The following is a 115,343-nucleotide window of genomic DNA, read 5'->3' on the forward strand; positions in this document are numbered from 1 at the left end:
TGAGCAAAGAAATTTATAGTTTTAGTATTATTGTTTGCTAAAAAGTTCAAACTTAACTTATTTAATCCTACTGCTGGAACTTCATCAATAATTAAGAATCCATACTTATCTGCATATTGATACCATTCTTCACTATAAGGATAGTGACTGGTTCTAAAGCAATTAGCTCCTATCCATTTCATGCATTCAAAGTCTCGTTTTATAATACTTTCATTAATAGCTTTTCCTAAGATATTGAAATCTTCATGCTTTCCAAAACCCTTTAGATGGATCGGATGATTATTTAACAAAATGTTTTCGCCAATAATTTTTATAGTTCGTATTCCTATTTTAGTAGTATATTCATCTTTAACTTCATTATCTTTAATTAGTTCAATTTTAAAATCATACAAATATGGATCTTGCAAATTCCATAAATGAGGATGTTTAATAAGCAACATACCAGAATTCTTTTCGATATTTTGAGCAATAATTTGCTTATTTTTGAGTAAAGTAACTCGATAATTATACTTATTAGGTGCCAGGATATGATAGACAACTTTTGCATGATCGGAATTTATTTCATAATTTAATTCCAAGTTAGCTATCCTCTCATGCGGAACGGCTACAAGCCATACATTACGCATAATCCCAGAATAATTAAAGAAATCAAAATATGGTTCAGCAATTTTAGATCCATCACTTAAAGTCTTTTCGCTCCCACATGGAAGTGTTGTATCAGATAATTCATTATTCACAAGAATTGCTAAATGATTTATTTTGCCTAGTTTTACATAATTAATAATATCTGCTTTAAATGGCAAAAATCCTCCCTCATGAAAACAAATCTTATGCCCATTAAGAAAAACTGTGGCTCGATGAGTTATCGATCCGAATCTAATAAATATATCTTGCCCATTTAAGAATTCAGGTACAAAGAAGTCTTTTTGATACCAAAAATCACCAGTATAATATTTCTTCTTTTCATCTACTGTAAGTTCAGCAAAGGTTCCAGGGACTGGCATTTGTTCTGGATCAGGTAAGTTGTTCTCCCAATTATTTTTAATACCATTAGAATCAGAATCTATTTTAAAATCCCATGTACCATTTAATAATTGATTAAAACGAAATTTATTTTGAATTGGATACAATGATGAATTACTCATATTAAATACCTCCCTTTTAATCAATTATATGGCATAATTTTATATTGCTGTCAGATAATTAAAGCGCTTTACTTATATTTAAAATAAAACTACTGGCTTTTTTAGTTACCAATAGTTTTGGTTCATTTTTTATTATTTTTCAATAAATCTAATATCCCTTCATATTGCTTTTGAGCATATGAATAATATTTAGAATCCTGTTTTTTAGATTTTATAAAATATTGTTGTCCTTTATCACGATCAGTTCCAAAAACAGTAACACCTAATAAGAAATTTATTTTTGCATTTCGATCTTTATCAGCGATTCTATTAAAACTTGAATAAGCCTGCTTTAAATCACCCAAAGCTAACCAACAATCACCTATTAATTCATTAACGCGCTTATCAACTTTTTTGATGGATATAGCATATGCAAGAGCTTTTTGAGTTTGTCCTAACTTTAAAAATACCAATGCTTTTTGATATAGCGTTGCATCATTATTAGGCATTTTATCTAACAACAATAATGCTTTATTGAAATTACCCTGTAAATAATATCCTATAGCTAAGTTGTAATTCAGTTCTTCGGGTTTATCAACTGTTGACCGAGCTTTTTCCAATAATTCAACTTCTTGGTCAACTGATCCTTGATCTATCAGGATTGTCGATAATTGCAAATAATTTTCAATATCTTTAGGATTTTTATCAATTTCTTCAACTAAAAGATGAACTGCCCTTTCAATCTGGTTTGATTGATATAATTCGTTTGCCTTTTTATTCATTACAAAACATCCGATCCAGAAGTTGCTCTTTTAAGATAATCACTTTTATTCCACACGATTTTCTTAAAATCTTTACCATTATTAGTTTCTAATACTGAAAGACTTGTATTACCTAAGCCACCATTTTTACGAATATCATGCAATGGATATCCTAATAACCCGCCCATGATCGCAGACAAGGCTGCTCCATGACTGACAACTATTATTTTGGCATTTGGCGTTGAATAACTATTAAAAATATCTTTTGCAAAATTGGCGCCTCTTTCAATTACTTCTTTATAATCTTCCCCTCCAAGAGCTTTACCATCATATTTATCAGGAGAATGCCAAAAGTTATCTACCTGAGCACCATATTTTTTCTCTGCATTGTCAAAGGTCATTCCTTCTAACTTGCCAAGATCAAATTCATGCAAACGATTATCAATGATTACTGGCAAATTTTCATTCATTGCTTGCTTGATTCCATTTGCAGTATTTAAAGCTCGAGGAAGTGGACTTGTATAAATAGCCTCAAATCGAAATTGATCAAGATATTTAGCCAAATCTTTCATATCAGTATAACTTTGAGAGAGTAATGGTGAATCACCATGTGCACCTTGAAAACGTCGTGCCAAATTCCACTGTGTTTTACCATGTCGAATAAAATATATCTGCATACTCAACCTTCTTTCAACTTCTAATTATACAAAAAAAGAGCCAACTTGACTCTTTAATTATCATCTTAAACTAACTGTAATTGCTTAGCGTCTTGATAAGCAGCATCAATATTGCCTCCACCTAAACATTCTTCACCATCATATAATACTAAAGCCTGTCCCGGTGTAACTGCACGTGCAGGCTCATCAAAGTATACATCAGCGGTTTTGGTATCAGCATGATACTTTACAGTTACAGCAACATCTGCTTGACGATATCTAAATTTTGCACTGCAATGTATTTCAAAATCATGACTAGTATCATGTGCATAAAATGACATATCACTAGCAGTCAATTTAGTGGCGTATAACAATGGACTGTCATAACCTTGTTCAACAATTAATTGATTTTTATTCAAATCTTTGCCTACTACAAACCAAGGTGCAGTGGATTCTTTGGTTGAACCTAAACCTAAGCCTTGTCTTTGACCAATAGTGTAATACATTAATCCAGCATGTTGACCAACAACCGCACCATCTGGAGTAACCATTTCACCACTTTGAGCAGGTAAAAATTCACTTAAAAACTTTTTAAAGTTTCTTTCACCAATAAAACAAATGCCAGTAGAATCTTTTTTCTTTGCATTAACTAAACCGGCTTGCTTAGCAATCTCTCTAACTTGTGGTTTTGTTAGATCAGCTAAAGGGAAAATAACATGCTTAATTTGATCTTGTCTTAACTGACTTAAAAAATAAGTTTGATCCTTATTACCATCTTTTGGACGCATCATGTGGGTAATGCCTTTGGCATCAACCACAGTTTTAGCATAATGTCCCATAGCAATATAATCTGCATCTAATTGCAATGCAAAATCAAGAAAAGCTTTAAATTTAATTTCAGTATTACACATAATATCTGGATTAGGGGTACGACCTTTTTTGTATTCTTCTAAGAAATACTTAAATACACGCTCCCAATATTCTTTTTCAAAATTAATCGAATAATACGGAATACCAATCTTGTCAGCAACCTTTTTTACATCTTCATAATCTTCAGTGGCTGTACAAACTCCTGAATCATCAGTATCATCCCAATTTTTCATGAAGACACCAACAACATCATACCCCGCTTGTTTCAATAATAATGCTGAAACAGAGGAGTCGACTCCCCCGCTCATTCCAACTACTACTCTAATTTTACTATTATCTACCAAATCCTACTCATCCTTTGAAACTGGACTAATAATATTTCTTTCGGTTAAATCTTTTAAAACAAAGTTTAACAATTCAACAGTTGGTTGTAATTGCTTATTTTTAAAAATATTAACTTTTTGGAGTCCATTTTTATCGGTGACGACCATGGTAAAATGTGTCATAGCTTTATTAATCGTAATTTTAAGCTTAGTAGGTGCATTATAAGGCGATTCATTATACAGCGGATGTTCATAATTGTAATTTCCTTTTGTTGTTTTTTGAAAGCCTGCATCTATTATAGAATATAATTTTAAATTCTCATTTAAAGTATATTTTCTTGTATCACCATTAATCATAACAACATTAGCCATAGATTTACCTCACTTATAAATAATAAGTAACTTTTATAAAAAAATCAATTCTTTTCACTTTTTGCTTTTAATTTATCAACTAATTTTACCAATTCATCAGCATATGCTTCAACTTCTTCTTGAGTTGTCATTCTACCAAAACTTGTTCTAATTGATTCAGATAATCGCTTATAATCATTGCCATACATTGCACCTAAAACATGTGATGGTTCCAAATTACCAGCAGTACATGCAGATCCACCAGATACTGCAAATCCTGCCAAATCCAAATTAGTTAATGCAACATAAGTACCTACACCTTTTAACCATAAATTCAAGACATGATGACTAGCAGTATTATCCAAAGTTCCATTAACTTCATAGTCAATATTTGCATTGTCTAAAGCATCTAAAATTATTCTTTGATATTGTGCAAACTTTTTTTGTTCTAAAACAAAGTCAATTTCTGAAAGTTCCTTAACTGCTTCTCCAAAACCTGCAATACCTGGAACATTTTCAGTTCCAGCTCTTCTTTTTAACTCTTGTTCTCCACCTTGCAATAAGCTAGGAATTTTTTTAATATTTTTATTTTCATATAAAAAGCCAGTATATTTGGGTCCGTTAATTTTATGACCAGATGTAGACATCAAATCAATATACATTTTTTTGACATCTAATCTGATATTACCAAGTCCCTGTACCGCATCAACATGAAATAATGCATTACTATCATGGACTATTTTACCAATTTGTTTTATTGGCATAATGGAGCCAATTTCATTATTAACAGCCATGACAGACACTAAGATAGTATCAGGTGTTAAAGCTTTTTTTAACTCATCAATTGATATATGTCCAGTTTGATCAACATCTAAATAAGCGACATCGAAGCCTTGTTTTTCTAGATCTTGCATTGGACGTAAAACCGAAGGATGTTCAATTTTAGTTGTAATGATCCTTTTACCTTCATTAGAGCGTAATTTTGCGACACCCTTTATAGCAGTATTATTAGACTCACTACCACCGCTTGTAAATATTATTTCATCATCACTAGCATTAATAAATTTAGCTATAATACTTCTAGCTTTTTCAACACTAGCACGAGCTTGTCTACCAAAGGAATGCGTGCTTGAAGCATTACCAAAATCATTAGCTGTTTCTTCACTGATTACTTTAACAACGCCTGGAGCAACAGGTGTTGTTGCAGCATTATCTAAATAAATATTTTTCTTCACAATCTATCAATTCTTTTCTAAAACTTGAGTTTCAATATATTTTGAAATAACTTTAGCGGACTTTTCTCCAGCTTTTTTTGCAAAAGTCTCAAAATCAAAATTAGCGTTATCATCACCATTATCAGATATTGATCTCATAGCAATTAATGGAATATTAAAATGATATGCAACTTGAGCAAAAGCTGCACCTTCCATCTCCACTGCTTTTGCATCAGGAAAATTATTTAAAATTTGAGTTTTTTTATCTTGGGATGCAATAAAAGAATCCCCTGTTACAATTAAGCCAGTTTTATACTCAATTTTTTGATCATTTAAAAACTGAGTAAAACTGTTATTATCCTTACTATTTAATTCAAATCTGGCTGGCTCATGTGGAATTTGACCTTCAACATAGTCCCCAGCTTCTGTGCAATGTACATCATAATACGCAAAACTAGTTGGAACAACTAAATCATTTTGATGAACAGTCTTATTCATTGATGCTGCTGTTCCTGACATCATGATTAAATCAATTTTTTCATTAGCTAACAAACTAGTCAAATTCATTGCTGCTTGGACTTTGCCAATGCCACTTAATCCTAAATAAATATCATTTCCATCTATAGAAAAATGTTCGAACTTTGAAGCTCCGAACATTTTTTGATCTATCCATTGAAAATGATTACGATAATACTTTGCTTCTATTTCCATAGGAACAATTAAAGCAATTTTCATATCTTTCACCTTTACAATTTAAATAATGCAAATAATACAATAGCTATAAATACTAAGACTATTAATATTGCCCAATTAAGTTTTCTTCTTAAATTATTTGCTTTTTCTTCACGACTAAGTTGAACATTTTCTTCATTTTCAGATATTTCATTAGGTTCACTTGGTTCAATATTATCATCTGAATTTTGAAAAGCACTTTTAAAAAAAGTAAATATATTTTTCTTATGGGATTTATTTTGTCTGTCAATATTTTTTCGATATTCTGACCTTTTTTCAGTCATTGCTATTTTCCTTACTTGCGGTTAACAACATGTTTTCCCATACAGTTACTGCATATAATGTTTTTGCATCTACAATTTTTCCTTGAGATAGCAATTGTTTAATTTCAGTTAAATCATACCAATGTTGATCCAAAAACTCATCTGGATCTAAATCTCTTTTATTTTCTAATTTAGTTAATGTATCACAATAGAATAAATACATCTTTTCATTAGTAAAACCTGGAGATGAATAAAAACTAGCTAATTGTTCCCAATAAGCTGCACTATAGCCACCTTCTTCATTTAATTCACGCTTGATTGCATCTAATGGTGTCGCATCAGTACTGTCAATTAAACCAGCAGGTATTTCTAATGTTAATTGCTTAATAGGCTCACGCCACTGCTCAACAAGTAAGATCTTTTTTTCACTATTAATTGCAATTGTAGCTACTGCTGGTTTATGTTTTATAACTTCTCTTGTAGAAGTTTTACCATCGGGTAACTGAATTGTTTCAACAGACAAATCAACGATTCTACCTTGAAAGATTTGTTTAGAAGAAATTTCCGTTTCTTTTAAATCCACCTAATCATTCCTCCATCTTGGTTTGTTCATCATATACATTAATGCATTGTAAACCTTTTTTACCTTGTGCTAATTGATATTTTACACGTTGGCCAACTTCTAATGATTTAAATCCTTCTTCTTTAATTGCCGTATAAAATACAAAGTATGAAGATTTAGTTAAATCATCATCAATAAAGCCAAATCCAGTTTTATCATCAAACTGTTTAACTGTACCTGCCCTCATTAATCCTCAAACCCTTCTTTGACTGCTTCAGGAAAATCACGTTCTACAATTTTAGCACATCTTTCACCTAAAGTTGGTAATTTTGGATCAATACCAATATCAGTTCTGGTCATTCTACAACGCTCACAAACTTCACCAGGTGCGTGAACAACAGCAATTCTAGCAGTGTCATATTCTTGCGCGTTATCTGCAACTGTATCACTAATTGTTAATTTGGACACAATTAAGATTTGCCTAAAATCAGCATCTAAATTATCCAATGCTGTCTTAACTTCCTGATTTGGTGTAATTGTTACTGCAGCTTCAAAGGATTTACCAATAATTTTTTCATTACGTGCATTTTCTAATGCCTTCAAAACATCATCACGTAACTTCATAAATATTGCCCAATTATCAATTAATGATTCTTGATCATCATATTGTTCTACCTTAGGCATTTCAGATAATTCAGCATATTCTTCTTTTTCGTGTAAATATCCCCAAATTTCTTCCATAGTATGAGGGATTATTGGTGTCAATAATTTAGTAATTTTGACTAAATGATCATAAATTACAGTTTGCATTGAGCGTCTTGGTAGACTGTCTTTACCATCAATGTATAAAACGTCTTTAGCAAAATCTAAATAAAACGCACTCAAATCATTTGAAATATAATTAAAGATCTTTTTATAAACACTGGTAAAATCAAGATTTTGATATGCATTCAAACATTGTGATACAAGTTCGTTTAATTTTATTTCTAAATATTGATCAATCGAACGTAAATCGTTGTAGGATACCGTATTTTCTTTTGGATCATAGTCACTGGTATTGGCTAACATAAAACGCATCGTATTTCGAATTTTACGATAGCTTTCAGCACTTTGACGCAAAATTTCTTGAGATACAGAAATATCTGAAGTTGTATCAGAAGATGCAACCCATAAACGAATTATTTCTGCACCCATTTGCTTAACAACATCATTAGGAGAAATTACATTACCTAACGATTTACTCATCTTGTGACCTTTGCTGTCCAAAACAAAACCTTGTGACATAATTTCTTTATATGGAGATTGCTTAGTTGTAGCAACACTAGTAATCATGCTTGAATTAAACCAACCACGATATTGATCACTACCTTCTAGATATAAATCTGCAGGGAAAGACAATTCTGGTCTTTGTTTTAATACAGCTGCAAATGAAGAACCTGAATCAAACCAAACATCCAAAATATCTTTTTCTTTAGTGAATTCTCCATTTGGAGAATGTTTAGACTTAAATCCATCTGGCAATAATTCTTTAGCAGTATGTTTGTACCAAGCGTTTGAACCTTCTTTTGCAAAAATAGCTGCAATGTGTTCAATGGTTTGCTTGGTTACAATTGCAGTTCCATCTTCTGCATAAAAAATTGGTAATGGAACACCCCATGCACGTTGTCTAGAAATTACCCAATCTCCACGATCTTTAATCATATTGTAAAGTCTAGTTTTACCCCAACTTGGAATAAATTTAACTTGATTAATTTGATCTAAAATATCTTTTCTAAACGCATCAATTGAAGCAAACCATTGTGTAGTTGCACGATAAATAACAGGTTTCTTCGTTCTCCAATCATGTGGGTATGAGTGAGTAAAGAAGCTAAGTTTTAATAACGCACCTGCATCTTTTAATTTATTTGCAACAACTTTATTTGCATCATCATAAAACATCCCTACTAATTCAGGATCTGGTACCTCATCAGTAAATTTACCCTGATTATCTAAAGGACTAAACACTGGCAATCCATATCTTTGACCTACGTTATAGTCATCTTCACCAAACCCGGGGGCTGTATGAACTAATCCAGTACCATCGTCCATAGTAACGTGCATAGCGTTCATTAATAAACTATCTTGATCATATAGTGGATGTTTTGCAACCATTCTATCCAGCTGAGTGCCCTTTAGATGTTGAACTATTTTATAATTTTGCCAATCAAGATCTTTAGCAACATCTTCTAATCTACCAGTAGCAATCACATAGCGATTTTCACCTAATTGCACAACTGAATAATCAAATTTAGGATTTACAGTTATTCCTAGATTTGAAGGAATAGTCCAAGGTGTAGTTGTCCAAATTACAAAATATGTATTCTTTTCATTTAAAATTCCTTTACCATCTTTAACTGGAAAAGCAACATAAATTGATGGTGACTTAATATCATGATATTCAACTTCAGCTTCAGCTAAGGTCGATTCACTAGATGGTGACCAATATACTGGCTTTTTACCTTTGTAAATATAGCCTTGTTCATACATTTTACCAAAAACACGAATCTCAGAAGCTTCATATTCGGGTTGCAAAGTAATGTATGGATGATCCCAATCAGCCATAATACCTAAACGCTTGAAATCTGTTCTTTGCTTTTCAATTTGTTCCATCGCAAATTGACGACATAATTCACGATATTTAGCACGATCCATAGTCTTGCGATCTACACCTTGTTTAGCAAGTTGTTGTTCAATTGGTAATCCATGAGTATCCCAACCAGGAACAAATGGGGCATAATAGCCATCCATATTTTTAAAACGCACAATAATATCTTTAGAGATCTTATTTAACGCATGCCCCATATGAATATTACCATTTGCAAATGGGGGGCCATCATGTAAATCATATCTTGGCTTTTGTGAATTTAATTTTAGTCTTCGTTGGTATACTTGATTATCTTCCCATTGCTTTTCCCAAATAGCTTCTCGTTTAGGAAGATTTCCGCGCATTGGAAATTTAGTTTTCCCTAAATTCAATGTATCTTTGATTCTCATAATACTTTCCTTTCAAAAACAAAAAACTCATCCTATATTAGGACGAGTCTTAACCGTGGTACCACCTATATTGAGCATATGCTCCACTTAAACTTTGCGTATCGTGCAAATTACGATTAGATTTATTTTAATAGCTGATCAAATGTAACATTAAAACATTAACCTCACACCATCGTTAATTCGCTGAATCATATCACACTTTTACTATTAAATCTAATTATGATCTTTATAATTATCAGGGAAAATTATTGTAGGACCTTGATTTTCATCAGGTTTTATATCAATTGGTTGATTATCCATAGTTTCTTTAGTGGGACTATCACCTGCTAAAGGTTGATCCTGCGTAACATTTTCTGAAGTTAAGTTTACGTCATTTGAGACGTCGTTGTCAATTGGAACACTACTTGGGACAATTGGTTGTTCTCCATCTGCTGGATATATACGTTCAGTATGATAATACTGATCTAAGAAATATTGCCATGAATCATCATCTAGATGATCAATTTGTGATTGTAATAATTTCTTTAATCTTTCACGAAATTCACTAACTTCAGCTTTTAGTCTTTCATAATCATTTTTTAAAGTTGTATTTTGATATTCCTGATCTTGCGTTGTTGAAGTTGCTTGACTAGTAGCACCAGAAGTGATTTTTTGTGCATCTTCCATTGCTCGTTGAGTAATTTCATTTGCCTGTCTTTGTGCATCATCTAATGTAGTTTGAATTGCTTTACTTTGCGCAAGATCTTTTTCTAATTCATCATTTTTTTCTGTCAACTTAAGATTTTCATTTTTTAAATCAACAATTTGATCCAATGCATCCCCATATGAATCAACAATCTTATCTAAAAAACTATCTACTTGATATCTATCATAACCATTTCTCTTTGTTTTGAATTCTTGATTATGAATATCCATTGGCGTTAAAACTTGATTTGTGTCATTTACATCCGACTTTTGCTTTGCCAAAGATAACCCTCCATTCGATATTTACCCTTTCGGGTTGAATTAATATCAATTATTTTTATTCTACCAAAATGTTGTAAACTGATTACATCATCTACTTTTACTATTATATTAGAATCAGTTGTCTGATGCCAATTTAATTTCACAAGTTCTCCTTTTATTGCACTTTTTACTTGACTCCGACTCATATGAGCAAAACTTGATAGTACTGAATCAAGCCGTAAAGATGTTGCAATTGCTATAGCTTGTGTATGATCATCTTGATTCTGAATAACTTCACTTAATTTCCTTTTTTTTAATTTAACTGAGGTTCTACCTATTCGATTAACTTGTTGCAATACAAACTTGCTAATTTCATCTGTAATAAAAAATTGCCAGTGATTTAATCCATCAGTAATAATATCACCAATAGTTTCAATTCTTATTCCAGAATTAGCTAATACACCTAATATTTTGCTATGACTTAGCGCTGAAAATTTTGCATTATATTCTATCTCAATTGGATCAATCAAAAAATCAGATAATTCATGATAATCCCAATTGGTATCTAATATAACTCTCTTTTTTTCACTATCTTCATAACCACCAAACTCTTGGTAATTTATCTCTGATCCAACTATGGTCTTTAAAATATATCGTTGTCTGGGATTTAAAAAATCAGTTAGAGCTGGTTTATTTGTATATATTACCTGATTAAAAAAGCCAACCAGTTTATCAACTGTTGGCTTTTCTTCTTTATCAAAATGCTGATAAAAGCTACTTGCTTGTCTTTTTTGCATATAAGTTACTCCTAAAGTTTAAGAATTAAACTTGTTGCAAAATATTGAATTCCATACAAAATCAGAATTGCAATAACAGGCGAAAAATCTATTCCTGTACTGTATGCAAGCTTTGCAAAAATACCTCTTCTAAAGAGTGCTAAATAGGGATCTACTATTCGATTAATTATTCGACCTATTATTGAATTATACAAAGCTGGTACCCAACTTAATATTGCATTAATAACAATAAGCCAACTATATATTGAAACAAACCAATTTATTGCTCTTAAAAGAAAAAACAAAAATATTTGCATTAACTTAACTTATCCTTTTTTTCAACAAGTTCTGTTATTTTGCCATCAGTTTCAAATTTAGGTGGAGTAGCCAAGAAAATTTTATCACCAACACGTTGAATCTCACCATTTAACGCATACACAGTACCTGTGACAAAATCAACAATTCGACGAGAGGATTCATCATCCATTCTGCTGAAATTAATAATAATTGCTTTATTATTCAACAAATTTTGTGCTACTTCTTTTGCATCGGCATAAACACGTGGTTCATACAACACGATTTTACTTGTTGCGGCCATTCCTGAATTGATTGATACTATTTTACTATTATTATTTTCAGAACTAGGTGCAGGAGTATCTTCTTGTTCTTCAGTATATCCTTCATCAACTAATTCATCATCATCTGAGATTCCGAAAAAACGTCCTAATTTTTCTAATGCCATGTTATATAGCCTCCTAATTATCTTTCATTACGATGCTTGAAAAATGGAACTCCATCTTGGTCATCGTCTGCACTAGTTTCAATTTGTGATATATTATTTTGATCTGTATTTGCATATGTATCAAAATTATTATCTTGTTTTACTGGTTTAGGCTTTTCTACTGTTCGCTTTTGCCCAGAATCATTCAAGTTCCAGACACTAGTAGGATCATACATTGAATTGTTACCCTGCTCATTAACTGCAGTCGAGCTTGCAGTATTAGCTTCTTCATTTACATTTTTTTCAGGTGCAACTTTGTCATCCATTGTAGTGACAACAGGGCTGTCTTGTTGAACATTAACTTTATCAATATGACGTTGAACATGAACTTGTTTGGCACGACCAGGTAATTGACTAGAAGCTTGTTCTTCAACTTTCGCATCAATTCCTGTAGCAATAACTGTTACAACTACTTCATCGCCTAAGTTAGCATTGATCGAAGTACCAAAAATGATATTAACTCCTTCACCTGCAGCCTTAGAAACAATTTCTGAAGCATCTTGTGCTTCAAATAATGTTAAGTCAGGACCACCAGTAATATTCAATAACACTTGTTTGGCACCATCGATTGAAACTTCTAATAAAGGTGATGAAATTGCTAATTTTGTAGCTTCAACAGTTCGATTTTCGCCGCTTGCACGGCCAATTCCCATTAAAGCTGCACCTTGATTTTCCATAACAGTCTTAACATCAGCAAAATCTAAGTTCACATAGTCAGTTGAAGTGATCAAATCAGATATACCTTGAACACCTTGACGCAAAACATTATCTGCTTCTTTAAATGCATCCATCATTGGAGTCTTTTTGTCAACCATTTCCAATAAACGATTATTAGCAATAATAACTAATGTATCTACATATTGTTTTAATTGAGCGATCCCCTCAGCAGCATTTTTCGAACGCTTTGGGCCTTCAAATGTAAATGGTCTTGTAACTACACCAACAGTTAACGCGCCAGTTTCACGTGCAATTTTTGCAATCACAGGTGCAGCCCCAGTTCCAGTTCCACCGCCCATACCTGCAGTGATAAAGATCATATCTGCACCCTTTAGTGCATCTTCAATTGTTTGTTCACTTTCTTCAGCCGCTTTTTGACCAACTTCTGGATGTGAACCTGCGCCTAAACCACGAGTTAATTTAGGCCCTAATTGAATTTTATTTTCTGCTTTATTACTATTCAATGCCTGAACATCGGTATTAGCAGCAATAAACGAAACGCCTTGAACGCCCTCATCTATCATTCTATTAACAGCATTGCCTCCGGCACCACCAACGCCAATTACTTTTATGACTGCATTTTTGTTATCATCTGAATCAAATGTAAAATCCATTTGCTAAACCCCTTTAATCAAAGAACTTCTTAAAGAATTCTCTGATACCTCTTTTTTCTTTTTTGTGTGTATCATTAGCATTTTGCATAGCACCTTTAGCGCTTGCTGCTTTTGTTTTATTATAGTCTTCTTTTGCCTGTGTTTCACGTATAGAATTATGTCTTTTAAAAATTTTCAAATTCTGACTATCTTGTACTTCAGTATTTGTATCATTTACTCCCAACATATTATCACCGTAAATCACATTATTTACCAAATAATCAATATCTGCCAAATTATATGCATAATTTACAATTCCAAAGCTTGCAGAGTAAATTGGATTACGTAATCCCATCTGTTCAGGCTGAAAAATTCTTGATTTAACATTAAATTTTTCGTGTATTAGATTATCTACTCCTTGTAAAAGACTAGATCCCCCGGTTATCACAACACCACCTGGTAGTTTAAAAGCTTCATTTGCTGACAAACCTTTTCCTATACGATCAAAAATTTGATTCAGACGGGCAGCGATTATCTCGCTTAAATACGCTTCATCAACCATTTCCTGATCGTTTTTTCCAACAACGTTTACAGCAAATTTATCAGTTTTTGAGGCTAAGTTTGGATCGGCAAAACCATAATCTAATTTAACTTGTTCTGCATCTTTTTTAGATGTACCTAGGACAATTGATATATCCTTTGTAATATCAATTCCACCTTCCAAGTCAACATTGGCATATTTGATCTTGTTTTCATGAATTACAGTTGCGGTAGTAGTTCCGCCGCCTAAATCTAAAATAACTGATCCAAAGGTTCTTTCACCTTCATCTAATGCCACACTTGCAATTGCTAATGGTGTTGGAACAAAAAAGTTATTTTGATATCCAGCCCGTTCAATTGCTTTTCGAATATTGTGTAAATCAGTTGTAGGTGCCGTGAGCAAAATCCCATATACAGCTAAAGAATGTGCAATCATTTTTCTAGGATCATCAACATCAGTTTTACCATCAATTAAAAATTTGCTTGGTAAAAAAGCTATTGGTTGACGGCCAGATGTTGTGGCACTTTTAATAGCAGCTTGCAACACTTTTTTTACATCTGTATCGTTAACTTCTTGACCTTTTTGACTAATATTAATCAAACCAGTAGCACTTTTTAGTTGCAACATTCCTACTGGAATACCTGTTACTACTCTATAAATTTTTGAATTTATTTTTTGTGACACAGAATCAATAGCTGAAGCAATTGAGCTAGCAGTCTGATCAATATCAACAATTTTGCTGTGACGCATACCTTTTGCAGGTTGTGCTACAGCACCTATGATTTGCATTTCATCAGCTTGAGCATTGGCAACTACAGCCTTAATACTTGTAGAACCAATGTCTAGGCCGACAATTAAATTATTATTGTCCAAAACATGCCCCCCTGGTAAAACTACCTACTAAAAATATAACATAACAAATATAATCAAGCGACAATTATTTGACATTATAAGCTTTATTTTCTTCAGAAGTTAAAGGTCTGCTAAAACCACCTATTTCTAAATCAACTAAACTTGCTGTCGTTAAATTGTTTTTTATTTTTGTATAATACCGTATTTTATCTTTCAATGTATCTATATTGCCAATAATAACATTTCCATCTCTCATTACTAAAATAATTTGAGTAGGTCTTGCAGTTTTGCCATTTATAATTTTAATTTGCGATTTAATATCATCTGGTAAACTTTGAAACACTTTAATATCTTGTTGTAATTGTGATTTGTGTGCAAAGCCTAAAAAAAATGGATATTTTTGCGAAACTTGCGCCCATTGTAGTGGCTGATGACCTATATTATCATTTTTGAGAATCTTATGGTAATTATCACCATCTTTTAAATACCCAATAGTAGAAAATTCTGTAACATTCATTGTTAATTGATTTACTCTATCACAATTAAAATTAATTTTTTTAATTTCAGGATATTCTCTGCTTACTTTTTTAGTTACTTGAGCGGATTTTAAGAAATAATTTATCACTTTATCACTAGTTTTTATCCCAGCATGATGGATTAGATCAGCACTATTAATATCATTTGCACCAACAATTTGCACAATTTTAACATTAGCTTGAGGAGATACATAATATCCTAATCCCAAAATTGCTAAAGTTGAAATAGAAAGTATTAGACCCAAATTTCTTTTTAATGATCGTTTTCTTTCAGCCTGCAATCTTTTTAATGAAGCTGATACTTTTTTATTGGTTTTGGAACTTTTTTTAGTAGACTTATATTTTAAAAATTCAGATATTTCTTCATTAGGATCTTTTTTGGTAATTTTTTTTACCATTTATCTCCACCTCCTCTGCTAAACTCTATTTTTGTATTAATTCTTGCATTACCTTGATAACTCTATCTGAAGCATCTGGTACACCTAATTTTTTAGAAGCTTCGCTCATTTTTTTAGCATATTTTTGATCCAACAATATATGATCAATTGATGAAACAAAATTATTAGGATTTAAATCACTTTGCGCAATTACCAGTGCAGCTCCTGCTTTTTCCATGTCTAATGCATTTTTCATCTGATGATTATGAGTAACATTAGGACTTGGAATTAAAATTGCTGGTTCACCTAATGCAGTAAATTCAGCTAAACTTGTAGCTCCAGAGCGAGAAACTACGCAAACCATTTCAGGAAGCAAGGCTGGCATATTATCAATATAAGGTACTATTTTAATATTTTTAGAAATTTTCTGTCCCGCAAGCTCATCTTTAATTTTGCCATAATATAGTTGCCCTGTTGCCCATATGATTTGATATGGTTTTGTTTCCAGTTCTTTTAAAGACTTTATCATGATATTGTTAATTGCTAGAGCACCCCTAGATCCACCAAAGACAAGTACTGTATGCATTTGATCATTCAAGCCCCATTTTTTATGAAGATCTATTTTTTCTTCATGCATGCTCAACACTTGTTGGGAACGAGGATTTCCAGTTTTAACCAATTTTTTCTTTTCAGAAAATTGATTAGCCGCATCATCAAAGGTATAACATATCTTATTTACAAAGTGACCCAAAAATTTATTTGCAACACCAACTACTGAATTGGATTCATGTATTATTGTGGGGATCTTCATTCTAGCGGCTTCATAAACAATCGCACCACTTACATATCCACCAGTACCCAATACAATATCTGGTTTAAATTCAGAAATAATCTTTTTAGCTTGTCTTCTGGCTTTAAAAAACATATCTATTGTTTGAAAATTTTTAAATAAATGCTTCCGATCAAAGCCTTGAATATCTAATGTTTTAAATGGAATTCCTGCAGCTGGAACAATTTTTGATTCTAAGCCTTTATTTGTTCCAACAAATAAAATTTCATCGTTTGTAACTAGTTTTCTTTCTTTTAATCTAGCGATCAATGCCATTATTGGATAGATATGTCCACCAGTCCCACCGCCAGTAAAAATTACTCTCATGCCTTTAGATCCTTTACATAACTTATAAAATAATCTCCACGTTGTTCAAAAGTCTTAAATTGATCCCACGATGCACATGCAGGTGAAAACAACAATATGTCTCCTGGCTTTGCCAATTTAAAAGCTTCTGGAACAGCCTGTTTTAGATTATCAACAATTTTTATATCTTTGATACCCGCTTTGCGAGCACTATCAGCTAATAAATATTTTGTTTCACCATATAGTACTATAGATTTAACATGTTTTTTGAATAAATCAACTAAAGGATCAAAAGTAAATCCTCTATCTAATCCACCAGCAATTAATACTTCAGGTTGACTAAAGGCACTAATTGCTACTTTAGCTGCTTCAATATTAGTAGATTTTGAATCATTATAAATTTTAATATCATTTATTGTTGTTACATATTGCAATCTATGCTTAGCTCCTGCAAAAGTTGACAAAACCACTTGAATATCATCATCTTTTGCACCCATAATTTTACTAATTGCAATTGCTACTAAACAATTTTGTAAATTATGTTTTCCTGGTAGTTTTATATCTGCAATCTTCATGATCTTATCATCTGTTTGGCTTTGAAGGTATTCAGAGCCAATAAAATAATTTGCAGATTTATCTGTTTGACTAAAAGTTATGATCTTAGCCTTGGTGATCTGCTTTTCAGCTTTTAAAATATCTTTTTGATCATAATTTGCAACAAAATAATCATCACTAGTTTGAAATCTAGTTACATTCAATTTAGCTTGAATATAATTTTCCATTGTCTTGTGATAATCAAGATGTGTAGGATAAATATCGACTATTGCTGAAACTTTGGGCTTGATATCAGTTACACCTAATAATTGAAAACTCGAAATCTCAACTACTAAAATATCATCTTTAGTTGCTTTAGTAACAACCTCTGAAATTGGTACTCCAATATTTCCCACTGCATAGGCATGATGACCATTTTTTTGCAAATGATGATCTAAGATTTTTTGAGTTAACATTACTGTAGTAGTTTTACCATTAGAACCAGTAACACAAACATATGGTGCATCACTTACTTTTAACGCAACTTCAGGTTCTGTTATAATTGGCACTTTTTTCTCTAAAGCTTTTTTTACCATTGGATTTTCATAAGGAATACCAGGGTTTTTTACCAAAAAATCAAAATGTTCCTGATCAAACAATTCAACAGGATGGTGGTCACCAATTACTCGCACGCCTAATTTTTTTAACTCTTGTGCATGTGCATTATCAGATAAATCTTGTTTATCATTTAAAGTTAACTTTGCACCTAATTGTAATAATAACTTACTAACTGCATATCCACTTTTACCTAGCCCTAAAACTAAAATGTTTTTATTCTTATAATCGTCTATTCTCTTCATTTATTATCTCCAAATTAAAAGATATATTATGCTACCTGCTAATCCCACTAACCAAAAAATAATATCTACTTTCCATTCAGACCATCCTAACATTTCAAAATGATGATGTATAGGGGTCATTTTGAAAATTCTTTTACCTGTTAATTGGAATGATGCAACTTGCAACATTACACTTAAAGTTTCTAATACAAAAACGATTCCAATTAATAGTAAAGACCAGGGATGATGTAAGAATATACTTACAGCTGCTAATCCGCCACCTAAGGCTAGAGAGCCAGCATCACCCATGAAGATTTTAGCTGGTTTATGATTGAAAATAAAGAAAATTAATAATCCACCAATAACAGCCATTATGAAAGTTAATGTTGCGAAATTATTTTGTTCATATGCAATATAACCATATGTTGCATATGCAATTATAGAAAGTCCTGTAGCTAAACCATCTAATCCATCAGATAAATTAACGGCATTTGAAAAACCGACTAACCAAAAAATGACGAAAATAGTAAAAATCGCAACATTAGTAATATTTCCAAGAAATGGTAAATATAGCGTAAAGACAAATTTATCACCAGCAGCAATTACAACTAATAATACCGCAACAATTATTTGTAATAACAGTTTTTGCCATGCTCTTAATCCCAAGTTTCTTTTTTTAGCTAGTTTTATACCATCATCAACAAAGCCAATTAACCCATAACCTAGTAGTGCAATAACTAAAATCCAAGCAATTTTATTCAAACTGTGTTTCCAAATTAATACACCTATGGTTGAGATTACTGTTGCAATTACAAAAATTGTCCCTCCCATTGTAGGGGTTCCAGATTTTTTTTCATGCCATTTAGGACCCTCACCACGAATTTGTTGTCCTTCATGTTCTTTGCGCATCCATATAATTAACCACGGTAAAAATATTGCCGTGATTACCATACTAGCTACTAATGCAAAAATACTATAAAGTTGCATATTATCTCCTTTTACTTTGTGTTAATTTTTAGTTGCTGTCCAGCTTTTACTTTTTTACCTGCAGAGATGTTTTGAGAAGAAACTTTTTGATCGCCTGCGGCATTTGTATCTACTGTTATATTCGTTAAAGTCGCAAATTGTCTAACATCATTTACTGTCCAACCATTAAAATCAGGATATGTGATTTCACCTGAAGTTAATGCAAATATTTTTGAATTAGGCATCACTTTTTGATTATTTAAAGGCAACTGATTAACAATTGTACTACCAGAACCCAATTTAACAAATTGCAATGCCGCTTCACGTGATAAGCTTTCAGCTTTTGAAATATTAGTTCCAATTAATTGTGGAACTTGAACTGGCTCATCACTAATACTTGCTGAAGATTTTTCATTAAGCATAATTCTATTCATCAATGGTTTAAAAATTGATGCAAGAATTGTTTCTGCGGGAGCACTCATTTTTCTAGGTTGTTTCATCGTCAGATAAATACAATATTTTGGATTATTTGCTGGTGTCAATCCTACTACTGAAAAAATATAGTTACTATCACCAGTTAAATACCCACCATGTGGTCCAGCAATCTGTGCGGTACCAGTTTTCACAGCAATACTTTTACCTGGCATTTTGTATGCAACACCAGTACCATATTGTGCATTTACAACTTCTTGCATATTTTGCAAAACAATTTTTGCGGTATTACTGTCATATACTGGTTGTCCCACTTTAACAGGTTTATATTTATAAATTGTTTTTCCAGTTGGACTAGTAATTCTATCAACTAGTTGAGGCTTTAACATTTGCCCATTATTTGCTAAAGAACTATATACTTGCATCATTTGCATGACATTAACATTGACACCCTGTCCAAATGATGTAACTGCCTGATCCAATGGTGATTTAAATGCTATCATTCCCGCTTGTTCACCAGGTAATGTAATCCCTGTTTTTTGCCCAATATGAAATCTATCTAAATAAGTTTTCCAAACTTTAGGCCCCATTTTTTGTTCTAAATAAGTCATCCCAACATTACTTGATCTAGGAAAAGCTTGTGAAAAAGGAATTGATCCCCATCCAGATACATTCCAGTCATGAATTGCAGATCCACTCACAGTAACTGACCCAGATCTGTAATAACCATTTGGATTATAGTTTCCACTATTTGCAGCAGCAGATAATGATAATATTTTAAAAACTGACCCTGGTTCATAAGTATCTTGAACCAAGATATCACGGTATGAATTGCTTAATCCTTTTTTAGTTTCTGGATCAAAAGTTGGTCTTTGTGAAGCAGCAAGGATTTTCCCATTTTGGACATTTTCAACTACCGCTGTTAAATCGACAGGATTATATTTACCTTGTACTTGATCCATCAAATTTTCTAAATATGTTTGCAATTGTGAATCTAATGTTAAATAAATATTATTTCCATCCTTAGCTGGAATATATGTATGATTGCCACCAGGTAATTGATAATTAGAAGCATCAACTAAACTTTCTTTATACCCATCTTTACCAGCTAATTGCTTATTAAAGTAAGCTTCAATTCCCATCATTCCAACGAGAGATTCAACATTAGTTTTTTTGTCATATTCAGGCATTGCTAAGCCAACAGTATGAGAGGCAAAAGTACCATTAGGGTACAATCTAGAAGGAGTTTCAATAAACTTGATACCAGGTAATTTCATTGCATCAATTTTCTTTTTTTGTTCTAGTGAAATATTGCTTCCTTTGCTACCAAACTGTACCTGAAATGCTTTATGAGCTGGGTTCAAGTATTTGTATATTTGGCTAGCAGACATTGGTAGAACTGTAGCTAATTTATCAGCTGTCATCTGCTTATCTACAACATATTCAGGCTTATTTTTATAATTAATTGAAGTTTTATCTAAAATAGCAAATATTGTATAAACATGTGAATCTTCAGCGATTGTTAATCCATGACGATCATAAATTGTCCCTCTAGTTGCCTTCAACACCTCATTGCGTTGATACAACTGCTTGGTTCGCTGAGATATATTTTCGCCTTGAATTTTTGGAGATATGCTTAAATAAAAAAGTCTTATTATAAAGAAAATAAAAACCAGTCCTACGACTAATTGGAGTGTTCTCCCCACTTTAAAGCGGTAGCCATGGGCTTTGGTTTTTAATTGTCTCAAATTATTAAATTTTTTCATTAACGGATTGTCCTAATATTATTATCGTGTAATGTTAATCCTTGCTCTTTTGCAATTCGGTTCATTCTTGCACTGGATGTTAATTGACCAATCTCTTGTCGAAGATTAGTTGTTTGATTCTGCTCCTTAACAACTTTTTGTTGAGTAGTTGCAAGTTGATGTTGAGCAGAAGTTTGAGAAACACTCACTGACACAATGAACATGATCAAAAGCAAAGTTATACTAGCACCTATAGCAATTAAAATCTTTTCAAAACGTGTATAAGGAACATGTTTCGGATCTAATACTATCTTTTTAGGAGTTGATGTATCATTATCTATTCTTCTTTTAGGTTCTAAATTTAAACTTCTTGCTGAACTGTCAGCCATTATTGTTTCCTCTTATATCTTCTGTGCAACACGTAATTTTGCACTGTGTGAGCGATTATTATTATCTAATTCTAGTTTTGATGGAGTAATAGGCTTATGATTAATGAGCTTTAATATTGGCCTCATATCATCAGGTATTATTGGCATCCCTCTTGGAATTTGTACTTGAGAATATTTTTGAAAAATATGTTTTACGATTTTGTCTTCATGTGATTGAAATGTGATTACACTTATTCGACCCCCTGGTCTTAATAAGTTAATTGCTTCTTCAATTGAAGCTTGTAATACATCTAATTCATGATTAACTTCAACTCTAATTGCTTGAAATGTTTTTTTTGCAGGGTGCCCTCCAGTCCGTCTAGCAAACGCTGGAATTGCTTCCTTAATGATTTCAACCAATTCAAAAGTTGTAGTTATAGGCTTATCACGACGTTTTTGAACTATTTTCTTAGCTATCTGCCTAGAAAACTTTTCGTCACCATATTTATAAAGTATATTCGCTAGTTCATTTTGGGAATACATGTTGACTACTTGATATGCATCCAAGTCTTGGCTTTGATCCATCCTCATATCTAATCTTGCATCAAACCTATATGAAAATCCTCGACTTGCTTGATCAAATTGTGGAGAAGATACACCTAAATCATAATAGATTCCATCAATTCCATCATTGAAACCTAGCTTAACTAGTTCATTTTCCAAATGACTAAAATTATCATGAACCATAATCAATTTAGGCTCGCTATTCTTCTTTAAAAAATCAGCAAAATTTAATTTTGCCGCTTTAATAGCATATTCATCTTGATCAAATCCAATCAAAGTTCCATTAGTTAATTTGCTCAGTAGATACTTTGCATGACCTCCACCACCAAAAGTCGCATCAACATAAAGTCCATTACTTTGAATATTTAAATTATCTATAGTTTCGTGTAAGAGAACACTGGTATGCTTGAATTTCATCATATTTCTATATCATCCAAGTCTTCAGCAATATCATCATAGTTTTCATTAGCTTCATCAGAAAAATCATCCCATCTTGTTTTTGACCAAATTTCAATTCGGTTAGAGACACCGACGATCACACATTCTTTTGATAAAGCAGCATGTAATTTTAAAGTAGTGGTCAACGTTACACGCCCTTGTTTATCAAACTCTGTTTCCATTGCTCCAGAATAAAATAATCTCGTAAATTTACGAGCACTTCTCTTAGTGAGAGGAAGTTGGGACATTTTAGACTCAATTTTTTGCCATTCATCAATTGGATAGCCAAAAATGCAGCCTTCCATACCACGAGTAAATACCACTTTATTACCTATTTGGTCACGAAATTTTGCAGGTATAATTAATCTGCCTTTTGTATCCAAATTATGATGATATTCACCCATGAACATGGTCTATTCCTCCTTCCGACTATTAATTTACCACAATTCCCCACTTTCTACCACAACGTTTCACAAATAATTTATTTTTTTGGAAAAACATTATTTTTGCTAAGAAAAAAAGCCTACTTTTACAAAAAAGTAAGCACTTTAATTTTACGTAAAAATTGTTATCCAATAATCATTAAAACAACTAAGCCTAAGTACCATATGACTGAACTTATCGCTAAACAATCCCAGATACTTCTCATTGCAATTCCAAAGGAAAGATTTTTGTTTTTATATGCACTTTGAATATTTATAATCATAATTAATGCAAAGAAAAAAATGAATCCATAAGGTAGAAATGAAGGCTTATGTTTCAAATTAGTGATCAATTGGCAAGCATATATTAAGAAAAATGGAATTATATCATAACCGCGAAATTTTGCCTTAGGAAATAAGAAGTTCAATATTGCAGCTAATGCCAATCCAATTACAGGTAAAACAAAAATTTTTAGCATTCAATTTCTTCCTTTCTTTATTAGCTATTGTAAACTTCTTATCAACTATTGAATAGTCTAAATTGAAAAAATCTCTTTACTCAGCTAAAATACAGAAATAGGAGGACTTAATTTATGAAAAAAAAGTCTAAATTTCAAAAATTAACTATATTTATGGCGGTACTAATGGCAATTATTACACTATTTGGTGTAGTAGCGGCATTGATTCCATACATTATGTAATTGCACAAAAAAGGCGTAGCTTTAACCAGCTATGCTTTTTTGTGATTATTTATATGCGTCTAAGTTAACTAAGAAAGGATATTTTTGTGCAATCCAATACCATAGTGGATATGTAATTATCGTAAATAAAAGGCACCATAATGCATTAGCTAACAAACTGATAAACAAACTAGATGATGAAATAGTTATGACATTTACCGCATTCATTATTAACCAAACATATATATTTAACAAAATATATAAGATAATAGTTACAATTAATCTAACCCAAAATAGTTCAGGTAAATATCGAGCTATTTTTTGGCTAAGCCAACATAATATAGGAAAACCTACAGTATATATACCAAAAAATCCTATATAATACATGTCAGCGATAATACCCATTGCTAAAGCAAGCCATATTTCATTTATATTTGTATCATCAATTAAGCCTATCATAATTATTGCAATTGTAAGTAACCAACAGCTAGATTTAAATGTTCCATGAGAAAGTAATGGATGAATAGTAGCACTTAATGACCCATCAACTAATAAAGTAATAAACAAAGCTATTGCCATTGCCCATTTTTTAAAAACGGTCATTAATTTTCTACCTTTCTTTCTATAACTGAGACTATTGATGGATTATTTAAATTACCTGCTGGCGTGATTTCAATTAAATCAGACAACCCAAATGTATCCTTAGTTGTTTGAGCTACAGTACCTATCAATAATCCTTTAGGTGAACGTCCACCCATTCCACTAGTATATACACGTGTGCCTTTTTTTAGCTTTTTGCTGTCAACCACTTGTGTAAATGCGAGTCCATTAGTGTTGTTATTTACAGTAATAATACCGTGAACTTTATCTCCACCTTTAGCATCTGCTTGAACTGCAAATCTATTAGCTGATTGATCAGTCGTAGTAATCAATTCAACTTTGGCAGAAGTTCGACTTACTTGTAATACTCTACCTATTACTCCACCTTCACACATTACAGCCATATTTTTTGCAATCCCAGAGTTAGATCCTTTATCGATAACTAGTAAATCAGACCAAGTATCTGGAGCTCGTGAAATTACACTTGCATTAACAATATTATAAGTAGTAAGAGTGTTTTGCAATTTAGCCGCTGACTTTAATTGCTTATTTTCACTTTCTAAACTAGAATTTTTCGCCTTTGTTTGAGCAAGATCATCAACTTGCTTTTTTAAATAATTATTTTCATTTTCAGCATTAGTTAAATCACTTATATTATTAACTCCATCAGCCATTAATCTAAAAGGCCAATCTACTGCTCGACTTGCCCAAGACACAATATCATTACCCATTACAGTAATAAATGATGGCGTATTTTTTCTATTTCTGAGCGAAACGGATCCACCAATTAACAATAAAAATAGGAATACTGAACCTATAACAGTTAATAATCTTTTATTCTGTAGAAATTTTTTCATTAGCTATCTCCAAAAATAAAGAACCGGTCTTTAACCGGTTCTGATTATTTACGTCCTCGACGCATTACTTCAATATTTTTCAGAGATTCTCCGGTACCAATAGCAACACAATCAAGTGGATCTTGAGCGATAAATACAGGAACTTTAGTTGCATCGGAAACTACCTCAGGTAAATTCTTTAGTAATGCTCCTCCACCAGTTAAAACAATTCCATGATCGATAACATCTGCAGCAATTTCAGGTGAAGTTTCTTCTAAAGTTTCTTTAATTGCCACAATAATATCTTGAACAACCTCTTGAATGGATTTTGCAACATCAACTGCTTGTACTTCAATAGATTTTGGCAATCCAGTAACCAAATCACGCCCTCTAATGTTCATTGATTCAATTTCTTTAGCTTTTTCAATTGATGCACTACCAATTTGAATTTTAATATTTTCAGCAGTTCTTTCACCAATTAACAAGTTAAAGTTTTGATGGATATAATTTGCTATCGCACTATTAAACTGATCTCCAGCTTGTCTAGTAGAGCGTGATGATACAATCCCACCTAATGAAATTGTTGCAACATCTGTAGTTCCCCCACCAATATCAACAACCATAGATCCAGTTGGATCCATTACTGGAAGTCCTGCACCAATAGCTGCAGCAAATGGTTCTTCAATAACATATGCTTCTCGAGCTCCTGCAACACGTGCTGCATCTATAACAGCTCTTTTTTCAACTTCAGTTACTCCTGATGGAACGCAAATCATGACAGCAGGTTTTGAATTACCTACAGTTTTTTCCATAAAGTACTTAAGCATTGCTGCTGTAGTATCATAATCTGCTATAACTCCATCTTTCATTGGACGTATTGCTTTAATTGATCCAGGAGTACGTCCTATCATTTCTCGTGCCTCTGAGCCTACAGCAATAATATCTCCAGTTTGAGTATTTTTAGCAACAACAGAAGGTTCTCTTAAAACAATTCCTTTGCCTTCCATATAAACTAATGTATTTGCTGTTCCTAAGTCAATCCCTATATTTTTTGATCCTAATCCAAACACGGATATCTCTCCTTAAATTGTGGTCTGATAAATCTTTGCTTATTATAGCACACAAGTATGTACCAACGCTTTAAATCAAGAAATTTTTAGGAAGCCTTTAAAATATACTAGCTTCTTTAAAACTTAAATACTTTTCACTTCCGATAATCATATTGTCCAAGCACTCTATTCCCATCATTTCACCAGCTTCATCTAGCTGTCTACTAAACTCAATATCTCTCATTGATGGTTCTATATCTCCACTAGGATGATTATGTGCGACAACAAACCTTGATGCGTGATAAACAACTGCCCAATGGAATATATCTCTTGGATGAGCAACCGTTTTATCTAATGTACCTTGAAATACTTTCTTTTCAGCAATGATTTTATTTTTTGTATCTAAATATAAAACTAAAAATTTTTCTTGTTTTATCCCTCTATACTTATTTATTAAATAATTACCAACTTGTTTACTTGATATATACTGATCAATTCTAGACGTATGCACATTTTGCAGACGATCAAGAACTTTTTTAGTTATAATGGTTAATTCATCTGTGCAACTATCACCATTGATATAATCAAATACTTGTGTAAAATCTGTTAATTTTAATTTTTCTAGAGTTGCTAATAATTTTGAAAAATTAGTTATATTTTTAGCAGCTAAGTTATCAGCTAATTCCTGCAACAATTCAAAATCAGTTTTGACTAAATATTGATTGGATTTTTTAAAATACATATATTTGTTCCCCCCCAATATTTAATTACGACTTTTATTGAATATTTTTACTTATAAAATCAAAAAAACTATTAACAATTAATGTAGCATTTTGCCTATCAACTTGTGTGGGTCGCTTCAAATCAGGAACCATCACACATTTAATACCTGCATTTTTTGCTGCCATTACACCAGTTGGTGAATCTTCAAATACTAATAAATTCTTCTTTGGAATCTTTATTTTTTTAGCCGCTAACAAATAAATATCTGGCGCAGGTTTTGCTTTGATATGACCTGCTTGTACATCTGAATAACTCAATATAAAGTCAAAATAAGATTGAATTTTTGTAGCTTGCAAAACTTTATTTATTACTTTTTTATAATTACTTGAAGCAATAGCCATTTTCAAATGATTCTCTTCAAATAATTGCAGAACTTGAATAATTCCTGGTCGTAAATGAACTTTGCCTTGTTCAATCCAGTGCCACACTAAATCATCTGTCCGCTTAATAAATGCATTCCTTTGAGCTGAAGTTTTGAAATATTTAAGATAAAATGCTTGAAATTTGCTAACAGAAACACCAATCAATTTCAAATAACTATCTTCTGGAATATTTAAATGCGCTTCTTTTGCAGCCTGAATATTTGCTAGCCAATATAACTTTTCAGTATTAACTAATAAACCATCCATATCAAAAATTGCACCTGTTATATCGTTATCAATGCCTGCTATTTTCATAATGTATCCTCTTTTTTGGCAGTTAGGATTTTGCTTACAAGATAAAATGAACCTGATATAACAAGAATATCATTTTTATTCATTTTATGCGTGATTTCTTTAAAGGCAGCTATATAGTTATCATAATAAGGGTATTTTTGTCCAATTATCTTTTTAAAGTCATTTTCATCAGCTGCTCGTGGCATACTTAAAGTTGTTAAATAAACATGTTCAGTTTTAAATAAATCTAAAACTTGCTTAATATCTTTATCTTTCATCATTGCGATCAAAAAATAAATCTTATGATGCTTAATCTTCCTAACTTCCCTAAGTAAATTCTGCATAGCTTGAATATTATGTGCTCCATCAGCAATTATCATAGGATTTGTTTGCAATATTTGATAGCGTCCTGGAATCACAGTATGATCAATTGATAATTTTATCATATTGTTAGTTAATTTTATGTTAAGTATTTCTATAGTTTTTATAGCCATTGCAATATCATATGCTTCAACTAATGGTCGATGTGCAAAAGTTAGCATTTTTTGACCATGATAAATTATCTGCTGCTCATTTATCTCAACGCTAAAATCTTTACCTAATTGATATATAGACGCATGCTGTTTGATTGCAACTTCTTTGATTATTGGCTGAATCTTTGCAGGAATATTTCCTAATACAACTGGTGTATGACATTTAATAATACCAGCTTTTTCATAGGCAATATCTGATAGATTAGGGCCAATTATTTTTTCATGATCTAGCCCAACGCTAGTAATTATACTAACTTCAGGAGTAATAACATTTGTTTTGTCATGTCTAGCCCCTATCCCAACTTCAATTACAGCATAGTCTACTTTTTTTTGAGCAAAATAATAAAAACATATAGTTACTTCATATTCAAAAGTTACTAAACTAAATTGCGGATCTTCAATTTTTATTTCATCAATTGCTTGCTCAACTATGTTAGCAATTTTAAGTAATTCGTGATCAGGGATATCATGTCCATTTATTTGGATTCTTTCATTGAACCTTTCAATATATGGGGATACAAAAAGGCCGGTGGTTAGACCTGCCCTTTGCAACAAATTACTCAAATAATATGAAGTAGAGCCTTTACCATTAGTTCCAGTAACATGAATTGTTCTTACTTTATTTTGAGGATCATCTAATTTCGACAAAACTTTCTTAATATAAGTCAAATCATTTTTTTCATGCAGTTTAGGAAGATGATATAGATAATCTACGAACTCAGCTTTATTATTGAATTTCATTGTTTATTTTTGTTTCTCTAATTCAGCAATTCGATCTACGATTGCTTTTAATTGACTTTGATAATCTTCAAGCTTTGCTTTTTCTTTATCAATAACTTGTTGTGGTGCGTTTTTAACAAATCCTTGATTTGATAATTTTTTATTACCACGAGCTACTTCCGATTCCAAGCGTTTCTTTTCTTGTTCCATCTTAGCAATTTCTTGATCTAAATCAACCAATTCAGCCAATGGAACATAAATTTGTGCACCTGGAATAACAGCAGTTTTTGCTAATTTAGGAGCTGCAACTTTAGTATCAACTATTAATTCCTTCGGATGCAAAAAGTTTTCAACAAAATCTTTATTATCAAGTAAAATTTCTTTATTTGCAGCATTATCTAATTGAATTAAAATATCTATTTTAGAGCTCATTGGTGCATTAACCTCCATACGAATATTTCTAACTGCTTTAATTATTTCAATCAAAAACTTCATATTTTGATCAGCAACGTGATCATTAAATTCATCATGAACTGTTGGATATTTCGCAATAACTAAACTTTCACCAATATGTGGCATTGATAACCATAATTTTTCAGTAACAAACGGCATTATTGGATGCAATAAGCGCAAAATTTGATCTAAAATCCAAAGTAAATTATTTTGTTTTTTAGCCTTTAAATCTGCATCATCACCATTTAATGCAACTTTAGTAATTTCAATGTACCAATCACAAAAATCATTCCAAATAAAGTTGTACAAAATTCGTCCAGCTTCACCAAATTGATATTCATCAAATAATCTATTTACTTGACTGACAGTATCATTTAATCTATCAAAAATCCATGAATCAGCTAAATCAAACTCAGAAGCTTTTGGTTTAGTGGCAGGCTTAGCATTATCTGGCAAATTCATAATTACAAAACGACTTGCATTCCAAATCTTATTAATGAAGTTCCAAGCAGCATCCATCTTAGTATAGCTAAAACGAGTGTCTTGCCCAGGAGCAGTACCATTTAACAAAAACCAACGCAATGAGTCTGCGCCATATTTGCCAATAACATCCATTGGGTCAATACCATTACCAAGAGACTTAGACATCTTACGTCCTTGTTCATCACGAATTAATCCATGTAAAACTACATCATTAAATGGTCTCTTACCTGTAAAATGTAAACTTTGGAAAATCATTCTAGATACCCAGAAGAATATTAAATCATAACCGGTAACTAAAGTATTTGTTGGGAAATAGCGCTTATAGTCTGGATCATCAACATTAGGCCACCCTAAAGTAGAAAAAGGCCACAATGCACTAGAAAACCAAGTGTCTAAAACATCTGGATCTTGCTTCCAATTCTCAATATCTTTTGGCGCATGTTCACCAACATAAACTTCACCAGTTTGTTTGTTATACCAAGCTGGAATTCGATGACCCCACCACAATTGACGAGAAATAACCCAATCATGAACATTTTCCATCCATTGTTCAAATGTATGTTCAAATCTTTCTGGAATGAAGTTTACACGATCATTTGTCTTTTGATTTTGCAAGGCTTTTTCAGCCAAAGGCTTCATCTTAACAAACCATTGTGTTGAAAGACGTGGTTCTACTTGTACCCCGCTTCGTTCAGAATGTCCTACAGAGTGAACAATCGGCTCTACTTTAATTAAATAGCCTTGCTTTTTCAAGTCTTCAACTAAGGCTTTACGAGCTTCAAATCGATCCATACCAGCATATTTACCAGCTTCTTGATTCATAGTACCATTATCATTCATAACATTAATTCTCTTCAAGTTATGACGATTACCAACTAAAAAGTCATTTGGATCATGGGCTGGCGTAATTTTTACAAGACCTGTTCCAAATTCAGGATCAACATGTTGGTCTTGAATAATCGGAATATGGCGTCCAACTAATGGCAAAATTAATTCTTTGCCAACCAAAGCCTTATATCTCTTATCACCTAGCGCTACTGCAACAGCAGTGTCGCCAAACATAGTTTCAGGTCTAGTAGTCGCAATTTCTACAAAGCCAGATCCATCAGCAAATGGATATTTAATATGATAAAAAGCACCATTATCATCTTTATGAATAACTTCAATGTCACTTAAAGCGGTTTCCAATTTAGGATCCCAGTTAATGATATATTCATCACGATAAATTAAGCCTTCCTTATATAATTGGACAAATACTTTTCTAACTGCTTTTGATAATCCATCATCTAATGTAAAACGTTCACGATCATAATCAAATGACAATCCCATTTTAGACCATTGACTTTTGATAATATTTGCATATTCATCTTTCCAGTCCCAGACTTGTTGAACAAACTTTTCACGACCCATTTCATGACGGTCTTTACCTTGAGCACGTAATTTTTCTTCAACTTTAGCTTGGGTAGCAATTCCAGCATGATCCATCCCTGGTAAAAATAATGTATCATACCCTTGCATTCTCTTAAATCTAATCAAAGTATCTTGAATTGCTGTATCCCATGCATGACCTAAATGCAACTTTCCAGTTACATTAGGTGGAGGAGTTACAATTGAATATGGTTTAGTAGTTTTATCATTTGAAGGCTTAAATAATCCTTCATCCAACCATTTTTGATATCGACCCTTTTCAACCTCATTAGGGTTATATTTAGGTGCTAAATCTGTCATTATTATTTCCTTCCATAAAAAAAGTCCCAGACTAATTTGTCTAGGACGATTCATTAAACCGCGGTACCACCTAAGTTAAGCACTTGCTTCTCTTATTAGCTGTAACGTAGTCTAACGAAATAATTTACTTATATTGTTCAATTATTTAGCAGCTAAGCTACCAAGTATTCTTTGTGAAATCTTTCAGCTAATGATCTCATCTCTGTAATTAATAAATACTACCTCTTAGCTATTGCTTGTGAATGCATTATATCATGAATTTTATAGATAAGCTATTTTTCTAAATTTTCTTAATTTCAGCTAAGCTCAATTCACGATATTGACCTTGTTTTAAATTTTGATCTAATTTTAAATTTCCCATTTGAATACGATCTAGTTCTAAAACTTTCATATTAACAGTTAAAAACATTCTCTTAACTTGATGATATTTTCCTTCACTAATAGTAATTTTAACAATGCTTTCATTATGAATACCATCCACAAATAAAACTTCTAATTTAGCAGGTTTTAGCTTTGTTTTATCACTCAATACAAGTCCTTGAATAAATTTTTGAACTATAGCAGCAGTTACTATACCCTCAATTCTTGCCATGTAAACTTTATCGACATGTTTTTTAGGTGACAGTAAATCATGATTTAATTGTCCATCATTGGTTAACAACAATAATCCTGTTGTATCTTTATCTAATCTACCAACTGGAGCTAAACCCTTATATCTATCTTTTATATTTAATAAATCTAATACTGTTTTTTGTTTTGAATCTTCAGTTGCACTGATAACACCTTGTGGTTTATTTAATAAAAAGTAATGATATTTTTGATAATTGATTTTTTTACCATCAACTATTACTACATCATCTTCATTTACTTTTTCTTTACCATTATTTACAACTTTGTCATTAACCATGACATCGCCAGCTTTAATTAACTCTTTTACTTGAGATCTTGACCCAAAATTCATATTGGACAAATATTTATCTAATCGCATCATTACAACAAGTCACTATCAAGATTAATAGGATTATCAATAAATTTCTGATCTGTATATATTGGAGTAATTTCAATTCCAGCCATTGCTCTTTGCAATAATCCTTTTACATCAAGCATTTCTTGATATTGACGAGCTTTATCAAGTCTTGGTTTAGTTTTTGGCCTTGGTGGTGCAAAAATAGTACAACAATCTTCAAAAGGCATAATAGACAAATCAAAGGTACCTATTTTTTCAGCCAAAGAAATAATTTCAGTCTTATCCATTGTAGCTACTGGTCTGATAACAGGCGTTGTAGTTACATCATTAATTGCGACCATTGATTCTAATGTTTGAGAAGCAACTTGACCTACAGATTCACCATTAAAAATTGCCAAAGCATTTCTTTTTGCTCTAATTAAATCAGCTAATTGCAACATGAATCTTCTTTGTACAGTCATCAAATAGCCTTCTGGAACTTTTTGCTTAATAGTTTCTTGGATTTCAGCGAACGGAACCGCTATAAAGTTAATTTTACCAGCATATTGGGATAAAATTGAAGTTAATTCTTTTGCCTTTGCCAGTGCTTTTTCAGAGGTATATGGTGGACTGAAAAAATGTACCATTTCAATGTCTACTCCGCGCTTCATTGCAAGATATGAAGCAACAGGTGAATCAATACCCCCAGATAACATCATGATAGCTTTTCCAGCAGTACCTACTGGCATTCCACCAATTCCATGTAATAACTGATTAGAAATATATATTGCATCCTGTCTAACTTCGATTCTTAAAACTAAGTCAGGGTGTTTCATTTCAGCTTTTAAATGATCAATATTCGCAAATAAATAATTTCCAATCATCAAGTTTAATTGATTAGTATCATATTCAAAATTATGATCTGAACGTCTAGTGTTAACTTTAAATGTCATACCTGGTTTAAAAGTTGCCTGCATTATTTCTAAAGCAGTTTTTTTAATAACATCTAAATTTTTTTCTATTCTAATAGTTGGAGAATAAGTTTGAATTCCAAAAACTAATTTTAATCTTTTATCAATTTCTTCAAAAGGTGCACCATTTAATACAATATGCATCCTGTCGTGTTTTGGACGAATTTTTACTTCTGGAAAATCTTTTAATACTCGAGTTACATTTCCAGCTAATCTACCAATAAAATCTTTACGATTTTTACCCTTGGTAGATAACTCACCATAACGAACCATTATTTCAGTATATTTCATTAATTATCTATAATTCCTTCCTATGCTAAATGATTAATTTCAGCAAAGTGTTTATAAATTTTATCAAAAGTTGCAATGAATTGATCAGCTTCATCTAGTGTGTTTTTTTCATCAAAGCTTAGTCTAATTGCACTTGTAGCAATTTTTTCATCAATATGCATTGCATTAAGAGTTCCACTTTCTGAACTCGAGCGTGATGAACATGCGCTTGTAGTAGATACAAAAATATCCTGTTCTTCTAAAGTATGCACTAGTGTTTCTCCACGAATACCTTTTAGCGAAAAACACAAAATATGTGGCGCAAAACCATCACTATCTTGTGAAAAAATTGTTATCCCCGGTTTATCTTGCAAATAATTAATAATTCTGCTTTTTATTACTTTTTGCTTTTCTGCATTATCTGCTTCATTTTCAAGATACAAGCGCAATGCTTTTGCCATACCAGCAATTGCGGGTAAATTTTCAGTACCAGATCGCATCCCTTTTTCTTGGCCACCTCCATCATGCAATGGAGCAATGTAGCGGCCTCTTTTTTTGTATAAAAATCCAATTCCTCTAGGAGCATGAAATTTATGTGCTGAAAAGCTCATTAAATCAACTCTTGGTGAATATACTTTGTCCCAAATTCCCTTTCCAAGAGCTTGAACATTATCAACATGAAAGTGTATAGTTGGATAATTTTCTAAGATTTCACCAATTTTTTCAATAGGTTGGATACTGCCAATTTCGTTATTTACACCCATAATAGAAACTAAAATAGTATCTTTATCCAAAGCATTTTTCAGATCATTAGGATTTATAAATCCTTTATTATTAACAGGCAATACAGTCACTTTATAGCCTAAATTTTCTAATGATCTGACACTATTTGCAACAGCTGCGTGTTCAACACTACTTGTAATAATGTGTTTACCAAATTCACGTTTAGCAATAGCCGTTCCCTTAATTGCCCAATTGTCTGATTCAGTCCCTCCAGAAGTAAAATATATTTCATCTGGATTTACATTAATCAATCGTGCGATTTGTCTTCTAGAAGCTTCTAATAATTGATGAGATTTATCACCTAATTTATGAAGACTAGATGGATTACCCCAAAATTCAGAAACCACTTTATTATATGTTTGCAATGCACCAGGATTTATTTGAGTAGTTGCACTGTTATCAAAATATATCACTATTAAAAACCCCTTTAAAAAACGGCCAAAAGATTTTGGTCGTTAAATGAACGTTTAAATTTTAGCTTAAATTTCAAATTTCAGCAATTTATTATACTCATAATTATCCTTGGTCTTCTGTTTCTTGATGATTTTTTTCTGCATAATAGCTGTTTTCTAATCTCTGATAGCTCCCAGGTTCCACTCGTTCTACCGCGGCTGCGATAGTATCTAGAGCATCTTTATAATTATATGCTTTATTATATAAATCCATAGCAGATCGACGAGCACGTCGTATTTGTTCATCATTAGTATACTTATTAGAATATTGCATTGTTAATTCCATCAAATTTGCAGAATTAATAATTTGATCTGCTTCTTTTTTTAACCTTGCAACATCGTCTGATATTTGGATCATCTCTTCTGATATTTTTTCCATATTAATTCGAACTTGACTTAGCTCATCCGAAGCATGACGGATTTCATTCACTACAAGTGTATACATTTGAACAAATGATTCAGAATTTCCTGGTAAATGACGTCTCTGCAATCTACGATAAATCAATGCAACTTCTTGCTTGAAATGACTAAGTGATTCATTAGCAATGTCTTCTGCTTCGTATAACCCATCTACACTATCAGATAATTGTTTTTGTCTTGCTTCAATATTGTTCAATCTCGCTAATGTACGCAACCATTGATCTTTAATTTCAGAATACACACCTTGTCCTATTTGCATTGCTTGAATATCTTTATCATAGTTTTTCTTCATTGAAGCAACTTCTGATTCAAGTTTTTCGCTTTCTTGTAATTCGCCATGATTTAATTGATAACTTTGGTCAATATGTTCTAATTTTTCAACTATTTGGTGTGATGATTTAGTTAATTTTTGCAATACTTTTGCGACTTTTTCTTGATTTTTTTCAACAAATTTTCTTGCCTTAAATTCCTTTGTCATCACGTCATACAATGAATCTATTTGTTTAGCAATTTGTTGGTTTTTTTGCTCAACTGTTGAAGTATTCAAATTATGCAATGCCGACAAACTTTTATCTATTTCTTCATTGATATTTTTAATTTCTTCAAAGATATCAATTTCTTTAACTGCATAATTATCTTTCAGCATCTGTTTATATGTGCTGGCTAATTCACTTAATTGATCTGGATATACTTGTTTCAATTCATGATGTTCTGCTTTTATTTTTGGCAATTTATCAGTTAAATCTTTAAGAGCAGTTTTTATTTTTGATAATGTTCTTTTTGATTCAACATAATCACCTTGTGCTGATAAGTTTTTAGAAGCTTGAAAATTATCTTCCATTTGAGATAAATTAGTTTCAATCTTATCAATAGCATCACCATATTCAAATGAATTAGCCAAAATTTGTTTTCTTATTTTACGATAATTAGTATTTAAAGTTTCAAATTCAGCTTGATTATCTTTATTAGAGGTCAGTAATTCATTTATGACCTGTCTTGTATCGCTTAGATCTTTAATTAATTGAATAATTTTATTTCCGATAATTGCAATTTCTTTTCTTGCTTTAAACACACTATAGCGTGTATTATCATCTGAAGCCTTAGCAAGTTGGTCTTGCAGTTTAGGAATCTGATGAGTAATAGATTCATATACTTTTTTCCATTTTTTAAATGTTGCCAAACTCTCGCCAGCAAGATCCATTTTTTCAAGTTTAAAAATATCATTTTTTATTTGTAAGTCAGATAAACTATTAATTTGTTTTTCAAAATTACTTAACTGATGTAATTGTTTTCGATTAAAGTAAATCATTAAAGCAACTATTGCCAAAGCAATAATAATTACTATGATAAACACTGATTGCATTGATGACATATTGACCCTCCAATTAAGTTAATTATAGCAGACTATATTAATAAAAATGTATCTATTTGGTTAATTATGTTCCATAATCCTTGCTTTTTTAAAACAATATCCCTATAATTATGTGCGTGTAAAATATTTGCAGCAATAAATCAAAAAGCTCGTCAACATCTTAATACGTCAAGTGAATTAGTAACTATGCTGCAAAGAGTGAAAATTACAAATTGAGATGCACGATTGGAGGATTTATGTCAGATATTTTACTCCATCAATTATATTTTTAATGGAGGATTTTTATGTCAAGATATACAGGACCTAGTTGGAAACGTTCAAGACGTTTAGGAATTTCACTTTCAGGTACAGGTAAGGAATTAAGTCGTCGTAATTATGCACCAGGTCAACATGGACCTAATGCTCGTGGTCGTTTGTCAGAATATGGTACACAATTACACGAAAAGCAAAAATTACGTTGGATGTTTGGATTGAATGAACGTCAATTTAGAAACTTATTTGTTCGCGCAGGTAAAATTCGTGAAGGCGAACATGGTATTAACTTTATGATCTTGCTTGAACGTCGTTTAGACAATATTGTTTATCGCTTAGGATTAGCTACTACAAGAGAACAAGCTAGACAATTAGTTAACCACGGTCACATCATGGTTGATGGTAAGCGTGTTGATATTCCTTCTTATGAAGTTAAAGTTGGTCAAGAAATTAGTTTGAAGGAAAAATCAAAGAACTTACAACAAGTTAAAGACGCTTTGGAAGCAACTACTGGGCGCCCATCATTTGTATCATTTGATGATAATAAGATGACTGGTACTTTAGTTCGTTTCCCAGAACGTGACGAAATGGAACCAGGTATCAATGAAGCTCTAGTTGTTGAATACTACAACAAACTTCTTTAATATTTGCGTTTTCTTTCAAAAAAAGCCTTTCACAATTTTGTGGAAGGCTTTTTATTTATATTAAAGGAATAATATGGTAGAAAATTTAGAAAAAAGAACCGAAAAAGCCGCAAAAGGTATCAACTTAAAAACAAAGCCCGATGAACGCAGAAGATTTTTAGGATCATTGAGAGAACGTACTTATTTAAGAATGACTGTTGAACAAACTGCTAATTTAAAACTACAAAATTTATTTTTATCTCATATGTCAGATTATGTTCCCTACTCTATTTTAATAAATGCAAATATGCCTCAATCAGCATTTATTAATAAAGTAATGTCAGATTGTAGTAAAGATAATATACCTTTTACATTAATTAGTGATCAAACAGCTCAAAATAAACCAGATGCAACTGGAATTTTAGTTGTGTCTGCTACTGCAATTAATCAGCCAAGAATTGAAATTAATCAAGTATATCCACCTTTATTGCCTACAGATAAATTAAATGCACCCACAAAAAAACAACATGGTTTTTGGTATAACTTATTTCACAAGAGGTGATCAATTATGAAACCATTAGCTTATAGAATGAGGCCAAAAAACTTAGATGAAATAGTTGGCCAACAGCATCTTGTTGGTTCTGGAAAAATTATTCGTAGAATGGTTGAAGCAAAACTTTTATCTTCGATGATTTTATATGGTCCACCAGGAATTGGTAAAACTAGTATTGCAAGTGCAATTGCTGGATCAACTAAATATGCGTTTCGTATGTTAAATGCCGCAGTAGATACTAAAAAAGATTTACAACAAGTTGCACTGGAAGGCAAAATGAGTGGTACCGTTATTTTGTTATTAGATGAAATTCATCGCTTAGATAAAACAAAACAAGACTTTCTATTACCCCTACTTGAATCAGGACAAGTAATATTAATTGGTGCAACTACAGAAAATCCATATATCGCAATCTCACCTGCTATTAGATCTCGAACTCAAATTTTTGAATTAAAACCTTTATCTAAATATGATATCGATATTGCAATTAATCGTGCTATCAACGACAAAGAGCAAGGTCTAGGACAATATAATGTTGAATTAACTGACACAGCAAGACAAATGTTAATTGAAAAGGGCAATGGTGACTTACGTGCTACATTAAATAGCTTAGAATTAGCTGTATTATCAACCAAGCAAGAGTTGCTTGATCAAGGTCAAAACACTGATAAGATTCTTATTGATAAAACACAAATGGCAGATTCCATTCAAATGAAAAGCCAAAATTTTGATGCAAATGGTGATGGACATTATGACCTAATCTCAGCCTTGCAAAAATCAATTAGAGGATCTGATACTGATGCTGCTTTACATTATCTAGCACGGTTAATTGAATCAGGGGATTTGATTTCAATTTGTCGTCGCCTAATGGTAATTGCCTATGAAGATATTAGTCTAGCAAATCCCGCTTCTTGTCAACATGCAGTTACTGCTATTATGGCAGCGCAACAATTAGGTCTTCCAGAAGCTCGTATACCTCTCGCCAACGCAGTTATCGAACTTGCATTATCTCCAAAAAGTAACAGCGCGATAACGGCTATTGATCATGCGCTTAATGATGTTAAACATAAACACATCGACAGTATTCCAGATGATTTGAAAGATGCCCACTATAAAGGCGCTAACCGATTAGGTCATGGTAATAACTATATATACCCGCATAATTATTCTGGTGATTGGGTGCCTCAACAATACCTTCCAAGCAATTTAATGGGAACACAATATTTTGATCCAAAAGGTAATTCCAAAATTGAAACTAGCTTAAAAAAGCAATATGAAGTACTACGAAAAATGCAAAAAGATGGATTAAAAAATGCTGATAATTAAGCTATGAAAGCATTTTCTAGTTTGACCTTTTATATTTATTTTGATAATATAATAAGTGATCTGAGTTGATCGAAAAGCACATATACAAAGTTGACCGATCAAACTAACGACGTGGGAGCTTGTAAATAACTACTGAATCGGAATATCGTTAACTCGGGATCCATATTCACTGCGATACAGGCTTAATTCTTGAACATTGCGGGTTCAACAAGCGTCTTATATGCATATCGTGTCAACTCGGATTTTTTTGAAAATTACTAATCGATCCTAAAAGGGTCGATTTTTTATTAAGGAAATTTATATGATCATTCAAATTATAATGCTTATTTTTATTTTCGTTATGTTAATAACAGCTTATTACATTTGGAGAAGGCATAAAACTAAGTTTTTGGTATTCGATGCAACTTTTAATCTACCTATGCAAAGATTAATGACTATTGTAAGTATTTGTTTGATAATTACTTCAATAATTGGCGTAATTATTTTATTTTTAAATAATAAATATTTGAATTTAATCACTTTAATTCTTGGCTCAGCAATTATGTTAATTTTTGGATTAACAATTACAAAAATTAATGAGTAATCATTGAAATATTTGGTAAAATATTAGTAGGAAGAGGTGTAAGAAAATGTTCAAACAATATCAACATATACAAATCGCCGTTGATGGTTCAAAAGAAGCTGATATGGCCTTTCAACAAGCTGTCGCAATTGCTCAAAAAAATGGAGCTACTTTAGAAATCTTACATGTCATTGATACGCGTTCGTTCCAAAATATATCTAGTTTTGATTCAGCAATGGTTGAACAAGTTTCAAATGATGCTAAAAAGAAAATGCAAGAATATTATGACCGTGCCATTAAAGCCGGTGTAAAACAAGTGCATTTTTCAATTGAATTTGGTTCACCAAAGACGATAATTGCACATGATTTTCCAAAAGAACATCATATTGACCTAATTGTTGTCGGTGCAACTGGACTAAACGCAGTCGAACGCTTATTAATCGGTAGTGTAACAGAATTTGTTACAAGAACTGCAAATTGCGACGTTTTAGTAATTCGTAAAAAAATAAGTAGTTTTTAGTTTTAATTTTTTCATATTAAAAAGCGATGTTTGCAAACATCGCTTTTTTTTACGGTTAAAAATCTCCAGCAGTTGAGAACATATAATCTTTATTATGGTATTTCATTGATAGTATTAATCCTATTCCAATCATATTACCTATTAATGCAGATCCACCTTGTGAAACAAAGGGTAATGGTATGCCTGTAAGTGGTAATAAATCAATGCTCATGCCAATATTTTCAAAAACGTGAAACAAAATCATCATTATAATACCTGTGGATATATATGAGTAAAATGCATTTCTAGTCTCAAACGTGATTTTTACCATTTGAATAATTAAATACAGATATATTAATATTAATAACACTCCACCTACAAAGCCAAAGCTCTCTCCTACAACTGAAAAAATCATATCTGAAGTTCTAACAGGAACATACACACTAGATCTTCCAAAACCTATTCCCATCATTCGTCCCGATCCAATTGCCTTCATACTTTGCCACAATTGATAAGCGCCTTTAGAAGTATCTCCTGATGGATCTAGCCAGGAATTAATTCGTTGGAATTGATATGCTCTAAAGAAATGTCCTAATATTCCTTGTCCCCAAGATGTTGTAACTAATATGATCACAGTTGTTGCTAAAAATATTATTATTCCATACATTGGAACAATAATTTTCCAACTAATTCCTGATACTAAAATAACTCCACCTACAATGGCAAAAAATACTAGCATTGTTCCAAAATCATTTTGCAATTTTAACAAAATAGCCACAGGAGCAGTCCACATTAGAATTTTACCGATCAAAAGCCAATCATTTTTGATTGTATGCCCATACTCTTGATTATGCTCTCGAACGACTCTTGCCAACATTAATATGAATGCTGGTTTCATAACTTCTGAGGGCTGAAATGTTAAAGGACCTAATTTGAACCAACTTTTTGCGCCAGTGTCGCTGAATACTTGTCGATCATACAAAAATAATATTGCAATTAACAATATTATCCCAACAGCATATGCATAAGGAGCAATCTTAAACAGTTGATCAGCATCAAATTGCATAATTAATATTACAAATGCAATTGAAATAATATACCATAACGCTTGTATTAATACAGCCTTGGTTGGACTGCCCATATTTGAATCATGGCTTGCTGCTACCCATATAGAATATAAACTGATAATAGCTAGTATTGCTACGGGACAAACAATCCCCCATGCTATTCGATCATATAAATCCGTTTTATTTTGTACTTGTACCATTAAAACTCACTACTTATTTTTCATGTAAAGTAAAATATGATAATAAATCATTAATGCTACTTTCTAAACTTTTAGCAAATAAAACATTATTTGATTTAGCCGTAGTAGCACGATATTTACCGTCTATTTTTTCAATAGTACCAATTGCCTTTTTACTAGGAATTACAACTTCCCAAGTTGGAGGAGTTTTTCCTTTTAATTCATTAACTTCAATTGAAATGTTTTCTAATTTTCTGGACATTAAGTTCTCCTATTTTTTTGAGTGAAATTTTGCCGCAATAATTGGATCTTCATACTTTTCTGGATGTGGATTCCTTTTTATTGTAAAAAAGTCAGGAACGGGATCTACTCCCCCTCTAACAAAAGGATTACACCTAAAAATACGAAATATTCCCATAATACTTCCTTTTAAAACACCATGTTTACTAATTGCATTGATCATATATGTTGAACATGTTGGATAGTATCTACAGCTTGGAGGAAATATTGGTGAAATAGTTTTTTGATATAATTTAACAATCCAAATTAATACCTTTTTCACTATTAACGACTTCCATGCTTAGCAATATTTTTTAACAAAGTACCTGTTCCTAATGCAACTGCTTCTAATGGTGCATCTGCTGTTAATACCGGTACTTGTAAATAATAAGATATCAATTTATCCATATTTGCTAATAATGCACCACCACCTGTTAACATGATTCCGCGATCTACAATATCTGCAGAAAGCTCTGGTGGAGTTTTTTCTAAGACTTCTTTAGTTGTTGCAACAATTGACATTAACCCATCATGTAATGCTTCTTGAATTTCTGGTGCACTAACTGATGTTTGTTTAGGCAATCCATCAACCATGTCACGACCACGAACAGTTATTGTCTTTTCAGGATCTGGTTCAAATGCAGAACCAATTTCAATCTTAATTTGTTCAGCAGTTCTAGCTCCAATTAACAAATTATGCTTGTTTTTAATATAGTTCACAATGGACTGATTCATCTTATCACCAGCCCAACGAACAGACTTAGCTGTAACAATTTCGCCCATAGACAATACAGCAATATCAGTGGTTCCACCACCTATATCAATGACCATATTACCTTGGGGCTTAAAAATATCAAGCCCTGCACCAACAGCTGCAACTTTAGGTTCAAAGTCAAGATATACCTTACCCCCACCTGATTTTTCAGCAGCTTGAATAATAGCCTTTTGTTCAATCGAGGTGACACCAGTAGGTGCACAAATTAAAATGTTAGGCTTTGATAAAAATCCTTTTACATTTAATTTTTCAATAAAATAGCTAAGCATTGCTTCAGTAATATCAAAATCTGCAATTACACCATTTTTGAGTGGGCGTATAACTCTAATATTTCCAGGAGTTCTACCAACCATACTATATGCTTGTGATCCAACAGCTACAACTTCATTATTATTTGTATTAATAGCAACAACAGAAGGTTCATTTAATACAATACCTTTACCTGATACATAAATCAGAACATTTGCTGTTCCTAAGTCTATTCCAATATCTCTTGCCACGAGTATTCCCTCCGTAATTTATCACGAAAAATTATACCATACTTGTTCTTATAATTCTTTGATTTTACAAGTACTTAATAAAAGATCAAAAGAAATTGCTTAATTGTATAGAAGTATCAATAAAAGTAATTATAAAATTTCCTACTAAAAATCCCAATGCAATTGCAATAAATAATAATAAAATTTGGGATTCAAATATATGATTTTTGCGTAAAAGTTTTTCGATATTTAAAGCTTTGATACTTTGAAATGATAATCCTATAGTCACCAAATATATAAAAATACTTATTAGTGCATGTATGCCTATTTGTTTCATAATTTCTTTCTTTTTTTCAAAAAAACGAACGCAATTTGCGTTCGTTTTACTTATTAATTGCCCAAAGCTTTATGGACATTAATTCTATTCAGAGCTCTTTGCAAAGCAATTTCTGCACGATCGAATGATTGTGTATTCTTTTCTTTGCGTGCTTGAGCAATATGTTGTTCAGCTCGAGCTTTTGCAGCTATGGCACGATCAACATCAATATTTCTAGCACGTTCAGCAGAATCTGCTAGTATAGTAGCTACATTATTAGAAAATTCAATATAACCACCATTAACAGCAATATGATCCATTTTTTCATTCATTTCTTTGGAACGCTTAACTCTAACTTCCCCAATAGCAAGTGGAGTTAATAATGGTAAATGGTCATACATAATCGCACGATCACCATCTATAGCACGCATTGCAACAAAGCTACTTCTATGTGAATAAATAATTCCTGCTGGAGTAACTATTTCAACTCTTAAAAGTTTTTCTTGTTCAGCCATACGCTACCACCTTACTTTTCAGCAAGTAAAGCACGTGCTTGCGGATCATTCGGGGTTACACCCATAGACTTGGCTTTTTTCAAAACATCTTCTATTGGACCAACACCTCTAAATGAATCTTCAGGCAAATCATCTAAATGACCATCTAATATCATCTTGAAGCCTTTGATAGTTTCTTTAATTGGTACATATGAACCAGGAACTCCAGTAAATTGTTCAGCAACAAAGAAGTTTTGTGACAAGAAAAACTGGATTTTACGAGCTCTTGAAACTATTACTTTTTCTTCGTCAGATAATTCATCCATACCTAAAACTGAAATGATATCTTGTAATTCATGATATCTCTGCAAGATATGCTGGACTTGCATAGCAACTTCATAGTGCTCTTGTCCAACTACTTCTGGTGCCAATGCACTTGAAGTTGATTCAAGTGGATCAACAGCTGGATAAATACCTTGTTCTACAAGACTACGTTCCAAGTTAGTAGTTGCATCCAAGTGAGCAAATGTTGTTGCAGGTGCTGGGTCAGTATAGTCATCGGCAGGAACATAAACAGCTTGAATAGAAGTAATTGATCCCTTCTTAGTTGATGTAATACGTTCTTGCAATTGACCCATTTCTGTTGCTAGAGTTGGCTGATAACCAACAGCACTAGGCATACGACCTAACAAAGCAGATACTTCAGAACCAGCCTGAGTAAATCTAAAGATATTGTCAATGAACAACAAAACATCTTGTCCTTCAACATCTCTAAAATATTCAGCAATTGTTAAACCAGTTAATGCAACACGCATACGCGCACCAGGTGGCTCATTCATTTGACCAAAAACCATTGCAGTTTTTTCCAAAACTCCTGAGGCTTTCATTTCAAAATACAAGTCATTTCCTTCACGCGTTCTTTCACCAACACCAGTAAACACGGAAATACCACCATGTTCTTGAGCAATATTATGAATCAACTCTTGAATAATAGTAGTCTTACCAACACCAGCACCTCCAAATAGACCAACTTTACCACCACGCAAATATGGTTCAAGCAAATCTATAACTTTAATACCAGTTTCAAGAATTTCTCTACTTGTTGTTAAATCAGAATACTTAGGTGCTTGTTTATGTATTCCATCACGCCTATGATCCTTAGGAAATTTAGGACCATTATCAATAGTATCTCCTAAAACATTAAAGACACGGCCTAAAGTATCATTACCTACAGGAACAGATATTGGGCCGCCAGTGTCTTCAACACTCATTCCACGACGTAGTCCATCGGTAGATTCCATGGCAATACATCTTAATACACCATCACCAAGTTCTAGGGTTACTTCTAAAACAATTGTTTGAGTATCAGATTTATGTACTTTTAGAGCATTATTGATATCTGGCAAGTTTTTATCAATTGGGAACTGCACATCAACAACAGGTCCAACAACTTGCACTATTTCACCTTGACTCACTTTATCTACCTCCTTTTCATACTATTCAATCGCATTAGCTCCGCCAATAATTTCAGTAATTTCAGTAGTAATTTGAGCTTGTCTAGCACGGTTTTTTTGAATTGTTAATCTGGAAACTAAATCATCTGCATTATCAGATGCACTTTGCATAGCAGTCATTGAACTTGCATGTTCCGCAGTTTTTGCATCTAAAATAGCTCCATAAATTAATGATCGTGCAACTTGTGGTAATAAGTGACTTAATACTGTATTAATGTCTGGTTCAACATCGTATTCCAATTCTTCATGAGCTTTTGCTTGATCAGCACCAATATCTAAATCTGATATTGGTAACATTTTTTCAACTCTGAAGATAGATGATAATGAATTTACATGGTGAGTATAACAAACATATAATTCATCATAAACTCCATTTAAATACATTTTTATTGCTGTTGAAACGATTGGTAACACTTCTTCGTATGAAGGTACATCACTAATTCCAGCACGCTCATAAACCACATTCAAATTATTTTTTTTGAAAAATTGTGCTCCAACACTACCAATAGCTAAAATCTTAACATCTTTATTTTCAGCTTTAGAATCCTCAAACAAACTCATCATATTTTTAATAACAGATGAGTTATATGATCCAACCAAGCCTCGATCGCCTGTTATAACTAAATAACCAGTACTTTTAATCTCATCTCTCGTACGAACCATATCTGAAATAATTCCTAAACCAAAGACATCAGCATAATCAATTTTATCAACATTATTTTGATCAGGTTCTAGATTTGCATCCCTTAAATAGTCTACAACTTGTGAACTCATCAAACGCGATACAGTTTCACGCAACTTATCACTATAAATTGAATAGCCTTTATCCTTTTTTTCTGTTTGATTTAGCTTAGCTGCTGAAACCATTCGCATAGCTTGCGTAATTTTACCAGTTTGCTTTACAGAAGCAATTTTTTTCTTTAGTTCAAGTAAAGAAGCAGGCATTTAATCTACCTCCTATTTCTTACTTGGTGTAAAACCTTCATTAAACTCTTTTAGTGCAGAATCTAAATCATTTTCATCTGGTAAATCACCAGTATCATGAATTTGCTTTAACAATTCATTGTGATTAGATTCAAAATTATCAGTCAATTCAGATTCATATCGACTAATATCTTCTACTGGAATTGCATCTAAAAAACCATGTGTCAATGCATACAATATTAATACTTGTTGTTCAACAGGCAATGGTTTATGTAATGGTTGTTTTAACACTTCAACTGTTCTACGACCACGACTCAATTTTGCTTGAGTAGCTTGGTCTAAGTCACTACCAAACTGAGCGAAACTTTCCAATTCTCGATATGATGCCAAATCCACACGCAATGTACCAGCAACTTTTTTCATTGCTTTAACTTGTGCAGCACCACCAACACGAGATACTGAAGCTCCGGCATCAATAGCTGGTCGAGTTCCTGCAAAGAATAAATCACTTTGCAAGAAAATCTGACCATCAGTAATTGAAATTACATTAGTTGGAATATATGCGGAAATGTCTCCTGCTTCGGTTTGGATAATTGGTAAAGCAGTTAGTGAACCGCCACCCAATTTATCATTTAACTTTGCACTACGCTCTAGTAAACGAGAATGTAAGTAAAATACATCACCAGGATAAGCTTCACGACCAGGTGGACGACGAAGCAATAAGGAAAGTTCACGATAAGCAACAGCTTGCTTTGATAAATCATCAAAGACAATCATTACATCCTTTCCATTGTACATAAATTCCTCACCCATAGCAGTTCCTGCATATGGAGCAATATATAGCATTGGAGCTGGTTCACTAGGGCCTGCTTCTACTACAATTGTGTAATCCATTGCGCCAAATTGTTTTAAAGTTTGAACTTGGCTTCTAACAGTTGATTCTTTTTGACCAATAGCAACATAAATACAAATAACATCTTGCCCTTTTTGGTTCAAAATAGTATCAATTGCTAAACTAGTCTTACCAGTTTTACGGTCACCAATAATTAACTCACGCTGTCCACGACCAATAGGAACTAAAGCATCAATAGCTTTAATACCAGTTTGAAGAGGTTGGTTAACTGACTGACGATCCATAACTCCAGGTGCTGGAGATTCAATAGGACGAGTTTTATCAGTTTTTATTTCACCTAAACCATCCACTGGTTGACCTAATGGGTTAACAACTCGACCAATTAGTTCTTTGCCAACTGGGACTTCCATAATTTTCCCAGTTCGCTTAACTTGGTCACCTTCACGAATGTTGTCATAATTACCTAAAATGATAATACCAACATCATTAGTTTCTAGGTTTTGAGCAATACCGTATGAACCATTATCAAAGGCAAGAAGTTCGTTGGCCAGAACATTATTTAAACCATGTGCTCTAGCAATACCGTCACCAATATATGTTACAACTCCAACTTCTTCAATATTTAATTTATTGTCAAAGTGTTCAAGTTGTTTTTTAATTAATGAGCTAATTTCTTCTGCTTTTATGCTCAATGGTTTCACCTCTTTTATTCATTATTTATTAATTGTGCCCGAATTTTGTTTAACTTAGTTTTTATTGAACCATCAATATATTGATCTGCAACTTTTAAAATTACTCCACCAATAATTTCTGGATCAACTTCATTTTCTAGTTTTAATTTATTGTAATGATATTTGTCAGCATATGTTTTTTCTAACTTAGCTAATTGCTTATCATCTAATTTTACTGCGGTTATTGCTTGCCCTAAGGCAAAGCCTTTAGACTCATTGTATAAATCTAAAAACTTATCAATAATCAAAAGTAAATCATCAAATCGATTATATTCAAGAAGTAAATTTAAAAATTCCTGTATTTCTTCAGAGAAATTGTTAGTAATTTGTTTTAAAAACTTTTGTTTTTCATCCAAATTTAAAACTGGATCAGCTAAATAACTGATCATCTTGGGATTTTCAATTGCGACTTGTTTTAAAACTAAAATTTCTTGTTCGACTTTGTCTAATGAATTAGTATCTTGCGCAAAGCCAAACAAAGCAACTCCATATCGTGTACCAATTTCTTCTCTACTTAAAGCCATTAGTCACTCAACCCCTTAATAAATTGATCGACTAAATCTTTTTGATCACTAACAGACAAATTCTTTGAAATTACTTTTTCTGCAATTGTTACTGATAAGTCTGCAACCTGTTGCTGTGCTTGTTTTAAAGCCTGTGATTTTGCTTTTGCAGCATCATCTTGAGCTTTTTTATGAATATCTGCAGCCTTTGTATTGGCATCTTCAATAATTTCTTTTTTAGTAGCTTCAGCATTAGATTTTGCAGTAGTCAAAATTTGCGTTGCTTCTTGCCTTGAATCTTTCAAAGCAGCTTCTCTTTCATTTGCCAAAGTTTCTGCTTTTTTTCTGTCACTAGCTGCATGATCTAAATCGTCGATAACTTTTTGTCGACGCTTTTCCATCATTTCTGTAACAGGTCCCCAAGCAAAATGCTTAACAATTAAAAGAAGAAAAGCAAAGAGAAGTAGATAATATAATGTGTCGCCTAATTCTAATTTTAAGGCAGCATACATAACTGAATGCATCATGATCTCTCACCTTTCTATAATAAATAAGCAGTTTTTGCCCAAATATTATAAGAATAAAATCAAGAATGCAACAACAACTGCCAAAATAGGTACGGCTTCAATCAAACCAACACCAATAAACATGGTTGATCTTAAATTACCAGCACTTTCTGGTTGACGTGCCATACTTTCAATCGTCTTACTAATAACTTTACCGTTACCCCATGATGCGGCCAAAGCAGCAACAGCGGCTGCAACAGCAGAAGCTAAATATTTTAATCCTTCTTGCATATCAAAACCTCCGAAAAATTTATTCTGTCGTAACTTTTCTGCCGATGTAAACCATCGATAGAGTCACAAAAACATATGCTTGGATAGAGCCAATAAATACTGAGAAGCCCTGCCAAATCATTGTCAGCGGTGCTGACAAAATCGTCGTAACAATTCCATAACTAGGTGCAAGTCTACTTCCCAACAAGGTCAATAAAACTTCACCAGCATAGATATTTCCGTATAAACGCAAGGACAAAGTTAAGAAATTTGTAAATTCTTCCATGATGTTAATTGGAAGCAAAAAACTAACAGGTCCAGCATAATTGCGGAAATATCCGCCAACACCAAAGCGTTGCATCCCAAAATTATACGATAATAACAATGTCATCATTGCTAACGTCATCGTAATTAAGGGACTGGCTGTAGGTGATTTAACAAGGATATGATCGTTAATTGAAAATTCAAAAAACATTCCCAATTGGTTCATCATAAATATGAACATAAATAAAGTAAATGCATATAATGACAAATGTTTTTGGGCATCAGGATCTGGAACATTATCATTTACAATTTGATCTGTAAAATTAATCATATATTCTAGAAGATTTTGTTTTTTGTTAGGTTTCATTTCGACTTTTCTTGATAGATATATTACTAGAAAAGCAACAAATAATGCTACTAAAGTACCACCAACAATATTAGTAACATTAAAGTTCAAACCTAAAACATTCTTAACGACTATAGATTTCTCACCCACTATGTGACCTCCTCTCTTGTGCTTAATATCTCAAACACAATCAACATTTTACCACCATAAGCATTAAAATTACAAAACACTTTAAACTTATTAGTAAATATTAATTATTTGGTACCAAATAATCTATCTCCTGCATCACCTAATCCTGGATAAATGTAACCATTAGGCATTAATTTCTCATCTTCGGCAGCAGCGTAAATATCAACATCTGGATTAGCTTCTTGCACAGCTTTTACACCTTCTGGTGCTGCAACTAATACAGCTAAACGAATATTCTTAGCACCACGTTTTTTCAAAGCTTCAATTGCCATATTTGCAGATCCACCAGTAGCCAACATTGGATCAACAATAATAGCTTGCCGATCTTCAATATCTTTAGGCATTTTGAAAAAGTATTCATGCGGCTTTAAAGTTTCTTCATCACGGTACATTCCAATATGACCAACTTTAGCAGATGGGATCATCTGTAATACCCCATCAACCATGCCAAGTCCAGCTCTCAAAATAGGTACGATCACTAGTTTTTTACCAGCAAGTTCTTTTTGTACAGTTTTGCCAATTGGTGTTTCAATTTCAACATTTTTCAATGGTAAATCACGTGTCATTTCATAGACCATTAAACCACCAATTTCTCCGACAATCTGACGAAATTCGTTAGTTCCAGTGTCTTTTTTACGAATAATCGTCAATTTATGCTGAATCAATGGATGATTCAATACAGTAAACTTTCCCATAATAACCTCCTAAAATAATTACTATCGTATCTATTTTAATCAAAAAAGCCAAAGGTTTAAACCTTTAGCCTTTAAATTTATTATAAATGTTTTCCAGCGGCTGCTTTATTTAGACGATTCATATACGCAAGTGACTTTTGACCATCATTAAATCCTTGAACATAGATTTGTTGAATCTTGTCTTCACCATCAAAATATCGCAATGCGCTAAATAAATTATGATCTGCATCTTGTAAATTATTACCTAAATTGTATCTATTTTCTTTAGATAAATGCAAAGAATCAATAACATCATTCAATGCAGCAACTCCGATATTTTCATTAATTTTAATTTTTGTAAAATCATTAGGATTATCTACAACAATTACAGGAGCACTAGGAGCATAGTGACGATATTTCATTCCAGGCGCTTTTGGCACACTGCTATCTCCTACTTTTCCTGTATTAATTAATACTTTTTCACCTAAAACTCCACTTAATTGTTCAGGCGTAATTTCTCCAGGTCTTAAAACGATTGGTTGTGATACCGTCAAATCAATAATTGTAGATTCTAATCCGACTCTTGTATTTCCACCATCAATAATACCTGCAATTTTACCTTTCATATCATGATATACATGCATCGCAGTTGTAGGAGAAGGCTTAGTTGAAGTATTTGCAGATGGGCCTACAATTGGCTTGCCCAATTTTTCAATTAAGTCATGAGTCAATTGATCATCTGGACACCTAAATGCGACAGTATCTAATCCACCCGTAACAGCAGTTGGCAAAGTATCTTTTTTTACAAATAATAACAAAGTTAATGGACCTGGCCAAAATTTATCAATTAATTTTTGTGCAGATTCAGGTATTTTTTTAGCATATTGTGACATCATTTTTTCATTAGAAACAGTGACGATTAAAGGATTATCACTTGGTCGACCTTTTGCTTGATACACTTTTTTCACTGCTTGTTCATCAGTTGCAAGTGCCCCTAATCCATACACAGTTTCTGTGGGAAAAGCCACTAATTCACCATTTTTGAGCATAGAAACAGCTTCATCTAGTTGATTTTTTGTTAAAATCTTTGTTTCCATTATTTTTATCTTTGCCACTTTCCATATACCATTCTTGGTTTACCTGCCAAATCATTTTTAAATTCAATATCAAAATCAGGTAATTCTGTTTCAAATAATTGTGTTAATTCTTGCTTTTCAGCAAAACCAAATTCCAAAAAGAATTGGCCATGAGAATTTAAATGATCTCTGATTTGTGATGCAAATTTTCGATAAAAATTTAGGCCATCTTTTCCGCCGAATAAAGCTTCTTTAGGTTCATTTGCTAAAACATTTTTATCCATCAAATCTTTTTCTGATTCTTTTATATAAGGTGGATTAGAGATAATCATATCAAATTTTTCAAGGCCAATTAATATATTAGCCTTTCGTACAATTACATCTAAATCATAATTTAAAAAGTTCTCTTCACTAGTGCGCAATGCTTCATCGGTAATATCACTAGCATATAAAGTAATATCTTTAATATCTTTTTTTGCAACTTCTTTTAATAAAGCTACACTAATTGCACCAGAGCCTGTTCCTAGATCTAAAACTTTCATCCCGGATTTTAAATGTTTAAATGCCCAAGTTACTAATTCTTCAGTCTCAAATCTTGGTATTAAAACTCCTTTTTTGACTTGGATTTTATATCCTAAAAACCAAGCATATCCTAAAACGTATTGCGGAGAATCTCCTCGATTTAATTTCTTGATGTCTTTTTTGATTTGATTAAATTCTTCATCTGTGATTTTTCGATCTTTTTCAAGTAAAAATTGACTAGGTGTTAGTCCTAACCTTTCGGCTAAAACATGATTTAGATCATCTTTTTTTACATCTGGAGCCTTTTTTTGTGCCCAGATTGTTAATTCGTTAATATTATTAGACATTTCCATCAGCTAATTCTTCCAATTGTTGTGTTTGATAATGCAAAATTAATGCATCAATAATTTCATCAAGATCACCATTCATAATACGATCCAATTTGTTTAAAGTTAAACCAATTCGGTGATCTGTTACACGATTTTGCGGATAATTATAAGTTCTAATTCGTTCAGAGCGATCCCCTGTACCAACTGCACTTTTTCTTTCTGCATCATAGCTAGCTTGATTTTGGCTTTCATAAAAATCATAAACACGGGATTTTAAGATTTCCATTGCTTTAGCTCTATTTTGCTGTTGAGATCTTTGATCTTGCATAGCAACTACAATTCCAGTTGGCAAGTGAGTTAATCTAACAGCACTAGAAGTTTTGTTAATATGCTGTCCACCAGCACCACTAGAGCGATATACATCGGTTCTGATATCTTTTGGATCAATATCAATATCAACTTGTTCATATTCTGGCATTACCGCTACAGTTGCGGTAGAAGTATGAACACGACCTTGTGATTCAGTAACTGGAACTCTTTGAACACGATGCGCTCCATTTTCATATTTTAATTTTGAATAAACATTGTCACCAGTAATCATAATTGCAACACGTTTATAACCGCCAACTTCTGTAGGTTCGCTATCAACTACTGAAACATTCCAATTCTCTTTTTCAGCATATTTTTCGTACATTCTAAGCAAATCAGCAGCAAATAATGATGCTTCATCTCCACCAGCAGCTCCTCTAATTTCCATAATAATATCTTTATCATCATTAGGGTCTTTTGGAAGCATTAATATTTTGATCTGATCTTCTAATTCATCTTTTTCGGCATGTAAATCATTATTTTCAGCTTTTGCCAAATCAATTAGATCTTTGTCTGATTCATTCGCAATTATTTCATCATTACCTTTGATTTCCTTGATTACTTCTTCAAAACGACGATATTTTTGCACGACTTCACGCATATCAGCCTCTTCTTTTGAGATTTCCATATAGCGTTTAGTGTCATTAATTACTTCAGGATCAGCCATTAATTCTTGAATCTCTTCATATCTGGTGACCAATCCTTCAAGTTGTGCCATCACTTTATCCATTATATAATCCTTTCTTTATCTTTTTTCTCCAGGATGAAAATAATGAAAACGACAAACTGGATAATATGATTCATCCCCACCAATTTGCACCTGTTCACCAGTATAAATAGGCTGTCCTTCATTAATTCTCAAATTCATTATTGCTTTACGTCCGCAGTAATGACAAATTGTTTTCATCTCTTCAATTTTATCTGCAAATATTAATAAATTTTCGCTTCCCTCAAACAAATGATTTTGAAAATCGTTTTTTAATCCAAAAGTCATTACAGGGATATTTAACTCATCAACAATTTTTGCACATTCTAATACATGGTGTCGCTCCAAAAATTGGGCTTCATCAATTAATACACATGCAACTTTTCCATCACCTTGCTGGCGATCTTTTTCACTTAAATCTTTTACATATTCATAAACATTCATTTCTGAACTGATTGGTGTTGCATGTCTATGTAATCCAATTCTAGAAGCAATCGTACCTACAGCAGTTCTGTCATCAAGTCCACTAGTCATAAGTGCGATTTTACGACCTTGGGCTTCATAATTATGGGCAACTTTCAATATTTCAATAGTTTTACCACTACTCATTGCACCATAATGAAAAAATAATTGAGCCATAAAACATCTTCCTTAAAAAATAGTTCGCTTATATAGTATAAAGTAATTTTTAAAAAAATGTAGTCAAGGACATCACTATCGTTTTATTTTTTGCTCTATGCTATAGTTAAAGCTAGCATTTAAAGAAAGGGATAATTATGAGTATTAAGTCATCTTTTGCAAAAATCTCAGGTAAATCAGCTTACTGGGTTTTACATAATATATTTAAAGGAGGGTCCAGCTTTCCTGGAAAATTAGCGATGAAAATTGATCCAGAAGTGTTGCAAAAATTAGCCCATGATTATGAAACAATCATAGTAACTGGCACTAATGGTAAAACTATGACTACTGCACTAATTGTAGAAGCATTGCGTAAAAAATATGGGGATATATTGACTAATCCTTCTGGCAGCAACATGCAACAAGGAATTGTAACTGCTTTTTTAGCTCATCCTAGTAAAGGTTCTAAAAAAATTGCAGTCTTAGAAGTAGACGAAGCAAACGTCAAAAAAGTTACAGAGTTATTGCATCCAAGCGCTTTTGTATTAACTAATATTTTTCGTGATCAAATGGATCGATATGGAGAAATTTACACTACTTATGGCAAAATTTTAGCAGGGATTAAACTAGAGCCTGCTGCTAAAGTTATTGCTAATGGAGATGACAGTATATTTTCCTCAGTCAAATTACCTAATCCAAAAGTCTTTTATGGTTTTGAAAATAATGATTCAAAAAATGTCGACATCAAAGCAGATGTTAATACAGATGGTGTCTTGTGCCCTATTTGTAATCATATTTTGCATTATCATGAAATTTCTTATGCCAATTTAGGAGATTTTTTCTGCCCTAATTGTGGATTTCATCGTCCAGAATTGAAATATACTTTAGATAAAATTACTGAACAAACTCCAAATTCAATTTCATTTTCAATCGATAATAACCCATTTTCAATAAATATTGGTGGTACTTATAATATCTATAATGCATTAGCTGCCTTTTCAGTTGCCAAAGAATTCGGCATTAGTGATAATCAAATAAAAACTGCCTTTAGTGAAAATAAGCGAATTTTTGGACGACAAGAATTAATTAAATTAGCAGATAAAGAAATTAATTTGATTTTGGTCAAAAATCCTGTTGGCTTAAATGAAGTATTAAGTTTATTAAATACTGAAAAAGATGATTATAGTCTAGCTGCCTTGCTTAATGCACAACATGCTGATGGAATTGATACAAGCTGGATCTGGGATGGTAATTTTGAAAAATTAAATAAGTCAAAAATTAAACAAATTTACGTTGGAGGGCAAAGGTTCCACGACATGGCATTCAGATTAGAAGTGGCTGGATTTGATCCTGGTAAAATGCAAATTAATTCTGACTATTCCGCATTAATTAATGAATTAAAAAATGCACCTACTAAAAAGATTTATATCCTTGCAACTTATACAGCAATGCTTGCTTTAAGAAAAACCATGGCTGAACAAAAAATTATTAAAGCTGGGATTTAGTATATAAAAATAGCGTTAATTACGAATCGTAGTTAACGCTATTTGTTTATTGTGATGTCCGGGTTCGAACCGAAACATTATGGATTCAGAGTCCACTGCCTTACCAATTTGGCTACATCACAGTAAAATCACCCGTACGAGAATTGAACTCGTAACTCCACCTTGAGAGGGTGGCGTCTTAACCATTTGACCAACGGGCAAATTCAACAATAGTCATTATGCTTGATAAAATTGTTGCTGTCAAGTTGTTTTCTAGTCAATAGTTGGGTATTGTTTAAGTGGAGAGAATTAAAATGATAAAATTTTTTCGTACAAAACATTTAATAGAAAGTATGTTAACTCAAAGAATCGTTCCTGGAGTTAATTACGCATTAATACATAATGATCAAGTCTTTTGTTCAACCACAGGTTGGGAAAGCTTATTACCCACAACAAAGCAACTTAGTCCTTTTTTTAATTATGATTTGGCTAGTTTAACTAAAGTTTTTGGAACTACAAATGTATTTTTAAAGCTATATCAAGATGGACAATTAAACTTTACTGAACCTATCCAACAATATATTCCAGAATTTAAAGATTCAAGGGTCAGAATCATTCATTTATTAACACACACAAGTGGCATCAGAGGTTGGATTCCTCATCGTGATGAATTAACTCGCAACCAGCTAATTTCATCAATAATTAATTTGCCTGTAACAGATGAATTTGAAACAAAGATGCGCTATGCTGACACCAATTTTATTTTATTAGGATTAATTTTAAAAAAGATTTTCCATAGTCCAGTGCAAAATGTTATTAATACGCAGATTATCGAAAAAATGCCTTATAATAACTTAACTTTTTACCCTAATGCCCAAGACAGCATCCCAACAGCCTATGTCAATGGTCATATTTTACAAGGAGTAGTTCATGATCCAAAAGCCAGGATTTTAAAAGCTGATTGCGGTTCTGCAGGAATGTTTGGTACTTTAGATGACATTATCAAATTATCGCAGTCTTACATTGGAACAAAGAATAATTACTTGCCTTTAAAACAAGATACACTGTCTCAACTATTTGATATTAAAACTATTGGAAATGTGCACCCAAGATCTTGGGGATGGGATTTATGTTTTGACCCAGTTGATCAACATCCTTTAATTTATCATACTGGATTTACTGGTACATTTGTCTTATTAGATCGCTTTTCAAAGTCTGGATTAATTGTTTTAACCAATCGCATCCACCCTAGCGGTCATAACCAAATATTCTTAACAATGAGACAAAAAATAGTCGATACATTTTTACATGAAAATCGTTAAAAAATGAGTTCACCTAAGCAATGAACTCATTTTTTATATCTACTTTTCTTTAGTCAATAAATTTTTGATCTCTGATTTTATTTCAGCTTCGCTAGTTTCTAATTGATCTGGTTGAATATAAAAACCTGTAGCATTATCAGAAATATCATTTTGGATTGCGATGTTCAATGATAACTTTTTAATCAAATAATCTGCATCATCATAGTGATCACTGTCATTGATATCTTCTAATGCACTAACTATAACCATTCTTTCATCATTAGAATCATCTAAATTAATCCTGCGACTCATTCTGACTAAACTTTCCATTAAATCGGTACCATACACTCCATCGCCACCATCTTCAAAGACTTGAGTTTTGATTGTTTCAATAGCATCTTTTTTTAGATTAATTGCCATTTCATAAACTTTATTTACTAAATCTAATTGTTTCATCTTGTTTTTCTTCCTTTCATTTAATCTACACATTTAATTATAATTCAAAAATAAAAAAGCAGAGTACAAACCCTACTTTAATATCACATTATTTCATTTATTATAGACGACTTGATAATTCGTCATGTAATTCTTCGTAACCAGGTTTATTTAAAAGACCAAACATATTACGTTTATATGCTTCTACACCAGGTTGGTTAAATGGATTAATACCATTCAAGTAACCTGAAATAGCTACAGCTAATTCAAAGAAGTAAATCATGTAACCTAAGGTATGTTCACTTTGATCAGGAATATTAACTGTCATAACAGGAACACCACCATCAGTATGTGCTAATACTACACCTTCATAAGCGCGATCATTTACATAATTCATAGTCTTGCCAGCTAAGAAATTCAAACCATCAAGGTTTTCCTTATCTGAAGGAATTGTAACGTCATGGCGTGGATCTTGTACACGAACAACAGTTTCCATCAAATTACGTCGACCTTCTTGGATATATTGACCTAATGAGTGTAAGTCAGTTGTAAAGTTAGCGCTTGAAGGATAGATCCCCTTTTGATCTTTACCTTCTGATTCACCCATTAATTGTTTCCACCATTCACCAAACATTCTCAATGTTGGTTCATAGTTTTCAAGCAATTCAGTAATGTAGCCTTTGCGATATAAAATATTTCTTAATGCAGCATATTGATATGGTCCATCTAATGAAACATCATTGCTTTGATAATCCGCACGAGCATCTGCAGCACCTTGCATTAAAGCATCAATATTCGCACCAGACGCAGCAATTGGCAATAATCCAACGGCACTTAATACACTGAAACGTCCGCCCAGGTCATCTGGAACTACAAAAGTTTCATATCCTTCAGCATCAGCTTCTGTCTTTAGTGCGCCTTTGGCCTTATCAGTTGTTGCATAAATTCTCTTTGCAGCTTCTTGAGCACCATATTTTTTAATTAAAATATCCTTCAATACTCTGAATGCAACTGAAGGTTCAGTAGTAGTACCTGATTTGGAAATAACGTTAATACTAAAGTCTTTGTCGCCAAGCCAAGTAATTAAATCAGATAAATAAGTTCCTGACAAGCTATTACCACAAAATACTACCTTAGGGTATTTGCTATCTTCACTTGTGTAAAATGAACTATTTAAAAATTCAATTGATGCTTGTGCACCTAAATATGAACCACCAATTCCGATCCCAATTAATACATCTGAATCATTTTGGATTTTTTTAGCTGCCTTTTTAATTCTGGCAAATTCGTCTTTGTCATAATCAACTGGTAAGTTTAACCAACCCAAAAAATCACTGCCAGCACCAGTGCCGTTGCGTAACTCGTTGTCTGCTGCTGTAACCATTGGTTGAATTTCTTTTAACTCATTGTCATGAACAAATGGAGTTAATTTACTAGAATCAAAATGAATTAAACTCATGATATCTGCTTCCTTATTTTTTAAATATTATTTTTTTAACATACTTATTTTAGCAATCTTAACTAATTAAAACCAGTGTTAAAACACTTTTGTAAATAAATACGCTATCATATATCCTATTATAATTCCTATTGCATTAAAAAAGACATCATCAATATCACTTACTCCTGTATTCAAGCCAAATTGCATGGTTTCAATAAATATTGATAATATAATTCCTGAAATAATTGTTAATTTAAAGGCTTTTTTTCTTTTAATAACATTAGAAAATAGCATCCCAAAGGGCATAAACCAAATAATATTTCCAATTGAATTATAGAAAAAATCTATCAAGCTGCTACCTTTTAGCAATTTTAAAGTTTGCTTTAAAAATATTAAATTTATATAACTAGTCGAACGCTTCCAATTAAATTGCAACTGCCAAGGAAAATAAATTGTTCTAAATGCTGTAAGCATTAATAATAGTATTAGATAAAATACAAATATCCACACAAGCCCTTCAGAAATTATACTGCGGCGCTTTTTAACAATTATTAGCCAAATTAACCGTAAAAAAATAAAAATTGCAAAATAAAAAATGGTTTTATCTAAACTAAAAAATATCAACTTAATCAAAGAAAAATGATTAAGTTGAGTCGCATACTTATTTGCAATCAAATTATATACAGGTTCTAGAAAAAACATTATGTCCGTTTCCTTTTTTTATTTGTCATTTTTAAATTATACAAGTTCCTTTGCATAGTAAATCTTAAAAATTTAGAAATAATTGTTAAAATATTGTCGTGCTTCAATTGAATTAGTAAAATACAGGGTAAAGGAGAATATCCGTGAAAAAAAATCATTCAATAAATTCTTTTTTACAAACAAGAATTGGCTTTTTAACTTTATTAACTAGTCTATTTACTTTGAAATATATCTTTGCAGCCTATTTTGACTTTAATTTGGGAATAACTGACCCATATCAACATTTCATTATGTGGATTAGTCCCATTGCAACAAGCATAATTTTTTTAAGTCTTGGCTTATATATTTCAAAGCCCATAATTTCTTATATAGCAATGTTAATTATTGACATTGCAAATACGGGATTATTATTTGCAAATATCTTGTATTACAGACAGTTTACTGATTTTTTAACAATTAAAACTATTTCAAATGTAGGTAAAGTTTCTCAAGGACTTGGTAAAAGCTCAGTTGCTCTATTGCATCCAACAGATATCATTATTTGGTTGGATATAATTATAGTAATTATTTTGCTTATTACTAATAAAATAAAAATCGATCAAAAATCATATGGTATTTCTACTGCATTTGCTGCAACAAGTTTTGGTTTCTTCTTTCTTACTTTAAACTTGTTTTTAGCAGAATCATCTAGACCTAAACTTTTAAAAAACACTTTCGATCGTGTATATGTTGTTAAATACTTAGGACTTGATACATACACTATCTATGATGGATTCAAAAGTGCTCAATCTAGTGAAGTAACTAAAGGCGCTAACACTGATGATTTAAGTCAAATACTAATATTTAATAAAAAGCATTATGTTGCACCCGACCAACAAAATTTTGGATTAGCCAAAAATAAAAATGTCATTATTATTCACTTGGAAAGTTTCCAACAATTTTTGATAAATTTAAAAGTTAATGGACATGAAGTAACTCCATTTTTAAATTCAATGTATAGTGACAAAAATACTTTGAGTTATCAAAATTTCTTCCACCAAGTAGGCCTTGGTAGAACTAGTGATGCTGAAAATATGTTAGAAACAGGAACTTTTGGTTTATCTGATGGATCATTATTTACTTCTATCGGATCTACTAATACTTTCCAAGCGGCACCTCAAATTCTACGACAAAGCGGTTATACCTCAGCTGTATTTCACGGAAATGTCGGAACTTTTTGGAACAGAAGCGATGTATATAAAAATTTAGGTTATAATTACTTTTTTGACAAACAATATTATTCTCAAAATAAAGCTGACAGCATAGGTTATGGTCTAAAAGATAAATTATTATTTGCTGAAAGTATCAAATACCTAGAACAACTACAACAGCCATTTTATACAAAATATATTACTGTTACCAATCACATTCCATTTGATATGGATCAACAAGATCTTGATCCTAATTTTCAAACTACCAGCACTAATGACCAAACAGTTAATAATTACTTTGAGACTGCTCATTATTTAGATCAAGCATTAAAAGAATTCTTTGATTATCTAAATAAATCTGGTTTAAGTAAAAATACCTTGGTAATAATTTATGGAGATCATTATGGCCTATCCAATTCAGATAACGCTGCATTAACACCAATTTTAAATAAGAAATCTTCTACTTGGTCATCTTATGACAATATGCAATTGCAACGAGTTCCATTTATGATTCATATGCCTGGGTTAAAAGGTGGAATTCAATCAGAATATGCAGGAGAAATTGATGTGTTACCTACTTTATTGCATTTATTAGGAGTAAACACTTCAAACTATATTCAATTTGGATCTGATATGTTGTCACCAAATCATCGTCAAATAGTAATCTTTAGAAACGGGGACGTCGTAACGCCGAAATATACCATTGCAAGTGATAAAGGAGCTAAAGGTCCAGTGTATGATAGTCGCACAGGTCAAGAATTAAAAGATTTAACTCCTGCACAAAAAAAGGAAATCAATGAATTAACCAATTATGCAAGAAGAACTCTACGTTATTCAGATATCCTTAATAATCGTGATTTATTAAGATTTTACACACCACTAGGATTTATTCCCGACCAACCAACTTCATTTAACTATACAAATGAATTCCAACAAATGGTTAATTTAAGAAAATTGTTAGGCAATAATTCAACTTCCATTTATTCACAACATAAAGGAACTACAACAGATCTATATACAACAGATGCTGCAGAGTTGAGGGAAGATCAAACAGCTATTACCAATATTCCTGATAACGTGAGTCATATACAATCTAATGAAAAATCTCCAAATAATCAATCGAAAAAATAAAAAGATGTGGCAAATATTCTTGCTTACATCTTTTTTACTTGCTCTCAACAAATTGCTCATAACCTTTATCAAATAAAGTTATGGTAAATTTTGTGCCTTGACCTGCTTGCGAATCAACTTGAATGCGACCACCATGCTGATTAACTAAAGATAATACAATCGCCAAGCCAAGTCCTGATTCACCTTTTCCAAGTCTTGCTCTTGATGGATCTGCTTTATAAAAGCGATCAAAGATAAATTTTTTTTGCTCTTCATTCATCCCAATCCCATTATCTTGAACTATAAATTGAGCTCCATGATCAATTCGCTTGCCTGTAACAACTATTTTTCCATCTGTAGTAAATTGAATTGCATTTTGCACTAAGTTAACCATGATTTGCGTAAATCTATCATGATCTGCATATACTTCCAATTTATCTGGTGCATTAATGATTAATTGATCATTAGCTTTTTGTGCATTTTGAGTCAGTTGCATCTTTAGGTCTTTTAGCACTGTACTTGCATTAAAGTTGGTTTTGACCAGCATTATTTGATTATTTCGAATTTTTTCATAATCCAGATTTTCATTAACCAAGCGAATTAACCTTTTAGTTTCTCGCTGCATCAAAGCAATTGACTTTTCCTTCATATCATCAGGAATTGCATCATATTGCAAGCCTTCTAAAATACCATTAATTGTAGTTAGCGGTGTACGCATTTCATGAGCTGCATCTGCCAAAAACTGATCTCGCCGTTTTTCTTGGGCTTTAATTGCCTCATCAGAATCTTTTAACGACTTAACCATTGAGTTAAAATCTTGAGCTAAATCATCAATTTCATCATTATTTTTATGAGGTATTTTAACATTAAAATTACCATCAGCTACTTTCTTTATTGCCTTAGATAACCGCTTTATTTTGTTAGTACTATAATATGACAAAATAAAGCTCAAGTTTAGCCCAACTATCATAGTGACTAATAATGCGGTCATTAAGTTTCGCTTAACCATATTTAATGGTTCTTCAACATTTTCAACACGAGAACCTATCCAAATTGCCCCAACTAAGTGATTATTTGCAAACCATGGTACTAAAACACTTGTATATGCTCTATTTTTTGATAATGGCATTTTTTGTCGATGGTCATTTTTGATACGAATAGTCCTTCCATCTTTAACTGTCTGAAAGACTTCTTTTGGGAGCTGATAATTATTATCTGTTCTGGGATATATTTGATGATTATTTTGATCAAATATTTTTATCTTTACATCATCATTTGACATAACTTGTTGCAATTCATCTAAAAAAGTCACATTTAATCTAAACTGACTTTCTTGATTCATTGCCATTTTTCCTAAAGAATTAGCATATCCTTCTAACCTAATAAAATTCTGCTGATAAGTTTGTTCACTAGCAAAATTAACCACTGAAAAGCCAATAATTGCTACTGATGACATTATAATCAACAAAAATCCTAGCATATGTTGATAAATTAGCTTCATTTTTTAAACCTGAGTATCATCAAATTTATATCCAACTCCCCAAACTGTTTGAATCACTTGGGATCCAATTGATTCTAATTTTTGACGAAGTTTTTTAATATGAGCATCGACTGTTCTTTCTTCACCGAAGTATTCATACCCCCAAACAAGTTCTAACAATTTATTTCTAGAAAATACTTGCTTAGGTTTTTGTGCCATTGTATATAACAAATCAAACTCTTTTGGAGTCAAATCTTTCACGACTTTATTATCATATAAAACTTCTCGTCTGCTTTTAGAAATCTTCAAGTGTTTAGTTTCAATGTCATAATCATTATTAACTTGACTATTCGCATTTTCCATAATAACTCGGCGATGCAATGCCTTTATTCTGGCAATTAATGCGATAGGGCTAAAGGGCTTAGTTACATAATCATCTGCCCCAATTTCAAGTCCTAATACCTGATCAGATTCACTATCTCTTGCCGTAAGCATAATCATTGGTACAGTGGGTGAAATCTCTCTTATTTCTTTTGCTACTTGAATTCCATCTTTTTTTGGCAAATTCAAATCTAGTGTAATCATGTCAAAATTAGGATTTTTCCTAAACATCTCCACTGCTTGAACACCGTCTGTTGCTACAGACATTTGCCATTGTTCTTTTTTGAAAAACATCCCCATCATTTCGGCAACAGAATTGTCATCTTCAACCATTAAAATATTCATAATTTACTTTATAAATCCCTAAATCCTTTTGTTTTTTTATGTTTAACATCATCTGGATCAACGTAATCTTTAGGTAGTTCGTGTCTTGAAACTAAAAATTTTTTCAAGCTTTTTTCAGTTCCAATAATTGGAAAAATGATGAAGAAATAAAAAGTTAATAACCACAAGATAAACAGGTTGTCTAATTTAAAATAATGTATAACTAGCCCTATTAAAAATTGCACTAATCCAGACATTATGAAATAAATACTTGCTCTTTTTTGAGCAAAATTAAAGCTATCCATATTAACTTGAGCTAAGTAAGACAAATACCCGTATAATCTATTCGGACGTTTTGCAGGTGATATTATCCATAATATTCCTACTACCATTAAAATTAGACCACAACCAATAAAAATCATATAATCCTCTAATCATTTCCTGGTGCAGATATTACTAGACGCATATCTCCAGAAAATTCGAATTCTTTTATTTCATTTGGAATAATAAAATTAGTACCTATTGTCAATGGGTAAACTTTATCTTCAATCTTTAATTCACCAGCTCCTTTAATTACAGATACTAAAAGATATGGATGCTTATTTAAACCGGTTTTCCATGTCTTAGTTACATCTATTTGCCATAAATAAAAATGCGGTGAAAGCGGAGGCTGAACTAAAGTCTTGATAGTATATCCATCTTCTATATCAACTTTAATATCTAATTTTGGATCAACATGAGGCACTGTTGTTACATCAATTGACTTTTGCGTATGTAACTGTCGCAATTTGCCTGTTTTTTGGTCAACACGATCATAATCATATAACCGATATGTAACATCACTTGATTGCTGAGTTTCAATAACTAAAATACCTTTAGTTAAAGCATGTATTGTACCCGCTGGCACATAGAAAAAATCTCCTGCTTTAACTGGAACTTTTCGCAATAATTGATTCCATTTTTTATCATGAATCATTTCAGCTAATTCTTTGCGACTTTTGGCATTGTGTCCATAAATCAAATAAGATCCAGGATCAGCTTGCATTACATACCAGCTTTCAGTTTTTCCACTATCGTTTTCATGAATTCTTGCATATTCATCATCGGGATGCACTTGCACAGATAAACTGTCATTTGCATCTAAAAATTTTACTAATAATGGAAATTCTTTTGCTTTAGGATTACCAAAATATTCAGGATGTTGGTGGTATATTTCGCGTAAAGTTTTTCCTTTGTTTGATCCATTTATTGCAGTGGCTGCGTCATCTTTATAACCAGATATAATCCAAGCTTCTCCTACTTTTCCTTCAGGAGTATCATAATTAAAAATTGATTTTAATTTTTGCCCACCCCAAATTTTATTTCTGAAATATGGTTTTAAAAAAAATGGTTCCATGATTAATTACCTCAAATTCATTTTTAACACAAATTAAGCTTAACTGTTTTCTGACACAAATGAAACTGTTTTCTTGAAAAATATATAAAAAAATACTGAAAACTATAAAAAAAGCTCTATGTTACCAAAAAGTTACCATAGAGCTTTTTTTGTTTAAGAATACTATTATAACAGCATTCTTATTTTTAAAAATGGAGATGAGGAGAGTCGAACTCCTGTCCAGACGCATTTCGTCATTGACCTCGACGATCATGGTCATACAATTTAAATTTCACTAAGTTTAAGCGCCGTATAACATGGCAAACAAAACTTAGCTAATCTGATTAATCTCTTTTTAACAGTTCAGATGTGACCGTTAAACGTAACTCATTAAGTTGATACCTAAAAGCAACCATGAGTAAATCGCAATTAGGCAACGTAGAGCTGAACTAAGCAGCTACAGCGTAAGAATTTTGTTTGTTTGCAGTTAAAAAACTGTAACGTTTTAACGTAGACGTAACCTACGAACCGCAATCAATGCGAATCTACGCCTGTCGAATCCCAAAACATCCCCTTGGAACATATATTATGTTACCATTTTCTCCACTTTTTTGCGAAAGATCTGCTTATTAAAGATGTGTTAATCTAATAACATCTCTTTCAAACATTAATTCTTCATCCGTTGGCACAATCATTGCCTTAATTTTAGAATCTGGCTTACTAATAAATTTTTCACCATTAGTTTTATTTGCTTCTAAATCCGGATCTAAGCCCATAAATTTGAATGCTTTCATAACTTTGGCACGTATATTACTATCATGTTCACCAATTCCTGCAGTAAATATAATTGCATCAGCACCTTGCATTTCAACTAAATACGCACCTACATAGCGTACAATTCGGTTAACAAAGATTTCAATTGCAAGTTTTGCTCTCTTAGAATCACTTTTTTCCAAATCTCTCATATCAGGTGATATACCAGATATGCCAAGTAATCCAGACTTGTGATTTAAAATATCAATTACATCATCAAATGATTTAATATCTGCTCTTTTCATAATATATTGCAATAATGATGGATCTACATCTCCAGAGCGTGTCCCCATAGTAATTCCTGCAACAGGACTAAAACCCATTGAAGTATCATATGATTTACCATTTTTAACTGCAGTAATTGATGCACCAGAGCCCAAATGACAAACTATTAATTTTAAGTCTTTTAAATCTTTTCCTAAAATCTCAGCAGTTCGATTTGCGACATATCTCACTGATGTCCCATGAGCACCATATTTTCTTGCTTTATAATCTTCATAGTATTTATATGGTACTGAATATAAATAATGCACATCATCTAAAGTTTGATGAAATGAGGTATCAAATATTGCCACTTGAGGAACTCCTGGCAACAACTTCATAAACGCTTCTATTCCACGTCCTTCTGCTGGATTATGCAATGGAGCATAGTCTGCAAGGTCAAAAATATAGTGCAGATTTTTTTTAGTAATGATTGCAGAATCTTTAAAGATTTCGCCACCACTAACAACTCTATGTCCAACACCCACAATTTCATCATAGTTTTTGACAATGTCATATTTTTTCAACCATGATAATAATAATTTAACTGCAGCTTCTTGATCTTTAATTTCAATAGTTTCTTTATGAACTGCGCCATTTGCAACTTTCATTTCAAAAGTTGATCCATCAATACCAATGCGATCAGCAATTCCTTGTGCTAGAACCTTTTCATCGGGTAATGAAAATATTTTATATTTAAAAGATGAACTACCTGAATTAATAGCTAAAACTTTTTTCATCTGAGAGCTCCTCCTTGTAAGCGTTTTTAATCTTTACTTAAATTAGTATACCACTCGTTTAACTCAACATTGAACTTTACCAAAGATTTTTCATCTTTTAGTGAATCAATCTTAGTAATTAATACTTTAGATGCTTGACTTGAACCGTGATTTTGAAATACTAACAGAGATTTTTGGTTCATCTGATTGCTAAATAAATTAGTTGGAAGTTCAACTAAAGCTCTCAAATATACTTTTTTTGCAAGCCATGGCATAAATTTTTCACCAGTTGCTCCATTAAGCAAGCTATTTGGTACCAATAAAAATGCAAAACCATCTGCTCGCAAATTTTTAATTATCTGTTCAATATAGAGTTCATGAGCTAATGAATGTCCTGTTTCACTATGTGTTGCAAAATCTTTCACATTATCATCTAATGGATAAAATCCTACTGGTAGATCAGAAACGATAACATCACTATCTTTAATCATCCAAGGATCCATTGCATCTTGTCTAAATAACTCAATTTTCAAATTATTTAAATGAGCATTAATATCAGCTAAATCCAAAACACTTTCATCATTATCAATACCAGACAATGAATATTGTCCTTTTGAATGATTGCTCTGCATTAATTCCTTAACTAATGTAAATAATAATGTACCTGTTCCAATAGCTGGATCAACGATAGTTAACTTATCTGACTTGATTAAATGCTTCCACAATAAGGCAATGATCGTTGCAATTATAGGTGGTGTTGGCATTAAGTTATAGTCTTTTCCATCTTGGGTTAAAGCTTTCAATGTCATCAAAGTAAATAAATTAACTTTCTGAGCATTTGTTAATTTGTCATAACCAACTGTTTTATATAATTCAGCTAATTTTTGAACTGTTTCTTTATCAGGAGCTCCATTTTCAACTTTAATTTTATTATTTTCAAGGTTATCAAAAGTCTCAGTTAAAGCAGATACTGTTGAAACATTCAATGAGTTTTTTAATAGTTCAACTGCATCGTCAAACTTGCTATATTGTTCTTCAATATTTGGCATAGTTTATTTTCCTTTCATCAATCTCAATACTCTTTATTGTAATGAAAGTATTATACAGTCGCAAACCATTTTATTTATTTAAAATGATCTATTAGCAATATATTGTTTGACATCGCATCTTTTGCTTGCTGTTGATAAAATTGCATAAATATTAATGCAGTTGTCAAGATTAAGATCGCACCTAGCATAATGCTAGCTTGCATTTTGCATTGACTTTTTTTCTTCCATTTTTTCTTTATCATCTTTTGGCCTCATCATAGTTTTAAAAATCAATTGTGTTTTTCGCTTATCTTTTTCAATTATTTCTATTTCAAAATGCTTTTCATCAGTAAAAAATTTTGCATCTTTGACTTTTAATAATAGTGGCATGTGTCCACCAGATATTGATGTAGATAATCTAAGCATGTCATTATATTTTTCTAGTCGATATCTTGTTTCACTAACTTTTTGATTGGCTTCGCTCTTTTTAGCTTTTCTATCAAATATAATTTTTTGACTAGTTGAATGCTCTGGAACTGTATAGATATATTCACTATTATCAATAAAATTCTTTAATTGCACATAGCTATATATTACTTCATTAGTATGATGTTCAATCTGATTTGCTTTTTTCAATAAATTTAAAACACATCCTAATGTAAAAACGCACAGTATTGTAATAACAATTGCTACCATAGCTTCTGCTAGCAAAAACCCAGATAATTTTTTGGTTTTCATAGATCACCTTTACTATAGACATGATCATGAACCACAATTTGAGCTAAGTCATGTTCTTTCAACATCTTTTTTGCATATGCTTTATCAGATTTTTGCTCAAGTTGTTTTTCAACCTTTTGACTTTGTCCAACACTAACATTGATCATAGTTAAGCATAACGCCGCTATCATGAGTGCAATACATGATTCCGCTAATAAAAATCCTCCAACTTTATTTTTCAATTATTTTCCCCCACTCTAATTGAACTGTAAGTACTTTAGTGTACTTATGCGTTTTAAGCGTTATAGTTTTGGGCTGAATGGATGTGTTTGAATTAATACTAAAATTATGAATACCATAAACTGTTACTTCAGCAGGTAATTTAAACTTATCTATTACTCCAGTTTTATTTGAAATGGTAATTATATTAGCCGACATATTATATGTTAACCATACTATTTGTTTATTTACCACTGCAGTTCTAGTTGCGTGCTCTAGTGCTAACTTAATTTCATGACCGCTTTGATTAATTGCTTGTTTATCTTTATATCCATTCAATTCATACGTACCTATTGCAATAAGTCCAATAGCAATCATCAATGTAATTAATGATTCAACTAAGGTAAATGCTTTATTTTTTTTGAACTTTACCATTGATCACTTCATATCCTGCAGATTTTTTTAATTGTGCTTCTGTTAAATATCCATCTTTTTGCAATTGATCAAATGAAGTTTCCCCATCACCTAAGTCAACTGCTGTTTGAAGCGTCGTTATAAATGCTTCATCAGTTTTACTTTGAGCTTTATTTTTTTGACCACTTAAGTTTGGTAAAACTATTAAAATTAATAGAGCAATAATCGCAATTACAATGACCATTTCAATTAAAGTAAATCCTTTTAATTTCTTTTGCTTAGTTAATTTGTTTAAAGTTTTTGTTGTCAAATTTTTCATCTTTTTCTCCTAAATTTTTTGCATCATATCATACATTGGTAATAACAATTTCAAATACATCCCTACTATGCACAAGCCAATGATTATAAAACATATTGGTTGCACATTTACGACCAATTTTTCAATTTTATATGTAAGTTCAGCAAAAATATTTTTGCCTAGTAACAAACAATTCTTACTCAATTCACTTTTATTTGATCCAGATGATAATAATAAAATCATTCGATCAGGTAAGAATTTTTCTTCTTTAATAATTTCTTGTAAATCTCTGCCTTCTTGCAATTTCTTAGCTATTTTACGTCCTAAACCATATTGCAAACTTGCTTTATCCTGAGTAAGTAAAAAATCACAAACCTGCTGCAAAGAAAATCCTGCTGCTAGTAAAATACCCAATTCATAAGTTACCAAATAATGTCCATATAACTTTATTGTTGAACCTATTATTGGATATTTAAGCAATTTTTTAAATGCTAAAAAGTCCTGTCTTTTTAGTAAATTTACTATTCTTAAACTCAACGAAATAATACCTATAATTACTAAAGCTAACGAAAAAAATACTATATCTCCCGACTGCAATCCTTCACTTTTAAATTGAGAATCCAGAAAGTTTTGCATAAAAAATAATAAAATAATCATCATAATTCCCAATACTAATGGATATGATAGTTCTGAGCGTAATTTTTTAATCTGTTCATTTTTTAAGCGTTCCAATTTAATTAATTGCTTTAGACATTCAGTTAAGTTTCCATGTTGCAATGCTAAATTGATTTGCAATGAAATCGTCTTAGAAAATCCAATCTTATTTAATAAATTTCCAAATTTTTCACCATTTTGCATTTTTTGGTACATATTTTTAAAAATTTCAGCACGTTTTGGCCAAATAAAAGGCAATATTTGAATACTTTGGTTTAATGAATAGCCATTATCTAGTGCTTGTTGTAAATTTTCTAAAAATAATTGTTTTTCATGATTAGTTAACTTATCCTTGCCAGAAATCAGTGTGAGTTGTAGCATTTATCGCTCCTTTTTTAAATAAACTATCTAAATTATCTTTCCATTGAATAAAATCTCCTCTATAGTCAGAAATAATCTGCTCTTGCAAATTATTACCAGAAGCAATATCTAGCAGACATGCTAGTTTACAATCGTTTCTGGCAAATAATCTTTGATAAGATACCGCAGTTAAGCAATTCAATAATTCAATTCTAGAAATTCCTAAACCTTCTAAACGAGAAATTGTCTGCAGTGTACTTTTAGCATGAACTGTTGCTAATACTAAATGTCCACTTAATGCTGCATCAACAGCTAATCTAGCCGTTTCTCTGTCACGTATCTCACCTATAATCAAGATATCTGGACGATGTCTTAGGGCAGCTTTCAACAATTTTTGATAATTAATTCCAGCTTCTTGATTAATTTGCGTTTGTAAAAAACTTGGCTCTTGAATTTCAACTGGATCTTCAATTGTCATAACAACTCTATTTTTATTTAAAGTTTTAGCAATTTCATACATCGTAGAAGTCTTTCCAGATCCTGTTGGTCCACTAGTTAAAATTAATCCTCGCTTTGTACTTAGATCTATTAGTTGCTGCAATTGATCTTCAAAGAAATATTTATTTGTGCCAAGACCATACAAAATTCTAATAACTAATGACTCACCTCCTGTAAATTCTCCTAAACTAGACAGCCTTAATGAATATTCTGTCTCTGCTTGATATACTAATGAGCCAACTTGTGGTCTTCTATGTTCAGAAATATCCATTTGTGCAGCAAATTTTAAATAATTAATTAGTTCCATTCCATTTAGATTTGGCAATACTTTTAAAAGTTCAATTCTGTTTGCAAAGCGCATAGTTATTTCAAAGCCCTTATTTTTGGGCAGAATAAAAATATCACTTGCACGAATTGCAATTGCTTTTTGCAAAAGTTGTTCAACTAATTCTTTCATAAAAAAGTTCCTCCTTTTCGCCCTATAATATAAGTACGCAAACAAATCGATTTTGGACGAAAAAAGTTGAAAAAAATTTCAAAAAAATAGAAACCAGCGAACTGATTTCTAAAATTATTTATTTATTTTACTTATGATTATGAATGTAATATACTGCTGTAGCTATACTTAACACAACAATCCCAACAATCACAGAGATTCTTGTTTCAGGATTGATGAACATAAATACAACAATTAACATTAAACAAATTAATGCAAAATAATTTGAGATTGGATACAAAGGAAGTTTAAAGGGATGCTTTTTCATGATATCAGGATTATGTTTTCGAAAGTTTAATTCTGCAAGCAAAATTACAAACCAAGGCACCATTCCTGGGAGCACTGAAGAACTATATACTACAACAAAAATATTTTGAGCAGATTTACCAAATTTCAATGCAATTAAATTTGCAATAAAACCTAAAAAGATCCCTGATACAATCCCAATGATCGCGTGACTTGGAACAATTCTTTCGGATACATATTTAAAAGTCTTAGGTGCATATTTATCATGTGACAATTTAAATAGCATTCGACTTGAACTATAAATTCCAGAATTTGCGCCAGATAAAGCTGCAGTTAACACAACAAAATTAATGATAGAAGCTGCTGCAGTAATTCCAACTTTGGCAAAAGTTGATACAAATGGTGATCCAATTGAGCCAAGTTTATCCCATGGGTAAATCGTAACAATCACGAAAATTGCGCCCACATAAAAAATCAATATTCTAAATAATACAGATTTAACTGATTTAACGATAGCTTTTTGAGGATTAACAACTTCACCAGCTGATATTCCCAATAATTCAATTCCCTCATAAGAACCTACAATAATTGACATTGAAAAGATAAAACCTTTTACACCCCCTGTGAAAAAGCCACCATTTTTCCATAGATTACTAAATCCTACTGGATGGCCATTATGACCAACTCCTAATAAAATCACTAATAATCCCAAAATAATCATTAAAATAATTGTGATAACTTTAATCATCGCAAACCAAAATTCTAGAGATGCATAAGCTTTAGTGCTGGCCAAATTTGCAAGTAATAAAAAGACAATAATAATTAATCCACTCCATAACGGACTAATATTAGACCACCAGAATTTCAAATATTCAGTTGCTGCAACTACTTCTGACATCCCAACAACAATATATTGAAACACATTAGCCCATTCAGCTAAATATCCAGCTACTGGATGAACATAATCACTTGCATAATCAGCAAATGAACCAGTTCCAGGATTTATATATAGCATTTCACCTAATGCTCTCATGACTATATATAAAATGATCCCTACAAATATATAAGCTAATATTACAGATGGACCAGTCCATTTAATTGTGGAAGCAGCTCCCATAAACAACCCAACACCAATAGCTCCACCTAAAGAAATCATCTCCATTTGGCCTGCTGACATTGAGCGTTTTAATCCAGGATTTTCATTATTATTTTTCGTCATTCATTACTCCCTATCTAAAAAAATAGAACTCTGAAATTAATATAATTTCCGGGTTCTATATAAAATCTATAGCCTTTTAAGACTAGTCTTCAGCAGCAGTGTAAACATTTGAAACATCATCATCGTCTTCTAAAGCATCGATCAAATGTTCAAATTGTTCTCTTTTATCATCTGGAACTGGAGTGGTGTTTTGTGGGATCATTGTAAGTTCAGCATTTGCTAACTTATATCCTGCTTTTTCAAGAGCATCTCTAACTTGAGTAAATTGCTTAGCATCTGTATAGATTTCAAAAGCATCATCACTAGTTTGTAAATCATCTGCACCTGCATCCATTACATCAAGTAATACTTGATCTTCATCTGCATCAGTTGTGCTTCTATCAATTACAATGTAGCCTTTACGATCGAACATGTATGCAACAGATCCAGTTGCACCTAAACTACCACCATTTCTGGTAAATGCAACTCTAACTGCAGAAGCTGTTCTGTTTTTATTATCAGTTAAAGCTTCTACTAAAACTGCTACACCACCTGGTGCATAGCCTTCATATATAATTTCATCGTAATGTTCTTCTGAGTTACCTTCAGCTTTTTTAATCGCACGTTGAATATTATCTTTAGGCATGTTATTTGAGCGAGCCTTATCGATCATCAAGCGCAAGTTAGGATTCCCTGAAGGGTCAGGACCACCACTTTTTGCAGCCATGTATATTTCACGAGATAATTTTTGGAAAATCTTACCTCTCTTTGCATCTTGTGCATTCTTGCGGCCTTGAATGTTGTGCCATTTTGAATGTCCTGACATAAGGATCCTTCTTTCTCTAAATAGTTGTTGACCTAAATAATAATAACTCACTAGTGTTTTAATTTCAATTTACTAAATTAATTTTTTTGCTTTTTTAATATTAAAATCACACTAGCAATAACAATTGCTAATAAACATCCCATACTATCTAAGATTACATCATGTATGCTTGGTGTTCGATCCCCTGTTAAAAACTGATGAAATTCATCAAATGCAGCAAGTCCAGTCACTGATAACCAAACAAAAATTGGCGCTACATATTTTATTTTGAAAATCCTTTTAAATCCCAAAAAAGAAAATATCCCTAACAAAAAATATGATCCAAAATGTGCCGCTTTTCTCATTACAAATTCTGTTAGCCCAGCTTTTCCATCACTATGAATATTGTGCCAGACACCACCATATGGAATATTAAAATTTGCTACCATATTTTCTATCAAAGCAAATCTTCTATTCATCATCCCTGGATGAATTTCTTGCTGTCGATATGTCATTGAACTTGAGATAAAAACTCCTAAAAAGACAATTAATGCCAGTATCAAAAAGATCTTTTCAGCTTTAGTAAATTTAAATTTTTCCATCTTAAAAAACCTTTCCAGCATAAAATCCAGCAAAAACTAAGACAAATCCTCCTAGATATGTACTGATAAAATAAAGCCAAAAACCTCTTTGACTTTTGTCATGTAATAAACTCAATAATTCAACATTCATTGTAGAAAAAGTAGTATATCCACCCAAAATTCCTGTACCAACTAATGCATAAGTAGCAGTATTTACTTTCAATGCATAAATAATCCCTAAAATGAATGCACCAGTTAAGTTAATAAATAATGTAGGAAGCGGCCAATTGTATTTCCAGCGCTTTTTACCATAATTAGTTATCCAATATCGCAAACATGCTCCTATACCAGCACCCACTCCAGCTAATAATAAACTATTCATAATCTTTACTCCTTAATTTACTACCAGCTATTTTGCCTATTTGCATTCCAATAAAAGCAAAAACTAATCCTAAAATAATTGAGCTTACAAAATAAATTAATGCTTTGCTACTTAATCCTGCTTGTATTTGTTTCAACATATCTAAATTAAAACTTGAAAAAGTAGTGTATGCTCCTACAAAGCCCGTTCCTAATCCAACAGTTAACCATTGCGCAAGGGATTTAAATTCAATAAAAAAATAAGTTAAAAATGCTAGGATAAAACATCCACTAACATTTGCAATTATAGTTCCCATATCTGCAAAATGTATACCTAATAAATAGCGTGACAATCCACCTAAAAACGCAAAAATAAAAATACTTATATAGTTTTTGATTTTGTCCATATCAATCTCTTTCTTTTATACAAAGTATTATTTTATAATGCGTTTTGACCATTTGGCAATAGTTAGTTTGTAACTAATCTCTTAACTTTTTAAAGTGCAAGATCCAAAAGTGCAAAAAGGTTTGAACAACACGTGTCATTCAAACCTTTAAGTCAAACTAATTCATATTTTACGAATTTGTGCGTCTGAGAAGTATTACCATATCTATTTTTTATTGTTTAAAGATTGCATCTTTTGGTATGTTTAGATCCTTTAATGAAAGTTGTGATTTCTTCAACCCATTAAGCTGCTCTTGTTTTACAGCTTCATCACGCACATCTTGTAGTTTCATTTCTAAGTTCATATAATTCTTCCTCGTATTATATAAATTAAATCTGTTTAGCTTGACTACTCAAATATTTTTTATTCTTAAGATAATCCCAGTTTTTGATATGCTTTTCAATAAAATATTTTATTTAGTAACATCATAGCCAAAGTATTTGATTGCTAGTCTTTTTACAGTTCCATCGTCAATCAAACTCTTCAAAGCTTTATTATATCCTGCTTGAAGTTTAGGAGTATCTTTATTAAATAATGCAGAAATCTTTGATGGTGCTACTTCATTTGATACATCATAAACTTTGAAATCTTTAGGATTAGTTTTTTTAGAATAAGTTTGCCAAGCTTCTTTTGAATTAACTGTTCCAATAACTCGATTTTCACGAATCATTTCAATAGCATTGGCAAATTCACCACCATCTGGTACAAAAATTCCACCAAAGTCTTTGATAATCTTGGCATTATCAGTACCAATACCTGCAGCTAATTTTTTGCCTTTAATATCCTTTAAGTTCTTAACAGCTGTATTATTTTTAGATACAATCAAAATTGAATGTGACTTCATATATGGAATAGAATAATTATAGTTTTTTGCTCTTTGCGGAGTTTTTGTCATGTTGTTCATTACGGTGTCATAGCGTTTTGAGCCAAGCCCTGCAACAAGTGAATCCCATTTAGTTGGTACAAATACTGCTTTTAAGCCCATTTTTTTGGCTACATCTTTGCCAAGCTCTACTTCAAGTCCTACTAATTGGCCATTTTTATTGCGATAAGCATACGGTGGATAGGTTCCCTCAATACCAATAGTTAATTGGCCTGGATGAACTAATTCTTTTGTTACAGCATTTTGGGGCTGATTATGGTTATTATTTTTATTTATCAAAGCAAAACCTAAAACTGCTACAATTACTGCTACAACACTAATAATAATTGAACTTCTCTTTTTCATTTTTTTATTACTCCTTATATTACTTAATTTATAAATTGGCCATAGTCATAGCTGAGATAAAGTTTTTAATTCTCATGTTTGGATTATCTTCAGCAAAAAATTGTTTTGGATCGCCATCATACAAGACTTGCCCATCTTCAATAAAGACAATTTTGTCGGCAATTTTTTTAGCAAAGACTAAATTGTGAGTCACAATGACCATAGCTTGCTTATCTTTTGCTAGTTGCAATAAAACTTTTAATACTTCTAACTCTAATTCTGGATCAAGGGCACTAGTTGGCTCATCTAAAAAAATGAATTCTGGCTTCATTGCAAGGGCTCTAGCGATTGCAATTCTTTGCGCTTGCCCGCCTGATAATTGATTAGGATGCATTGTTTCATAATCAGCTAAGCCTACTTTTTGCAATAATTCTTTAGCAGTTTTAATTGCAATCTCTGGTTTTTGCTTAAGGACTTGAGTTGGACCTTCAATTAGGTTTTCCAACACATTTTTATTAGCAAATAAGTTGTAATCTTGAAAAACCATACCTGTCTTTTTTCGAACCGAAATTTTTTCACTATTACCTATTTTTTTGGAAAAATCAAAATGTAGATTATCATCAAACTCATAAATACCACTATCTGGTAATTCTAATAAATCAAGTGAACGCAAGATGGTCGATTTACCTGAACCAGATGGCCCTACAATCACAGTTGTTTTGCTTTTAGGGAAGTCAATACTGACATCTTTTAGGACTTGTTTTTGCCCAAAGGTTTTATTAATTGCTTGTATTTTCATTGCATTATCTCTCTAAACATTCACATATGCATTTAGTCGTTTTTCTAGATATCCTTGAAGGTATGTCAAGACTGTCGTAAAGACCGCATAAATTGCAGCGACTAGGGTATACATGATTAAAGGCTGGTAGTTTTCTGCAGCAATCTGCTGGCTGACAGCGAACATTTCCATAATAGTAATTGATGCAGCAAGAGATGTGTCTTTAACTAAACTAATAAAACTGTTTGATAAAGGTGGCAGTGCAACTCTTAATGCTTGAGGCAAGATTATTCTTTTAAGTATTTGCCAGCGTGTCATCCCAATAGCATTAGCTGCATCCCATTGTCCTTTTGGAACAGATGAAATCGCTGCTCTAATAGTTTCTGATGCATAGGCACCAGTATTTAAAGAAAAAGTGATTACACCTGCAACAAAGGGTGTTAGTTTTATTCCATTAGGTAAAATCCCCTTAATTTTTAGATATGGTAATCCAAAAAAAACAATAAACAGTTGCACTAGTAAAGGTGTCGCACGAAATAGCCACACATAAAACTTGGCAATTACCTTTAGTATTTTAAAAGCACCATCTTGTTTTGAGATACGAATCATAGCGGTGATTAGTGCTAAGATCATCCCAAAGAAAAATGAGACAATTGCTAAAGGGATCGTATATTTAAACCCCGCTTCTAGTAACTGAGGCAGTGCTGTTTGCAATAAATTCCACATTCTTTTTTCCTTTCTTAATAGCTGTGTTTTCTTTTAATTTGAAGCAAACCATAAATTTTGGAAACAAAAAAAGACGCGAGATAATTCATCCTGCGTCTTTTAGTAACCCTGATTATATAAATTTATGGTGTTAATTCATCATAAAAGCAAACACGCCAAATCGTGGGTCACTAGACGCGATCCACTACAACAAGTATTTGCATTAACAAATTTGATGTTAGACATTTGGCATGTTCCTCCTTAAAAAACTTTAGTTTGATGATAGCATATTCATAATCAGAGTTCAAAGTATTTTGTGTTGGAAATTGAAATTTTTTTGATTTGTCAATTTTCTAAAAATGCAAAAAAATAACTTTTAAAGTCTACAGTTATTGGATAAAAAAGAGGGATACATCATTCTAATGAAATTAATACATGCCTCGCTCATCACTCTGAGCAATACTATAAAAGACCATTTTCATTGTCGACATAAATCTGTCGATAAGGGCATTGTTACATATTAATTGGAATTATTCAATTATCTTGAAAATCTTTGCTTGAAATATCCTATACGACAAAGTTATACCACATTATTTATCTTCAATGAGGGAGAATAATACAGTAATTTTATTAACGATTCGTTTCTGTTCAGCAAGTGGAGGGAGTGGGAGAATAAAGATTCTTTAACTTTTTTAAACTTGTTCTTGGCCTAGCTGAACCCTGAAGCTTAGCGCTAACTTGCATTTTATATACGTTACTATTTATTCCATACAAAAGGAATTTTTTATCCAATGCTTCATTCGAAATAAATTTTACGGCATCTGAAGATAAAACATATTTTTTATCTTCGGCATAACCACGGTGTGCTTCATCAACAATAATGAAGTCATATTAACCTACACTTTGCTTATCTTATTCATCATCATTGAAAAATAATCTCTTAATCATCCCTTGAACAGTAGCTATCTGAATCTTAGTTGTTATAAATCTGGTTTTTTATCTTGCAGCTCTTTTAATCCATAGGACGATTATGCTCTTGAGGAGTGATTTTTTGCGGAGTTTGCTTTTGCATTAACTGCAGCTGTCTAATTTTTTCTTGCAATAACTCAATTTGTTTTTCTTGATTTTTTAGAGTTTCATTAGTATTTTACGCTAATATTGGCTAGTCTAACAAGAATAATATATGTGGCGTTTAAAAATTATGACCCTGATCAGAATCGAACTGATGACCTACTGTTTAGGAGACAGTCGCTCTATCCTGCTGAGCTACAGGGCCTTATGGAATACTTATCTACTTTACCATATTTACTAAACTTTTAGTATTCCAAATTATAAAAGTTTCTTGGTTCACTATTTTCAGCAATTTTATCTGCTGCTTTAACAAATGGATACCAAATAAATAAAGCAATTATCATGTTAAAAATAACTAACACAATTGCTCGCCAGTCATAATTACATGCTAAATATGCATTCAAAATTGGTGGCAAGATACTTGGAACTGCTACTTGAACTGGATTGACCCAGCCTAGTAGCGTCACTACATAAGAGATTGCCACATTAACCATTGGTGCTACTATAAATGGAATCATATATATTGGATTCAAAACTATTGGCAATCCTAATACAATAGGTTCATTTATATTAAACACACTAGGTGCTAAGGCAACTTTGGCTAAGGTTCGATAATCTGTTCTTTTTGAAAACATTAATAATGCAATTACTAAAACTAGCGTACCACCAGCGCCACCAAACCAAGCAAATACATCAAATGATGATCTTACCCAATGAAATGGAATTGGATGACCTAATCTAGCAGCAGTTAAGTTAACATTTTGGGGAGTCATCCATATTGACTCTAATACTGGAGTTAATACTCCTAAACCATTAATTCCTAAAAACCAAAATGCTTGAACTAAAAATGTTATCAGCATTACCATGCCAAAGCCTTGCCCCATTTTTACTAGTGGGGCTTGAATTGCTTTTAATAACCAATTACCAAAATAAGTCCCAGTGATTCTTTGAAACAAATAATTAATTGTACCAACTGCACTTAGTGCAATAACTATCGGAACTAATGTAGTAAAGGCAACATCTTGGGCGTGAGGTAATCTTGCATTTAAGTGAATTATTATTCTAGCTTTTAACAATACAATATATACTGCAACTCCAATTGCACCAAATAACATCGCTGTAAATAATCCAGTAGTTGAAAATTGAGCGATATTAAATGCATTTTTAATATCTATGGTTTGATTATCCATCTTGATTTTTGCAACATTAGCAATACTCATCGCAAATGATCCAACAGATACCACGGCACCTGCTAATCTATTTGTTTCAAAGGCTTTAGCCAATTGATAACCCCAAGTTAATGCAAAATATAATGAAAATAGTGCAAAGGTTCCATTCCAAACTAAATTTGAGATTGCAATAACAGGTTGAGCTGAATTATATAACCACACCCAGCCCAATTCAGTTTTTGCTGCACGCATTAAACTAATAATTAAAACAGCAATTGAACCAGCCATAGTTATTGGCATTGTAGAAATAAAAGCATCCCTTAATGCTACTAACCATCGTATTTGAGCCAGATTATTAGCAAATGGCAATATATATCTTTCTAATAAATTAGCAAATCGTTTCAATTTTTGCCCCCAGCTTTATGTTTTGGATGATAACCTTTATTTTTCTGATTACGTTTTCTTTTCTTATTATGATGCACTTTTTTAGTTACTACAACAACATCTTGATTTTTCTTTGGCGCTTTAGTTGTTAAATGGAAGCCGTCAAAATATACTTTTTCTAACTTAATTGGACTAATTAATTTCCTTAAATCTCTGAAGTCATGATCATCACCAATTGTAATTACATGTCCAGCATTACCCATCCGACCAGTTCTTCCACTTCTGTGCAAGTAAGTATTTTTATCTTCAGGTAATTCATAGTTAACTACATAAGTTAGATCCTTAATATCTAACCCTCTAGCAGCCAAATCAGTTGCCAGTAATAATCTGATTTTTCCATCAGCTAATTGTTTTAATACTTGAGAATTTTTTTCTTTATTTTGAACAGTAGTTAATATTGAAAACTTAGTTTTACTATGAGCAAAAATTGAAGCGAATTTTTCTAATGTATAATTCGAATCAAAAAATAAAATTCCCTTGAATCCATCAACTTTTACTAATCGCTGTAAAAATTCATTTTTATATCGATTAGATACTTGCAAAAATCCATGTTCAACTTTGCTAGTTTGATCAGGTCTTACATCAATTAATAAAAATTGTCTAGCAAACATCTGCTCAGCCCCTTTAGTAATCTGCGATTGTGTTGCTCCAAATAGTAATACTTGGCTTGTTGAAGCTAAGTTTTGCCCTAAGCTTTCCAGCAAATCTAATTTTGCAAACTCTAAAATATCATCTGCTTCATCGATAATTAGTTTTTCAATTTGATTAAGCTTAATTTTATTATCTGAAAACAAATCAAAAAACCTTCCAGGAGTCACAATCAACACTTCTGGTCGCTTCTTTTTTAATTGCTCAATTTGACGACTTCTATTGCCAGCACCAACTAACGCGATTGTATTTAAATTCAAAGCTTTAACATATGGTAAAATTGCATTTCTTGTTTGAATTGCTAATTCAGTAGTTGGTTCAAAGATTACTAGTGAATTTTTATTTCCTGGCGTGATATTTTCTAAGGCAGGTAAGCTATATGCGAGAGTTTTTCCAGTTCCAGTCTTTGCTAATCCGATAACACTAGCCCCATTTTTTATTGCATCATATGTCTTTTCTTGAATTAAAGTTGGGGTCGTCTTATTTTGCTTTTGCAATACATTTTGAATAGTTTTTGTATACATCTTGATTCCTTTTTATTGAATTAATTGTCCATATTGGGCTTTATATTGATTAACACTACCGTTATATGCAAACATTGTAACGTTTTGCTCTAACCCAGCTACTTTATTGACTCTACCTGTAGTAGTATAACGCCAAAACGCATATTGGGTTTTATTTTTATTGGGTAAATTACTGGTAAATGCTAAGTACCTGGTATTTGCAGGGAAATATTTATGATTAGCATAATCTGTCATGACCATTACTTTTTTATTTGTCATCGTTAATAATTGCGCAAACTTTGCAATTTTTTTCAAAAAGTTACTATCAATTGATTGAACTGCTGGAACTAAAATTACAGGTAAACTACCAGAATTATCCCCAATTTTAGTTTGATAATATTGCCACTGATCTTGAATGCTTGATTGATTAGATATAGTAACTATTGTTCCAAAAGCCATCTTAGTGCCTTGTATTTGTTCACGATAAATATCATATGAATCATCAAAATACGATTTACCTTGGGTTCCTTTTAAATATACAAATGAAATGCCATGATCTTGCAATTGATGTAAGTCTACATTAGGCTTATTTTGATCTAGTTGCACTCCAATCACACTAAGATTATCGCCATGTGGCAGTGTTGTTTGTTTAAAATAATTATTTACTGCAAAAAATAATACTATAATTACCAACGCTAGCAAAACAATTATTGCAGGTAATGTCCATTTATGACGATAATGTTTCATATAAAAACCCTCCCTTAGTATTTTAGCTAATTTTTTTACTATACTCAAAGGCAACTCCTCTAGTATAATAGAATTCACAAGTCTAAAAAACGAGGTTTTAATGTGAAAAGACAAATTAGTTTTACCCAGGCATTGGCAACAGTTATTGGTACTGTAATTGGAGCCGGTGTATTTTTCAAAATCGGTACCATCACTCAGCAAACTGGTTCAACTTCTTTAACTTTATTAGTGTGGGTCGTTGCTGGAATAATTTCCATTGCATCCGGATTAACTGTATCTGAAGTAGCTGCTGCACTGCCAGTAAATGGAACTATGGAGTATTTAGAATATACCTATGGTAAAGTATGGGGCTTTTTATTTGGGTGGGCACAGATGATTGTGTATTTTCCAGCACAAATTGGAGCTTTAGCCACTATCTTTGGAACCCAATTTGTAGCGTTATTTGGTTTAAAAGCTTCTTTTGCAATGCCGACAGCACTAATTTTAGTTACTTTTTTGCTAGGGATTAACTTCATTGGAACTAAATTTTCTAGCAAGATGCAATCAGTAATTACTATTTTAAAAATAATTCCTATTGCTTTAATTATTATCTGGGGATTATTTTTTGTTCATGGTAGTGGTAATGTTGAACTATTCCCTGTTGCAGCAGGTGCTGGCAAAAACTTTGCAACCGCATTAAGTTCTGGGTTATTATCTGCATTATTTGCTTTTGAAGGTTGGATTAATGTAACTAATTTAGCAGGTGAAGTTAAGAATCCAGAAAAAGACCTATCTGGTGCAATTATTTTTGGTTTAGCAGCTACAACAGTCATTTATTTATTGATTAACTATACTTTCATGAATGTATTACCATTTAAAGAAATTATTGGTAATTCAAATACTGCATTTTATTCTTCCATCAAATTATTTGGTAGTTTAGGAGGAAAATTAGTGACTATAGGTATTTTAGTTTCAGTATATGGTGCAGCTAATGGATTTTTGTTAACAGGTATTAGAACACCATATTTATTAGCTCAAAACAAATTAATTCCATTTTCTGATAAAATTGGTCGGGCAAATATTACAACTGGGGTTCCAGTAATTAGCGCTTTAATTATCTATGTGATTTCTTTAATCATGATAGTCTTAGGATCATTCAACTTGCTAAGTGATATGTTAGTTTTTGTTATGTGGTCATTTACAACCCTAATTTCTATTTCAGTTGTTATTTTGAGACATCGTGAGCCAAAATTAAAACGTCCATTTATAGTGCCACTATATCCAATCATCCCAATTATTTCAATTGGTGGTGGATTGTTCATTATCATCTCAACAATTATTAACCAGTTCTGGTTATCAGTAGTTGGCATTGGATTAACTCTACTTGGTTTACCAATTTACTTTTATACAAAAAAACGACAATAAAAAAATCCAAGGTTAGCATGTCTGCCTTGGATTTTTTATATATACAATTATTTCAAATATTTATTGATGATTTCTGGTTTCAGTACCCCAATAAATGGAATATTGCGATACAACTTCATGAAGTCTAACCCATACCCCACTACAAATTCATTACCTACTTCAGAACCAACATAATCAACATCAACATTAATTTCTCTGCGAGCAGGTTTATCTAGTAAAACACAACACTTAACACTCTTAGCACCACGTTTTAACAAATTGTCTTTCATGAATTTTAAAGTATGACCTGTATCAACAATATCTTCGACAATTAAAACATCGCGATCTTTTATATCAGTAGTTAAATCTCTAACTAACTTAACTTTACCACTTGATTCCATACTGTCACCATAACTTGAAACATCCATGAAATCTAATTGCATTTTGACATCAACATGACGAACCAGGTCAGTCATAAAAAATATTGCTCCAGTTAAGGCACCAACTACCACAGGATTTTTTCCTGCATAATCCTTAGTCAATTGCTTACCTAATCTTTTAGTAATGTCGTCAATTTTTTCTTTTGAAAATAAAACACGATCAATGACTTGCTCGATATTGTCTTCTTTTGCCATGATTTCTTCCTTTTTAAAGCACTAATTTAATGCAATTATTATACCATAATAACAAAAAAATACATCTCTTTTTACGAAAATGTATTTTTTGTCATTCTTAATTATAATTATTTATCTCTGAAGATTTGTTCGCTTTTTTAGGAAGTTTTTCTACAATAAACCAGCGTAAAAATCCTTGTTCAATATCTTCAACAGTAAATTTATAACCTTCAACTTCAACACTATCCCCTTTTTTCAAGTCAGGATAATGTTCCATCATATATCCACCTACAGTAATAATATCGCTATCTTGGAAGCTTTTAATCTTATCATGAAAGTATCTTTCAAAGTCATATAAAGTAGTTTTTCCTGAAACTTTAATACCAGACCTATCTTTGATTATGTATTCATCAGAAACATCATCAATTTCATCTTTAATTGTTCCAAATAATTCTTCATAGATATCTTTATCAGTAACTATTCCACTAGTGCCGCCATATTCATCAACAACTAAAACAATTGGAGTATGCTTTTTGATCATTAATTGCAAGATATCTTGAATTGGCATTGATTCAGGTACTGTAATCATCGCACGAATAATTCTGGTAACTGGCATTAGCATATTTTCTTGGCTTTGTTGGACAATATCATATGCATAAACATAACCAACTATATCGTCTTTATCATTATCGCGCACTACAGGAAATCTACTAAAGCCATCTTCCAAATACATCTTAAGTGCTGTTTTAATAGTATCTGTTGCATCTAACACTGTTAATCTAGTTCGATCAGTCATAATGTCTTTTGCGTCTTTGTCATTTAATTCAAATGCACGCTCCATATATTTCAGATCATCTTGATCTAGTGAGCCACTTGAAACGGCATTTCTTGATAAGCGCAAAATTTCTGATTGTGAGTAAACTTGATTTTCTTCATCAGCTTCTTGGAATCCTAGTAACTTCACAATTCCATTTGCACTTACATTCAATAGCCATACAAATGGATACACTAATGTATGAAAAATAGCTAGAGGTGTTACCACTGCTATCAACATTTTTAATGGAATATCAATAGCGATATTTTTAGGAACAATTTCAGTTAAAACAACTTCTAAATAAGTTAATAAGATAATTCCAATAACAGGTCCGATAATATGAGCACTACTTGTAGAAATTAAATGAGTTGCACCAAATACTTTAACTAATAAAGAAGTAGTTGTTTCTTCACCAATCCAACCTAAAATAATACCAATTAAGGATGTACCAACTTGGGTTGTTGATAAATATTCATTCAAGTTATGAACCATGTGCAGCGCACGTTTCAACTTCTTAGAATTGCCTTCATTTTGAGCTAATAAATCTTCAAGCTGGCTGGGTCTAGTCTGAACTAATGCAAACTCTGCAGCTACAAAAAATGCCGCAAATATAAAAATAATTAAAATAGCTATTAAATTAGTCACTATATGACTCGTATCCAATATTATTTTCTCCCTTAAACCTTACATTTGTTTTTATTAACTCTATTAAAAATTATTTTGTAATTTTAAATATCTTGTCAAATGGAACTCTCTGTGGAATATAAATATCACGATTTACTTCTGCATGAGCTTCACTATAACCTAAAGCAATTCCCATTCCAACAGATTCATCTTCAGGAATCCCAGTATATTTTCTGATCAGCTCAGGATATGCTACTAATGAATGTGCAGGCATAGTATCTAACCCCTTGTCTATAGCAAGTAACATTATACTTTGAGCAAAAATACCCAAATCAAATACAGACCATGCTGGTGATTTTTTTGGTATAGTCAAAAATAAAATCAAAGGCGCATTAAACATATCGTTATTTGCTTCATTAAAAATATCAGTTTTATTATGCAAAAAATAAGTAACTGAAGCACCCATCATTGCCATATTTTGACTAGGAAAAGTCGACCAATCAATTGATAACATTGTAGCAAAATCTTCACCTACTGGCTTATTCTCTCGAACATATTCTTTATATTCTTTTCTCAATTCAAGCAAGGCATTGCCTGTAATTGCATAAGCACGCCAAGGTTGTGAATTAAGCAAAGATGGTGATTGTTGAGCTTTTTTGACAATTTCTGAAATTGTTTTTTGATTAACACGTTTACTTGAAAAGCGTCGTGTAGCTCGTTCTTTATTAAATACTTCTGTAAAATCCATAATTTAAGTCTCCTAATCTATTTAAATAGACGTACAATATATATTATAGAAAAAATGCTGTCACTTTGCTAGAAGAATCAATTATACCAAAAAATAAATTGGAAAAGTATTTGACTTTCACTTTTAACTTCCGTATAATTTAATACGTTCCGGTTCGGTAGCTCAGCTGGATAGAGCAACGGTCTTCTAAACCGTGGGTCGTGAGTTCGAATCTCACCCGAATCACTTCATTAAATAGAGAGTCAATTGTTGGCTCTCTGTTTTTTTATATTAAATATTTAGGTATTTTTTCAAATTCACGTATGCTAAAATATATATGTTTTTGTCTATTTGATTAAAAACAAAAAGTTTATTTTTACTTTAGGAGGATATTATTTTGAAAATAAATCTTATGAATCCAACAACTAATCAATTTAAGCAAGTTAAAGTTGGATTTTCTTGGACAACCTTTTTCTTTGGCTTTTGGCCTGCTCTATTTCGTGGCGATGGAAAATGGGCTTTAATTATTTTTGCATTGGAATCTTTACTAGGGTGCATAACAATAATATCTGCAGCGGGCATGGGAGCAAGTGTTGTTATGATAATATTTGCAACAAGTTATACATAAATGACTTATTAAAAGCAGGATATATGCCAAGTGATGTTTCATCTAGGAATGCTTTACTATCAAAAGGCTTTGTTGTAGGAAATATAGCTCCACAGATGCAATATCAAAACCAAGCACAACCTCAATTTGCTAACCAGCAACAAAACTCAGGTCAATCACAATATCAAAATATGAACCAAGCTCCAGTTGCTAACCAACAAATGACTCAAGGTCAACCACAATTTGTTAACTCACAAACAGACCAAAGTCAAAATCAAAACTCACAAAATTAAATATTTTGCATTCAAAAAACCGCTGAGCTTTTATAGCTTAACGGTTTTTTCTTTATAATTAGTCAGTATATTGATCTAAAATTTCATTTAACTTCTCTTTTGGTGTATATCCAGTTAATCGATCTACAACTTTACCATCCTTTTTAATAAGCAAAGTTGGAATTGCCATAATCCCAAATTCTTTTGGTGTATCCGGATTTTGGTCAACATCCATTTTAGTGAACTTAACATCTTGTCGTTCTTCAGCAATTTTGTCAATTACTGGAGATTGCATTTTACAAGGTCCACACCAAGTTGCCCAAAAGTCTGTTAAAACTACGCCATCTTTTGTTTCGTCATTAAAGTTTTGATCTGTGATTGCTTCAACCATTTTATTTACCTCGCTTTTTATTGATACAATTATCATAGCCAAAGCACTTACTTTTTGCAAGTAAGTTAGCTTATTTTAATTGTACAATCGTTGCACCATTACCACCTTCATTAGCTGGTGCATAATTAAAACTTTTTACATGCTTGCTCTTTTTCAAATAATTCCACACTCCCGTGCGAATAGCACCTGTCCCAATCCCATGAATAATTGTTATAGTACCTAATCCTGCAAGCAATGACGCATCCATATAACGATCTAAATTAGTCATTGCTTCATCATATCTTTGACCACGCAAATCTAATTCACTACGAACACTACTTGTTCGCATTGGTCTAGTTGAAGATACATTTATCTTTGGCTGTTTAGTTTTTTCTGAAGCCACTTTTTCTAAGTTTTGATCAGATACCTTAACTTTCATAATTCCCATCTGAACTTCAAATTCATGAGCAGATAACTTTTTAGTTACTACTCCTGTTTGACCATAAGTTAAGACCTTTACCTGATCACCAACTTTAACATGATGCTTTTTCTTTTCTCTTTGTAAAACTTTATTATGAGCTAAATTATCAGCTTGTTTTTCCAACTTATTAAACTGACCACGAGCGTCAATTAATTTATTTTCTTTAACACCAACCCCATTTTGTTTTTGGGCTTCTAATTCAGCAATAATTTTATCCGCTTTTTGGCGCTTTTTAGCTACAATTTCATTTGCACGCTCTTGTGCAAGTTCCATCTGTTCATTAGCTCTTTGATTATAAATATCTATTGCATCTTGCAATTGTTTTACTATCTTGCCACCAACGGATAGTTGCTTTTCCAGTTTTAATCTATCTGCTGTTGCAATTTTAGTTTGAGTATTTAACTTATCAATCATTTGATTAATATCTGAATCATCATCACTCATTAATTTACGTGCATTTTCGACAACATTGTCTTGCATCCCTAACCTTTTAGCGATTGCAAAAGCATTAGAATGTCCAGGTATTCCAATTTGCAACTTATATGTTGGAGACAGTGTCTTAATATCAAATTCCATTGACGCATTAGTCGTTTTAGGACGATTATAGCCATACAATTTCAATTCAGGATAATGAGTAGTAACCATAATTTTAGACTCATGATCACGCAAATAATCCAAAATACTGATAGCTAAGCTAGCACCTTCTTCAGGATCAGTCCCAGCACCAATTTCATCAATTAAAACTAAAGAGTTTTTATTAGCATTTTTCATAATTGAAATAATATCAATCATATGTGATGAAAATGTACTCAATGATTGTTCAATTGATTGTTCATCACCAATATCCGCAAATATTTCTTCAAATACTCCAACTTGACTGCCATCACTTGTTGGAATGAATAATCCAGATTGAGCCATCACTTGCAATAATCCAATGGTCTTTAATGTGATAGTTTTACCACCAGTATTAGGTCCAGTTATTAGCATCATATCAAAGTCACTACCTAATCTAATGTTATTAGGAACTACTTTTTCAGGATCAATTAATGGATGTCTTGCATTTAACAAATTAATCTGATGTTTTTCATTTAATAAAGGCTCTGTTGCCTTCATCTTTTTGGCTAATCTAGCTTTTGCTTGCAAAAAATCTAGCTCAGTTAATCCAGAGGCAATATTTTTGATTTCATGTGTAGAATTACGAGCTAATTTAGATAATTGCTTTAATATTCGATGTATTTCTTGTTTTTCTTTAGCAATCAAATTTTGTTGGTGATTATTTAAATTAACTATTGCTTCAGGTTCCACAAATAAAGTTTGACCACTAGCACTTTGATCATGAACAACGCCACCAAACTTAGCACGATATTCTTGCTTAACTGGAATAACATAGCGTTCATCACGAATAGTTACAATTTGTTCAGATAGATATTTGCTAGAATTTCCTTTCAGATATCCATCCATTTTTTCTTTAATTAATGATTCATTACTAATTATTTCATGACGTAGTTTTTGTAATTCATGTGATGCAGTGTCTAAGATAGTTCCATCAAATTCAACAGCTTTTTTTAGCTCAGCTAGCAGTTCTTGCGGAACAACTAATTTATCTAATAATTCTGAAATTGGTTGCAAATCAACTTCTTCAGGATCAACATTTTCAATAAAATTATTAATATCTTGTCCCAAAGTTAAAACTAATAAAATATTTCCTAATTCTTGACCATTTAAATCTGCTTTGATCTGCAGCCTTTTGACACTAGGCTTCACATCATTAAATCCTGTTATGGGCAAATGCCCATCTATTCTTAAAATATTAACTAAGGTTAATGTTTGTTTTAACTGCTTTAAAACAGTATCATATTGGGTTAATGGCTTTAGTTGTCTAGCTGCTTTTTTAGCAGTTTGAGTAACAGCAAGTTGCTCTAATTGCTTTAATATGTGGCTATATTCTAATATATCTAATATTTTTTGATTCATTACTTTACCTATTAAACTTAAAAAAGAATCGGCCTTAGCCGATTCTTTTATTATTCACCACTTAATCTATCATCATCCAAGAATGTATTGAGCACTCCTTGAACCATGTTCCATTCTTCATCAGATTCAATCTCATGTAAGTCGCTGCTAGTTACATCGCCATCTTCATCAGCGTCATAACTAAATGCTTGAACTTCAACATCTTCGCCTTCTCCTATTGCTGCAGGATATAAAAGAACATAAGATTTATCGTAATCATCGGAATGAAAAGTGAATAAAATTTCAAACAATTCTTCATTACCTTTATCATCAATTAAGGTAATTTGACGATCATTTTCCTTTCCAGGATTAATTTCTACTGCCATTTAGGTTCCTCTTTTGTAAATCTAAGTAGTTTTGCAAAATCAATACTGCGGCCATTTGATCTACTACTTTTTTGCGTGCATGCCGATCATGAATACCAGCTTCATTTACAAGTATTCGATCTGCTTCAACAGTAGTTAATCGTTCATCAGAATAATATACTGGCAGATGAAATTTCTTTTCTAAGCGCTCACCGTAGTTTTTACTACGCTGAACAGATAAGCCTTCACTTCCATCTAAGTTCTTAGGTAATCCCAAAACAAAGCCAGCAATATCATATTCGCGAACGATTTTTTTAATTGCCTTCATACCAAAATTGTAGCGGTTTTCATCAATTTCAATTGTTTCAACCTTTTGTGCTGTAATCCCTAATTCATCACTTACAGCCACACCTACAGTCTTAGAACCGACATCTAATCCAGCCAGTCGCATTATTTATCTTTTCCAAGATAGCTCTTAACTAATTCTTCAATGATTTCATCACGTTCATGTTTTAAAATCAGATTACGAGCATCATTGTGCCGTGGAATATAAGCCGGGTCGCCAGAAAGCAAATATCCTACAATCTGGTTAATTGGATTATATCCCTTTTCTTCAAGGGCATTATATACTTCTTGTAAGGTGTCATAAACATTCTTGCCTTTATTTTGATTAAAGTCAAAATGCATAGTCTTATCTAGCGAACTCATTATAATTCCTCCTTACTCAATTTTACTTGAATCAACTTTTGAACTCAATTATTTTTGCTTTTCTTCAATTTCATCTAATGCTCTTTGCAAAGCGTCATCTAACCCAGCTGCGTTTTTACCACCAGCTTGAGCCATATTTGGACGGCCACCACCGCCACCGCCAAAGATAGGTGCAACTACCTTAATTAAATCTCCTGCTTTTAATCCAGCATCAAGGGCTTTTTGATCAAGGCTAATTATCATATTAGCTTTACCATTATTTTTAGCACCTAAAACTAAAACATTTGATTTAGCATTATTTTTCCAATCATCGGCTAACTCGCGCAAGTCATTCATTCCATTGACTTCAGCAATTTTAGCGATTACAGATAAGTTACCAACAGTTTTAATGTCATTAAACAATTCACTAGCTTTTGCTTGGTTAATTTGTAAGTTAAGTTTTTCTACTTCTTTTTCACTTTGGTGTAAATCTTCAGTCAAATTATTAATCTTAGTGATTATATCATCGGTTTTAGTTGCCTTAACAGTATCTTTGATTTCATCAAGCAAATTAGATTTTTGTGCAAGATATTCATAAGCTTTCTTTGAAGTGACAGCTTCTATTCTTCTAGTACCTGCACCAACTGCTTGTTCACTAGTAATTTTGAAAATACCAATTTCTTCAGTGTTAGCTGCATGAGTACCCCCACAAAATTCAGTTGAGAAGTTATCGATTTGAACTACACGAACTTGATCGCCATATTTTCCATTAAATAAAGCTAATGCACCCATCTTACGTCCAGTTTCAGGATCAGTGATTGTGGTCTTTACTTTAATAGCTTTCCAAATTTCCTCATTAACTATTCTTTCAACATTAGCTAATTCCTTCGGAGTCATTGGATCCATTGCTGTAAAGTCAAATCTCAAATAATCTGGTTCAACTAAACTTCCTGCTTGATGGGTGTGATCACCTAGAACTTGACGCAATGCCGCATGCAATAAATGAGTAGCAGTATGACTATGGCGCAAACCTGCACGACGAGCAGCATCAATTTTCAAAATGTACTTTTCACCTTTTTGCAGTGGCAAAATAATATCTACATAATGCATATTTTGATCATTTGGTGCATGTTGAACATCATAAACTTCAGCAACTAATTCATTATCTTGGTTATAAATTTTACCATGATCAGCAACTTGACCACCACGTTCTGCATAAAATGGAGTCTTATCGAAGATAAGAATTGCCTTTTCGCTATCAGTTTTGTTAACTAACTTATCATTGACAATAATATCAATTAATTTGGCATCTTTTACCTCTTCAGTTCCATATAAGAACTCACTCTTATCTTTTAAATTAAGAAGAGTTAAGTCTTGTGAACCCATTGATTGCAAATCACCACGAGCTTTTCTAGCACGAGCTTTTTGTAATTCCATTTGCTCATCAAAGCCTTTTTTATCAACATTTAATCCAGCATCTTGTGCGGATTCAAAGGTTAATTCATATGGGAATCCATAAGTATCAAACAACTTAAAAGCATCTTTGCCAGAAATTGTCTTGTTATCTGACTTTTTAGCATTTTCAATTAATTCATCTAAAAGAGTTAACCCACTCTCTAATGTGGTTTGGAATCTTTCTTCCTCACTTTTAATTACTTTTGCAACAAAGTCCTTTTGGTCAATGACTTCTGGATAGTGAGAAGCCATAATTTCACCAACAATTGGAACTAATTTATATAAAAATGACCCATTGATACCTAGTTTTTGGCCATTTAAATCAGCTCTACGAATTAATCGACGCAATACATAGCCACGTCCTGAATTTGATGGTAGTGCACCATCTGCAATCGCAAATGACACAGCACGAACATGGTCGGCAATAATTTTGAATGCAATATCATCATCTTTATTAGTTGCATATTTTTTGTTATCACTCATCTTTTCGGTTTCATGAATGATTGGCAAGAATAAGTCAGTTTCAAAATTAGTTGGTGCATCTTGCAAAATTGACAATACACGCTCTAACCCCATACCCGTATCAATATTTTTATGAGGTTGTTCAACATAACTTCCATCTGGCAAGTGGTTTAATTCTGAAAAAACAATATTCCAAATTTCAAGATAACGAGCATTTTCACCACCAGGATAATTTTCTGGATCATCTGGTGCCACATCATTATTTTCTTGGCCACGATCATAAAAGATTTCAGTATCAGGACCCGATGGGCCTTCACCAATATCCCAGAAGTTATCTTCTAATTTAACAATATGGTCATCAGGCAATCCATTAACATCATGCCATAAATGATATGCTTCAGTATCTTTGGGATAGACTGTTACATATAACTTATCTTTATCTAAACCAAGCCATTTTGGACTAGTCAAAAATTCCCAAGCCCATGGAACAGCTTGTTTTTTAAAGTAATCACCAACTGAAAAGTTACCTAACATTTCAAAGAAAGTTTGGTGACGAGCAGTTTTACCTACATTTTCAATATCGTTAGTTCTAATTGATTTTTGAGAACTAGTCATTCTTGGATTCTTAGGTACTACTGATCCATCAAAGTATTTCTTCATTGTAGCAACACCAGAGTTAATCCATAACAAAGTTGGGTCATCTTGTGGAATTAGTGAAGCTGATGGCATAATTGTGTGTCCATGTTCTTTAAAAAAGTCTAAGAACATTTGTCTAAATTCAGAGCTATTAAGTCTCTTCAAAACATTTTCTCCTTTAATTAAAAAAAGCACGTGTGCAATTAATTCAAGGACGCTTTAATACGCGGTACCACCTTGATTGCAACGTGTTTTGTTACCTCTTGATTATTAATTAAAATCTTTTTAGGAGCATTTTTTAAATCATTTAAAGTTCTCTCACCAAACAAACTCTCTCTAAATAAATGAAGTTAAAAAATATATCTAAAACTGAAATCATTTTACTACTTGCTAGCTATTTGTCAATGCGTTTGTTTCTACGCTTTCTTTTAGCAGCACGAATTTCATGACGTAAAGCAATTTTCCTTTTCTGTCTAGCGTCTTCTGCAATTGCTTGCTTGATTTTTCTTTTATATCCAGGTTTACGCTTTTTACGAGCTTTTTTGGCATAACCAATTAATTTTGGATCAAGTTTTTCATTTTTACTAGTACGCAAACTTCGACGATGGTAATGAGTTCTTGGAACTAATTCATTATTTTTCAATTCCACGAAGTCAAACTTCACGCCCATTTTTTCTAAATCTAAAACTCGAAGCATTTCTTCTTCACGAATTAAAGTTACAGCAAGTCCATTTAATCCGTTACGACCTGTTCTACCAACTCTATGAATTACAAATTCCAAATCTTTGGGCAATTGATAGTTAATTACTAATGATACACCATCAATATCTAATCCACGAGCAGCTAAGTCACTAGCAACCACATATTGGAATTGACCATTTCTAATTTGTCTTAAAGTTTGCTTTCTTTCTCTTTCTTTGATTCCACCATGAATTTTTGCAACTTTTAATCCCTGATGTTGCAAATAATCAACTAGTGTATCAACATCTTGTTTAGTATTTGCAAAAACTAAAGCCAAATAAGGCTGACCCATTGTTAATAACTTGTAAAGTACTTGCTTGCGATCTTTTGATCCAATATCTAATAAATCATTTTTGATAGTTGGAGAAATCACAGCAGGGTTATCAATCACAATTTCTTTAGGATTAGCCAAATATTTCTTCAAAAAATGTTTTAATTTAACAGGAATTGTTGCAGAAAATGCACCAATAATAATATTTTTAGGCAAGCGTGATATGATTTTGTCAATTTCACCTAAAAATCCCATATCCAGTGTCATATCAGCCTCATCAATAATGAAGATTTTTAAATCATTTAAAATGATAATCTTTTTATTAACAAAATCTGCTAATCTACCAGGCGTCGCAATTATTAATTGAGGTTTTTTATGATTAATTTTTTCAATCTGGCGTTCACGATCATTCCCACCAGCTAATAAACTAATCGAAATTTCTAAATTACTTGCGTCCCTAATTTGTCTAGCTACTTGATACAACTGCATAGCTAATTCTCTACTTGGAGCGGTCACTACTGCTTGAGTTTGCTTTTGTGCAGTGATCATATTTAAAATTGGAATCAAATATGCATGAGTTTTTCCAGAACCTGTTGCTGCTTGAACTGCAACACTTTCGTTATTAAGTAGTTTGGGAATTACGACATTTTGAACTTTTGTTGCTTGTTTAAAGTTAATTTTTTGCAATCCAGCTCTAATTTCAGGTTTTATTTTATTATCTTCAAAGATATTATTTATGTTCTTCATTATAATTTTCTACAACACCTACTAACTCAGAATATATTTGTTTGATTTCTGCCTTATCTTTTGCCTTTGCGCCACTTGCTAATGCATGTCCACCACCATTATGTATTGCTGCTAATTGATTAATTACAGGACCTTTTGAACGATAATGTATTCTATAAGTACCATCTTCTAATTCAACAGCAATAACCCAAGCAATAATATCTTTGATTCTACCTGGAGTAGATACTGTAACTGAAGCTTGCTCAGTTGAAACACCCATTTTTTTCAAAGTATCTTGACTTAATACAGCATAAGCTGCACCACTTGGATCTACAGTCATGAAATCAAGTACACTACTTTGCAATTTGGCCTCTGCCAAAGTGACATTACTAATATTTAATGCAACTTTATTAATATCTATTCCAGTTTCTGCTAATTGTGCCGCAATTTTAAATGTATGTGCAGAAGTTTCAGGATACATAAATCTACCAGTATCACCAACAATTCCTGCATATAAGGCAAATGCAATGCGATCATTAATTGGTAGGTTTTCTGCATTTAAAAAATCTACAATAATTTGTGAGGCTGCAGGGGCATCGGGATCTATATAACGCAAATCACCATATGGATCGACATTAGGGTGATGATCAATCTTAATGATATATTTTCCTAGTTTATATCGTTGGTCAGATATTCTAGGAGTATCTGCAGTATCTGTAGTAATTACTAATGCATCTTTATAGTCTTCATCTTTTACATCATCCATAGTATTAATCCAGTCAAGATTTCCTACTGATTCACCTGCACACAAAATTCTCTTATCAGGAAATGCCTCTTGCAAAGACCATGCAAGCCCAGCTTGTGAGCCAATTGCATCTGGATCTGGGCTTTGGTGTCTATGTAATATAATTGTTTGGTATTCTTTTATTTTGTCTAAAATTTCGTCAAAAACTTTATTTGTCATATTTATTTCCTCATTTTTTTAGCTAATAAAATATTGTATCAAATTTAATTATAATTACCAATTAGTGTCAAACAAAGGCAGTGTTAATTCCTCATATGAACTTGGCTTTAAATCACTAACTGATACACCCAATAATCTAATTCCAGACATTGTATATTGTGGCAGACTATCAAAAATATCTTTTGCAACTTCAAAAATATTCATCTTATCCTGAGTAGGTTTAGCTAACATTTGCCTTTTTGTTTGAGTTTCATATTTAGGATTACGAATTTTCAGTGTCACAATCTGAGCATTCATTTTTTTATTTTGTAAAATAATTGCCACTTGATCACTAAATTCCCTAAGTTGTGTTAAAGCTTGGTTATAATCCATCATTGCTGGTTCAAAAGTTCGCTCTTTCCCAATAGACTTAGGAACTCTATGCCACTTTACTGGGCGTAAGTCAATTCCATTGGCATGCATTGCCATATAATAGCCAAACTTTTTAAAATGTTCAATTAAAAAACTTACACTATGTTTTTGCAAATCATCCCCCGTTTCAATTCCCATTCCATGCATCACAATTTGTGTTTTTTTGCCAATTCCAGGGAATTTCTTTATTGGTTGTTTTGCTAAAAATGCTAATGCTTCATCAGGTCTAATTAAGCTTCTACCAAATGGTTTTGCATATTCTGAACCCATTTTTGCTAAAAATTTATTATATGAAACTCCAAAACTTGATGTTAATTTTGTATTTTGAAAAATTTTTTCTTGTAAGTAATTTCCTAATTCAATGCCTGAATACTTACCTAACTTGTTATTAGTGATATCCAAATATGCTTCATCTAAACTAACGGACTCAATTTGATCAGTAATTTCATGCATATATTCATGGATTTGAGCAGATACAGCCTTATATTTTTTGAAATTAGGCGTTGCAAAAACTAATAAGTCTTTTGGAATTTGTTCTACTGCTCTAATTGCAGGCATTGCAGATCCTACCCCATATTGTCTAGCAATATAGTTTGCAGTAGTAATTACACCATGTCCATTAGTTGTCCGTGGATCATGTGCAATAACCAATGCCTTATTTTTTAAACTAGGGTTGTCTCGCATTTCAACTGATGCATAAAAAGCATCCATATCTAAATGCAATATTTTGCGGCTAGTATCATTTTTAGGCAATAATGATTGCATTTATTGATAAATCCAATGAGAAGCATTATCTTCAAAAATTAAATTTGCAGCTTCAGGCCCCATCTTATATGGTTCATATAAGGCAATTTTATTTTGCTTTTGAGCATCTTGTTTTGCCCAAATATCTTCAACAGTATCTATAAATTGCCAGTACTTTTTTAGTTCTGCCCAATGCGTAAAATTAGTGCTGTCTGCAACTAATACATCATGTAATAATCTTTCATAACCATCTGGTACAAGAGAATTTTCATAATTAGAAAATGTATAATCTAAGTTTTCTTGACGCAAACCAATACCTGTTATTTGTTTACCATTAATTTCAATGGTAATTTCATTTTTAGGATCGATGATAATAGTGATTTTATTTGCATGGGTCTGGCCATATAAATTGTTTTTATGCTTTAAAACAATGTCTACACGGTTCACTTTTTCTTTCATCTTTTTCCCTGTACGAAAATAAAATGGAACCTTAGCTAATGGGCCTTTAGTAAATTTCACTTCACCTGCAACATAAGTTTCAGTTGTAGAATTTGGATCAACATTAGGTTCTTTATTATATGCAAATGTAGTATCAGTTCCTAAATACTGCCCTCTAACAAAGTGCTTATTGACATCTTGTTCAGTGGGCATTTGCAGGCTATCAAGTAATTCTTGTTTAGCTTTGTGAATTGCTTGTGAATCTAAGCTATCTGGTTCTGGCATCCCAAGCAAAGTAATAATTTGGAAAATATGATTTTGCACCATATCTCTTAATGCACCAGATGTATCATAATATCCACCACGAGCTTCAACACCTAAATTTTCACTTAAGGTAACTTGAATATTTTGAATATTATCGCTATTCCAAATAGAACTAATAATTGGATTAGTTGATCTCATTGGCAAAATATTTTGCACCATTTCTTTACCTAAATAATGGTCAATTCGATAAATTGAATCCTCTGTAAAACATTTACCAATATCTTCATTTAAGATTTTAGCAGACTTTAAATCATGCCCAAAGGGCTTTTCAATAACTAACCTATTAAAACCGCTGCCAACTAATTGTTGGTCATTAATATGTGTAGCAATTGTACCAAAAAATCTTGGTGCCATTGCCATATAAAAGATTCTATTGCCATTTGCTTTATATTTATCATCAAGTTGTTGTGCTAGTTTTTTCAAAATAACATAATGTTCTACATTAGTAACATCATGTGATTGATAATAAAAATGACTTGTAAAATTCTTTAATGCATCTTCATCAACTTCTTGATTTAACTCATGGACACTGTTACTTACTTGTTGTCTAAAAAAGTCATCAGACCAAGGACGCCTAGCAGTCCCAATAATTGCAAAATTATCTTGAATAAGTTGTTTTTGATATAAGTTAAATAAGGCTGGATATAATTTACGGTGTGCTAAATCTCCGCTTCCACCAAAAATTATCATTACTACAGGGATATTTTTCATCGTGAACTCCTTTTTATACACTTATTCTATTTTACAATTTTTTAATCCAAGGCAAAATAAAAAACGCTTATTGCGTTTTAAATTTATTTTTCTTCACCATTACCAGTTTCATCACTAGCTTCTTTGGGTTCTTTTTCACTAGGAGCTAATTTGGGTGCAGGTTTATCTGCTTCAGCTGATTTTTCGGCTTTTTCATTTTTTATTGAAGCAGGTTCTTCTTTAACTTCTGCTTTTTTAACTTGTTCATTTGCAGGAATAATTTGACGAATTGCAATTCTGCTAAATGTTAAATAAATGCCATCTGCATCAATTACAACAGTTTTGTTTTCTGGATCAATTGAATCAATCTTACCATGCATTCCATCAATTAAGATTACCTGGTCACCTTTTTTCAATTCAGAAATCATTTTCATTCTAGCTTCATTTTGCTTTTTTTGTGGACGAATCATTGTAAAGTACATAAATCCAAACAATACAATAAAAGCAATAATCATAATTAGACCATTACCGCCGCCTGGAGCTGCTAATAATAATGTATTCAAAATATTTCACCTCATAAATTTAGTTAATATAACTATTATACCTACTGTTTGCTAAATACCCAAATAAAAACCTATTTTTCTGGCAAATTAAAGCCCAATTGTAAATATGCCTTTTGCGTAGCCTTGCGTCCTCTGGGCGTCATGATAATAAATCCATGCTGCAATAAATACGGCTCATAAACTGCCATAATTGTTTCAACTTCTTCTCCAACATTTGCAGCTAATGTTTTTATACCCACAGGTCCACCATGATATGATTCAATCATAGTTTTTAATAACTTGCGATCAGTCTGATCTAATCCTTCATCATCTACTTGCAACTTATTTAATGCATTGGCAGTTGTTTTTAATGAAATTGACTTTTCACCTTTTACTTGAGCAAAATCGCGAACTCTTTTTAATAATCTATTAGCAACTCTGGGAGTTCCTCTTGATCTTTTGGCAAGTTCGACTGCTGCTTGATCATCAATCTTTGTTTGAAAAACTTCACTTGATCTTTGAATAATTTTTTCCAAATCTTCAATTGTGTAATATTGCATATGTTCAACTATTCCAAATCGATCTCGTAATGGTGCAGACAATTGGCCTGCTCGAGTTGTTGCACCAATTAGTGTAAATGGTGGTAGTGGCACATGAACTGCATGACTAGTTTGGCCTTCTCCTACAACAATATCTACATAAAAATCTTCCATTGCTGAATACAATACTTCTTCAATAGCTTTTGGCAAGCGATGAATTTCATCGATAAATAAAACATCCCCTGGATTTAAATCAGATAATAATGCCACTAAATCCCCCGCCTTTTCAATTGCAGGACCACTAGTGCTTTTTAGTTGTACTTTCAATTCATTGGCAATTACAAAAGCTAGTGTGGTTTTACCTAATCCTGGAGGTCCATATAATAATACATGATCTAATGCCTCATCACGTTTTTTTGCTGCTTCAATGTAGACTTTCATTTCATCTTTGACATGTTTTTGACCAATATATTGATCTAAAGTTTGCGGACGCAGTGATAAATCAAGATAATTTTGTTCATCATTTTCGTTTGCAGGATTTAAAATATGTTCTTCAACCAAAAAATCACTTCCTTTTGTCTATTTTACTTTACTTTTTCAATAATAAAGATAAGCCCAATTTAATATATTGATCAGCTGAAAAATCAGAGTGTTGTTTTAATTTAGGAGCAATTTTATCAACTTCTTTTTGTTTATATCCTAATGCAACCAATGCTAATAATGCATCTTGCAAAGATTGCGAGATATCGTTATCAAATAGAGATTTTTGAACATAATCACCCAATTTTCCTTTTAAGTCAAGCACAATTTGGGATGCAGTTTTTTTCCCAACCCCAGGAAATCTTGTCAAATATTGTACTTGTCCATCTTGAATTGCAGTAGCTAACGAATTAGTATTTTCTGCGGCCATAATTGCAATTGCAGATTTAGGTCCAATTCCTGACACACTCAATAATTTTAAAAACAAATTTTTATCATCTTGGCTGATAAAGCCATATAAAGATTGCTCGTTATCGCGCACAATTTGTTCAATAAAAACTTTGCTTTCTTGACCCTGTTCATATTGATATGGGTATGGTGTGTATACTTTATAACCAAGACCATTAATATCAACTACTATGTATCCTGGTGTAATTCTAGTAATTATTCCTTTTAAATATTCGAACATGCTCTTCTCACTTTTTAAACATTTTTGCTAGATCACTAGCAGATAATTTTACGATAATTAAATTTCCATTGGAATCATGATATGGATCACTAGTTTGGCTTAGCTTTTCTAATATATTTTTTGCTTGCAATTCAGTCAAACTCGATAGCCTTTCATTTTTTAACAAATCATTGGCAAATAAAGCCTGCAGATAAGAATTGTCTTTTTTATAATTATCTAAAAATAAATCAACCAATCGTTTTGCTAATTTTTCAATATCTCCTTTTAACCATATAGGATAAGTATGCATCACAAAAGTATTATCACCAAATTCTTCTAGATAAAAACCTAAAGCTTTCAACTTATCAAAATTATCTTTAATCAAATCAGAATTTTCAATTCCAAAATCTAAAATAATTGGTTCTAATAAACCTTGTTGAGAATTTTTTGTTTGCATCATTTGTTTTAAAAACATTTCATAAGCAATTCTTTTTTCAGCTGCACTATAGTCAATTAAATAAATATTATTTTTAAATCCAGCAAAAATATATTCATCATTATGTCCAATATAAGTTAATTGAGGCAATTTATTAGCAATTAACATATCATTTTGACTTAATAACTCATGATTGCATGTTCCAAATGGCGTTAAGGTCATTTGCACTTTAATATTATCAGTCCAAGTATCAGTTATAATATAGCGATCATCTTGGCGCGAAATATTTAAATCAACATATTTAGTTTTTGTTTCTTCCACATTTGATTCAGTATTTTGATTTATATTATATTGATCTTGCAGCTTAACTCTCGTAGAATCTACAACTTTATCATTCAAATTAAATTGCAATTCATCAAATGCAGTTTGCTTTTTATCATGCAGATTTTCAACTCCACTTGCTGGCTGATTGATCATCAAGGTATTTTGGATAATTGAAGTTAATAATTTAGTTAACTCAGTTTCCTTTGATAAACGAACTTCTCTTTTAGTTGGATGCACATTAACATCAACTAAAATGGGATCTAATTTAATATCAACAACTGCAATTGGGTAGCGTCCCTTCTTTATTTTTGAACCATAGCCTGCCATAATTGCACTAGTCAATTGATAGTTTTTGATATAACGACCATTTAACAATAATGTTATGTAGTTTCTATTTGCTCTAGTATCCTCTGGCTTTGAAATATATCCAGATATTTTAAAATCTAGGTCATCAGCTCTAATTGAAATCATATTTTCAGCTAATTTACGACCATAAATTGAAGCTGCTACTTGTTGCAAATTATTATTGCCAATTGTTTGTAATAACTTTTTACCATTATTAGTTAAGACAAAAGCGATATCTGGATAGCCAAGAGCCAATTTATCAATAACTTCAATTATCTTGATCATTTCAGTTCTTGCGCTGCGCAAATATTTTAGTCTAGCGGGAGTATTATAAAACAAATCTTTGACTACAATTTTAGTACCTTGTCTACTTGCAGAAGGCTTTTGATCTGATTTTTCACCAGCAGAAAATTCAGCTTCTACACCAAGTCCAGATTTAGTTTTAGTTACTATTTTCACATGAGCAACTGCAGCAATTGAAGCTAATGCTTCTCCTCTAAAGCCCAATGTCGAAATATTAAACAAATCTCTTTGAGTAGCAATTTTGCTTGTAGCATGTCTCATAAAGGCTAGATCAAGTTGATCTGCATCAATTCCAATCCCGTCATCTTGAACAATAATTTGTTTTAAACCACTATCGATGAAATCAATCCTGATATTTTTACTTTTTGCATCAATTGCGTTTTCTACTAATTCTTTTACTACACTTGCAGGTCTTTCGATTACTTCCCCAGCAGCAATTTGATTAGTTAAAGTTTCAGATAGTTCATGAATTTTAACCATTTTCTTGTTCATCCTTTAGCTCATTCTGCCAATCTGCAACTAATTGCATTACTTGCAAAGGAGTTTTATCAGCTAGATATAAATTATTTATCTCATCTAACACATCACTTTGTTCATCACTAATTTGAGGAGTTTCAGCAGGCTCTACAAATAAATCTAATTGCTGACTGGCTGGATCTAATTCATGACTGCCATTTGCTTCTAAACGCTTCAGCATTTGACTTGCTTCACGTAAGACTTTTTTGGGCAATCCTGCAAGTTTTGCAACATGAATTCCATAAGATTGATCTGCAGGGCCTGGCAAAATTTTATGTAAGAAAATCAATTCTCCATTTTCTTCTGTTGCACCAACATGGATATTTCTTAAGTGTTTTAATGTTTGATCTAGATCAGTTAATTCATGATAATGGGTCGCAAAAAATGTCTTTGCTCCAACTTTATCATGCATATATTTTACGATTGCTCCTGCTAATGCCATTCCATCATAAGTTGCAGTTCCACGACCAATTTCATCAAATAAAACTAAAGAATTTTTGGTTGCATGTTGCAACGCATCATTTGCTTCACTCATTTCAACCATAAAAGTGCTTTGTCCAGAAATCAAATCATCTGCCGCACCAATGCGAGTAAAAATTTGATCAAAAATTGGTAATATAGCTTTATCTGCAGGTACAAAACTGCCTATCTGCGCCATTATTGCAATTAGTGCCATCTGGCGCATATAAGTGCTTTTACCTGACATATTAGGTCCAGTAATCAAAAAAGTATTAATATCCTTATTCATATCCACATCATTTGGAATATATGAACCTGCACTCATAACTTGCTCTACTACTGGATGACGTCCATTAGTGATATCAATAGTGTTTTGTTCATCAAAGAGCGGCCGCACATAATTATTTTGCTCACTATCGACCGCAAAACTAGTCAAAACATCTAATGTGGCTAGTTTATTAGCTAATTTTTGTAATTGTGGGATGTATTCTTTAACAAATTCACGCAACTTAACAAATAAATCATATTCTAAGCCAGTTGATTTTTCTTGTGCCTCTAAAATTAAACTTTCATGCTCTTTTAACTCTGGTGTAATGTAGCGCTCTGCATTAGTCAGGGTTTGCTTTCTTGTATAACGATCTAGTGGCACCTTATTTTTATTTGAATTTGTAACTTGAATATAATAACCAAAGACTTTATTAAAGCCAACTTTTAAAGTCTCAATTCCAGTTTTTTGACGCTCATCTACTTCTAATTGTGCAAGCCACTTTTTTCCATTTGCCATAGCATCTTTATAACGGTCTAATTGTTGATCGACTCCTGCTCTTATTAATTGTCCATCACCTGTAGTAATCGGAGGATTGTCAACCAATGTTTTAGTGATATGGTTTGAAATAGAGGTTAAAGGATCTAAATTTTGAGCAAAATCTATTAAAACTTGATTGCCAGATTGAACTAAGTTTTCACGAATCTTCGGCACTGCCTGCAAAGAATGTGCTAATTGTAATAATTCTCTAGGATTAACATTGCCAAAAGCGATTCTTCCAGTTAATCTTTCTAGATCATAAACCCCTTTTAGTGAATCAATCACATTTTCTCTAGTAAAAAATTCATCTAGCATTGCTTGAACAATATCTTGTCTTTTTAAAATTGCTTTTTTTGAAAGTAGTGGACGCACTAGCCATTGTTTTAATAACCGTCCACCCATAGCAGTTTTAGTATTATCCAGAACCCAGAATAATGAACCCATTTTTTTGCCAGTTTTAGCAGAATTAATTAATTCCAGATTATTTTGGACAGTATGGGACATTTTTAGATATTGAGAAACTTCATAACTTTTTGCAATTTGCAAGTGAGCCAGGCTTCTTTTTTGAGTAACTAATAAATATGCTACAAGTTGTTTGACAGCTTGTTTTTCCATTGTATTAGTCATTTTTTGTTCCACATATGAGATTTCAGAATGCTGACCTTCCAGTTTTACAGGATTAGAGATAGTAATATTAGCCTTTTTGAAAAAATCTTTATTTTTATTAGTTAAATTGCCAGCATAAATTACTTCTTTAGTTCTTAAAGACAGCAACTCATTAGCAACACCTGCAAAATCAGACAAATGTGTTGCATAAATTTCGCCAGTAGATAAATCACTGTATGCTAAACCAAATCCTGACTTTGTCATTACAACTGAAGTTAAAAAATTAGTTTCAGTTGCTTTGTTGGGACCTTCTTGCATCATAGTTCCAGGTGTTATTAGTTGAATGATTCCTCTTTTAACCATCCCTTTAGCAAGTTTTGGATCTTCTAGTTGCTCAACTAGGGCAACTTTATAACCTTTATCAACTAAAGTATTTACATAATTATCTACAGCTAAATGTGGAACTCCTGCCATAGGAATTGGATGAGCTGACTTATTAGATCTGTGAGTTAGAGTTAATTCTAATAACTGTGCTCCTTTAATTGCATCATCTTCAAATAATTCATAAAAATCACCAACGCGATAAAATAAAAAAGCATCTGGATATTGCTCTTTGATTTCATGATATTGTTTCATCATTGGTGTTGAATCAACTTTTGCCATTTAATACCTCATCTAATGAATTTACTAATCTCAATTATACGCTAAAATTAGCCAACAAAAAAAGATCGCTGCACGCGATCTTAATTTATTTACTTATTTAATTTTTACATCATTCCGCCCATACCTGCACCTGGCATTTGAGGAGCAGCCGCTGGTTTTTCTTCAGGAATATCTGCAACTACAGCTTCAGTAGTTAACAACAATGCTGAAATTGATGCAGCGTTTTGTAATGCTGAACGAGTAACTTTGGTTGGATCAATAATACCAGCTTCAACCATGTTTTCCCACTTATCAGTAGCAGCATTGTAACCAATTTCGTTATCTTCATGCTCTAAGTGATCCAAAATTACAGAACCATCCTTACCAGCATTATCAGCAATTTGACGAACTGGTGCGGATAATGCTTCTAATACAATATTAATACCAGTTTGTTCATCGCCTTCTTCTTTCAAGTTGCGGACTGCTTTTTCAACATTTACTAAAGCAGTACCACCACCTGCAACATAACCTTCTTCAACTGCGGCACGTGTTGCGTTCAAAGCATCTTCAATACGGTATTTACGTTCTTTCAACTCAGTTTCAGTAGCAGCACCAACTTTGATTACTGCAACACCACCAGCTAATTTAGCTAAGCGTTCTTGCAATTTTTCACGGTCAAAATCACTTGTTGTATCAGCAATTTGTTTCTTGATCGAATCGACGCGTTCTGCAATAGCTTCTTTTGAACCTGCACCTTCAACAATAGTAGTTGAATCCTTAGTTACAGTAACTTTGCCAGCTTTACCTAATTGGTCGATCTTAGTATCTTTTAATTCTAATCCTAAGTCAGAAGTAATTACCGTACCACCTGTTAATGCAGCAATATCTTCTAGTTGAGCCTTTCTACGGTCACCAAAGCCAGGGGCTTTAACTGCAACGACATTGAATGTACCACGAATCTTGTTCAATACAAGAGTTGGAAGAGCTTCACCTTCAACATCATCAGCAATAATCAATAATGCCTTTCCTTGTTGAACAATTTCTTGTAATAAAGGCAAAATATCTTGAATATTAGTAATCTTCTTATCTGTAATCAAGATATATGGATTATCTAAGTCAGCTTCCATTTTATCGTTATCAGTTACCATGTATTGTGATAAGTAACCACGATCAAATTGCATACCTTCAACTACTGAAAGTTCAGTATCAATACCTTTTGATTCTTCAATAGTGATGACACCATCATGACCTACTTTTTCCATGGCGTCGGCAATTAAGTTACCAACTTCTGGAGAAGCAGATGAAACTGAAGCTACTTGAGCAATTTCTGATTTTGATGAAACTTTATGACTAATCTTGTGCAATTCATCAACTGCAGCTTTAGTAGCTTTTTCAATACCACGACGAATACCTACAGGATTGGCACCAGCAGTAACATTCTTCATACCTTCGCGAACAATTGCTTGGGCTAATACTGTTGCAGTAGTTGTACCATCACCTGCAATGTCATTAGTTTTTTGAGCAACTTCAGAAACTAATTTAGCACCCATATTTTCAAAATGGTCTTTTAATTCAATGCTCTTAGCAATTGTAACACCATCATTAGTAATATCAGGAGCACCATAGCTCTTTTCCAAAACAACATTTCTACCCTTAGGTCCTAAAGTTGTCTTAACAGTATCTGCTAATTTATCTACACCATTTAAAAGTGCTTGTCTTGCATTTTCAGAAAACTTAATATCTTTAGCCATCTATATAACACTCCTTTTATTACTTAATAATTGCTAAAATGTCTTTTTCGTGTAGGACTAAATATTCTTGTCCATCATATTTAAGATTTGTGCCAGAATATTTATCATAAAAGACTACGTCGCCTTTTTTAACGACCATAGGAATTAACTTACCATCGGCTGTACGAGTTCCTTCACCAACTTCAACAACTTCGCCTTCAGTTGGCTTTTCTTTAGCATTAGATGCTAAAACGATTCCACCGACAGATTGCTCTTCTTCTTTTTTTACTTTTACGATCACGCGATCACCAATTGGTTGTAACACGTTTGTCCCTCCTAATTTTAAAATCTATATTCATTGTTATTTCTTAGCACTCATATTAGTTAAGTGCTAACTTACAACTATGATAATAACCCGTTTTTTATAATAATGCAAGAAAAAATTAGCACTTTTAGAATAAATTTGCTAATTATTATATAAAAGCTTGTAGTATCAATGTTTTGAAGCAAACAATTGCAAAAAAAAGAGTTTATCTTATCAATAAACTCCATTTCATAATTAATCACCCATTTGTTCTTGGACTACTTTAACAATTCGATTTACCCATTCATCGGTTACTTGCTGATCTGGACCTTCAGCCATTACACGAAGTAATTCTTGAGTTCCTGATGGTCTAACTAATACACGACCATTGTCTCCCATTTCTTGTTGCACTTGGGCAATAACATCTTGAATTGCTTTGTTTTCTTTCCAAGCCTTTTTATCTTTTACAGGTACATTAATCAATGTTTGTGGGTAATCTTTAAAATCTTTCAATAATTCAGTCAAAGATTTACCAGTCTTTTTCATGACTAGCAATAAATGCAAACCAGTAAGCATCCCATCACCAGTATTATGATAATCACTCATAATAACGTGACCTGATTGTTCACCACCTAAATTATAGCCATGAGCACGCATTTCTTCTGAAACATAGCGGTCACCAACTTGGGTACGAACATTTTTAATGCCTTCTTTTTCTAATGCTTTAGTAAAGCCTAGATTAGACATAACAGTGGTTACAATGGTGTCGTGTTTTAATCTCCCATGTTGTGCTAAATAAGAGCCAATCACGTACATGATGTGATCGCCATCAACTTCATTACCATTTTCATCAACAGCTATACAGCGATCAGCATCACCATCAAAAGCCAAACCTAATTGTGCACCTTGTTTAACAACTTCTTTTTGCAATCTTTCAGTATGAGTTGCACCAACATGATCATTAATATTTAAACCATTTGGATGAGTTGCAATAGTTGTAAAGTCTACATTTAAATCAGCGAATAATCTTGAAATCAAGTGACTTGCAGCACCATTTGCACCATCAATTACAACTTTAATTCCATCTAAGTCTTCAGGAATAGTCTGTTCGATAAATTGAAGATATTTTGAAGCACCTTCATGATAATCAGTTACTGTTCCTAAGCCTTTTGCAGCAGGGCGAGGTAAGTTATCTTCTAGTGCGTCAATTAAGCTTTCAATTTCGCCTTCTTTTTCATCGGATAACTTCAATCCATCACTACCAAAGAACTTAATACCATTATCTTGTACTGGGTTATGTGACGCTGAAATTTGAACACCAGCGTCAGCGCCTTGTGCTCTAACTAAGTAAGATAATCCAGGAGTTGTAATAACACCTAATTCTAATACTTCAATCCCAACTGATAAAAGACCAGAAATCAAAGCATATTCCAATAATTGACCAGAAATTCTAGTATCTCTTGAAACTAAAACACGAGCTCGTTCGCCCTCTTTTTTGCCTTTAGTCAATACATATCCACCATCACGACCTAATTTAAATGCCATTTCAGGTGTCAATACTTTATTAGCAACTCCTCTAACTCCATCTGTACCAAAATACTTTAACATTTATAAACAACCTTTCTACTTTTTATCTTTCAGAATTATTGGCAACTTTAATATCTACATCAACTGAATATCGACTAGCTTTGATTATGCCATCGGGTATTTTCAATTTAATTGATTTGGTCTGAGAATCAGTTACATTTTTTAAATCAACATTAGCGTCAACTTCTTTTATTTTTTTCAATACATCATCTGAGCCATAAATTTCAACTGAATCTTGTGCTGCAGTTAAAGAATATATTTTATTACTATCCTCATTTTGTGAGTTCAGTTTAACTTTAACATTTTTGTGCGACAAAGCAATCGGAATTTTTACATTAGCTACCGCAGGCTCAATTACAACATTTAGCTGACGACCTTTAGAATCCTGTGCAATCAAGATTACTTGCCTTTCAAACGTAGTTTTACTATTAAGTGGCAAGTTAACTTTTGCAATAACTTCATCTATTTGATCGACTTCACTTCTAGCCCCTGTTACATTAACAACCTTTGGATTAGAACTCATGGATCCAACATGATAAGCTTTTGCCACAGCAGATTTATTATACTCTATTTGAACTGGGAAAGAACGAGATTTTCGTTTTTGGATATTAACTGTTACTGTACCTGGATTAATTGAATAAGATAATTGATTACTTAATCCCGAGATTTTTAATGGAACAGTATGTTTTCCAATAGATAATTTAGTCAAATCAATATAAACCCTAAAAGTTTGAGTATTAACAGTTGAAGTCACTAACGATGCAGGTCCATCAATGGTTAATTTGACTTTTTCAGGATAACCAACCACAAAATACTTATCTGTATTTACAGACACTTGCAATGGAACTGTGATAGTCTGCGATCTAGTTGCAGTTTGCTGGGTTCTATTATGTTCAGATTGTGAAGTATAACCAGTTTGGGTGTTATCAATATAAGATACTAATAAAATCGCTATTATTAAAGCTAAAGTTTTATAAAACCAGGGTTTATCAAAAAAATGTTTCATTTTTCTGCCCCCCATTTATTGTTAAATATTCGTTGATACCATTTTAATTTGCCAACCTTTGGCACTAATTCAGAACGTAAATATTTAAGATATTCTTCGCGACTCATATCTAACATAAATCGCCCATTTCTAGTGATTGTAACTCCACCAGTTTCTTCTGAAACAACTATTGTGATTGCATCTGTAGTTTCAGAAATACCAATTGCAGCACGATGTCTAGTACCTAGTTTCTTAGGAATCATATTATTGTCTGATAAAGGCAAATAAGCAGCTGCTACAGCGATTCGATTATTGCGAATGATTACAGCACCATCATGTAGTGGCGTATTTGGGATGAATATATTAATTAATAATTCCCCTGTAATATCTGCATCTAATGCAATGCCAGTTTCAATATAATCATCTAATCCTGTTTTTTGCTGTAAGGTAATTAAAGCACCAATTCGCCTTTTAGACATATATTGAATTGCTTTATCAAGTTCTTTAATTAACTTTTCAGCAGTTTTATGCTCATAATTTCCCCCATTGCTAAAAATAGACAAGCGACCTAAATGCTCTAAGCCACGTCTAATTTCTGGCTGGAAAATCACAATTATCCCAATAACAGACCACGATAAAACTTGATCAGTAATAAATGACAAGGCAGTTAAATTAAGAAAGCCAGCTACTATTCTAATGATAAAAATAATCACCAAACCTTGAGCTAACTGCACCGCTTTGGTACCACGAATCATTTTGATAAGTAGATAAATAATGTACCAAACTATCAAAACATCTAACACAATTGAAATATAATGCCATGAAAAATATTGTGCTATATTAAACTTCATTATCTCGACTCCTTTCCCATAACATTAATTATACCTAAGCATTCAATTAATGGTTATACATTTTAAATTCTAAAAATAAATCATTATATTCTTGAACTTTTTTAGGACTTAAATCTTTGAATACTTGCAGGTTTTTCAGAGTCTTCATCGGAGGATAAAACTGCATATCATCTCTGATATCTTTTGGTAATAGTTTTTTAGCCAGCTTATTGGGAGTTGCATAGCCAATATATTCTGCATTTTGGGCTGCATTTTTTGGATCTAACATAAAATTGATGAATTTATATGCAGCAGTTTTATTTTGGGCAGTCTTAGGAATTACGATATTATCAAACCATAAATTCGACCCTTGCTCAGGCACTACATAATGCAGATGAGAATTATTATCCAGCATTTCACTTGCTTCTCCAGACCAAGAGACTCCAATTGCAGCTTCATTTTGGATCATGTAGTTTTTCAATTCATCAGATAAAATTGCTTTTACATTAGGAGCTAGAGCATCTAATTTTGCTTTAGCTAATTTTAATTGCACATTATTAGTCGTGTTCATTGAATAACCTAAAGACACTAATGACATTCCCATAATGTCTCTTGCAGAATCAACTAATAAAATATTATTATGATATTTTTTATCCCACAAGTCATTCCACTGAGTGATAGTGCCTTGTTTGACAAATTTATCATTATAGATAATGCCTAATGTCCCCCAAAAATATGGCACAGAATATTGGTTTTTCGGATCAAACGATTGATGCAAAAATCGCGGATCTAGATATTTAAAATTACTCAGTTTATTAGTATTAATTTTATTAAGTAAATTAGATTTACGCATCTTACTAATCATATAATCAGATGGAATTGCAATATCATAACTAGTCCCACCTTGTTTGATCTTAGTGTACATTGCTTCATTTGAATCAAAGGTTTCATAGATTACATGATAGCCAGTTTGCTTTTCAAATTTAGAAATTAATTTAGGATCAATATAATCTCCCCAATTATAGATAATCAAAGATTTATTATTGGTATTTGCACTAGAGTGATTTAATTTATTAGCTGCAATAAATAACCCTAGACACGTCACTAATAGTGCACCTACAAACAGGAGTATTTTTTTCATTTAACTACCCCATCTACTTTCATTTTTGCTTTACCTTTTTTAGTTTTATTTTTAGTTGCAAAATAATAAATTAGGGCTAATCCCATTGCTAGTAAAAACATTAATGTACTCAAAGCATTAATTTCTAAATCAATTCCTTGTCTAGCTCTTGAATATATTTCTACTGAAAGAGTGGTAAATCCTTGACCTGTTACAAAAAATGTCACTGCAAAATCATCTAATGAATAAGTTAATGCCATAAAAAATCCAGCTAAAATTCCTGGAGTAATTGCTGGTAAAAAGACTTGGCTAAATACCTGCATTTTATTAGCTCCTAGATCTTTTGCGGCATCAATTAATGATGTATCCATCTCTTTTAGCTTTGGCAATACCATTAAAACTACAATTGGAATTGAAAATGCAATGTGGCTTAGTAAAACTGACCCAAAGCCCAAAGAAAATCCTATCATAGTGAATAAAACCAAAAAACTAGCACCAATAATGACATCAGGTGAAACTAATAAGACATTATTTAGTGATAATAAAGTTCTTTTATTCTTGCCATCTTTTAAATTATTAATCACTATTGCACCAATAGTTCCAATAATTGTCGCAATCAAGCTCGATAATAGCGCTAATAAAATTGTCTGCAAAAATATAGCCAATAATCGATTATCATTAAATAAATCTTGATAATGTTGCAGGGTAAAATGATGAAAATAATTCATATTTTTACCACTAGAAAAAGAAAAATATATCAAATAAAAAATTGGTAAATACAAGACAAAAAAAACCAAAGCTAAATAAATTTTGGAGATTAGATTATTTTTCTTCATAATTTTATTCCCTTCTTTTTGCTTTTTTGTTTGCTAGTAACAACCATAACTATAATCATCATAACGATCAAAATAATCCCAATTGCAGACCCCATCCCCCAATTCATTGTAGTCATGAAATATTCTTCAATTGCAGTACCTAAAGTAATAACTTTATTTCCTCCAATTAATCTAGTTAACATAAACAATGACAATGAAGGAATAAAAATTGCCTGAATCCCACTTTCAACTCCAGATTTTGATAATGGCCAAATGACATACTGCAAGGTCTGCCACTTATTTGCCCCCAAGTCATTTGATGCTTGGATAATAGCTGGATCAATTTGGATTAAGGCATTATATATTGGCAAAATCATAAATGGAATTTCTATATAAGTTGCCACAAAAACAAAAGCAAAATTAGTAAACAAAATATTGACTGACCCAATCCCAAATAAATGCAAGAAATTATTTACTAATCCTTGATTACCAAAAATTCCAATAAAAGCATAAATCTTTAACAAAATATTGATCCAAGTTGGCAAAATGATTAATAATAACCATAATTGTTGGTGTTTTAGTTTAGTTAAAATATAGGCAGTAGGATAGCTGATGATTAAAGTAAATATAGTTATCAAAAAAGCATACCAAAATGAATTCAACATCATTTTTAAAAATGTACCATTAGTAAAAAAGTTGCAGAAATTATCTACTATTAAATGATTATTTCCATCACTGATAGCGTTCCATAAAATCAAAATTAGCGGAGCTATTACAAAAAAAATTATCCATAATAAATATGGCAACTTAAATAAATGTTTATTTTTCAACTACTTACTCATCACCTTCATATTTTTCTAGTCTGGCATCAAAATCAGCTTCACTTTCACCAAAACGCATAACGTGAATATCTTCTGGATCAAAAAATAAGCCTATTTCTTTTCCAATTTTGTTTGAA

Annotated in this window: 122 protein-coding genes, 4 tRNA genes and 1 other RNA gene (2 of these 127 running past the window's edge); 13 read left to right on the forward strand and 114 right to left on the reverse strand. The window is 32.2% G+C overall.

Annotated features, from left to right (window positions below; all coding sequences use genetic code 11):
- The 26 genes from uidA to AC38BG_RS06205 all read right to left on the reverse strand — a co-directional run.
- Positions 1-1,145: the 5' portion of a beta-glucuronidase gene (uidA, locus tag AC38BG_RS06080; protein ID WP_489936973.1), read on the reverse strand. It extends 652 nt beyond the left edge of the window; 1,145 of the gene's 1,797 nt are visible here — the first part of the coding sequence; it begins with the start codon at positions 1,143-1,145; the stop codon falls past the left edge of the window.
- A 122-nt stretch (positions 1,146-1,267) separates the two neighbouring features.
- A complete protein-coding gene (locus AC38BG_RS06085; protein WP_489936974.1) occupies positions 1,268-1,906 on the reverse strand; it encodes a tetratricopeptide repeat protein in 639 nt (212 codons plus the stop codon).
- A complete protein-coding gene (locus AC38BG_RS06090; RefSeq protein ID WP_489936975.1) occupies positions 1,906-2,562 on the reverse strand; it encodes a histidine phosphatase family protein in 657 nt (218 codons plus the stop codon). The genes AC38BG_RS06085 and AC38BG_RS06090 overlap by 1 nt, the downstream gene beginning before the upstream one ends.
- A 65-nt stretch (positions 2,563-2,627) precedes the next feature.
- Positions 2,628-3,755, reverse strand: a complete 1,128-nt coding sequence (gene mnmA / locus AC38BG_RS06095) for a tRNA 2-thiouridine(34) synthase MnmA (RefSeq protein WP_489936976.1) — start codon at positions 3,753-3,755, stop codon at positions 2,628-2,630.
- A gap of 3 nt (positions 3,756-3,758) precedes the next feature.
- A complete protein-coding gene (locus AC38BG_RS06100) occupies positions 3,759-4,106 on the reverse strand; it encodes a DUF1831 domain-containing protein (RefSeq protein ID WP_489936977.1) in 348 nt (115 codons plus the stop codon).
- A gap of 44 nt (positions 4,107-4,150) precedes the next feature.
- Positions 4,151-5,320: a cysteine desulfurase family protein gene (locus AC38BG_RS06105; RefSeq protein WP_489936978.1), complete on the reverse strand. Its 1,170-nt coding sequence runs from the start codon at positions 5,318-5,320 to the stop codon at positions 4,151-4,153.
- A 6-nt stretch (positions 5,321-5,326) separates the two neighbouring features.
- On the reverse strand, positions 5,327-6,034 hold the full coding sequence (locus tag AC38BG_RS06110) for a 5'-methylthioadenosine/adenosylhomocysteine nucleosidase (protein WP_489936979.1): 708 nt from the start codon (positions 6,032-6,034) through the stop codon (positions 5,327-5,329).
- A gap of 11 nt (positions 6,035-6,045) precedes the next feature.
- A complete protein-coding gene (locus AC38BG_RS06115; RefSeq protein WP_489936980.1) occupies positions 6,046-6,315 on the reverse strand; it encodes a hypothetical protein in 270 nt (89 codons plus the stop codon).
- Positions 6,308-6,877 (reverse strand): NUDIX hydrolase, encoded by a 570-nt coding sequence (locus AC38BG_RS06120; protein ID WP_489936981.1) that lies wholly within the window; start codon positions 6,875-6,877, stop codon positions 6,308-6,310. The genes AC38BG_RS06115 and AC38BG_RS06120 overlap by 8 nt, the downstream gene beginning before the upstream one ends.
- A gap of 4 nt (positions 6,878-6,881) precedes the next feature.
- Positions 6,882-7,103, reverse strand: a complete 222-nt coding sequence (locus AC38BG_RS06125) for a cold-shock protein (protein ID WP_489936982.1) — start codon at positions 7,101-7,103, stop codon at positions 6,882-6,884.
- A complete protein-coding gene (gene ileS / locus AC38BG_RS06130) occupies positions 7,103-9,889 on the reverse strand; it encodes an isoleucine--tRNA ligase (protein ID WP_489936983.1) in 2,787 nt (928 codons plus the stop codon). The genes AC38BG_RS06125 and ileS overlap by 1 nt, the downstream gene beginning before the upstream one ends.
- 213 nt (positions 9,890-10,102) lie before the next feature.
- The gene (locus AC38BG_RS06135; RefSeq protein WP_489936984.1) at positions 10,103-10,855 is read right to left on the reverse strand and encodes a DivIVA domain-containing protein; all 753 of its coding nucleotides are present in this window, start codon (positions 10,853-10,855) and stop codon (positions 10,103-10,105) included.
- Positions 10,831-11,631 carry a YlmH family RNA-binding protein gene (locus AC38BG_RS06140; protein WP_489936985.1) on the reverse strand — a complete coding sequence of 267 codons (801 nt, stop codon included), beginning with the start codon at positions 11,629-11,631 and terminating at the stop codon, positions 10,831-10,833. The genes AC38BG_RS06135 and AC38BG_RS06140 overlap by 25 nt, the downstream gene beginning before the upstream one ends.
- An 11-nt stretch (positions 11,632-11,642) precedes the next feature.
- On the reverse strand, positions 11,643-11,927 hold the full coding sequence (locus AC38BG_RS06145) for a YggT family protein (RefSeq protein ID WP_489936986.1): 285 nt from the start codon (positions 11,925-11,927) through the stop codon (positions 11,643-11,645).
- Positions 11,927-12,352: a cell division protein SepF gene (locus AC38BG_RS06150; RefSeq protein ID WP_489936987.1), complete on the reverse strand. Its 426-nt coding sequence runs from the start codon at positions 12,350-12,352 to the stop codon at positions 11,927-11,929. The genes AC38BG_RS06145 and AC38BG_RS06150 overlap by 1 nt, the downstream gene beginning before the upstream one ends.
- Positions 12,353-12,369: 17 nt before the next feature.
- Complete coding sequence (gene ftsZ / locus AC38BG_RS06155) at positions 12,370-13,722, reverse strand: cell division protein FtsZ (protein ID WP_489936988.1); 1,353 nt, start codon at positions 13,720-13,722, stop codon at positions 12,370-12,372.
- A 13-nt stretch (positions 13,723-13,735) separates the two neighbouring features.
- Complete coding sequence (gene ftsA / locus AC38BG_RS06160) at positions 13,736-15,115, reverse strand: cell division protein FtsA (protein WP_489936989.1); 1,380 nt, start codon at positions 15,113-15,115, stop codon at positions 13,736-13,738.
- A 64-nt stretch (positions 15,116-15,179) separates the two neighbouring features.
- The gene (locus AC38BG_RS06165; RefSeq protein ID WP_489936990.1) at positions 15,180-16,028 is read right to left on the reverse strand and encodes a cell division protein FtsQ/DivIB; all 849 of its coding nucleotides are present in this window, start codon (positions 16,026-16,028) and stop codon (positions 15,180-15,182) included.
- Positions 16,029-16,053: 25 nt separating this feature from the next.
- Positions 16,054-17,163 carry an undecaprenyldiphospho-muramoylpentapeptide beta-N-acetylglucosaminyltransferase gene (gene murG / locus AC38BG_RS06170; protein ID WP_489936991.1) on the reverse strand — a complete coding sequence of 370 codons (1,110 nt, stop codon included), beginning with the start codon at positions 17,161-17,163 and terminating at the stop codon, positions 16,054-16,056.
- Positions 17,160-18,536, reverse strand: coding sequence for a UDP-N-acetylmuramoyl-L-alanine--D-glutamate ligase (gene murD, locus AC38BG_RS06175; protein WP_489936992.1), 1,377 nt, complete (start codon positions 18,534-18,536; stop codon positions 17,160-17,162). The genes murG and murD overlap by 4 nt, the downstream gene beginning before the upstream one ends.
- Positions 18,537-18,539: 3 nt before the next feature.
- Complete coding sequence (gene mraY / locus AC38BG_RS06180; protein WP_489936993.1) at positions 18,540-19,502, reverse strand: phospho-N-acetylmuramoyl-pentapeptide-transferase; 963 nt, start codon at positions 19,500-19,502, stop codon at positions 18,540-18,542.
- An 11-nt stretch (positions 19,503-19,513) separates the two neighbouring features.
- Positions 19,514-21,679 (reverse strand): penicillin-binding protein, encoded by a 2,166-nt coding sequence (locus tag AC38BG_RS06185; protein WP_489936994.1) that lies wholly within the window; start codon positions 21,677-21,679, stop codon positions 19,514-19,516.
- Positions 21,679-22,047 (reverse strand): cell division protein FtsL, encoded by a 369-nt coding sequence (gene ftsL, locus AC38BG_RS06190; protein WP_489936995.1) that lies wholly within the window; start codon positions 22,045-22,047, stop codon positions 21,679-21,681. The genes AC38BG_RS06185 and ftsL overlap by 1 nt, the downstream gene beginning before the upstream one ends.
- 12 nt (positions 22,048-22,059) lie before the next feature.
- Positions 22,060-23,007 carry a 16S rRNA (cytosine(1402)-N(4))-methyltransferase RsmH gene (rsmH, locus tag AC38BG_RS06195; RefSeq protein ID WP_489937850.1) on the reverse strand — a complete coding sequence of 316 codons (948 nt, stop codon included), beginning with the start codon at positions 23,005-23,007 and terminating at the stop codon, positions 22,060-22,062.
- Positions 23,007-23,438 (reverse strand): division/cell wall cluster transcriptional repressor MraZ, encoded by a 432-nt coding sequence (mraZ, locus tag AC38BG_RS06200; RefSeq protein ID WP_489936996.1) that lies wholly within the window; start codon positions 23,436-23,438, stop codon positions 23,007-23,009. The genes rsmH and mraZ overlap by 1 nt, the downstream gene beginning before the upstream one ends.
- Before the next feature lie 158 nt (positions 23,439-23,596).
- On the reverse strand, positions 23,597-23,929 hold the full coding sequence (locus tag AC38BG_RS06205) for a DUF3397 family protein (RefSeq protein WP_489936997.1): 333 nt from the start codon (positions 23,927-23,929) through the stop codon (positions 23,597-23,599).
- 114 nt (positions 23,930-24,043) lie between these two features.
- Here AC38BG_RS06205 and AC38BG_RS06210 point away from each other — a divergent pair, with 114 nt between their 5' ends.
- Entirely contained in the window at positions 24,044-24,151 is a 108-nt protein-coding gene (locus AC38BG_RS06210) for a DUF4044 domain-containing protein (protein WP_489936998.1), read from the forward strand.
- A 45-nt stretch (positions 24,152-24,196) separates the two neighbouring features.
- On the opposite strand, the gene mreD is transcribed toward AC38BG_RS06210, so the two are convergent.
- The 11 genes from mreD to ezrA form a co-directional block, all read right to left on the reverse strand.
- Positions 24,197-24,733, reverse strand: a complete 537-nt coding sequence (mreD, locus tag AC38BG_RS06215) for a rod shape-determining protein MreD (protein ID WP_489936999.1) — start codon at positions 24,731-24,733, stop codon at positions 24,197-24,199.
- Positions 24,733-25,587 carry a rod shape-determining protein MreC gene (gene mreC, locus AC38BG_RS06220; RefSeq protein ID WP_489937000.1) on the reverse strand — a complete coding sequence of 285 codons (855 nt, stop codon included), beginning with the start codon at positions 25,585-25,587 and terminating at the stop codon, positions 24,733-24,735. Before mreC ends, mreD begins: the two co-directional genes overlap by 1 nt.
- 44 nt (positions 25,588-25,631) lie before the next feature.
- Positions 25,632-26,636, reverse strand: a complete 1,005-nt coding sequence (locus AC38BG_RS06225) for a rod shape-determining protein (RefSeq protein WP_489937001.1) — start codon at positions 26,634-26,636, stop codon at positions 25,632-25,634.
- A 97-nt stretch (positions 26,637-26,733) separates the two neighbouring features.
- On the reverse strand, positions 26,734-27,357 hold the full coding sequence (locus AC38BG_RS06230) for a JAB domain-containing protein (protein WP_489937002.1): 624 nt from the start codon (positions 27,355-27,357) through the stop codon (positions 26,734-26,736).
- 34 nt (positions 27,358-27,391) lie between these two features.
- Complete coding sequence (locus AC38BG_RS06235; RefSeq protein WP_489937003.1) at positions 27,392-28,075, reverse strand: HAD family hydrolase; 684 nt, start codon at positions 28,073-28,075, stop codon at positions 27,392-27,394.
- Positions 28,072-29,328, reverse strand: a complete 1,257-nt coding sequence (locus AC38BG_RS06240; RefSeq protein WP_489937004.1) for a bifunctional folylpolyglutamate synthase/dihydrofolate synthase — start codon at positions 29,326-29,328, stop codon at positions 28,072-28,074. Before AC38BG_RS06240 ends, AC38BG_RS06235 begins: the two co-directional genes overlap by 4 nt.
- 3 nt (positions 29,329-29,331) lie before the next feature.
- Positions 29,332-31,971 carry a valine--tRNA ligase gene (locus AC38BG_RS06245; protein WP_489937005.1) on the reverse strand — a complete coding sequence of 880 codons (2,640 nt, stop codon included), beginning with the start codon at positions 31,969-31,971 and terminating at the stop codon, positions 29,332-29,334.
- 280 nt (positions 31,972-32,251) lie between these two features.
- Entirely contained in the window at positions 32,252-32,959 is a 708-nt protein-coding gene (locus AC38BG_RS06250; protein WP_489937851.1) for a pseudouridine synthase, read from the reverse strand.
- 2 nt (positions 32,960-32,961) lie between these two features.
- The gene (gene thiI, locus AC38BG_RS06255) at positions 32,962-34,179 is read right to left on the reverse strand and encodes a tRNA uracil 4-sulfurtransferase ThiI (protein ID WP_489937006.1); all 1,218 of its coding nucleotides are present in this window, start codon (positions 34,177-34,179) and stop codon (positions 32,962-32,964) included.
- A 20-nt stretch (positions 34,180-34,199) separates the two neighbouring features.
- Positions 34,200-35,354 carry a cysteine desulfurase family protein gene (locus AC38BG_RS06260; protein ID WP_489937007.1) on the reverse strand — a complete coding sequence of 385 codons (1,155 nt, stop codon included), beginning with the start codon at positions 35,352-35,354 and terminating at the stop codon, positions 34,200-34,202.
- Between the two features lie 103 nt (positions 35,355-35,457).
- Positions 35,458-37,185 carry a septation ring formation regulator EzrA gene (gene ezrA / locus AC38BG_RS06265; RefSeq protein ID WP_489937008.1) on the reverse strand — a complete coding sequence of 576 codons (1,728 nt, stop codon included), beginning with the start codon at positions 37,183-37,185 and terminating at the stop codon, positions 35,458-35,460.
- A gap of 284 nt (positions 37,186-37,469) precedes the next feature.
- Between ezrA and rpsD the strand changes: the two genes are divergently transcribed.
- The 5 genes from rpsD (at position 37,470) to AC38BG_RS06290 (ending at position 41,021) form a co-directional block, all read left to right on the forward strand.
- Complete coding sequence (gene rpsD / locus AC38BG_RS06270; RefSeq protein ID WP_489937009.1) at positions 37,470-38,081, forward strand: 30S ribosomal protein S4; 612 nt, start codon at positions 37,470-37,472, stop codon at positions 38,079-38,081.
- Between the two features lie 73 nt (positions 38,082-38,154).
- A complete protein-coding gene (locus AC38BG_RS06275) occupies positions 38,155-38,622 on the forward strand; it encodes a DUF1694 domain-containing protein (RefSeq protein ID WP_489937010.1) in 468 nt (155 codons plus the stop codon).
- Positions 38,623-38,628: 6 nt separating this feature from the next.
- Positions 38,629-39,939, forward strand: coding sequence for a replication-associated recombination protein A (locus AC38BG_RS06280; RefSeq protein WP_489937011.1), 1,311 nt, complete (start codon positions 38,629-38,631; stop codon positions 39,937-39,939).
- A 301-nt stretch (positions 39,940-40,240) separates the two neighbouring features.
- On the forward strand, positions 40,241-40,522 hold the full coding sequence (locus tag AC38BG_RS06285; protein ID WP_489937012.1) for a hypothetical protein: 282 nt from the start codon (positions 40,241-40,243) through the stop codon (positions 40,520-40,522).
- A 46-nt stretch (positions 40,523-40,568) separates the two neighbouring features.
- On the forward strand, positions 40,569-41,021 hold the full coding sequence (locus AC38BG_RS06290) for a universal stress protein (protein WP_489937013.1): 453 nt from the start codon (positions 40,569-40,571) through the stop codon (positions 41,019-41,021).
- Between the two features lie 55 nt (positions 41,022-41,076).
- Here the strand turns inward: AC38BG_RS06290 and AC38BG_RS06295 are convergent, their stop codons facing one another.
- From AC38BG_RS06295 to AC38BG_RS06380, 18 genes are all read right to left on the reverse strand, one after another.
- Positions 41,077-42,267: an FtsW/RodA/SpoVE family cell cycle protein gene (locus AC38BG_RS06295; RefSeq protein WP_489937014.1), complete on the reverse strand. Its 1,191-nt coding sequence runs from the start codon at positions 42,265-42,267 to the stop codon at positions 41,077-41,079.
- 13 nt (positions 42,268-42,280) lie between these two features.
- Positions 42,281-42,508 carry a DUF2969 domain-containing protein gene (locus AC38BG_RS06300; protein ID WP_489937015.1) on the reverse strand — a complete coding sequence of 76 codons (228 nt, stop codon included), beginning with the start codon at positions 42,506-42,508 and terminating at the stop codon, positions 42,281-42,283.
- Positions 42,509-42,517: 9 nt separating this feature from the next.
- Positions 42,518-42,808: a membrane protein insertion efficiency factor YidD gene (yidD, locus tag AC38BG_RS06305; RefSeq protein WP_489937016.1), complete on the reverse strand. Its 291-nt coding sequence runs from the start codon at positions 42,806-42,808 to the stop codon at positions 42,518-42,520.
- 2 nt (positions 42,809-42,810) lie between these two features.
- The gene (locus tag AC38BG_RS06310; protein WP_489937017.1) at positions 42,811-43,800 is read right to left on the reverse strand and encodes a rod shape-determining protein; all 990 of its coding nucleotides are present in this window, start codon (positions 43,798-43,800) and stop codon (positions 42,811-42,813) included.
- 85 nt (positions 43,801-43,885) lie between these two features.
- Entirely contained in the window at positions 43,886-44,116 is a 231-nt protein-coding gene (locus AC38BG_RS06315; protein WP_489937018.1) for a DUF1146 family protein, read from the reverse strand.
- Between the two features lie 53 nt (positions 44,117-44,169).
- Positions 44,170-44,610, reverse strand: a complete 441-nt coding sequence (locus tag AC38BG_RS06320) for a F0F1 ATP synthase subunit epsilon (RefSeq protein WP_489937019.1) — start codon at positions 44,608-44,610, stop codon at positions 44,170-44,172.
- An 11-nt stretch (positions 44,611-44,621) separates the two neighbouring features.
- Positions 44,622-46,064, reverse strand: a complete 1,443-nt coding sequence (gene atpD, locus AC38BG_RS06325; protein ID WP_489937020.1) for a F0F1 ATP synthase subunit beta — start codon at positions 46,062-46,064, stop codon at positions 44,622-44,624.
- Between the two features lie 21 nt (positions 46,065-46,085).
- Positions 46,086-47,048, reverse strand: a complete 963-nt coding sequence (locus tag AC38BG_RS06330) for a F0F1 ATP synthase subunit gamma (protein ID WP_489937021.1) — start codon at positions 47,046-47,048, stop codon at positions 46,086-46,088.
- Positions 47,049-47,060: 12 nt separating this feature from the next.
- Positions 47,061-48,572 carry a F0F1 ATP synthase subunit alpha gene (gene atpA, locus AC38BG_RS06335; RefSeq protein WP_489937022.1) on the reverse strand — a complete coding sequence of 504 codons (1,512 nt, stop codon included), beginning with the start codon at positions 48,570-48,572 and terminating at the stop codon, positions 47,061-47,063.
- 14 nt (positions 48,573-48,586) lie between these two features.
- Positions 48,587-49,135, reverse strand: a complete 549-nt coding sequence (gene atpH / locus AC38BG_RS06340) for an ATP synthase F1 subunit delta (protein WP_489937023.1) — start codon at positions 49,133-49,135, stop codon at positions 48,587-48,589.
- Positions 49,135-49,641: a F0F1 ATP synthase subunit B gene (gene atpF, locus AC38BG_RS06345; RefSeq protein ID WP_489937024.1), complete on the reverse strand. Its 507-nt coding sequence runs from the start codon at positions 49,639-49,641 to the stop codon at positions 49,135-49,137. The genes atpH and atpF overlap by 1 nt, the downstream gene beginning before the upstream one ends.
- A gap of 45 nt (positions 49,642-49,686) precedes the next feature.
- Positions 49,687-49,911, reverse strand: coding sequence for a F0F1 ATP synthase subunit C (gene atpE, locus AC38BG_RS06350; RefSeq protein ID WP_489937025.1), 225 nt, complete (start codon positions 49,909-49,911; stop codon positions 49,687-49,689).
- Positions 49,912-49,930: 19 nt separating this feature from the next.
- Positions 49,931-50,650, reverse strand: a complete 720-nt coding sequence (gene atpB, locus AC38BG_RS06355; protein ID WP_489937026.1) for a F0F1 ATP synthase subunit A — start codon at positions 50,648-50,650, stop codon at positions 49,931-49,933.
- Positions 50,651-50,754: 104 nt separating this feature from the next.
- On the reverse strand, positions 50,755-51,384 hold the full coding sequence (gene upp, locus AC38BG_RS06360; protein ID WP_489937027.1) for a uracil phosphoribosyltransferase: 630 nt from the start codon (positions 51,382-51,384) through the stop codon (positions 50,755-50,757).
- A gap of 80 nt (positions 51,385-51,464) precedes the next feature.
- Positions 51,465-52,460: an L-threonylcarbamoyladenylate synthase gene (locus AC38BG_RS06365; RefSeq protein WP_489937028.1), complete on the reverse strand. Its 996-nt coding sequence runs from the start codon at positions 52,458-52,460 to the stop codon at positions 51,465-51,467.
- Positions 52,461-52,465: 5 nt separating this feature from the next.
- The gene (prmC, locus tag AC38BG_RS06370) at positions 52,466-53,308 is read right to left on the reverse strand and encodes a peptide chain release factor N(5)-glutamine methyltransferase (protein ID WP_489937852.1); all 843 of its coding nucleotides are present in this window, start codon (positions 53,306-53,308) and stop codon (positions 52,466-52,468) included.
- Complete coding sequence (prfA, locus tag AC38BG_RS06375) at positions 53,301-54,389, reverse strand: peptide chain release factor 1 (protein WP_489937029.1); 1,089 nt, start codon at positions 54,387-54,389, stop codon at positions 53,301-53,303. Before prfA ends, prmC begins: the two co-directional genes overlap by 8 nt.
- 15 nt (positions 54,390-54,404) lie before the next feature.
- On the reverse strand, positions 54,405-55,004 hold the full coding sequence (locus AC38BG_RS06380) for a thymidine kinase (RefSeq protein ID WP_489937030.1): 600 nt from the start codon (positions 55,002-55,004) through the stop codon (positions 54,405-54,407).
- 137 nt (positions 55,005-55,141) lie between these two features.
- Between AC38BG_RS06380 and AC38BG_RS06385 the strand changes: the two genes are divergently transcribed.
- A complete protein-coding gene (locus tag AC38BG_RS06385) occupies positions 55,142-56,488 on the forward strand; it encodes a MurT ligase domain-containing protein (RefSeq protein WP_489937031.1) in 1,347 nt (448 codons plus the stop codon).
- Positions 56,489-56,537: 49 nt separating this feature from the next.
- Here the strand turns inward: AC38BG_RS06385 and AC38BG_RS06390 are convergent.
- Together AC38BG_RS06390 and AC38BG_RS06395 are read right to left on the reverse strand one after the other, a co-directional pair.
- Positions 56,538-56,610: transfer RNA gene (locus AC38BG_RS06390), tRNA-Gln, on the reverse strand.
- A 6-nt stretch (positions 56,611-56,616) separates the two neighbouring features.
- A tRNA-Glu gene (locus tag AC38BG_RS06395) sits at positions 56,617-56,688 on the reverse strand.
- A 93-nt stretch (positions 56,689-56,781) separates the two neighbouring features.
- Here AC38BG_RS06395 and AC38BG_RS06400 point away from each other — a divergent pair.
- Positions 56,782-57,789: a serine hydrolase domain-containing protein gene (locus AC38BG_RS06400; RefSeq protein WP_489937032.1), complete on the forward strand. Its 1,008-nt coding sequence runs from the start codon at positions 56,782-56,784 to the stop codon at positions 57,787-57,789.
- Between the two features lie 39 nt (positions 57,790-57,828).
- On the opposite strand, the gene AC38BG_RS06405 is transcribed toward AC38BG_RS06400, so the two are convergent.
- From AC38BG_RS06405 to AC38BG_RS06415, 3 genes are all read right to left on the reverse strand, one after another.
- Positions 57,829-58,224, reverse strand: a complete 396-nt coding sequence (locus tag AC38BG_RS06405; protein ID WP_489937033.1) for a hypothetical protein — start codon at positions 58,222-58,224, stop codon at positions 57,829-57,831.
- A 100-nt stretch (positions 58,225-58,324) separates the two neighbouring features.
- Positions 58,325-59,662, reverse strand: a complete 1,338-nt coding sequence (locus AC38BG_RS06410; protein WP_489937034.1) for a glucose-6-phosphate isomerase — start codon at positions 59,660-59,662, stop codon at positions 58,325-58,327.
- Positions 59,663-59,740: 78 nt separating this feature from the next.
- The gene (locus AC38BG_RS06415) at positions 59,741-60,346 is read right to left on the reverse strand and encodes a VanZ family protein (RefSeq protein WP_489937035.1); all 606 of its coding nucleotides are present in this window, start codon (positions 60,344-60,346) and stop codon (positions 59,741-59,743) included.
- Between the two features lie 143 nt (positions 60,347-60,489).
- On the opposite strand from AC38BG_RS06415, the gene AC38BG_RS06420 reads away from it, so the two are divergent.
- Positions 60,490-62,667, forward strand: a complete 2,178-nt coding sequence (locus AC38BG_RS06420; protein ID WP_489937036.1) for an LTA synthase family protein — start codon at positions 60,490-60,492, stop codon at positions 62,665-62,667.
- A 34-nt stretch (positions 62,668-62,701) separates the two neighbouring features.
- Here AC38BG_RS06420 and AC38BG_RS06425 read toward each other — a convergent pair whose 3' ends face one another.
- The 27 genes from AC38BG_RS06425 to AC38BG_RS06555 all read right to left on the reverse strand — a co-directional run bounded on the left by AC38BG_RS06425 (position 62,702) and on the right by AC38BG_RS06555 (position 83,591).
- Positions 62,702-64,147, reverse strand: a complete 1,446-nt coding sequence (locus AC38BG_RS06425; RefSeq protein ID WP_489937037.1) for an ATP-binding protein — start codon at positions 64,145-64,147, stop codon at positions 62,702-62,704.
- A gap of 3 nt (positions 64,148-64,150) precedes the next feature.
- A complete protein-coding gene (locus tag AC38BG_RS06430; protein WP_489937038.1) occupies positions 64,151-64,852 on the reverse strand; it encodes a response regulator in 702 nt (233 codons plus the stop codon).
- An 8-nt stretch (positions 64,853-64,860) separates the two neighbouring features.
- Entirely contained in the window at positions 64,861-65,253 is a 393-nt protein-coding gene (locus AC38BG_RS06435; protein WP_489937039.1) for an SdpI family protein, read from the reverse strand.
- 8 nt (positions 65,254-65,261) lie between these two features.
- A complete protein-coding gene (gene manA / locus AC38BG_RS06440) occupies positions 65,262-66,227 on the reverse strand; it encodes a mannose-6-phosphate isomerase, class I (protein WP_489937040.1) in 966 nt (321 codons plus the stop codon).
- A 189-nt stretch (positions 66,228-66,416) separates the two neighbouring features.
- Positions 66,417-66,780: a transfer-messenger RNA gene (gene ssrA / locus AC38BG_RS06445) on the reverse strand.
- A gap of 55 nt (positions 66,781-66,835) precedes the next feature.
- Entirely contained in the window at positions 66,836-68,020 is a 1,185-nt protein-coding gene (locus AC38BG_RS06450; RefSeq protein WP_489937041.1) for an acetate/propionate family kinase, read from the reverse strand.
- A 26-nt stretch (positions 68,021-68,046) separates the two neighbouring features.
- On the reverse strand, positions 68,047-69,048 hold the full coding sequence (locus AC38BG_RS06455; protein WP_489937042.1) for a class I SAM-dependent methyltransferase: 1,002 nt from the start codon (positions 69,046-69,048) through the stop codon (positions 68,047-68,049).
- Positions 69,049-69,122: 74 nt separating this feature from the next.
- Complete coding sequence (locus AC38BG_RS06460) at positions 69,123-69,251, reverse strand: hypothetical protein (RefSeq protein ID WP_489937043.1); 129 nt, start codon at positions 69,249-69,251, stop codon at positions 69,123-69,125.
- On the reverse strand, positions 69,241-69,765 hold the full coding sequence (locus tag AC38BG_RS06465) for a ComGF family competence protein (protein ID WP_489937044.1): 525 nt from the start codon (positions 69,763-69,765) through the stop codon (positions 69,241-69,243). The genes AC38BG_RS06460 and AC38BG_RS06465 overlap by 11 nt, the downstream gene beginning before the upstream one ends.
- Positions 69,762-69,986, reverse strand: coding sequence for a type II secretion system protein (locus tag AC38BG_RS06470; protein WP_489937045.1), 225 nt, complete (start codon positions 69,984-69,986; stop codon positions 69,762-69,764). Before AC38BG_RS06470 ends, AC38BG_RS06465 begins: the two co-directional genes overlap by 4 nt.
- Positions 69,976-70,398 carry a pilus assembly FimT family protein gene (locus tag AC38BG_RS06475; protein ID WP_489937046.1) on the reverse strand — a complete coding sequence of 141 codons (423 nt, stop codon included), beginning with the start codon at positions 70,396-70,398 and terminating at the stop codon, positions 69,976-69,978. Before AC38BG_RS06475 ends, AC38BG_RS06470 begins: the two co-directional genes overlap by 11 nt.
- A complete protein-coding gene (locus tag AC38BG_RS06480; RefSeq protein WP_489937047.1) occupies positions 70,376-70,696 on the reverse strand; it encodes a prepilin-type N-terminal cleavage/methylation domain-containing protein in 321 nt (106 codons plus the stop codon). Before AC38BG_RS06480 ends, AC38BG_RS06475 begins: the two co-directional genes overlap by 23 nt.
- A 9-nt stretch (positions 70,697-70,705) precedes the next feature.
- Positions 70,706-71,710 carry a type II secretion system F family protein gene (locus AC38BG_RS06485; protein ID WP_489937048.1) on the reverse strand — a complete coding sequence of 335 codons (1,005 nt, stop codon included), beginning with the start codon at positions 71,708-71,710 and terminating at the stop codon, positions 70,706-70,708.
- Positions 71,676-72,644 carry a competence type IV pilus ATPase ComGA gene (comGA, locus tag AC38BG_RS06490; RefSeq protein WP_489937049.1) on the reverse strand — a complete coding sequence of 323 codons (969 nt, stop codon included), beginning with the start codon at positions 72,642-72,644 and terminating at the stop codon, positions 71,676-71,678. Before comGA ends, AC38BG_RS06485 begins: the two co-directional genes overlap by 35 nt.
- 127 nt (positions 72,645-72,771) lie before the next feature.
- Positions 72,772-74,148 carry an amino acid permease gene (locus AC38BG_RS06495; RefSeq protein ID WP_489937050.1) on the reverse strand — a complete coding sequence of 459 codons (1,377 nt, stop codon included), beginning with the start codon at positions 74,146-74,148 and terminating at the stop codon, positions 72,772-72,774.
- An 82-nt stretch (positions 74,149-74,230) separates the two neighbouring features.
- A complete protein-coding gene (locus AC38BG_RS06500; protein ID WP_489937051.1) occupies positions 74,231-74,953 on the reverse strand; it encodes a YebC/PmpR family DNA-binding transcriptional regulator in 723 nt (240 codons plus the stop codon).
- A 77-nt stretch (positions 74,954-75,030) separates the two neighbouring features.
- Positions 75,031-75,534, reverse strand: a complete 504-nt coding sequence (locus AC38BG_RS06505) for a VanZ family protein (protein WP_489937052.1) — start codon at positions 75,532-75,534, stop codon at positions 75,031-75,033.
- Between the two features lies 1 nt (position 75,535).
- Complete coding sequence (gene crcB / locus AC38BG_RS06510; protein ID WP_489937053.1) at positions 75,536-75,895, reverse strand: fluoride efflux transporter CrcB; 360 nt, start codon at positions 75,893-75,895, stop codon at positions 75,536-75,538.
- On the reverse strand, positions 75,888-76,280 hold the full coding sequence (locus AC38BG_RS06515) for a fluoride efflux transporter FluC (protein ID WP_489937054.1): 393 nt from the start codon (positions 76,278-76,280) through the stop codon (positions 75,888-75,890). The genes crcB and AC38BG_RS06515 overlap by 8 nt, the downstream gene beginning before the upstream one ends.
- Before the next feature lie 211 nt (positions 76,281-76,491).
- The gene (locus tag AC38BG_RS06520; protein WP_489937055.1) at positions 76,492-76,623 is read right to left on the reverse strand and encodes a hypothetical protein; all 132 of its coding nucleotides are present in this window, start codon (positions 76,621-76,623) and stop codon (positions 76,492-76,494) included.
- Between the two features lie 108 nt (positions 76,624-76,731).
- On the reverse strand, positions 76,732-77,547 hold the full coding sequence (locus AC38BG_RS06525) for a transporter substrate-binding domain-containing protein (protein WP_489937056.1): 816 nt from the start codon (positions 77,545-77,547) through the stop codon (positions 76,732-76,734).
- A gap of 28 nt (positions 77,548-77,575) precedes the next feature.
- Positions 77,576-78,325 carry an amino acid ABC transporter ATP-binding protein gene (locus AC38BG_RS06530; protein WP_489937057.1) on the reverse strand — a complete coding sequence of 250 codons (750 nt, stop codon included), beginning with the start codon at positions 78,323-78,325 and terminating at the stop codon, positions 77,576-77,578.
- Between the two features lie 12 nt (positions 78,326-78,337).
- Entirely contained in the window at positions 78,338-79,030 is a 693-nt protein-coding gene (locus AC38BG_RS06535; protein ID WP_489937058.1) for an amino acid ABC transporter permease, read from the reverse strand.
- 1,181 nt (positions 79,031-80,211) lie between these two features.
- Positions 80,212-80,285: transfer RNA gene (locus tag AC38BG_RS06540), tRNA-Arg, on the reverse strand.
- Between the two features lie 40 nt (positions 80,286-80,325).
- Positions 80,326-81,654, reverse strand: coding sequence for a PTS sugar transporter subunit IIC (locus tag AC38BG_RS06545; protein ID WP_489937059.1), 1,329 nt, complete (start codon positions 81,652-81,654; stop codon positions 80,326-80,328).
- Positions 81,651-82,865, reverse strand: a complete 1,215-nt coding sequence (locus AC38BG_RS06550) for a DEAD/DEAH box helicase (protein WP_489937060.1) — start codon at positions 82,863-82,865, stop codon at positions 81,651-81,653. The genes AC38BG_RS06545 and AC38BG_RS06550 overlap by 4 nt, the downstream gene beginning before the upstream one ends.
- 12 nt (positions 82,866-82,877) lie before the next feature.
- Positions 82,878-83,591, reverse strand: coding sequence for a GH25 family lysozyme (locus AC38BG_RS06555; RefSeq protein WP_489937061.1), 714 nt, complete (start codon positions 83,589-83,591; stop codon positions 82,878-82,880).
- Positions 83,592-83,693: 102 nt separating this feature from the next.
- Between AC38BG_RS06555 and AC38BG_RS06560 the strand changes: the two genes are divergently transcribed.
- Positions 83,694-84,995 (forward strand): APC family permease, encoded by a 1,302-nt coding sequence (locus tag AC38BG_RS06560; protein ID WP_489937062.1) that lies wholly within the window; start codon positions 83,694-83,696, stop codon positions 84,993-84,995.
- Positions 84,996-85,042: 47 nt separating this feature from the next.
- Here the strand turns inward: AC38BG_RS06560 and hpt are convergent, their stop codons facing one another.
- The 3 genes from hpt to AC38BG_RS06575 all read right to left on the reverse strand — a co-directional run bounded on the left by hpt (position 85,043) and on the right by AC38BG_RS06575 (position 87,774).
- On the reverse strand, positions 85,043-85,609 hold the full coding sequence (hpt, locus tag AC38BG_RS06565) for a hypoxanthine phosphoribosyltransferase (RefSeq protein WP_489937063.1): 567 nt from the start codon (positions 85,607-85,609) through the stop codon (positions 85,043-85,045).
- Between the two features lie 97 nt (positions 85,610-85,706).
- Positions 85,707-87,065 (reverse strand): hemolysin family protein, encoded by a 1,359-nt coding sequence (locus tag AC38BG_RS06570; protein ID WP_489937064.1) that lies wholly within the window; start codon positions 87,063-87,065, stop codon positions 85,707-85,709.
- 52 nt (positions 87,066-87,117) lie between these two features.
- Complete coding sequence (locus AC38BG_RS06575; protein ID WP_489937065.1) at positions 87,118-87,774, reverse strand: nitroreductase; 657 nt, start codon at positions 87,772-87,774, stop codon at positions 87,118-87,120.
- 151 nt (positions 87,775-87,925) lie between these two features.
- Here AC38BG_RS06575 and AC38BG_RS06580 point away from each other — a divergent pair.
- The 3 genes from AC38BG_RS06580 to AC38BG_RS06590 all read left to right on the forward strand — a co-directional run bounded on the left by AC38BG_RS06580 (position 87,926) and on the right by AC38BG_RS06590 (position 88,653).
- Positions 87,926-87,999: transfer RNA gene (locus AC38BG_RS06580), tRNA-Arg, on the forward strand.
- Between the two features lie 151 nt (positions 88,000-88,150).
- Positions 88,151-88,381, forward strand: coding sequence for a DUF2628 domain-containing protein (locus AC38BG_RS06585; RefSeq protein WP_489937066.1), 231 nt, complete (start codon positions 88,151-88,153; stop codon positions 88,379-88,381).
- A 23-nt stretch (positions 88,382-88,404) separates the two neighbouring features.
- Positions 88,405-88,653 carry a hypothetical protein gene (locus tag AC38BG_RS06590; protein WP_489937067.1) on the forward strand — a complete coding sequence of 83 codons (249 nt, stop codon included), beginning with the start codon at positions 88,405-88,407 and terminating at the stop codon, positions 88,651-88,653.
- Positions 88,654-88,711: 58 nt separating this feature from the next.
- Here the strand turns inward: AC38BG_RS06590 and trxA are convergent, their stop codons facing one another.
- From trxA to AC38BG_RS06710, 24 genes are all read right to left on the reverse strand, one after another.
- A complete protein-coding gene (trxA, locus tag AC38BG_RS06595; protein ID WP_489937068.1) occupies positions 88,712-89,023 on the reverse strand; it encodes a thioredoxin in 312 nt (103 codons plus the stop codon).
- A 70-nt stretch (positions 89,024-89,093) separates the two neighbouring features.
- On the reverse strand, positions 89,094-91,457 hold the full coding sequence (locus tag AC38BG_RS06600; protein ID WP_489937069.1) for an endonuclease MutS2: 2,364 nt from the start codon (positions 91,455-91,457) through the stop codon (positions 89,094-89,096).
- Positions 91,458-91,507: 50 nt separating this feature from the next.
- Positions 91,508-91,822 carry a DUF1292 domain-containing protein gene (locus AC38BG_RS06605; protein ID WP_489937070.1) on the reverse strand — a complete coding sequence of 105 codons (315 nt, stop codon included), beginning with the start codon at positions 91,820-91,822 and terminating at the stop codon, positions 91,508-91,510.
- Positions 91,806-92,252, reverse strand: a complete 447-nt coding sequence (gene ruvX / locus AC38BG_RS06610; protein WP_489937071.1) for a Holliday junction resolvase RuvX — start codon at positions 92,250-92,252, stop codon at positions 91,806-91,808. Before ruvX ends, AC38BG_RS06605 begins: the two co-directional genes overlap by 17 nt.
- Positions 92,252-92,509, reverse strand: coding sequence for an IreB family regulatory phosphoprotein (locus tag AC38BG_RS06615; RefSeq protein WP_489937072.1), 258 nt, complete (start codon positions 92,507-92,509; stop codon positions 92,252-92,254). Before AC38BG_RS06615 ends, ruvX begins: the two co-directional genes overlap by 1 nt.
- Positions 92,510-92,557: 48 nt before the next feature.
- Positions 92,558-95,206: an alanine--tRNA ligase gene (gene alaS, locus AC38BG_RS06620; protein ID WP_489937073.1), complete on the reverse strand. Its 2,649-nt coding sequence runs from the start codon at positions 95,204-95,206 to the stop codon at positions 92,558-92,560.
- Positions 95,207-95,435: 229 nt separating this feature from the next.
- Positions 95,436-96,791, reverse strand: a complete 1,356-nt coding sequence (locus tag AC38BG_RS06625; RefSeq protein WP_489937853.1) for a DEAD/DEAH box helicase — start codon at positions 96,789-96,791, stop codon at positions 95,436-95,438.
- Entirely contained in the window at positions 96,784-97,743 is a 960-nt protein-coding gene (locus AC38BG_RS06630; RefSeq protein WP_489937074.1) for a DHH family phosphoesterase, read from the reverse strand. Before AC38BG_RS06630 ends, AC38BG_RS06625 begins: the two co-directional genes overlap by 8 nt.
- 54 nt (positions 97,744-97,797) lie before the next feature.
- Positions 97,798-98,919 carry a DNA polymerase IV gene (gene dinB / locus AC38BG_RS06635; protein ID WP_489937075.1) on the reverse strand — a complete coding sequence of 374 codons (1,122 nt, stop codon included), beginning with the start codon at positions 98,917-98,919 and terminating at the stop codon, positions 97,798-97,800.
- Positions 98,920-100,371 carry a glucose-6-phosphate dehydrogenase gene (gene zwf / locus AC38BG_RS06640; protein WP_489937076.1) on the reverse strand — a complete coding sequence of 484 codons (1,452 nt, stop codon included), beginning with the start codon at positions 100,369-100,371 and terminating at the stop codon, positions 98,920-98,922.
- 83 nt (positions 100,372-100,454) lie between these two features.
- Positions 100,455-100,913 carry a preprotein translocase subunit YajC gene (yajC, locus tag AC38BG_RS06645; RefSeq protein ID WP_489937077.1) on the reverse strand — a complete coding sequence of 153 codons (459 nt, stop codon included), beginning with the start codon at positions 100,911-100,913 and terminating at the stop codon, positions 100,455-100,457.
- Positions 100,914-100,984: 71 nt separating this feature from the next.
- Positions 100,985-101,992 carry a Holliday junction branch migration DNA helicase RuvB gene (gene ruvB, locus AC38BG_RS06650; RefSeq protein ID WP_489937078.1) on the reverse strand — a complete coding sequence of 336 codons (1,008 nt, stop codon included), beginning with the start codon at positions 101,990-101,992 and terminating at the stop codon, positions 100,985-100,987.
- Between the two features lie 28 nt (positions 101,993-102,020).
- Positions 102,021-102,599, reverse strand: a complete 579-nt coding sequence (gene ruvA / locus AC38BG_RS06655) for a Holliday junction branch migration protein RuvA (RefSeq protein ID WP_489937079.1) — start codon at positions 102,597-102,599, stop codon at positions 102,021-102,023.
- A gap of 7 nt (positions 102,600-102,606) precedes the next feature.
- On the reverse strand, positions 102,607-104,466 hold the full coding sequence (gene mutL / locus AC38BG_RS06660; protein WP_489937080.1) for a DNA mismatch repair endonuclease MutL: 1,860 nt from the start codon (positions 104,464-104,466) through the stop codon (positions 102,607-102,609).
- Positions 104,459-107,035: a DNA mismatch repair protein MutS gene (gene mutS / locus AC38BG_RS06665; RefSeq protein WP_489937081.1), complete on the reverse strand. Its 2,577-nt coding sequence runs from the start codon at positions 107,033-107,035 to the stop codon at positions 104,459-104,461. Before mutS ends, mutL begins: the two co-directional genes overlap by 8 nt.
- Before the next feature lie 104 nt (positions 107,036-107,139).
- A complete protein-coding gene (groL, locus tag AC38BG_RS06670; protein WP_489937082.1) occupies positions 107,140-108,765 on the reverse strand; it encodes a chaperonin GroEL in 1,626 nt (541 codons plus the stop codon).
- Between the two features lie 19 nt (positions 108,766-108,784).
- The gene (groES, locus tag AC38BG_RS06675; RefSeq protein ID WP_489937083.1) at positions 108,785-109,069 is read right to left on the reverse strand and encodes a co-chaperone GroES; all 285 of its coding nucleotides are present in this window, start codon (positions 109,067-109,069) and stop codon (positions 108,785-108,787) included.
- Between the two features lie 234 nt (positions 109,070-109,303).
- A complete protein-coding gene (glmM, locus tag AC38BG_RS06680) occupies positions 109,304-110,656 on the reverse strand; it encodes a phosphoglucosamine mutase (RefSeq protein ID WP_489937084.1) in 1,353 nt (450 codons plus the stop codon).
- A gap of 22 nt (positions 110,657-110,678) precedes the next feature.
- Positions 110,679-111,641 carry a CdaR family protein gene (locus tag AC38BG_RS06685; RefSeq protein ID WP_489937085.1) on the reverse strand — a complete coding sequence of 321 codons (963 nt, stop codon included), beginning with the start codon at positions 111,639-111,641 and terminating at the stop codon, positions 110,679-110,681.
- A complete protein-coding gene (gene cdaA, locus AC38BG_RS06690; protein WP_489937086.1) occupies positions 111,638-112,471 on the reverse strand; it encodes a diadenylate cyclase CdaA in 834 nt (277 codons plus the stop codon). The genes AC38BG_RS06685 and cdaA overlap by 4 nt, the downstream gene beginning before the upstream one ends.
- 46 nt (positions 112,472-112,517) lie before the next feature.
- Positions 112,518-113,591 carry an ABC transporter substrate-binding protein gene (locus AC38BG_RS06695; protein WP_489937087.1) on the reverse strand — a complete coding sequence of 358 codons (1,074 nt, stop codon included), beginning with the start codon at positions 113,589-113,591 and terminating at the stop codon, positions 112,518-112,520.
- Positions 113,588-114,406, reverse strand: coding sequence for an ABC transporter permease (locus AC38BG_RS06700; RefSeq protein WP_489937088.1), 819 nt, complete (start codon positions 114,404-114,406; stop codon positions 113,588-113,590). The genes AC38BG_RS06695 and AC38BG_RS06700 overlap by 4 nt, the downstream gene beginning before the upstream one ends.
- Complete coding sequence (locus AC38BG_RS06705) at positions 114,403-115,215, reverse strand: ABC transporter permease (RefSeq protein WP_489937089.1); 813 nt, start codon at positions 115,213-115,215, stop codon at positions 114,403-114,405. The genes AC38BG_RS06700 and AC38BG_RS06705 overlap by 4 nt, the downstream gene beginning before the upstream one ends.
- Positions 115,216-115,219: 4 nt before the next feature.
- Positions 115,220-115,343: the 3' end of an ABC transporter ATP-binding protein gene (locus tag AC38BG_RS06710; protein ID WP_489937090.1), read on the reverse strand. 965 nt of this gene lie beyond the right edge of the window; only the last 124 of its 1,089 coding nucleotides appear in the window; its start codon lies off the right edge, out of view — the gene reads right to left on this strand; its stop codon occupies positions 115,220-115,222.

The organism is Lactobacillus sp. M44, assembly GCF_058130005.1.

Excerpts from the sequence above, each read along its gene's own strand:
- ftsL (WP_489936995.1), bottom strand. The coding sequence starts at position 22,047 with ATGGCTGACAGTTCAGCAAGAAGTTTAAATTTAGAACCTAAAAGAAGA.
- AC38BG_RS06285 (WP_489937012.1), top strand. The coding sequence starts at position 40,241 with ATGATCATTCAAATTATAATGCTTATTTTTATTTTCGTTATGTTAATA.
- AC38BG_RS06250 (WP_489937851.1), bottom strand. The coding sequence starts at position 32,959 with ATGCGATTAGATAAATATTTGTCCAATATGAATTTTGGGTCAAGATCT.
- AC38BG_RS06460 (WP_489937043.1), bottom strand. The coding sequence starts at position 69,251 with ATGCAAGCTAGCATTATGCTAGGTGCGATCTTAATCTTGACAACTGCA.
- atpE (WP_489937025.1), bottom strand. The coding sequence starts at position 49,911 with ATGCAAGAAGGATTAAAATATTTAGCTTCTGCTGTTGCAGCCGCTGTT.
- AC38BG_RS06125 (WP_489936982.1), bottom strand. The coding sequence starts at position 7,103 with ATGAGGGCAGGTACAGTTAAACAGTTTGATGATAAAACTGGATTTGGC.
- hpt (WP_489937063.1), bottom strand. The coding sequence starts at position 85,609 with ATGGCAAAAGAAGACAATATCGAGCAAGTCATTGATCGTGTTTTATTT.
- upp (WP_489937027.1), bottom strand. The coding sequence starts at position 51,384 with ATGGGAAAGTTTACTGTATTGAATCATCCATTGATTCAGCATAAATTG.
- AC38BG_RS06550 (WP_489937060.1), bottom strand. The coding sequence starts at position 82,865 with ATGTATACAAAAACTATTCAAAATGTATTGCAAAAGCAAAATAAGACG.
- prmC (WP_489937852.1), bottom strand. The coding sequence starts at position 53,308 with ATGTCTAATAATATTAACGAATTAACAATCTGGGCACAAAAAAAGGCT.
- AC38BG_RS06365 (WP_489937028.1), bottom strand. The coding sequence starts at position 52,460 with ATGGAAACAAAGATTTTAACAAAAAATCAACTAGATGAAGCTGTTTCT.
- AC38BG_RS06455 (WP_489937042.1), bottom strand. The coding sequence starts at position 69,048 with ATGCCAAATATTGAAGAACAATATAGCAAGTTTGACGATGCAGTTGAA.
- AC38BG_RS06505 (WP_489937052.1), bottom strand. The coding sequence starts at position 75,534 with ATGGAAAAATTTAAATTTACTAAAGCTGAAAAGATCTTTTTGATACTG.
- cdaA (WP_489937086.1), bottom strand. The coding sequence starts at position 112,471 with ATGAAGTTTAATATAGCACAATATTTTTCATGGCATTATATTTCAATT.
- manA (WP_489937040.1), bottom strand. The coding sequence starts at position 66,227 with ATGGAACCATTTTTTTTAAAACCATATTTCAGAAATAAAATTTGGGGT.
- AC38BG_RS06435 (WP_489937039.1), bottom strand. The coding sequence starts at position 65,253 with ATGATTTTTATTGGTTGTGGTCTAATTTTAATGGTAGTAGGAATATTA.
- AC38BG_RS06185 (WP_489936994.1), bottom strand. The coding sequence starts at position 21,679 with ATGAAAAAATTTAATAATTTGAGACAATTAAAAACCAAAGCCCATGGC.
- rsmH (WP_489937850.1), bottom strand. The coding sequence starts at position 23,007 with ATGAAATTCAAGCATACCAGTGTTCTCTTACACGAAACTATAGATAAT.
- AC38BG_RS06515 (WP_489937054.1), bottom strand. The coding sequence starts at position 76,280 with ATGGACAAAATCAAAAACTATATAAGTATTTTTATTTTTGCGTTTTTA.
- ileS (WP_489936983.1), bottom strand. The coding sequence starts at position 9,889 with ATGAGAATCAAAGATACATTGAATTTAGGGAAAACTAAATTTCCAATG.
- rpsD (WP_489937009.1), top strand. The coding sequence starts at position 37,470 with ATGTCAAGATATACAGGACCTAGTTGGAAACGTTCAAGACGTTTAGGA.
- crcB (WP_489937053.1), bottom strand. The coding sequence starts at position 75,895 with ATGAATAGTTTATTATTAGCTGGAGTGGGTGCTGGTATAGGAGCATGT.
- AC38BG_RS06150 (WP_489936987.1), bottom strand. The coding sequence starts at position 12,352 with ATGGCATTAGAAAAATTAGGACGTTTTTTCGGAATCTCAGATGATGAT.
- glmM (WP_489937084.1), bottom strand. The coding sequence starts at position 110,656 with ATGTTAAAGTATTTTGGTACAGATGGAGTTAGAGGAGTTGCTAATAAA.
- AC38BG_RS06520 (WP_489937055.1), bottom strand. The coding sequence starts at position 76,623 with ATGAACTTAGAAATGAAACTACAAGATGTGCGTGATGAAGCTGTAAAA.
- AC38BG_RS06530 (WP_489937057.1), bottom strand. The coding sequence starts at position 78,325 with ATGAAAATACAAGCAATTAATAAAACCTTTGGGCAAAAACAAGTCCTA.
- AC38BG_RS06280 (WP_489937011.1), top strand. The coding sequence starts at position 38,629 with ATGAAACCATTAGCTTATAGAATGAGGCCAAAAAACTTAGATGAAATA.
- dinB (WP_489937075.1), bottom strand. The coding sequence starts at position 98,919 with ATGCAATCATTATTGCCTAAAAATGATACTAGCCGCAAAATATTGCAT.
- prfA (WP_489937029.1), bottom strand. The coding sequence starts at position 54,389 with ATGGATAAAGTGATGGCACAACTTGAAGGATTGGTCACCAGATATGAA.
- mreD (WP_489936999.1), bottom strand. The coding sequence starts at position 24,733 with ATGACCGTTTTTAAAAAATGGGCAATGGCAATAGCTTTGTTTATTACT.
- AC38BG_RS06100 (WP_489936977.1), bottom strand. The coding sequence starts at position 4,106 with ATGGCTAATGTTGTTATGATTAATGGTGATACAAGAAAATATACTTTA.
- AC38BG_RS06165 (WP_489936990.1), bottom strand. The coding sequence starts at position 16,028 with ATGGTAAAAAAAATTACCAAAAAAGATCCTAATGAAGAAATATCTGAA.
- AC38BG_RS06300 (WP_489937015.1), bottom strand. The coding sequence starts at position 42,508 with ATGTCCAGAAAATTAGAAAACATTTCAATTGAAGTTAATGAATTAAAA.
- AC38BG_RS06315 (WP_489937018.1), bottom strand. The coding sequence starts at position 44,116 with ATGAAACAAATAGGCATACATGCACTAATAAGTATTTTTATATATTTG.
- murD (WP_489936992.1), bottom strand. The coding sequence starts at position 18,536 with ATGAAGAGAATAGACGATTATAAGAATAAAAACATTTTAGTTTTAGGG.
- comGA (WP_489937049.1), bottom strand. The coding sequence starts at position 72,644 with ATGAAAGAATTAGTTGAACAACTTTTGCAAAAAGCAATTGCAATTCGT.
- AC38BG_RS06450 (WP_489937041.1), bottom strand. The coding sequence starts at position 68,020 with ATGAAAAAAGTTTTAGCTATTAATTCAGGTAGTTCATCTTTTAAATAT.
- AC38BG_RS06685 (WP_489937085.1), bottom strand. The coding sequence starts at position 111,641 with ATGAAACATTTTTTTGATAAACCCTGGTTTTATAAAACTTTAGCTTTA.
- AC38BG_RS06380 (WP_489937030.1), bottom strand. The coding sequence starts at position 55,004 with ATGGCTCAATTATTTTTTCATTATGGTGCAATGAGTAGTGGTAAAACT.
- zwf (WP_489937076.1), bottom strand. The coding sequence starts at position 100,371 with ATGAAAAATATCCCTGTAGTAATGATAATTTTTGGTGGAAGCGGAGAT.
- AC38BG_RS06330 (WP_489937021.1), bottom strand. The coding sequence starts at position 47,048 with ATGCCTGCTTCTTTACTTGAACTAAAGAAAAAAATTGCTTCTGTAAAG.
- trxA (WP_489937068.1), bottom strand. The coding sequence starts at position 89,023 with ATGGTTGAAGCAATCACAGATCAAAACTTTAATGACGAAACAAAAGAT.
- AC38BG_RS06295 (WP_489937014.1), bottom strand. The coding sequence starts at position 42,267 with ATGGTACAAGTACAAAATAAAACGGATTTATATGATCGAATAGCATGG.
- AC38BG_RS06430 (WP_489937038.1), bottom strand. The coding sequence starts at position 64,852 with ATGAATATTTTAATGGTTGAAGATGACAATTCTGTTGCCGAAATGATG.
- AC38BG_RS06615 (WP_489937072.1), bottom strand. The coding sequence starts at position 92,509 with ATGAGTTCGCTAGATAAGACTATGCATTTTGACTTTAATCAAAATAAA.
- mutS (WP_489937081.1), bottom strand. The coding sequence starts at position 107,035 with ATGGCAAAAGTTGATTCAACACCAATGATGAAACAATATCATGAAATC.
- mraZ (WP_489936996.1), bottom strand. The coding sequence starts at position 23,438 with ATGTTCATGGGTGAATATCATCATAATTTGGATACAAAAGGCAGATTA.
- AC38BG_RS06230 (WP_489937002.1), bottom strand. The coding sequence starts at position 27,357 with ATGTATTTTAAAAAATCCAATCAATATTTAGTCAAAACTGATTTTGAA.
- AC38BG_RS06700 (WP_489937088.1), bottom strand. The coding sequence starts at position 114,406 with ATGAAGAAAAATAATCTAATCTCCAAAATTTATTTAGCTTTGGTTTTT.
- AC38BG_RS06320 (WP_489937019.1), bottom strand. The coding sequence starts at position 44,610 with ATGGCTGAACAAGAAAAACTTTTAAGAGTTGAAATAGTTACTCCAGCA.
- atpF (WP_489937024.1), bottom strand. The coding sequence starts at position 49,641 with ATGATGCATTCAGTTATGTATGCTGCCTTAAAATTAGAATTAGGCGAC.
- AC38BG_RS06085 (WP_489936974.1), bottom strand. The coding sequence starts at position 1,906 with ATGAATAAAAAGGCAAACGAATTATATCAATCAAACCAGATTGAAAGG.
- ftsZ (WP_489936988.1), bottom strand. The coding sequence starts at position 13,722 with ATGGATTTTACATTTGATTCAGATGATAACAAAAATGCAGTCATAAAA.
- AC38BG_RS06090 (WP_489936975.1), bottom strand. The coding sequence starts at position 2,562 with ATGCAGATATATTTTATTCGACATGGTAAAACACAGTGGAATTTGGCA.
- atpH (WP_489937023.1), bottom strand. The coding sequence starts at position 49,135 with ATGGCTTTAAGTAGAGAAGAAATTGGTACACGATATGGAGTTGCTTTG.
- AC38BG_RS06405 (WP_489937033.1), bottom strand. The coding sequence starts at position 58,224 with ATGAAACAATTAGATTTAGTAAATAAAGTTTATGAAATGGCAATTAAT.
- mraY (WP_489936993.1), bottom strand. The coding sequence starts at position 19,502 with ATGCAACTTTATAGTATTTTTGCATTAGTAGCTAGTATGGTAATCACG.
- AC38BG_RS06110 (WP_489936979.1), bottom strand. The coding sequence starts at position 6,034 with ATGAAAATTGCTTTAATTGTTCCTATGGAAATAGAAGCAAAGTATTAT.
- AC38BG_RS06500 (WP_489937051.1), bottom strand. The coding sequence starts at position 74,953 with ATGTCAGGACATTCAAAATGGCACAACATTCAAGGCCGCAAGAATGCA.
- AC38BG_RS06495 (WP_489937050.1), bottom strand. The coding sequence starts at position 74,148 with ATGACGAAAAATAATAATGAAAATCCTGGATTAAAACGCTCAATGTCA.
- AC38BG_RS06425 (WP_489937037.1), bottom strand. The coding sequence starts at position 64,147 with ATGAAGCTAATTTATCAACATATGCTAGGATTTTTGTTGATTATAATG.
- ruvX (WP_489937071.1), bottom strand. The coding sequence starts at position 92,252 with ATGCGACTGGCTGGATTAGATGTCGGTTCTAAGACTGTAGGTGTGGCT.
- AC38BG_RS06605 (WP_489937070.1), bottom strand. The coding sequence starts at position 91,822 with ATGGCAGTAGAAATTAATCCTGGAAAGGAAAATGATCGTCAAATTACC.
- AC38BG_RS06210 (WP_489936998.1), top strand. The coding sequence starts at position 24,044 with ATGAAAAAAAAGTCTAAATTTCAAAAATTAACTATATTTATGGCGGTA.
- AC38BG_RS06555 (WP_489937061.1), bottom strand. The coding sequence starts at position 83,591 with ATGAAACATTATCGTCATAAATGGACATTACCTGCAATAATTGTTTTG.
- AC38BG_RS06115 (WP_489936980.1), bottom strand. The coding sequence starts at position 6,315 with ATGACTGAAAAAAGGTCAGAATATCGAAAAAATATTGACAGACAAAAT.
- AC38BG_RS06145 (WP_489936986.1), bottom strand. The coding sequence starts at position 11,927 with ATGCAAATATTTTTGTTTTTTCTTTTAAGAGCAATAAATTGGTTTGTT.
- AC38BG_RS06290 (WP_489937013.1), top strand. The coding sequence starts at position 40,569 with ATGTTCAAACAATATCAACATATACAAATCGCCGTTGATGGTTCAAAA.
- murG (WP_489936991.1), bottom strand. The coding sequence starts at position 17,163 with ATGAGAGTAATTTTTACTGGCGGTGGGACTGGTGGACATATCTATCCA.
- AC38BG_RS06465 (WP_489937044.1), bottom strand. The coding sequence starts at position 69,765 with ATGAAAACCAAAAAATTATCTGGGTTTTTGCTAGCAGAAGCTATGGTA.
- AC38BG_RS06600 (WP_489937069.1), bottom strand. The coding sequence starts at position 91,457 with ATGAATCAAAAAATATTAGATATATTAGAATATAGCCACATATTAAAG.
- ruvA (WP_489937079.1), bottom strand. The coding sequence starts at position 102,599 with ATGTTCGAATATTTAAAAGGAATAATTACTAGAATTACACCAGGATAC.
- AC38BG_RS06240 (WP_489937004.1), bottom strand. The coding sequence starts at position 29,328 with ATGAAATTCAATAATAAAGCTGAGTTCGTAGATTATCTATATCATCTT.
- AC38BG_RS06140 (WP_489936985.1), bottom strand. The coding sequence starts at position 11,631 with ATGCAAAAAAGACAAGCAAGTAGCTTTTATCAGCATTTTGATAAAGAA.
- AC38BG_RS06385 (WP_489937031.1), top strand. The coding sequence starts at position 55,142 with ATGAGTATTAAGTCATCTTTTGCAAAAATCTCAGGTAAATCAGCTTAC.
- AC38BG_RS06525 (WP_489937056.1), bottom strand. The coding sequence starts at position 77,547 with ATGAAAAAGAGAAGTTCAATTATTATTAGTGTTGTAGCAGTAATTGTA.
- AC38BG_RS06475 (WP_489937046.1), bottom strand. The coding sequence starts at position 70,398 with ATGGTAAAGTTCAAAAAAAATAAAGCATTTACCTTAGTTGAATCATTA.
- AC38BG_RS06480 (WP_489937047.1), bottom strand. The coding sequence starts at position 70,696 with ATGAAAAATTTGACAACAAAAACTTTAAACAAATTAACTAAGCAAAAG.
- AC38BG_RS06630 (WP_489937074.1), bottom strand. The coding sequence starts at position 97,743 with ATGACAAATAAAGTTTTTGACGAAATTTTAGACAAAATAAAAGAATAC.
- AC38BG_RS06400 (WP_489937032.1), top strand. The coding sequence starts at position 56,782 with ATGATAAAATTTTTTCGTACAAAACATTTAATAGAAAGTATGTTAACT.
- mutL (WP_489937080.1), bottom strand. The coding sequence starts at position 104,466 with ATGGTTAAAATTCATGAACTATCTGAAACTTTAACTAATCAAATTGCT.
- ezrA (WP_489937008.1), bottom strand. The coding sequence starts at position 37,185 with ATGTCATCAATGCAATCAGTGTTTATCATAGTAATTATTATTGCTTTG.
- thiI (WP_489937006.1), bottom strand. The coding sequence starts at position 34,179 with ATGAAATATACTGAAATAATGGTTCGTTATGGTGAGTTATCTACCAAG.
- AC38BG_RS06245 (WP_489937005.1), bottom strand. The coding sequence starts at position 31,971 with ATGACAGATTTAGCACCTAAATATAACCCTAATGAGGTTGAAAAGGGT.
- AC38BG_RS06695 (WP_489937087.1), bottom strand. The coding sequence starts at position 113,591 with ATGAAAAAAATACTCCTGTTTGTAGGTGCACTATTAGTGACGTGTCTA.
- AC38BG_RS06235 (WP_489937003.1), bottom strand. The coding sequence starts at position 28,075 with ATGAAAATAGCAGGCATTGATAACGATATAACAGGTGCAATTTTTGAT.
- AC38BG_RS06535 (WP_489937058.1), bottom strand. The coding sequence starts at position 79,030 with ATGTGGAATTTATTGCAAACAGCACTGCCTCAGTTACTAGAAGCGGGG.
- mreC (WP_489937000.1), bottom strand. The coding sequence starts at position 25,587 with ATGAAAAAATTTCTACAGAATAAAAGATTATTAACTGTTATAGGTTCA.
- AC38BG_RS06275 (WP_489937010.1), top strand. The coding sequence starts at position 38,155 with ATGGTAGAAAATTTAGAAAAAAGAACCGAAAAAGCCGCAAAAGGTATC.
- AC38BG_RS06415 (WP_489937035.1), bottom strand. The coding sequence starts at position 60,346 with ATGTTTTTTCTAGAACCTGTATATAATTTGATTGCAAATAAGTATGCG.
- AC38BG_RS06575 (WP_489937065.1), bottom strand. The coding sequence starts at position 87,774 with ATGGATTTTACAGAAGTATTTAATAAAGAACGAGCTACACGACGCTTT.
- groL (WP_489937082.1), bottom strand. The coding sequence starts at position 108,765 with ATGGCTAAAGATATTAAGTTTTCTGAAAATGCAAGACAAGCACTTTTA.
- AC38BG_RS06485 (WP_489937048.1), bottom strand. The coding sequence starts at position 71,710 with ATGCTACAACTCACACTGATTTCTGGCAAGGATAAGTTAACTAATCAT.
- AC38BG_RS06205 (WP_489936997.1), bottom strand. The coding sequence starts at position 23,929 with ATGCTAAAAATTTTTGTTTTACCTGTAATTGGATTGGCATTAGCTGCA.
- AC38BG_RS06410 (WP_489937034.1), bottom strand. The coding sequence starts at position 59,662 with ATGAGTTTAATTCATTTTGATTCTAGTAAATTAACTCCATTTGTTCAT.
- AC38BG_RS06590 (WP_489937067.1), top strand. The coding sequence starts at position 88,405 with ATGCCAAGTGATGTTTCATCTAGGAATGCTTTACTATCAAAAGGCTTT.